Here is a 115,343-nt window from a genome sequence, read left to right on the forward strand (position 1 = left end):
AACTGCAAAACCAAATCTTCTACGTTCCAAATCACTTCCAGTGGATTCAAATAATCGGACATCAATGAATTTGCTGGTTTCTCTCCGGATACGGAAAAATAGATCACGTTTCCATCCGTGATCTACAAATAACTTTTCTAATTCATTAGGCAAGGTTTGTAAATTTACAATTTTATCGAACCACATTTATATTCATCCCCTATATTGTTTTTTCGAAAATACCTAACCCTGCTGGACGATATGCAGTAGCTGGCATCTTGGTAATTGGCGAAATTGCATCTACGGTAAAGAACCTGTAGATATCATGCGTATCTGGGCATGTATTTTGTCTAACTTTTAATTTATCTCCATTTAACAACCCTAGCGGAGAAAGAAGTACAACATACGGCATATAACCACGCACTCCTTCATCTGGATGTATAATATAAGCCCTAGAAGTATGAACCCTGCCGCTATATAAAGATGAATTGAATTGATACTTATATTCGTCATTATCGTGGCTTTGCCATGCTGTAGGATATTGGCCACCATTAGCACCTTTTCGATCGGGTGGCATAATATTACTCGGTACATTCCATGCAATATAATGCGCTTGGTACCTTGCACCAAAGCGGGAACGTTTAATAATTACGTTATCAATGCCGTTACCTGGCGATTTAGGGTATTGCTTTGTGCGTGGCATATAGCTAAATACATTCCTAAATGGCGTTTTACTTTCAAAATTAAAGCTGTGAGAAGAGCTTTCTCCACCTTCATCGTAAGCAGTTCCAGCCCAAAGAGCATCCGCTATGGTATCGTCATTTGCATAGCTTTCTAAGCGTCCCATGTATACTGGAGTTACAGGGACAGTATTATTTTCAAATGCTGGAGTTTTATCTGCTTGTATTAATAAGACAATCCTATCTTTATCAACTTGTCCTGTAATACGTACTAAAGAATCTGGCCACCAATTCGTATCAGCGTCTATATTTAGCAATTTAGGGTTTCTTAAAGTCGATTTAACCCAAGGTGACATCATTAAATCTGGTGTATCCGTATATTCATAAACGGTATATGTGTAAGGTTGGTGGTTACCGTCGTATCCCGTTTTTTCTGTGGCTTTCACTTCGGATAATTCAACATCCATAATAGATTGGAATTCTTTATTGTCTTCTGCCCCCATAATAATTACACTATCCTCTTGATAGCTTGGAAGTTTTTCAATCATATACAAATACATGCATGAACGATCTTTATATTGTGGGTTGTTTTCTAAATATGTCTTAAATTCCGTTTTTCCCTCTGGCTTAGAAAAATCAATGTTTAATTTAGACTTTGTAGTCCATTTCCAAGCTTGGACAATTCCGTATAAACCACCATCGTTATTTTTTAAAACCACATGCTTCGCAGCCCAATATTTATGTTCAGGTTCCTCTGATTTAGTAGCTTTATAAATTGTTTTATAAAAGCTACTTACTTTCTTCCATCCATTTGCAACCATGGTGTTTACTAACTCCATATGAAATTCTGCTTCTGATACTATTTTTTCAATATATGCCATAGGTTTCACGCTCCTAATCTCTTAATAGTTGATAATTCAGCTTTACTACTTTGGATGTGCCGGTTATATTGTGGTATTCGAACTTTAATACGGCGTTAGCCGGAATAGGCCTAATAATAGAAAAATTGAATCCTTCTGGTACATCTTTTACATAAACATTTTTAAATATTTGTTTCCCATCGATAAATAGATTCCAATAATCACGATCGCTATAACTTGATGCAGCTATAGAAAATGCAATTAACTCTGTATCGAATGGTAGTGAGAATTCATCTTTTTTTATTGAATCATCTATTCCAATTCTTCTACCTTCTATATACGGTTCCGTTTTTGTAGGAAAATAAGGTGCGTCAAATCTACCGCCCGCCATATACGTAACAGCAAAACTCATGATACCCCTCCTTTATGATAAAAAATGCAATTCAAACCATACTGTTTTATCAAGAATACCTTGATTTTTAAATGAAAATTGAACAGTACTTCCTGCTGCTAAAGGTTTATAAACCATGAAGTGCATACCTTCGGGAATATCCTTGGTATATATGTTTTTACAAATCGTTTTACCATTCACGATTAAGCTCCATTTATCATCTAATTCATATATAGATGCACTTACACTTATTGCATACAGCTCCATATCTGCAGGTAAAGTATATGTAGTTTCATTTGTTTGGAACGAAAAAGAATCCATAATAAAACCAGGTATAAATGGTTCTGTTTTTGTTGGATGAAAAGGTGGATCTAATCGACCACCAGCTAAATAGGTTGTTTCAAACAAGAGTAATCACCCTTTTTCTTGTATTAAAAAATTCCCGTGCATCATTACGACACATCGGGAATTGCTAAATCAGATAGTATACCGTTACCTTTATTAAGAAATCTCGGCTGCACACGCTCTAATTGCTTTTGTGCATTGTATATTAATTGTATCTCCATTTCTTTTCCTGTTACTTTATGAGAGACAAGAACCTTTTCTAGCATGCTGTGTGCATTAAAAGCTAAATTATAGTGTAAATATTTATCTCCATCGACTTCAGATAAACGAGCACCATCACGAATAAGTGTATATCCTTCGGTCATGCCTTCTTTAAATACGTCATTTGGATCATTACCAGGAATCGGTTTTCCACCGCTGTAAAATTCCCTATCAATTAACCCTTTCATTAAATACATAATAGGATCATATAAGTTCTTTTGCATTATCATTGAATCACCCCTAATTTACCCTCGTAACAGACCAAGTTTTTGCTGGTCGTTGGATATAATAGTGATCTTTGTTTTGATTTACCCTAGGAAATGATAAATCTGGTAACGAACCATAATCAAACAAGATATTATTTTGCGTATCCAATACTTGCAAACGTCCTGTAAGAATCCCTTTTGGGTTTCGTACTGCTTCAAATACGATAGTATTCACACCATATTCAAGTGGAATATCAACATATGTCGGATTGTTCCGGATAAAATAATTTTCTTCGATTAATTTATCATCGCAGTAAATATTTAACAAATCGCCATCCTCTACATCCCAATCCCAAAGTTTTAAACGTAATGTATCTACATTTACTGTAATACCAGTTATATCTGTATACGGAGCAGGTTCATATCCATAGTTAACAGATAAATCTAAAGTTTGATAGAATCCATCATCTGCAGATATCATGGTATTAATTCCTTTAACAAAGTAATTCCATTGTTGACCAGAATCTCTATTGTAAACAGAAACCACATCGAATAATTGAATCCTTGGATCTCCAATGACTGCTACTGTTAATGTTCTGAACTTCTGGATTGCTTTTAAATGATAAGCTGCAGCAACCGCTCGCCTTGCAAAGAACGTTGTCGCCCAAGGAACTTCTATCATTTCCTCTCGTAAATCACCCTGCGATACATTTTTTAATAGAAACGAATTAAGAAATCCGTTTGCATAATCTCCACATTTAACAACAATGCTGTTACTTATATCCTGGTCAGTTAGCTGCATATCTAAAGAGACAAGGTTTTCGCCTTCTCTAAAACTAAACTTTGCAGGTTCATTAACTGCATAGTCTGGCATTTTCATAAATGTACAACTTCCATCTGGTTCATGTTTAATGTAGTGGAATGTTGTATCTATAATATCCCGTACAATTTCATCCCACTTTTGAAACCTCTTTCCAGTTGCCCCTTCAACAATCCAACTTTCATTGGTCCCAGGAATGTTTACCCTACTTCCGTGTAATGTAACTCCTGCTTTTTCAAGGAAGAATTTCACTACATCATACACATTTCCAGTCGGTGCAACAATTTCATCTGATCCCGGCGTTGGAATTACTGATTTTTGTAGAACCTTTTTATAAGATGTTGTGCAGGTAACTGATATTGTGCCGCTTTCGGCATTCACCTTTACGTCAGATACAAAACCATGTATATACGGTAAAGCTTCTTCACCATAACCGATAGAAACCTTAAATTCAGTCTGCGGATATAGTTGGTTTGTGTTTGTTACTTCACTGTTGTAAAACCATTCTTGAATGGAAGAAAACTTACCATACCAGTTATCAGGTGCCATTTGTCCATATTCATTAGCAAAGGTAATAGAAAATGTACTTGCGAACTGATCTGCGTTCTCTTGCACTTCCAGGCTCATTACACGATGTTGTATTTGTACATAAGAAGAAGATTCTCTTTTTTTCATATAAACAATTAAATTAGGAGCATTATTCCCCACTTGGAAATAGCTCCCCAACATTCTGATTAAAGAAATAGATCCTTCTCTCACATTCCATCAACTCCAATACCTGCTTGTGACATAGATATTAATTTACACTTTGCTATTACTAGTGTTCCTTTACGTATTGCATCAACTTCATTAGGCGGTATTATACCACCATAGGTACCGTAATCACCTGTAATAATATGAGGGCGATATATTTCCCCCATGAACTCACGCCAATGGCTGATATCATTGAATAAAGCAGTAAATTCTACTTCACATCCTTTATTACCAGTACTTTGGTAACGAGGATATCCATGCATAACATTGTAATTTTTTAATCCGTTTAAGGATTTAGGCATTTTCGTTTGTTCAATCATTGCAATTGTAGATATAGGTCCATATGCATGATAATAAACATCACGCAAATAGGCTACGTCAGAAGAACCGTAACCGATTGTTGTAAATTCAATTGTTTGTGGCCCTGCCCCAACAAAAATTTCTCTTGCTTCCCAGGCATAAGCACCTCTTGCTCTAAATTTTTCAATACCATTTACTCGAACAATAAAGTATTTATCTGGTAACATACCATCAGAGCCAATAGGAACTTGGGACATAAAAGAAAAATTATATGTACCAGGCCATGAAAAATTAATAGTATATTTAATTGTACTTTTTAATTCTGTAGCATCCCAAAAGAGATGATATGAACCAGCTCTTCTATGCAATGTTTTTAATATACTCATACATTACGCACCGCCATTCCCATTAGATCGTCAGCAACTACGTTTTGTAGTAATTTTCTCATTTTCACAAAATCCTCTGCGGTTTGCAATTTTTCAACAGCAACTTTGAATGTAGCATTTTGAATTGTAACACCTTTATCTGTTTTCTTTTCAACAGAAGAATGCCCAGCAAATGGATGTGCAGCTTTTCCAATCATATCAGCAGAATGTGCCCCCATTTGTCCAATTCGGGTAGATACATCCGTTACTAGTTGCATCGGTTTCGGTGGAACAACCGCTTTATTTAACAATCCAGAAGCCTTGTCTACAGCCGGAATCATTTTTTCCATCCCTACACCAAGACCTTCTGTAATATATCCGCCGTATTCCATCATTAGACGCGAAGGAGATTTTATACCAAAGAAACTTTTAACTGCTTTTGGTATTCCGTCTACAACGCCTTTAGCTTTATCAACAACCCAGCCAGCCATAGATGCCATACCTTTACCAATACCAGCAATAATATCTTTCCCCCAGCTTACAGCGTCGTTTGCTATCCCTTTAATTATAGAACCTACTTTACCGAATACATCCTTTACTGTATCAACAATACCGTCAAACGCTCCGACGATAGCTTTTTTAATTGTGGCAAAGTTACTTACTATGAAATCTTTAATAGCACCAACAACACTAAATATTGTGTTTTTTATCTTATTAAAGTTATCCACCACAAAGTTAACAAATGTCCGAACAGCAACTATTATTGTTTCTTTAATAAAATTCCATGCGGTTACAATAATAGACTTTACGATATCCATTACAGTCGTAATTGTGTTTTTTATAAAATGAAATGCTGTAACCACAAAATTCTTTATGGACTCTAATACAGTTATAAAAATTGTTTTAATTACATTCCAAATCGTAGAAACAACCGTTTTTATTCCATTCATTACAGTCGTAATTATGCTATGAATTTTTTGAAACACACTACTTACAACTGATTTTAAGAAGTTTAATACAGTCGTAAAAATTACCTTTATTCCATTCCACACTGTAGAAATGACGGTTTTTATCCCATTCATCACAGTCGTAATTATGCTGCGAATTGCTTGAAATGCACCACTTATAAATGATTTCAAAAAGTTTAGCACCGTCGTAAAAACTGTTTTTATAATATCCCAGCCAGTTTTAAAAATACTTTGCCATATTTTAATAGCAGTAGAAATATAGCTTTTAATAAATTCTAAAGCAAACTTAACAACACTTTTTATTACATTTAGCACTGTATTAAATATCGTTTTAATTAAATTCCAACCAATTTCAAATGTCTTTTTCCATATGTTGATATACATTGTAATTACAGTAGTAATTATTTTCCATGCCCCGCTAAGTATTTTATCTATAAACGATACCGCAGATTGGAATACCTTTTTTGTTCCTTCCCAAAAACTTGAGAAAAACTTTGACAAGCTATCCCATACTGACTTCGCAACTTTAACGATAGCATCCCAGGCTTTAGAACAAATATCACCGATCCATTGCACTGCCTGCTTTGTATATTTCACAATTGAATCCCAATTTTTATACAGCACATATACTAAAGCAACCATTGCAATTATCGCAAAACCCCATGGGCTTAATACTAATGAAAACATTGATTTTCCAAGACCAGTCAATATCTGTGCAAACTCACTAAAAACTTTAATAAGTTTTAAGGCATCTTTAATAATCGCCGTAATTGCACCCGGTATTTGCATTAATGTTTTAACTATATTTACAAGGCCACCAATGATTTCACTCGCCTTAGATATAAGACTAGAAACAGATTTGATTAACTCAACCGTTTGTTTCAACGATGGTATTACTATATTAGAAATTTTCACGACTTGTTGAGCGATAGGTTGAATAGTTCCAGCCAAACTCTTTGCATCTTTTTCAGTTAACCCAAGCATATCCTGTAGTTTTTTTTGAGAACCTTCCAAATCAGTAGCAAATTGTAAAGCTTTGCTATTGACTTGTTCTATCGGTTTTGTGACTTTATTTGAAATAGTGTCACCAAACGTTTGCATTTGCTTGCTAATATTCCCAAGAGAATCTGCTGATTTTTGGATTTTTTCTTGCATTGTATTAGAGGCTTTTTGCACTCTCTCTTCAAACTTTTCTACACCTTTATATGCCTGATCCGCTTTGTTACCAATCTTCCCAAAAACATTGGTCGCTCCGTTACCAAATTTTTGAATTTGTCCATTTATTTGATTAAGTACTTCTGCTGGTTTTTGAAATTTTTCTTGTATGTTCTTAGAAGCCTTTTGTAAACTTTCCTCGAACTTTGCTAAATCCTTATAAGCTTCATCTGCTTTAATTCCAATTGTACCGAACAACTGGAATACTTCTGTAAACATTCACTCCCCCCTTTCTAACTAGGAAGTTTTTTATTCCTGATCGTCTTCAAACTGAAACTCTGCAATCAGCTTATTTGCATGGTCGATACATTCCTCTTTGGACCAAACTTCCATAGTCTCATTTTCTTCCCCATCCGACGTAGATTCCGTAAGTCCAAAAGCTTGCAAATAGTCATGAAAAGTTGTTCCTTCTTCTAATTGCCTTGTTTGAAATCCGATAAAGGCCATCTTTTTCCATTCATTTAATTCTTCTTGCTGCTCTTCCTGACTAATAAAAGAAAATAAGTCCATTAAACGAGAATACGGTATGGATAAGACATAATCATCTGTCCATCCATACCGTTTTTGGACTTTATCAAAAGCCCTTAGCATATTTTGCTCTGTTTCTTCTATGTATTTATTAGAATCCTTTTCTACATTTCTTTTTTGTTCCATTTGAGACTTTGAGATTTGATTAGACCCTTGACCTGATTGAAAAAAGACATTAAATCTTCACTTTCTAATAATCCTTCAATAACTGCCACCATGGCTTCTGGTGGTAACTGATCGAATTCTTCACGCTTAATCTGTAATAGACTAGAGAAAAATTCCGAAAACTCATCTTCACATTCCGGAATCATAGACAATAATTGAAAGACAAACTCTAAACCCTTTTCTTTTTTTTGTTTTTCAATTTCATTTAACTGTTCTTGTTGCTCTTCATTCATTTGGGCCAATTGGATTTTTTCATCGATTTCATTCTTTTCTTTCCCAAACTCCATAAAATCAGTCATTGCATGACGACCAACTTTAGAAATAATCTTAGTAAAACGCCAAACATCTTTTACATTTAAACGTCTCATCTTCATCTTCTGACCTGAAATTGTAATTTCTGTACTATTATGCATCATTTTTTCTAGCATTGTTGTCATATTCAATATCTCCTTTTATAACCTAAAAATAAAACCTACAACTTATTTACTTGTTGTAGGTAATTTAGGTGCTTTTTTCTTTGGTAAATAAATTTCATAAGGGGGTGTATTAGGCGAACTTTCACTATAATGACCAATAAATTTGCATTTAAGTCCTACAGTTCCTTTACCATCTTTTAAATCAATCTCTACAGAAGAAACTACCATTGCATTTCGGATAACAAAAATAACCGGAATATCACTTCCTGAAACTACACCTACTATTGCAATATCACTATAACTTGCGTCTTTAATTTCATTGGTTGGTTTTACAATGTTATAATCGTTATCAGTCGTACTATCTACATCTACGCCTGGTAGAGCTAACTCTAAATTTTCTTTCGTAAACTCTACAAGTGTAACCTCCATATGTGGTTCATCTTTTAATAGCCATTTTCCGCGAACTAGTTTTCCTAAAACACCATCAATATCAGCATCATAGTATTCTCTAGTAAACCCCACTTTACAGCCACCTGTAGTAGCTCCTAACATCTCACCTAGGTCTTTTACACTTTTAAAACCTTTATACATTACACCCGGTCCAATAACAAAATTATCAGTTGTACCCTCACGTACACCATTAATAAGCTTCCAACTCATTTTTTTCCCTCCTTAATATAATTCCATTCTTCCTACCCGTACAAGAAACTTAATACTAATATGAATAATTGATGGATCTTCATCTGGAACTGTAATACTGCCTGCTCGATGAATCGTAATAATACCAGAATCTCTTAACAATCCCGCTTCTCTGTCTAACAAATGTTCTATTCGCCTTGAAATTACATCCGCTTTTTCATAATCACCATGGCCACAATATATATCAAAAGTGAGGATCATACGATCAATTACCTCTATATCATCCGGATTATTAGATTCAATTCTCATTACCACATAAGGCATTTTCATATCATTTTGTGCAGTTTGAAATGTTAGAGCGGGCTCTCCTTCATATCTCGATAGATTACTTTGCACAATTGTATCTTTCTCAATAATATTTCTAATTGTTGCAATCGCTTTTGTCGTCATTGTTCTCCTCCCAATGTCCTTTTTAATTCCCCACGCTCTTTTTCAAACGTTTTTAAGAAAAAAGGTCGGGCTTCTACAGTACTTGTACCATTTTCGACATACACCGCTCTTTTTAATTGACTTCCAATCGTTCCTACTACTTCGTTATCTGTAATATGTAAGCCATATTTAATAGAATCTTGTAATTCTCCCGTTCTAGAAGCAAATGTCTCTCCTGGTTTTGAAGCAATATATGTGCGACTTGATCGTGGAATTTTATACTTCACACCATTGTGACTACCTGATACTGTTTGTTTCATTTCTCGTTGAAGTTGATTGCAAGCACTTATAATTCTTTCTACCATTATTTTATTAAGTTGCTCTTTAACCTGTTCTACATTACGTGTAACCATGAATTCCGATGTATTCGTCATTTCATTCCAACAACTCACAATACAATTCAATATGGTGATTTAAAAATGATGGATTTCTTGGTTCTCCTCTTACCTCAAATACATAATCATGAAAATAGATTACATCATTTGTATGGATGTTATGTTCTGCAGAAGTATAAATTTTAAAATTCGGCTCAAAATTTTGTTTATTTCTTTTTAACCTTTCATTATCTACCGCTGTGTGTGTTGTTACACGACACTTCATTCTTTCATAAATAATGACAGGCTCTTCTTTAAAATTTCCTGCCGGCTGTTTTACCTTTTGATTCCTTTTCACAGTTACTTCATGTATATATAATTCTTCCATATCTAATGTTCACAGCCTATTCTTTCATTCATAATGCTATTAAAGGGTTTCTACTACGGTATTTTTTTAATACTTTTAAAACCTTTTTATTTACTGTTTCCTCATCTAGCGATTCAATATTTATTTCATATGAATAATCTCCGATATTTGCTGATTTTTTCATATTTTCATATTGTAGATTTGTTCGAATTACCGCATAACACGTCATATCGATGATGCATTTTTTCATTAAAGTCAAAAGCCCATCATAATCTTGTATTGTATACTCAAATTCATATAATTGATTCTCACTTAAACCATATACAGTGCAGCCATCAAAAAAAGCTGAATTGGTAACTTCTTCTCCAGAACCAATATGGATTACCTTGATCAAATTTTCTGCTCGAAAAGAAAGCCAAGCCAATTTACTTGTTCTAACTTTCTCTTTCATTGGGTTACTTGGCTTACTTCTCAAGTAGTTTTTAGTAATCAATTCATATTGACTAATGAGCTCCTGGATTACCGTATCGGGCATTCGTTGAACATTCACCCTGTTCTTTATGTCCTGTACAGTAATTTCCATCCTTCCACCTCTTTTACTTCTCTTTCTTTTTAACCTCTATACTATCTATTAACTTAAAATGTCCTGTACTCAGTAAATAGTTTGCTTTCTCATTTGCAACCTTTTCCTTCACTCCGTTAAAAAAAGTATAGCCATATGCAGTATATGTACCGCCTAATTTCAATTCTATAATCTTCATATGCAAATTACCTTACTTAATTTCCAAATTTATCAGGAATATTAGTAAGAATTGCTACTGCGTCCATTTCTTGAATAACTGCATCATCATCCAAATGAATAACATAGAATCGCTTATCTTCCATAACAGCAGATTTTCCTTCTACAGTCTTACGAACTCGCGTGTCATACGTATTTACCGCAATAAAGTTTTTAGGATCTGCAAAAATAATTACATCATCTTGAATAGAAGGGACTGTGACAATCTCATACCCCAACGGCTTATTAACTTGATCCCCTGTACCTAATAACGCAGCATCGCCTAAGCCAGTTGAACGAGTTGTTAAATATTCAATCCACTTCTCTCTACGAGCAGGTGACATAATCCACTTTAAACCTTCATTTTTATATTTATTAGGCATCGCCTTAGATAAATTAAAGATCGAGTCTTTACTAAACCCAGCGCTAGCTTCAGCATCTCCCGTTCCCGTCACTAATTTAAAATGATCGACAATATGAGATTTACTTGATTGTTTAATTTGTTTTAACCAGCCATCATTAATTTGTAGAAATGGATCCTCTGAAGTTACATCCCCATTCCAATGCAGGTCTTCAAGGTCAATACCTAACTGAGTTGACATTAATGTCATAACAGTATCTTCATATCCTTCACCTTCGATATTTTCTCGAAGTAGCTCCTCCGTTATCTCCCATGGTAAACGAATAGAAACTGTATCATATTCAACTTTCGACGTTTCTACACCTGCTCGATAGCCATCATCACTATTTTCCACTTTCCTACGCAAAATTCGACCACCGATTGCAATTTTATCTAATTCACCTTTTTTCGCTTTACGAATCTCTTTGCGATGCAATTGAGAAAATGGAGTTGCATCAAATACCATTCGGAAAAATTCTTTACTTTGTTCCGGATATAATAGCCCCGCTTTCATTCCTCCTGTTGTCATTGTACTCTTTTCAATTCGTTCAATACGCGCTAATAATTCTTTATTATTCATAGATTCATTTCTCCTTATCTTTATAGATCTAATCCTACCCATTTATTTACTGGTTTTCTCATCTCGTTTGTTGGTTTGGCATCAGCCCCAAGACTTTTACGAACTTGTGCTGATCGCTCAATTACTTCAAGTCTCTTTGAAATGGGGTCTATTACCTTCTGAATAAATTCACTTGTCTTTTTAGATTCTCTGTCATTTTCTAATTCATTAGTATCATGAGTTGATTCAAGTTCTTTATTTAACTGTTCTTCCAACTCCTGTAACCTCTCGAGAAAAGGACCCATTTCTCTCTTTACAATGTCTGCAATTTCATCTACATTTTGATCTGCGTTTTTTTGCAACTTATTTTCTTTAATTTGGTTCATCAAAGAAATCATTTCATCAAATTTTTTATCATTTTTCTTATATAAGATTTTGCCTACTTCATTTATGGAATTAATGGTAATATCTTCTGGCGAGAAATCTGTATCACCACCCTTCATTGTATTTAAAATGTCCTTCATTTCATCTAAGGTGGAAACCATCCGCTTAATATCTACATTTCCCTCCCAAATCCCAACATAAAATACATCTTCAAACAAATTAAATACTTTTTGCATCTTAGAGTTTTGTTTATTATTTAATGACTGATTATCCATCTCCTGAGTTTGTTCCTCGTCATAATGTGACTTAAAAAAACTAAACATCTTACGAATTACACCTTTCTCATCTTGTGTAAACTCATCCATTTTTGGCATCTCCATTCTTTCTCCAACCCCTCCCATCGAAAAGCCTGTGATTTTCCCTTTTTTGATTTCTTTCCATGTTTCACTATCGTCTACTCGAACAGTCATAAGCCATGTTCCTTTTTTAATATTTTGTTTTCCAACAACCGTATTATTTTTAGAAATCCAGCTTTCTACTACTGTTCCTTTTCCTGCCAACTCGTCATGGTTTTTATCTATGTATCTATATTTCTCTAAAAAATTATAAGCCGCTCTTTCAATTTCCTCAGCCGTCATGATATCACCATGTGCATCTTCTATATTGGGCTCATAAACAACCCCTGTTACAAGTTGTTTTTCATCTTCCCTCTTTAAAATAGGAACATTTTTCAAAACATTAGAGCCATTCATGTTCATACCCTTCATAATTGCAAAAGGCCTACCATTAGCCCCCTTTGTTACTAATGAAACATAACTAATTTCTACGTTTTTCAATTCATTTGGCATAATATATTCCTACTTTCTAGCAAGACTACTAAATCGAATTTGAATCTTCATTTAAAAATTTATCTCCTTCTAGAACTGGTTCGTATCCAATGACCTTTCGGCATTCATTTCTTGTTAATATACTCTTTTCGTATCCGTCTATTGCATATTGCATATCACTCGCTCGATCATCTGTATCAATTTCATTTAATTGAAACTGCCAGTCCAATTCCCCTAATGTTCCTGAAAACTCTTTAAATAATTGTGTATTTAATCGATGTTCTAAAATTTGTTGACCCGGTTCAATAATTGATCTTTTATACATTTCATTCATTTCTTTTGCTGTCGTCTGCCCAAGTGATCCTGTCATAGCCCAACCAATTCTATATGGTGGCACCCGATGAGCTACACAAATTTCCATAGCATTATCTTGACGATATAAACGAAAGCTCGCTTCTTTGACATCAGGCCCTAATTTCTCTAAGCGAGCTTTTGCTCCTTCAGGGACAGGAACAACTGCTAACTTATGATGTTCTCCTTTTGTTTCAACAGAGAAAAATGTTTTTAATTCTCTTTCAACTGAATCATCTATTTCATCAACACCCTCAACAAACAAAACAGCATCTGGAATTGTTTTACCAGTGAAATAATTAATATTGTAATCTCTTACAGCTTGTGATCCTACAATGGAACCAATAGAACTCACATAATCGGGAATACCATAGTATGATGATCTAGAACCAAATTTACGAATTACAATAACTTCACCAGCTTTTTCTTCAGTGTCTAATAACGAGTTTTCATCTAAGCTATCACTAATCGTTTCTCCATCTACTAACCTAAAATCATAAGGATAACTAAATCGTTTAAACCATCTCTCCTCATTATTTACAATTTGCGCAAATCGAATCTTATCTTTATGCGCACGTACCGTATGTGCTGGAATATGGTGAAGCTGCGCTGGTTCTCCTTTCAAATTACGAACAACCTCTATAATTCCCCAACCTACAGTTTCATAATCCTCCCAAACTGCCCTAAGTATTTCGCTACTTGTCATTTCATTATTGCAATATCTCATAAAACGCTTTAATTCTTTATATTGTCCTTGATTTGCCTCTGTCACTTCATCTAGCGGTGCAAAATCAAATCCCATACCAGCAATATCATTTACTTTTGCACTAATACATGCCGAGTGAATAGGGTTACTTTCTCTCAAATTTAATAATACTTGCATATCATATGGAGGCTTTACTAGTTCTTTATCACCGTACACTTGTGCAAATGGATCAATTGTCATTTGTTTACTTTGCAGTTCCTCATTCCGTAAATTCATCTCACGATTTTGTAATTTAAGTACTTTCACATTCTTAATTGCTTTCTTCTCAGCCATAAAACCTACGCCCCCTTTCATATACAAATCATTTATTCAATGTTTTTCATAAAAACTTTACCAATATAAAAAAGCTGAACATGTAATGTTCAGCTAAACTCTTTTTATTTTTCCACCCATTATTTTTTTTTGCTTAGTAAAAAAGTATTCTAAGGCTTGTGACGTTGTATCTACTTGATCATTATGCTTACCAGATGGGAAAGAAGCTAATTCATCTACATAATCATATACCCAAGATTGTATTTTAGGATTAGGTATATATACATTTCCAGATTGAAATTCAGGGGATATCGCCTCAGCACGTGTTTCTTTTGAACCCTGTGGATTTATAGGAATGATTCCACTTATTTCATTCTTTAATGAACTAATAATGGCAGGGCCATTTGCTTTTTTTTCAACCAATTTCGGAATGGACTTTTTAAACCCAGAATTCCGAAGAATCGACTCATATTTATGATGAAAAACAACAAATGCTTTCTTTGTTTCTAAGAAATTCATTTGCGCCCTCACTTGATCAATTAAATATTTGTCTCCATCTATTTTCCCCCAAATCTGTCCAACCACAAATGAACTTTTATTTGTAGTGTTATCAAAAGCCATATCCCAGGAAGTAATAATTTGATCAAATTGTTCCCAATTTGGTAATACATCATAATATTGAAACCAGTGCCTTTTAAAAATATTCCCTATATTACTTGATGGTTTTTGTTGCCATAAAGATAACCATGAGCGTGCAGAGGAAAACTTCTTTTTATCTTCATAATAATTTTGACCATAGTGTTCAACCCATAAGCCTCTTCCTATTACTCTGTTCAATGGATCATCCTTTGACTCTGCTATAGCAGGAATTGATAACACAGTCCATTTCTCCTGTTCTTTCTCTAACAATCTACCAGCTAAATCGTCCTCATGCCATCGCGTCAAAATTAGAATTACCTTTGCACCTTTTTGTAAACGTGTAGATAAAGTATCTTCCCATTCATCCCATAGTCTATTTCGGTATGTAATTGATTCGGCCTCTTGGCGATTTTTAATAGGGTCATCAATAATTAATAAATCTGCTCCTTCCCCTGTAATCGAACCACCAACTCCTACAGACAACATTCCACCAGAGTGGTTATGTAGTGCCCAATCTGTTACGGAACCTTGCCGCTCATCAATTCTAATGTTAAATATTTCTTTACCAAACTCTTCAATCTTAGCACGATTTCTTCTACCAAACTTTTCAGCTAAACTTGATGCATAAGATACCTCTATAACTCTCTTATTTGGGTAATTTCCTAAATACCAACTTGGCAATGTTTCTGTTATAGACTGCGATTTTGAATGCCTAGGTGGCATAAACACCATTAATCTATTAGTCGATAATTTCTCTTCAATTAAATCTTGGCAAATCTTTGTTATTAATTTTGTGTGCTTTGCATGTTTATAGAATCCCTTATGTGTATACTGAACATAGAAAGGGGTAGTTCACTTTTGCCAATTCCTTAAATGTATTTTCATCTATTAACTTGTGCACATTCATCCGTGTCATGATTGTAATTCTCCTCCTTGAACTTTCTCAAATAATTTCATAGCTAAATCAAGCATTTCCTCATCACACCCAATTTTCATAGCCATTTTATTATGCTCTACTTTCATTTCTCCTGAATGATTTACGTTTGCTTGCAATTGATCTTTTCTTCCCCATTTAGTTGGGAATTTTCTTTCTAATCTCCATGCTGCAGCTTTCCAATTAGATTTTGCATGCTCCCCAATTGTCTCAACGTCTCTCGCTTCACTAAATGCTAATGCCTGATCAATTTCCAAGACCAACTTCACATAAATCTTATCTTTTCTCGGTACTACTTCACCTGTCTTTTCACTTGTTTCTATTGCTCTACGCCCTTGTTTTAACCAAACATAAACTATACTTCTACTAATTCCAACTAACGCACATGCGGTTTCAATGTAATTCCCTACTTTAATATATTGGGTCAACCTATTTATCAGCTCATCATTCAATTTCATTGGTCGCGCCACTAGCAGTCCCTCCCGTTTTAACTCATCATTTGTACTTCTTTTTCTAAACACTCAATACATATTGTTGTTATATTGTCGTCAACTACCTCACGAATAAACATTTGTTCACAATACTGAATTGTGATTGGAAATTTCAAAACCCACAAACATTTTTCAAGGCAAATTGAACATATTGGCATTGTATCTATATCTTGTTCTAACATCTAATCGCATCCTTCTGTAGTTTTCATGTACTACTGCCTATTTTGTAGTAAATAAAAAGATGCCGTCATTTTTAAAATCTCTCCTTTAATTTATAGATATCCTTTGGGTCACTCATTCTTTTTGCTAGTATCCATTCTTCATTTTTTATATTTCATTTAAACTTATTTTATTACTCTCTATTTATAGGTGGCACTATGGTGACAAGAATGTGTTTGTAAATAAAAAAAAGCCTTAACTACTTTCGCAGAAAAGACTTTCTCTAACTTGTTTAGCAATTTTTATTTCAGATCTATATAGAATCGTTTTAATTGTACTTCTTGAAACATTCAAATATTTAGCAATTTTCTCTTGTGTAATGCCTCTTCCTCTTGACATGATATATATTTCTCTTTCATATTTTGTCAAAGTAGAGAGCGCATCTTCTAATTTTATTCTTTCCCCTTCTGAAATGGTACTTTCCTTGTTTTCATCATCCCATTCATATGTTGTATCAGTACTACGAAAATATCTTTGCATTAACAAGGAATCATATGATTTTTCTCGTTGGTAAGCAGCTCTACGTTCTATTCCCCGGCGATTACCCGGCATCTTTGCATTCTTCATCCACTCCAAAGCATATGTGACATCACTAATCATACTCGTTAATATTTTAATCTCTTCTTCTTTTGCACTTATTTTGGCACGCTCTAACTTACATAAAGTTTCCTTATATTGGATAATTAAATCTCGCATATACTATTCCCACCCTTATAACAAAGCAAAATTGTTAAAAATAGAGACCATCTAAATCTACATTTAATTTCCATTTATTTTTTCTCACCAAAAACTAAAATTATTTTAAAAAATCTTCCTTAATACTATTTATCATTGCTACTTTGTACTTATATGATATATGTATATAACGATTCGTTTTTATCTCTTTTTCATCATTTTTTTACATAAAAATAACCACCTGCTTGTTTACACAGGTGGTTATAATCCATATTAAAAACTTATTCATTATTAGTAATCTTTACACTCCTCAACCTCAATCCCTAATGCATATGCATAGTTGTAAAAAGCAGTATTTCTTTTTCTATAATAATCTCCCTCGGATAAATTCAACTCTTTCATAACCTCATATCTATTAACTCGATTCTTTAACAAATATTTTTGAATAATTATTCTATCACTTTCAATATCTAGCTTTTCTAACCCTTTGTTCATCGCAATAATATAATTGATCCGCTCTTCTTTCGCATTTTCTTTGAATATATTTTCTTTCGAGAGTATCGTTTCGTTAAGATAATTACACTTCATAAATAATCTGTATTTCTTTATAGCTTTCAGTACATTTTCTTTTGTAGCTTCTTTATTTAATACTGGTAATTCTATATTTAGCATGTTAAGCCCCTTTCTTATCATTTATCCTTAATCATAATTTGAATTTCAGATATCAGAATCATTACAATGATTTGCTATTAAGGCTTACATCCTTTATGTATTATTCCATACATTGTATTGCTAACGTTTATTTTCTTATCCTTATGATTTTTGATTAATTTTATTAACTCATCACTATTTAATTCGTACAATTGTTTATCCTTATATTTGTAAATTCCATTTTCAATAAGTTGATTAATTAAAAATAACTTCATCTTGCTACACCACCATATCTTCAACGAAAAATTGAATCTCTATATCTTTTGAATTATAATAACAAATTGCGCCCCCATTAATTGGAACACACCCTACTACAATTTGAGATTCACTTCCACTTTTTACAATAGCCACTTTATACAATTTATTATCTCTTTCAACTACATCACCAAGTCTAAACTCATTTATTTTACGCCCTTTGATAGCGAATAGTTTTGCCCGTTCAAATAATAATTTTTCACTTTTTTCAGCTTTCCTAATTTTTAATTTCGTACTCTTTTCAAAATGACCATAATTATTAGAGAACTCCTCTCCATTAATCCAGAACCAACTACCATGCTTTATTTCTTTTTCATTTTCTTTACAATATTCAGCGATGAATTTTTCACTTTTTTCATTTTCAATATACAATAGTTCTCCTTTTCGAATAGTTTCTCTACAATCTATAAATTCATTCTCAAAAAAGAAATTAATTTGTTGATAGCTTTCTTTTTTACCTAAATAATCAGCAATCACTCTTTCACCTTCTATTTTCCAACACATCGGTGTCTCTTGTACTGTTGTAATCCAATTTGTTTTCATTCGTTTAATTGCTTCAAATCCTTTATATGTTCTCATTTTCAAGATGCCTCCATTTAATTATTTAAAACATATTAAATAAACTTAAAAACTGCTTTCAATGTACATACGTGGAATTTCTGATCAAATGCTCTTTCCATTCCTCATATTCTTTCTTAACTTCCGAATCACTTCACTTACTCGCTAATTAAAAGAACCAATTCATACAGTACAAATTTCTTGAACAATATGTTTTCATCTGCATCTATATTTCCTACACAATATATATTCTTTTCCTAAAAAGGTAATTTTCTCTTACGCTTATCTCTTGTTTTTTTAAATTCTATGTGTCGATATGTATTAAACATACGAGATGTAACTCTTTCATCGTACGCTTTTATAATTGCCTCACCTGTTAAATTCGTTGTGATAATTGTTTTTTTCCCTTGTCGTCCATCAAATAGTTTAAATAACACACGATTTACAAATGCTGTTGCTTTTAAATCATTAATATCCATATCCCCTAGCTCTGCTCCTAGATCATCAATGACTAATAAATCCATAGAAATTAGCATATTTGTTATGCTATGCTCTGTTTCACATGATTGTGTATTAAATGTCGAACGTATGTAATCAAAGAGTTCTGAACTTGTAACATACATAACTTTATCCGAACTTTGTTCATTCATTTCATGCGCTATAGAGTATGCAATATGACTTTTTCCAGCTCCAACTTTACCCACGAGAATCAAATTAAATCGAATATCATTTAAATAGTCTGTAAGAGCCTTTTTAGCTAAAATTAAATTGTTTTCATCCTCTTCACACTCTGATATAAATGTCAAAAATCTAGCTAATTTAATAGTTTCATCTTTAATAAGACTATGATCGTAAAATATACTTTTACGTTTTCTTTCCTCTTTTTCATAACGAAAAACATTCATTTCTTTTTCTAACCTTCTATTTTCTTCTTCTAAACGACATACTGGACAAATCGTTTCACCCTGAATCTCCATCAATCTTACCATTCGCTTCCTCTCCTGCTTACATATCAGACATGTATCAGAAAGGAAGTTCATTCTCTTCGAAAGACTTTGTACTATATCTGTTACCTTTGTTAAAGCCATTTGATTTCACCATCTTTCTCTGTTGCAAATATCCCTCAAATTTAGTTCCAAATAAGGTTTCTGGTCTTAAATATTTTGCCTGTTCTGTATAAAGCCATTCTTTCGCCTTCGTCTCAATAACTTCTTTAAATTCATTTATATTAAATCCCTCTTGTAGTCTAGATTTAATTAACATTTGCGTCTTTTTAGTTGAAATACGATAACTTGTATTACATACACTGTTGAGATAATTAATTATCTCTACTATATCTTTTTGAGTGGTATTCTCTGAGTTAATCTTTTGTGTAGTCTCTGGTATTGGTTGAGACATATTATCATTTTCCATCATGACAATATGTTCTTTTCGTTGAGACAATTTGTCACAATCGTTATCTATTTCTAATTCAACTAGTCTGTTATAATTTATTGAATACCATTTTGTTTTATCAAACTTTAATTTGTTATAGTTACCACTTATCAATAAATTAAACTCTTCTAGATTTTTAACAATACGTTTCAACGTTCTTTCATTCCAAAACGGGAATTGTTTATGCCAATTTGTAATGCTATTATAGACCCAATAACGATCATCATAATAATGTTTCGAGCGCTTGAGCCAATAATGTATTTGTTGAAGAAAAATTGCCTCGTTCAACCCAATCTTACTTGCTAATCGAGGTAATACTAATAGTGGCTCATCCTGTATTAGCAAACTACTCATTTTATCTTCCTCCAGACTTTTTTCTTAAAATCAATATATTAAATTTATGATACATTTAAGGTTTTATTCTCCTAAACCTTTAAATTTCCCAACCTATTAATACTTTTATAGCTTGATTTGCTTGCTTCCTTGTAAGATCACTCAGTGATTGAATTTTAAGTTTTTCTTTTAATTTATTTTTGATTTCTTCTTTTGATATTACTCCATCATATTTCAATGCTATTATATGCATTTTGGCATAAATCATTTTTAACTGTTTATTCGAAAGTTTTTCCGATTCAAAAAAACTAGTATTACTAAATTCTTCATTTTCATTAGTACTCTTGCTGACATATCCTGGTTTTTTTGTCACTTTAAAAACCATGTTTAATCCTCCTCCCTACAATAGACTTTCCTATAAGATTTATTTTTAAGACGATAGTCTTTCTTTTCTTACACCTCATTCTCTGTTAGCCAATTTAATAAAAATGCCTTCATTTCTTTAGCCAGAAAATACCATTCCCCGCCCGCTTTAAATTTTTGAAAACGCTGATCAAAAAAAGAGTTCTTTTTGAATAGTATTCCATAACATGCACGTTCTTTTTTTTATTCACTTGTATCCCAAAATACAAATTCTCCATCCACTTCTTTAAGCTTTTCTTCTAATTTTTCTAAATATAATCTTCTGATCGCTCTTTCATCTACTTGAATATTTAGCATTCTATATTTCACCTCAATTTTTATATACCAAATACACTTTAGCGTTTCATTTTTTGAATCTCTTTCCTTCTTTTCTAATTTAAAACCTATATATAAAGTACCTTTAATAGTAGAATTATTAGATATTTTGTTTAAAATAGCCCCAAAAACATCCTATAATCCAGATATAAATACGTGCATTTTTGTCACAAATTATTTAAAAAAAGATCAGGGAACAACTCTTCTATAGATTTCTCTAAATAGCACGATAACATATGTGCCTCTTTCAGAGTGAATTCACTTTTATTATGTTCTTTTGCCCAATATGTACGTGGAGAAACATTAAGAAAATCAGCAACTTCTTCAATAGTTTTTCTCTTTAATTTTCTTTCTAAAAATATCATCTTGTGCATTTTTGTCACCTCTTTTCAAATTCAAATATAGTACTACGTGACAAAACAGTCAAGAATTTTTTTACCAAATAACGAAGAAAGTTGCATTTTTGTCACACCAATTATATAATCAATCAAGACGGAGGTGACAAAAAGTCATGAAATCATTCGGTTTAAAATTATCTCAATTGATGAAGAAAAATAATATGACAGACGAACAATTAGCTGAATTATTATCTGTTAGTAGAACTACTGTTTTACGGTGGAGAAATGGTGAAAGAAGCCCTAAAATGTCAAAAATATCTCAAATCGCTAAGATATTAAATGTCTCTGCAACCTACTTTATTGATGAAAATGAATCCTATGGTCCTGAAGATCACGCAATTACCAAACGGAATATTCCCATTTATGGTACAATCGCGGCTGGTAAACCAATTGAAGCTTTAGAAAATGTTATTGGTGATATACAGGTACCTGATATCATTTTAGATAAATATGGATTTGAAAAACTATTAGCACTTCGTATAAACGGAGACAGCATGAATAGAATTGTACATGATGGACATATAGCTGTACTTGAGAGGACAACAAATATAAATAATGGCGACATAGCCGCTGTACTCATCAACGGATATGACGCCACTTTAAAAAGAATATACAAAACCAATAATAGAATTATCCTAGAACCAGATTCTTTTGATCCTAGTATACATCCATTAATGTTTGATTGTACAGATATAGAAAATTGTCCAGAAATAAAAGTAGTTGGAAAATACATTTGGAGTTGTGCACCAATTCAATAATATCTCATCAATGAATAAAGTTATTTTTTAATAAGTTTTAAAGTAAGGGGGCTTTCTCCCCTTCTTTTTTATAGGAGAAATTTATCTTGGCTAGTTTCAGGGAATTTTGATTTTTTGTGGGTGTTTTGTAGGTGAATTACTCTTCTTTCAAATAAAAGTGTTTTTACCCACAACATAAAAAAACCTCAAAACGTTTTGTGTCAAGGGTTTGAACCTCTTATTATAGAGACATATACTGATCGCGTTCCCATTGGTGAACTTGTGTGCGGAATATACAGTCCGCTTTCGCCTCTTAAACGTTCAATCACACTTGATACTTCTTCAAGATTTATACTTGGATACTTTTTCTTGCCCAATTTAAAATACCTTTCTTATAAATTAATACGGTAATCTAATATTAACATGGTGCAGTTTCAAGGGTAAGTTATCAGAAGACATATGAAGTCAGCATTCTACAAATAATATTAAATTAAATCTTGTTAAAACAAAAAGAGGTGTCTTAGTAGTATACCTAGGACATCCCCTTCATTTTATAATATCTAGATTCTATACATCTCTAACAATTAAATATTTATTCTACCTAAAACATCGTATTATTATTAGCTGCCTCATTTGGAATCTCTTGAATTACATCCCAGTGTTCGACAATCTTTCCATCCTTTATACGAAATATATCGACTATAGCAACTCCCTTATCTTGGGGATTCGTACGAGAATGTACATGAAGAGCAACTGTATCCCCTTCAGCTACTACACGTTTAATCTCTGCAGAGGAATTAGGATTTTTAACAAAACCCTCCTTAAAGAAATCCATGAAGGCTTTTCGTCCATCAGCAACAAAAGGATTATGTTGCTTATAATCTTCACTTACATATTTAGGAATAATATCGATATTATGTTTATTAAAAACCTCATTATAGAAATCTACTACCATTTTTTTATTCTTTTCTTTTTCTGTCACATCATCTTTTGATACTGAGGCAACATTCTCGCTCTTTATTGCGTTACCTTTGTTTTTACCTGTGAAGCTTGAAATATCAAAGTCGACACAATTCCTAAAATAAACACAGAAATAATTATTACTACTAAATTTTTCTCTAATTTCATTTATACCTACCTCTTCTAATTATATAGATTATCTTCCATAACACGCTTGAGAAGTAGAAACCTTCCCAAAAATGTAATGTAAGGGGTAATGTTAGGAAATTTCGTTTATCCTAACAATTCCCCCTATACAAGGCATGTTAGAAATGATTAACTCTAACTTAATACCTCATTAACAGTTGCACTGTCCACAATTTGAATAAACTTCTTAACTTTATCGTTTTCATCAAACTCATACAGATGACAGAAATCTGCTACAAATGATTTCCCTGTAGTTTTATATGTTCCACTATATTTTCCATACACGATAACAGTATTGTTATTAAATGCATAAATTTCATCTTTAGCGCTATAGTTATCCCATTCCGTGCCAAGAAGTTCATGTACATTTTTCACTACTTCATCTGGACCTATATAAGTACCTGCATATGGAAACCCAGCAGCTTCTGTCCAAGATACATTTTCACTTAAATACGTTTTGAAAGCATCCAATTTCCCTTCGCCAGTTAACACATACGTTTCATGTAATAGTTTTTGATATTTATTCATGGCATTAACCCCAAGGCATTTCTTTTGTTACAACTTTTGCACTTAATTCTAATACACCTTTATTTGCATAGCCTGGATATGCTGCATCAAGTTTCGCTACAAAATCTTTTGAAGTTTTACTTTCCTCAGAAGCTTGAACCGCAGTTTTTAGGTAATCCATAGTTGCAGTAAGTGCCTGATTATTTAAAGATTTTTCAATTGATCCATGGCTAGGTACAATTATGTCAGCATTTAATGCTTGTAATACTTTCAAGTTCTCAATCCATGCCTCCATAGCCGCTTTTGAGCTAGTATCCGCTAAGAATGCATGTATTTCATTAAATACATCAATACCACCAATTAATAATTTTAGCTCTTTATTAAATAAGCTATTTCTGTAATGATCTAAGCCTACTAGTTCAAATGTTAACCCCTGAAAATCAATCGTTTTTTCTTTAAACACTTGAGGTAATACTACGTTGCTTGGTGCGTTTTCTCCTAGGGCGCCTTTCCAAACTTTTAATTTACCTAAGACAGAATGAACAATATGTTCAACAGTAGACTCTGTAGCATACGCTATAGCTTCTGGGTAAGCAGCCTTAATACTTTCTAATCCAAAGTAGTAATCAGGATCCCCATGAATAATAAAGATTTTATCTAAAGATAAGTCGTTTTTTTTCAGATACTCAACAATTTCTTTCGAATCAGATTGAGTAAATTTTGAGTTTATTAAAAATGCATGTCCCGCTTTCTCAACTAAGGTTGCAGTGACCATGAAACTTTTTTCGTCTGAACTAAACACCGTCAATTTTACATCTTTTTGATTTGTATCAATTGTTTTAAACATAGAATATTATTCTCCTTTTGTTAAAGTTATTAACTCGTTAACATATTTTTATCTTGTTCCGACAGAAACTCTCTTTTCAATTCACCTGAAAGTGTAATAACACCAGCAAATAGACGAGAGATGAATGTCGGTTGGCTTAAGGTAACATGTTTGCTACTATAGCTGCTAGTAAAATTAAAATTGGACTCTTTTTAAAAACAAATTGAAACCGACTGTTATAAAAAGGTTTAAGTCCATTCAATTCTTTTCTTTTTTAAAACGTTAAATGTTATATACTGTAACTTAAAATTCATTAATATAAATTTTTAAAACGTGCTTCGAGTTTATCTGGCGTCATTACCCCACCACCAATAGGGATAATTTGATTATCCTTTTGTAAAAGTAATGAAGGATAACTATTAACACCAAGCTGTCGAACTTTATTGAAATCATTTTGGACATCTATTATTGTTTCTTGAGCGTTTAAGCGTTCTAATACTTGTTCAGGGTCCAAACCATGCTCGATTGCAATCTTACGATATGTTTCAGGATTACTCAGACTTTGGCCCTCATAATAAAACGCTTTTTGCATAGCCGAAGTGAATTCTAACAAACGGGCTGGTGCTAATGAGCGTAAAGCTGAAAAGCCAATTGCAGCATCTTTCGAATTCATTGTAAAAGTACCTTCTTCCACCAATTTTTGATATGAAGAACCAAATTCTGCACCTGTAAGTTGATTAATTCTTTTATTCCCCTCTTCTATATATGAGAAATTTTTTATTGGTAAATCATCTAAAAATAATCCTCCACATAAAACTGTTAACGGCACTTCAGTGTGGTTTTTGTAAAATCCTTTAATACTTTCTGAAAAGCCATAGCACCATCCGCAATATGCGTCCCATACGTAAATTAGGTTATCTTGTTTTGTCTCCATTTAAATCTCCTACCTTTATTTTTATTATCTAGCTCAGCTAACTTTTTGGTTTATATAAGTACATCTTTTTATACCTTGTTCTTTTTGGGATACCTTACTATATTCCCCAAAAACTAATATTTCCAAAGAAAGATTAACCAAGGTTTTTAACAAAAGATTACGTTGCACATTATTGCCCCGTATCAGAAAATACTAAAGTTGGGATTATGCATTAATTTGAATGCATTAGTAACTTTCTACACCGGGTGGCAACGTGTGGACCATCCTCCTTAATTAAATATATAAATCATATTTTTATCTTAAGTAGATATTAGTTGTAACTAATTTGATTACAACCTTATGTAACCATATTAGTTACAACTATAGTGGAAGTCAATTCTTTTTTAACAAAGACAATAAATTTCTACCCTAACGCTTTTAGAATTCTATTATTAAAAACTGGCTTCTTGTTCTTAAATCTTTCAAAAACCTTAGTAAATCCCTTAAAAAATATATGCTACTGAGTTGATAAGAAGCTATGTTATCCATTAACTCTGTATTTTCTACTGGGTTTATTTATTAGCTTTATTTTTAAATTATTTATAGCCAACAATAAATTCTTCAAAGAAAGATTTTAAAGTATTCCACACCAAACAAGATAGTTAACCACATAAAAATAGTGTTAACTATCTTAATTGAATATTAGTAATAGTAAGTCAAAATATTATCAATTTACTATATATTACATATGTGTAAAAATAATAACATAAGCTTTTTCAAATCTTTCACCTAATAAAGATTTGAAATTAGCACTTCATTACTCTCCTTACTGTTAATATGCCTAGAAAAAGAACCCTATAGGGTTCTTTTTCTGTTCATAAAATAAAATCTTATTTTAATAAAGAAAAAAGAAGAGGGATCCCTCCCCTCTTCACCAATAAAATTGAACATATTAAAATTAAGGAAGGGTATACATTCATCAAGAGATGAAAGGGACAATAATAGTTCACCTAGTGAATTATAACATAAAAAACCTCCATTAATAGGTAATATTACCATTAATGGAATTATTGTTACAACTTTGTTAAATATCTTAATATTAAAAGGCTTTATATGTATGCAAATGGAATGTGGATAGTGTAGGGATAAAATATAAGGAGGATATATATTATGTTTAACAAAAAACAAAAATTAGTAACAACCGTAACAGCTTTAACATTAGGATGTGGATTTATTTTCGGATTAACACCAGCCTTAGCAGATTCTAATAAGACTTCTGCCAACAATACTCCTGTTCATTCTATTCAGAACCAAGAACAAGAACCTTTTACTGGATATGTCATTTCAGTAGATAAAAATTACTTAGTGGTTGCTGCTACATCTACAAAAGATGAAGCGCTCGCTTACCAAAATGATTGGTGGGATCTAGTTTCTCAGAATAAGATTTTACGAGTTCCTATTTCAGATGGGGGAAATTACACATTAGGTGAAAAATTAAACGTATATGCAGTTGGTTGGACGGCTTCATTACCACCAATTGCTGTTATGCCTACAATTGAAAAATTAGCCCAATAGGTAATATCATCTAATATAAAATAAATAACCGATTCCTAAATAGTACAGGGAATCGGTTATTTTGTATCAAGAATATGTCTAAATATAAAATTCTCCTGAAATGATATGGTGCCCCCGTTTAGTAAGCGTAAAAATAGGAGTGCTTGACCAGAGCACTCCATACACTAATAACAACACCTATAAGAGTATATGAGTACTTGGAGTAAATATGTTTTTAACTAAAATCTATATTTAACAGAAAGAGAACGCCCGGGAAAGCATTCTTGACCAAGCCTCATATTAAAAAGTGAAAATGTGACAGCAATATAGCCTATGTATGCTAGCTAATAAAGTGCATAAAAAGAATTACTTGCTTTTAAGCTCTCCTAAAACGAAGTTAATCTTACTGGTAAAGGGTACCTTATTGCATGTTTGTTTTTGAATATATGAAATATTTTATAAAATTCTATTTTAGTAAGTAGAATCCTTCTTTAAAAAGGGCCTGTTGTAAGGGTAGGCCCTTTCAGGAATAAAATTAATAGTAAAGTTTGCGTTGAAGTTACTTATATAATACAAAATACAATTTATAAATTCTATATGTCAGATGTTGAAAAATTTTTTAGGTGCTAAAAAAGAGCACCGTGCACAAGTACTCTTTTTAGGGAGGGTCATATGAGGGAAAAAGCCTCACATACATAATATATGCATATTCCTTTAAGTGGTGACAAGCTAATTAAAATGAAAAAAGAATACCTTTAGACCGTACTCTTTCTAGGAATAAATAGTCAAATAAACCGATTAACGCTATCCATTTTAATCTTTGATGATATTTGCTACAGTTCATATTTTCCTTTTATTTGTTACTACAATAACATCATTATCGTTTATAAAAAATTAAATCCACGTTTAAAAAACGGTAATGTTTTTTCTGTATTTTCGATAAATTCATTGCGAAATATGTAGCTAGAGCGGTATTTTTTTAAATATGATACGATAGTTATATAGCAGGAAGAATTAAAAGGGAAATATATATAAATTAGGGGGCGATTTTCATGTATAACTTACAAGAAGATACGTATGAACAATTAAAAGAGAAAAAAGGGGATATCACTATATTTTTAAAGAGTGGCGTTCCCATACGTGGGCAAATCCTTTCAATAGATAAATTTACCATTCTTATGATAGTTCATGGTAAGCAACAACTAGTCTACAAACAAGCTATTTCCACAATTCTTAAGTAATTCTTGTTCCTTTTTTCAAGAGAAGAGGAACAAACACAAAAAAAGAAGATTGAGATCAATCTTCTTTAGAAAAAGGAACAGATGACAGATTACTACTCCAACTCTTAATCAATTATAAATTAATGTATAGAAATATTCAATTCGTTCTGAATTTTCTCAATGTATTCGTCCTATTTTTAAATTATAATATGAGTAATTCTTTTTATAATTATATATTTGTTCTTTCCTGTTGCAGCATCCTCGTTATAGGGATGCTCTTTTTTGTATTACGAATTCAAAAATAAAAAATCTAAACTTTCATGCAAGCGATCCTATTCTAATTAATTCATGCTCTTTAATTCTTCTATACATTTTTGAACAAGTGTGACTGCTTGACTCATAGTAGGACCACAGCCAAATGCTGCCGTTACACCAGTGCAATCTAGAATTTCTTGTTCAGAAGCTCCTTGATCGATACATCCCTTTGTATGATATATAATACAATACTCATCCTGAGAATAAAGACTAATACCTAATGCAATCAATTGTTTTTGCTTTTTTGATAGTGCACCCTCTTTAAAGCACTCTTCCGTAAATGAATTAAATTGTTCAGTAAGCTTCGGCATCTTCTCAGCAAATACTCCCAAACCATATTTGTACTGAAGTAGTGCATCTTCTGTTGAATTTCTACCTTTATGTTCCACTTTACATTCAACTCCATATCTATCATGTATTAAACACAGATTAGTATGGGCCTAAACAGTTGTGATTACTCATAATCGGTAAAAGAAGACAGGTTGCAAAGAAAATTGAATGATATTTTTCTTCAATCTCTATTGCTGTAATGAATCCGAAATACTTATTCATGAAAACTCCACATAATTTTACTAAAAAGAAAAATACTAATACTTGTTTCAATGCCTTACTTCAAAGCATTGAAGCAAATTTACTAACTACGATACAAGGAGGCATCACTGTGGACATTCGTGAAGGATTAATTCCAACAGCTCTAGGTACAGCAGTGACAGCAGCAGGTTATGCTCTTAAACAAACTCGTGGAACTAATAAAATGATTGCAAATACAGTATTTGGTTTTGGTTTAGCTCACGTCGTTTTAGGTGTAATTGATCTTGTTGAACATCGTCGTTAGAACGAAAGGCAAGCATTGATATATGCTTGCCTTTTTGGTAATGCAATTATTATTCATATTTCAAAGTATATTTGTATGACGTAATCTTATCAATGAAATTAAATAGTTACACTACAGGAAAACTATAAAGTAAAGCTTTGCGCATTGAATTATATGAAATGAGATGGTGATGGAATGGAATTTTCTTCTGAAAGTAACACGTATAATGCTGGTGACATTGTCTATATTTTTTATCGAAATCCTCACACGCAGGATGTAGCTAATATACAAGCTGCAGCAGTTGTAAATAATCCTGAAAGACCTAATGAATTAGCACTATTTCTTTACGAAACATATTATCCACTAACAAATGAGATGGCTGTATATGCTACAGAAGATGAGGCAAATCAAGCGTACATTTACTATTATGGTGATATTTCAGAGGGGATATTGGAATGAATAAACCATTTATGCCTAAGCTTGTATATTTTGAACCTAAAGCATTAGATTATCCTTTGGGGAAAGAGCTTTTTGAGAAGTTTTCAAATATGGATGTTGAAATTCGACATACTACTTCCCATAATCAAGTAAGAGATTTGCCAGGCGATAACGATTTTCAAAAGTATCGAGTAGCCAAATCTACGCTTGTTGTTGGTGTTAGAAAAACTCTGAAATTTGATACTTCCAAGCCTTCAGCGGAGTATGCAATTCCTTTTGCAACGGGCTGTATGGGACATTGTCATTATTGTTATTTACAAACAACGATGGGTAGTAAGCCTTATATACGAACGTATGTAAATGTTGAAGAAATTTTAGATGCTGCTGACAAATATATGAAGGAGCGTGAACCTGAAGTAACAAGATTTGAAGCGTCGTGTACTTCGGATATTGTAGGAATCGATTATTTAACGCATACCCTTAAACGGGCCATCGAGCACTTTGGAGAATCTGAATATGGGAAATTGAGGTTTGTTACGAAATTCCACCATGTAGATCATTTACTTGATGCTAAACATAATGGAAAAACAAGATTTCGTTTTAGTGTGAACGCTGATTATGTGATTAAAAACTTTGAACCAGGAACTTCTCCCTTAGCGAAACGAATTGAGGCAGCAGGAAAAGTAGCTAGAGCAGGATATCCACTTGGTTTCATTGTAGCGCCTATATATCTTCATGAAGGCTGGCAGGATGGCTACTATCATATGTTTGAACGCCTGAATGCTGAATTACCTCTTGACGCACGGGATGATATTACATTCGAATTTATTCAACATCGTTTTACAAAGCCAGCTAAAAGAGTGATTGAAAAAAACTACCCGATGACAAAATTAGAATTAGATGAAGAGAAAAGAAGATATAAATGGGGGAAATATGGAATCGGAAAATACATTTATCAAAAAGAAGAAGAAGAGGATATAAAAAATCATCTGTATTCCTATATGAAACAGTTCTTTCCTAATGCAAAATTAGAATATTTCACATAAAAAACGAAAAAATATGCTGGAATCGTTACGGGGATTTCACAAATTATCTTGATGGACATATGGTGCTACCCCATTCTGTACAATAATGAATAAAAATGAAACATTAATATAAAATAAATTCAAAATATTTTCTGTATTGTTAGAGCAGGGTTTGATAGGTATGTTTAATTGGACAACACCAGGAGAAGCAATAGCTGGCATATTGCTTTTAAGGGCAATCGTAATTGCAACCAGGTACACAATAGTCAGATACAATAAAGTACCTATAATAGTAGGTGCTTTATGCTTTATTATATATAAATTATACATTAATTCATAATTGACCCAATAAAAAAATGATGGAGAATAATATTTATAATATTTAAGAAGAGGGTTATTCTTACGATTAATAGTTACGTATAACTATATGTACATTCCAAATAACTATATTATTTTTAAATATAGTTATTTATCTTTCTATAAGAACGCTACATTCTTCTCTATTTACTTATACTTGTATTTTCACTAATTAATTACGATGTAGATATTAATTTAAAGTTATTTATACAAAATAACTAAACGGATTTTTTAGAAAAAGAAAATGATACACCATTCTATTTTCTTAATTCACATAATTTTCAAAATAAAAATCTATAGATGTTAATTTTTGATATATAATGAAATCAAGCCATATGTAAGATGGTTTCCCCGTTACGAGTAATGAGGTAGTTTGATTCACCTTTTGTACATTATCTGAAAAAGAACTTGTAGGGCTTCCTACAAGTTCTTTTTGCTTTTCATTTTAAATAATTAAAAGGCATAAGCTCAGTTTTACTTTTCACCAGTATTATGCTCTTAAATTTATCTTTCTTGTCCATCTGTTTGATTGGCTTGGAACTCCATTTTTAGCGCAATACTATCCCCTTGGAACACGTTTTGATCTGTTCCGTTGTCTTCAAATATAAACTTTATCCAAAACCAATCCATTTTCCCAGGTTTTAATCCCCCTGTTTCAGTCCACTTAGAATAAAATACTTTTTTGGAGGCAATCTCTGGGCTTTGTGATTTTAGTTCTGCAAGAGTTGTCTCGTATACAGGGCTTTTCGCAGGATCCCAATCCAAAAGAAATTGTACTTTAATATGTTTACCGAAATCTTCTGTAGTGTTATTTTGTTTTAAATCGTTTACAGTATAGTCTATTTTCATCATAATATCTTTAATATCTAATGTACCACTATTTGTTAAATTGAATTTCTTTAATATTTTGTCCCCAGGTTTTAAATTTTCTAAGTTAAGTGAAGTAGTTGGTTGCATAGCTAAATCCAATGTACCTGCAGCAAATGAATTATTTGTCACCACTTGATCGCTAAAATATGCATATGTTCCCCCACCAATTAAAGATAAACCCAGAGCGGCTGAAACCACTCCAACACCTAATTTCTTTTTCAATGACATTTTTTGTTCCTCCCATATCATTTTTATAATCTTTCTCCCTAATCAACCGAAAAGGTCCCCTTAATACAGATATACCATGAATTGTCAAAAAATTATATTAAAAGCAGTAAATTCCTTATTGAGAAAATTATGTTATTATCTATCTTCTGTAAATGAAACGTCCCAAAACTAGAAAAATTGGATTTATAATGATCAAAACCTATGCCAAAAACGAATTAATAGTAGCTGCCCTTTATAATTGGTATTATTTATTTCTTCAGGAGTATTCTAACACTTCAAAAGGTACGCTTTTTGGGAGTATAACAAAGCTACTAAAATCCCCGTTTCAATAGGTATAAATAATATTTTTGATACACTTCAAAATGTACGTATACCTTTTGATCTTTTCTAATAATGTTTTCTTTACATCTACTATTGAATAATACCCCGAAGTTCCGTCAAAACTATAAATAACCAAGTCTTCAATTCTCCTAGAGCTGAGCAGTTAGTTTATTCTAACTGCTCTTTTTCTTTTTATCGTCACCTTTCCATTGCACCTCCATATGTTGTATAGAGATATCTCCTTTTAAATTGTCAATGGTGCCTCTTTCAAGTCCTAATGCACATCTTAAAAAGAGCACTTTACAAAAGTGCTCTTTTTACTTTGCCAGCCACTGACCCTATAATGAAGTAAGATTTTAACTTATGAATAATTTTTGGAATCCTTTCCGATAATACGAATAGATTGGTAACAGCCAATCTGTATCCATAATGAATCTCTGATTTTCTTGAATTTTCCCTGAGGCAAGGTAGCTATATTTTAGCTACCTTCTTGCATGAACTGCAAATATATGCACATACTATTAACGGAATGCTTGAATCATTGTCATTGAAAATGTTCAGCACTTCCGCTCCTTAAGAGAGCAGTCTACGCAGCTGTTCTCTTTTTTATTTTCTTTTTTTAAATATAAATGGAGAAATATGTTTCAATAATTCTTCATTGAATAAATTTAGAGCTATCACTCATGCCTTCAGTTGAACACCCCGATGACTGAATTAAGATAAGTTATGGATGAAGCGCCCGTGCCATCGCATCAAAATAATTCTGACTGGCACGCTGACTCACTTCGGCTTCAGGCACAAGTACTTCAAAGCAATGGAAGCAGCCAGGGTAGAGATGAAATTCAACATCTACTCCTGCTTGTGCAAGTCGTGTTACATATTCAATAATTTCATCTCGGAATAAATCGAGTTGACCTACACATGTATAAGTTGGCGGTAGTCCTGCTAAGTTGTCTGCTCTCGAAGGTACGGCATAGGGAGATGGTTCGTTAGTATCGTTCTTCTTTCCCAAGTACATATTCCAAGCCGTTAAATTGTTTGATCTATTCCATGTTGCGTTGTCTTCTATAATCTCATAGCTTGATGGTGTTATGTTGTGGCTATCAAGCATCGGATACAGCGGCATCTGAAAAATAATAGATGGACCTCCTTTATCACGAGCCATTAACGCAAGCGCTGCTGTTAGTCCACCGCCTCCACTTGCACCGGCGATCGCAACTCGATTCACATCAATTCCAAGCGAGTCTGCCTCATTTGTCATCCAAACCAAGCCTGCATAACAATCTTCAATAGCCGCTGGATAAGGATGTTCAGGCGCAAGTCGATAATCGACAGACACAACAACGCATTCAGCAGTCTGAACAAAGCGTTCACACAAAACATCGTCCATATCAGGGTGGCCCATTACGTATCCACCACCGTGAATCCACAGCATAGCTGGAAGTTTATCAAGATTTTTCTCAACGGGTTCGTAAATTTTAACTAACATCTCGCCGGCTGCGCCAGGAATCATTCGCCTGGTCATGTTTACAAGCTCTGATTTTTCCAAATGTGGATTCGACAAGAGACTTCGACTCGTCTCTAAATCCCCCTCTAATTGAAAGCCTGGAAATTGTGAGAAAGCCTGTTTTAATTCTGGTAATACTCGACTGTCAATTTTCATATAAATTCCTCCAGTTAAATAATGAAACTTGATGTAATCCTTATGGAATAATTAACGGAATAGATGTGTCTCTTGTTCTCCTTCAGCTTCCCATTTGGCAATTTCCTCTCTTACACGAGGAGCAACTTCTGTTCCAAGCAATTCTATGGCACGCATGACTTGATCATGTGGCATGGTACTTAATGGTACATACATCATAAAGCGTGTAATCCCTACATGCTTACGAAGATGAATGATTTTTTCGGCGACTGTATCTGGATCACCAACATACAACGCCCCTTCAAAACTTCGTGCAACATCAAAGCTGGAACGATCATAATAAGGCCACCCCCGCTCTTTACCAAGTTTATTCATGCCTGCCTGAGTGGAAGGGAAAAATGTATCTGCTGCCAATTCCGTATTCTCTCCAACAAATCCAATTGAATGAGATCCCACCTGAAGCTTTGATACATCATGACCAGCGTGAGCCGCTGCTTTCTTATATAGCTGTACAATTCGTGCAAAGTGCATTGGGCTACCACCAATAATCGCCAGCATAAGTGGTAATCCCAGAAAACCGGCACGGATAGCAGATTCCTGATTCCCACCGCTACCAACCCATATCGGTAAAGGATTTTGAACAGGTCTTGGATACACACCTAAATTATTGATTGCTGGTCTATGTCCGCCTTCCCAAGTCACTTTTTCGGACTGACGTATTTTGAGCAGTAGGTCCAAATGTTCTTCAAACAGTTCTTCATAGTCTTTCAAGTTATAGCCAAACAATGGAAAAGATTCGATAAAGGAACCACGACCCGCCATAATCTCTGCGCGTCCATTTGAAATGCCATCCAGTGTAGAAAAATCCTGAAAAACGCGCACAGGATCAGCTGAAGAAAGTACGGTTACAGCACTCGCGAGCCGTATCTTTTTCGTTTGTGGCGCCGCCGCTGATAGAACCATCGCTGGAGAGGATGCTGCATAATCCTTCCTATGGTGCTCACCAACACCAAACACATCAAGTCCTACCTGATCAGCAAGAACGATTTCTTCAACAACTTCACGTAATCGCTGTGCGTGACTTATCACTTCACCACTATGAACATCCGGTTTCGTTTCTACAAAAGACGTAATACCTATTTCCATTTGTTATCTCTCCTAGTCCAATTAGATTTTAAGTCAAAAAAATTAATCATTTCCTTTATGGTAGTAACGTGTTTCTCATATTGGCTAACACACGTTTACTTCATAAAATCTTAACCCGTCTGGTCATAGCCCAAAAAAGAAGAGCTAAAGCACTGACAGAGGCTCCGAGTAAGGAAACCCCTCCCCAGCCAAAGTGTGCGTATATTTGAGTCGACGCAATTGAACCACCAGCACTGCCGATAGAATAAAACACCATATATCCAGCAGTAAGTCGACTCCGTGCTTCTGTATGCAATGGAAGAATCATGGTTTGATTCGTGACATGTATTGCTTGTACGGCCAAATCAAGTAGAACTATCCCTATCACTAATGCGATTAATGACTGCTCTATATAGCTGATGAACAACCATGAAATCAATAATAGAGCTAAAGCAATGCCTGTCGTTCGTTGTCCGTAACCTTGATCGGCCAATTTTCCTGCCCGTGCCGCAGCCAAGGCTCCAGCCACACCTACAAGACCGAATGCGCCAATTGCACTATGAGATAGAGCAATTGGCGGTGTACTAAGTGGCAGTACTAGTGAAGTCCACAAAATGCTGAAATCAGCAAAAATCAGCATGGCTAGAACGGAGCGAACGCGTAACGTTCGTTCTTGAATAAACAAAGCAAGCACCGATCTAATCAACTGAGGATAGGATAGCGATTTTACCTCGCGCTCAACATTGGGCAACATCTTTATAAACATAAAAACCATCAAAAGCATGAGCGCTGCAGAAAATAGATATACAGAACGCCATCCCGCAACATCTGTTAATATACCAGCAAAAGTACGTGCGAGAAGTATGCCAATAACTATCCCACTTGTTACAATGCCAACAACACGTCCTCTTTCTGTAGGGGAAGCGATGGTCGCTGCAAACGCCACGAGAGTCTGTGTCACAACTGCAAGCAGACCCACCAAAGCCATACCTGCGAAAAGTACCATGCTGGAGGAAGCAGTACCAACTATAACCAGAGCTGTTGTAGATAATAGCATCTGACCGACAATTAGACGTCGCTGGTTTAGCAAATCTCCAAGCGGTACGAGTAGCAGTAAGCCCACTCCATAAAAAATTTGTGTAACGGTAATAACAACACCAATAATGGAATGATTAATACTAAACTCATTAGATAGTTGATCAAGCAACGGCTGTGCAAAGTAAATATTGGCAACAGACATTCCACAGGCAGTCGCAAACAATAATGCCAAAGCGTGAGACATGGATAGGTGTTGATTCAAATTAGGTTTTGTTATGGAAGATTTATGACTTATCTTAGTGTAGAGTGGATCATCTTCTATATTTGTCTCTGTTTTGCACATACCTTAACCTCCAATCACATTAGATTTTTAACCATAACATACCGTTCAGTACAATATGGTTACTGGTAAATATAACTTAGCCTTATTTATGATGTCAACGATTTTTTTACACTAAAGTTAATGTTGCATTAACTAAATGGAGCTTGATTTGACATGAATAATGGCTAATTATATAATAATTACATACTGTTTGGTAATAAAAAAACAATTGTAATTACCTACACACCTATCCTAAAACAATTAATAAAATCAAAGTTTGAGGAGGAGAATTCTTAATGGCAAGAACCCGTGAATTTGATGAGGATCAAGTTTTAGATGCAGCAATGCAGTTATTTTGGGAGAAGGGATATGAGGCTACCTCATTAAGTGATCTTACTTCTAGAATGGGCATTCAACGCCCTAGTATTTATTCGGCTTTTGGAGATAAGAAAGAATTGTTTGAAGCCGCACTTCGCAGGTATACAATGTCTCGGGCCTCTGATATACGAAATAGGCTTCAAAGTCACTCCTCTGTAAAAGAGGCATTTTCTATTTTCTTTGCCGATGTCGTCAATGAAGAATACGCAGGGGATCTTAGTAAAGGTTGTTTTTGTATCAATACAATGGTTGAACTAGCACCTCATGATGAGAGATTTGAAATTTTGACCAGAGAACATCAAATGTACCTCGCCGTCATTTTTCAGGAGACGATCGAACGAGGAATCCAATCAGGTGAACTGGAAGTCAACACAGATGCAAAGTCTTTGGCACAGGCACTGATTGTATCGTTAATCGGTCTAACGGTTATGATGAAATCTCGCCCCCAACGTTCATTTGTCGACAATGTAATAGCAGCGACGCTCACATTACTTAAGTGACATAATTGTATTTAAAAGTACGAAAACCATACCTTTATAGGGGTAACGTCAAATCTCCATCAAGCTACAATTTTATAGTACCCCCAGAACGAAAGTTTGTGCTAACTTGTAACAAAAAAGCTCATTTTTTCATTTCGGGGTACTTCTTAAGTTGATGTGTATGTTGCCGTGCCCCTATTAGACTAGATCATGAATTATAAAATAAATTTTTAGTATATTAGAGTAAGTAGTAACGATCAATCTATTGAGAGACGACTCACGACCGCATCAGAGATAAGTATTTCTGAAGATTACCCCATGCATCATATTCGTAATTCGCACTAACTTACCCAATCGAGTCTGTCATCGCTACTACATCACCGCGTGGACTATAGTGATAGAATAAAGTTTGTCCTTGTGATTTCATCGCTAAACGAACGCCGTCTATTGAGTAAACATATATACACCATCCTAACTTTCTATCTGTAAAAAACTTTGCAACAGAACCGTCTACTTCATTCCATGTGTATATGAAAAGAAGAAGCAATTTTCTTGCTTCTTCCCTTAATTTTATAATCTATTAATGTTTCAGTTTGCTCTGTTTCCATCACTACCATATCTTTATCAGTGATTATCTTCACCGTTTGATTTAAAATTATACTTTTTTCATAATATATGCAGAAGAAATATAACCTACTAGTTTTTGATCTGCCGTTTTAACTGGATACCATACAAACTGATTGCTACTATCTACAGATTCATCATATGCAGCGTTTCCTTGAATAATCAAGTTCGTATTTTTACTTAACGTTTTCCCACTTGAAGCGGAAGTAGGTTTAGATCTTAAATTTACTCCTTCTCTTGTTACAAGTACTTGATCACCTGTTTTTAGGTAATAGGTAGAAGAATGTAGATTTGTTAGTATATACTCCTTCTTTTTAAATACAATATTTGTGCTCATGTTAGGATCATATTCGAAATCTGCTGTACTGAAAGGAAACTGCCCCAATTTTGTATCATTTAAAAAACTGTATTGTTCTAGAATAGAAAACACTTTTTCTTGGTAAGCATTTAAATTTTTTTGACCGGTAGCTTTGTACAAAGGACTGTTTGCAGGTTTTGTTCCATTATAAGCCATAACAGAGAAGTACCAGTTTTCGATTACTTCTTGTCCAGCAGCTTTTACCTTTGGTAGATCTGTTCGCTGATACATACTACGAAGAACTTTAACACCTGCTTCAATATTATAATTAATATCATATTTTAACTTTTGTTGATCGAACTGAGGTTGATTGGTAATTTGCATAATCCCAATTCCACCATCTTGCGCTATGATTGGCTGGCCGTTTCCATCAAATTGTTTCCATCCACTTTCTTGTGTAGCTACTGCTTTTACAACTTCAGGAGGAACATTTTCTTTTAATGCTGCGTTCGTTAGTAGGCAATTTATGTGCTGACGAGAGGGATTTTGGTTCGGCTTAATTTCACCATATGGCTCACACGTAGATGCAGCAGAGACATCTTCATAGGACCAACAAAATATCATGAAGCAAGCCAATATCCCTATTCTTAGTAATTGTACTTTCATTCTAGTATTCTCCAATCTATTTAATAATTTATAGTTATACACATTTCACCATAATATATTTCTAATATTCTATTTTTTAAGAACCCATAGGGGCAATCACGAGAGTGGTAATGGGACACCACGGTCTTACACGTAAGCGATAGTAGAAATGGACTTCGCCTTTGGTAGCAAGAATCCTACTAACGTTAGTCAACTTGCCTCTTTAGGGATAGGAGTTTCAATTTAAATAATGCGTTCTGAGACACTACTCTTCTTCTAAAATAGCGTAATAATATTCATCCCACCATTCATTCCCATGTGGTATACACTTCCTGAAATAGCCTTCTCTTCTCATTCCAATCTTCTCCATCACTCGATATGAGGGGATATTTTGTGGCTGACATGTAGCTATTATCCTATGTAATTTCATTTCCTTAAAGCCATATTTTAATGTAGCTTGTGCTGCTTCAGAAGCATATCCTTTATTGAAGTATTTTGAATTGAACACCCAACCAATCTCATAAGTATGCTCACCAAAATATTTATGAAAAACTATATGACCAATTAGGATATCTTCATCTATTAATACCACAGGAAAGTTCTTAGCGTTCTTACCAATGTTTTCATTCACAAAGTTCCTTGTATCTTCTTCAGTAAAAACCCCTTCAGGTATGTATTCCATAACATTGATATCTGATGTATACTCATGGACAGCTTGCCAATCTTTAAACTCAAATTTCCGTATTAATAATCTTTCTGCTTTTACAAGCATGTACTTTTTCCCCCTCAAAAAATTGTAATTATATTTTAAATCCACATATAACCCTTAAAACAAAAAGAACCTGTAGGAATCTCTACAAGTTCTTTTTAGTTTAAGATGAATATATGGGGCAAACAAACTATCTTACAGATTCATCATAGAAACTACAGGGGTAATGCTTTGACAAATACATTATATAACAAATATTAACATCCATAGATTTTAATTTCGAAAATTATGTGAATTAAGAAAAAACTAGTTTTTTTCTTAGATATTATTATTAAAAGCTGACGGTATCATTATATTTAATTCCACAGCTTATTTAGAAGAGTCATGTACATTTCGAAGACGTTCTTCAATAAGTTTTGTTTTTTCATTCACCTTTGATGCATATGTGAAATCACCATAACAATATGGATACCTAAAATTATTTTGATTTCCACCACAAGTGTACATCGCTGGATTTTGATCAACTTTCATCTTAGAAAACTTTTTAGCCGAATCTTCCGAGTGTTGTTTAACTTCTTGACTAGCAATAAAATCAATATACCCTGGTCCCATATTATAGCTTTGAATAATTGTATCCATGCTAACATCCTTGTCCGTTCCATACTTGTACATTTTAGCAAAGTGCTTTACCCCTTGTTCAATGCTCAAGCTTGTCTCTTGAATTTCATTTGGCTTTAATCCAAGTGATTCAGAAGACTGCATAGGATCGTTTCCCTCACCTCTACTCTCTTGATACATAATTCCTAATAAAAGTGCTGTTTTTTCTCCTAAATTATATTTTTCTAATTCTTTTTTCAAGGTAGACTCATATTGCAATACACGTTTTTCTGTGGCTAGCGCTTTATTTTGTTGAATATTGGTTTTATGATTAAAATATAGCATTCCAAGTATTGTTCCTAAACCTAAAATACTAATAAGGAACACTTTTATAATTTGGTTTTTACTTATATCCTTCATATATTACTCCTCGTATAAGAAATTCAATTTTCCAAAGATAATTGGTTATTTACAAACTATGTAATGAACATCTATCTCCCGCACTTTTTTAGACTCAAACATCAATACTTTAAGGTTTTAAGTTTAATATAAAAATTTAAAGATAAGGTAAAGATAAGATAAAGATAAGATAAAGATACGATAAGATAAAGGGCATTTTTTAGCGTACTTTAAAAGATATTGATACAAAGTGATATGTGGGACAACTTGTTGATATGAATGGATTTAGTGATGATTGAGAGGTTATCGTACAAGTTATTAATTTTGGAGATATCATTCCAGAAGATTTACCCTATCTTTTCAATATGCTTTATATAAAAAACTAAAACATAACATATATTGAACTACCCCCACTTTCACTTTGTTTAGAAGAGGGGGATTCCTAAGTAAAGAGTTCTATCGAACTCTAATTTATTAGGCTAACCCCGCAGTCCTTGCGGTTAGAAGCCTTATCGCTTCATTCTTTAGATTGATACTTGCGTTAATATCCCTATCATGGTGTGTACGACAAGAAGGGCAGTTCCATTTACGTAGGTTTAGATTTTTAACGTCCTTGTTTTGATATCCACAACAAGAACATAATTGGCTTGAAGCAAATGTTTTCGATACGACAATGACTTGTTTGCCATACCATTTTGCTTTGTATTCCAACATTGTTCGAAATTGTGACCATGATACCTCACTAATCGCTTTTGCTAACTTATGATTCTTTAACATATTCGACACTTGCAAATCCTCTATACCAATAACATCGTGGTTTTTGATGATTTTAGTCGAGATTTTGTCCAAATAATCTTTTCTAGCGTTCGTCATGTATTCATGAATTCTAGCTACTTTTACTCGTTGTTTATTCCAGCGAGAAGATCCTCTCGTTCTTCTAGAAAGAATACGCTGTGCTTTTGCCAACTTCTCTTCTAATGATCGAAAAAACTTCGGATTTTTATAGGTTGTTCCATCGGACAAAATGGCGAAATCTTTTAGTCCCACATCAATTCCAATGTAAGAATTTGTTTTCGGAAGTTCTTGCACTTCTGTTTCCACTAACAATGACACAAAGTATCTACCAGAAGGGTTCTGTCTCACTGTAGCATTTAAAATACGTCCCTTTACTTCACGACTTTTGGCAAATCGAACAAGACCTAGTTTTTGCAATTTTATTTTGTTTCCTACAACGGCAATGTTTTCATTTGTTTGTTTTGTGGTGTAAGATTGTACGTTGTTCTTCTTAGATTTGAAACGCGGGGCACTGTTTTGTTTTTTGAAAAAGCGTATATAAGCATCCGCAAGGTTGCGAACAGACGACTGAACCGCAATACTATCCACTTCTTTTAGCCAAACAAACTCTTTCTTCAAGGCAGGAAGTTTGGCAGAGCATGTACCATATGTCAAACCTTTTCCTGCTTCTTTATATGCTTGATCCCATAGGGATAGGAAGTGATTGAATACAAAACGAGAACAACCAATCGTTTTATTGATTAGTGTCGCTTGTGATTTATTTGGATAGATACGAAATTTATATGCTTTATTGATCATCATTCATTTCACCCCCATTTCGATATAGTTCTATCATACAACAAACATACATTCGGTGGGTAGTGAAGTAACAGTTTATGTATGTCGAACAATTAAGATGGCTTTCTGCCATCCCTTGTCCGAAGCCAATTCATCTCCCACCTACTCACTTCGCGTTCCTTGAGGAAGGAGTCTTCTTGGCTAAAACGATAAAAAACGGCGAACCCTCTACGTAGGAGAATCCACCATCACAAATAACTGATTATTTCACACCTAGTTTTTCTTTTGCTTTCTTAGGGAGCTCGTCTTCCTGCACTTCCTCCCAAGCTGTTACACCTTTTTTCTCTGAGTGATATACACGTAGGAATGCTTCTTTACGAAGATTCTTTTGTGCCATAAATTCTAACTCTTTTTCTTTACCTTCCTTATCAAAACCCGATAATGTATATGCATACTCCTTTCCCATCACTTTACCATCCATAGATTTTGAAACTCCCTCTTTTCCATCCATTGTAATTTGAACGTAATATTCATCTTTACCCATACGATTGATATCACATCCAACTAGTAAACTTGCAAATACAACTAAAAGGCTTAAAAGTGCCATATATTTTTTCATATTGTTCACCTCATTGATTTCTATGATACTGTAATCTTAATCTGTGTTCATTTGAAGAGAAATTCAAAAACATTACGTCAACATTACATTTTCGAAAGATAACAAAATTACCTATATCAATGTTTATAAATGAGATATTCGCTTAACCATTAAAAATTATTTAAACAATTACTTTCTTCATTTTTTTACTATTTCATAACTTGCTTCAAATTCACTCTTCACATTTATTGCCTTTTAACGATTATCACACATGACTTAATACATTATTGAAAGAAAAAAAGCTCTGCACTATGCAGGCTTTCTTTATGATTTCACAGCTAAATTATTCATAAAACTTTCTATAGAATTCGCCTGAAATATACGTAAATGATGAGATTGAACGTCGTAATGTTTGTCGGTAATGATAAGGATTGAAGGAAAGAATTTAGAACCTTTCGGTTGCCAGGATTCATTGTGCCATTCTTGGCTATGGAAGTATAACTCGTATCTGTTTATCTTATCTTGCATTATTTTTTTACTGTACACTGACTTTTGAACTTCAATAAAGAATGGTGATCTACGCCATATAGTAAAAGCATCCGGCTCCATATATTCTTTCCCATACTTTGGTTCAACTTTGAATAGTTTAGGATTTTCATAATGAACGAGTTGTTTGTATACGTGCACAATACCAAGGAAATGAGGAATTTTTTGACTTGTCTTTCTGATAGAACTTGGCTGCGGAAAATAAATGTATGGGTGCTGCAATACGTTAGCATCAACATGACCGTCTCTTCTTAATCGTTTCATAACCGTATTACAGCAGGTTATCGCATTCTTTAAGCCTTGAAAATGCAAGTCAATAATATCGTCTCGGGACATGCATCTAAATTGCTTCAAATCATTCAGAATTCCTTTATCTCTACTCTTCATCATCTAACACCCCAAATAACGGAATTTCTTCTTGCGATGAATTCTTGAGCATCTTCTCCTCTTTAGACATGCGATATGGTTCAACAATTTTTTTCGCCTTACTTAATTCTAAATAAGGAGCTTGCGCTTTCTTTAATCCATTTCGTTTAAAAATCATTTGGCCAGATTGCTCTAAATACTCTGAACCAGGAGTACCCATAATATTACTATTAATTACACTATCACATTTAAAGCCCATCCTTACAGTCATATTAAGTTTTAACTTACCATCTAACACCTTGGCATCTGGCCTCTGCATACTAAGCAAAAGAAAAACTCCAAGTGATCGCCCGACTGCTGAAATCTTTTCAATCGTAGACATACACTCTTTTTCATCTTTAAGCATAGCCACTTCATCAATAGCAAGTAGAATATATGGTTTTTGATAATTAGGATTTATTTTGTTGTACGCATCAATATGATCAACTTCATATTCTTCCATAAGTTTTCTTCGTTCTCTGATTTCCTTCCATAACTTTTGAAGCATTATTTTCATTTCGATTTCTTCCATACAAACTTCTTTTACATGATTCACTCTACGCAAAAAATGAAATTCAGAGTTTTTTAAGTCACCAAGGTACAAATGTAACTTTTCAGGAGACATATATTGAATAAGTGTGGATAATACAACACGTACCATACTACTTTTCCCGCTTCCCGTTTCTCCTGCAATTAATAAGTGCGGTGAATTGGAATCAATCATATCGTACGCTATCATTTTTCCGAATTGGTCCCTGCCGACCACAACAGGTAAACGGTAATCTTTTAATAGTGGCTTCCATTCTTTATAACAATAATTGTACGATTTTAGTCCAGCATTTGAACGAAATACATGTAGGACAAATTTTTTTACATCACCTTCAATCGTAATATTTCGTCCTAATATTTGCTGGAAACAAAACCACTTCTTTTCAATCTTCTGTGGATCTAAACCGTTTGGTATGGTAAACACATATCTCACACTTTCTGCTGAGGAAGAAACAGTATGTACCTTTGGATAAATAGATACTTTCCCCCCGCGTGTTTGATGTTCCGTATATAAACCTGCTTTTCCGAACACCTCCATAAGCTGATTCCTTAACCTTTGCGTACGAAGCCACTCCTTTATAATCCCCATTACTCCCTTCCTTCCTTAAAACATGATTACGATACGAACAAATACATATCCAATCAAGCAAACTCCACCAATTCGCGTTCCGTGATAAATACCTTCACTTACAAATTTAGCTGCTGATATATAGTCATGTCGCACCAAGTATTTTTCTAACATGACTGCTCCGATTAAAATCGTTCCCATTACTCCTAATGCAATGTAAGTATTGAGTACCTGATCCGACATATGAAGGAATGCGAAAGGACTTAATGAATTGTATTTACGTATTTTTTTTCTTTCCTACCACGCATTTAAATGCCCCCTCTATAAACAAAATGAACAAACTAGGTAAAATATAGGGTTTATACACTTATTACCTTGATAGCATTATCTTGACTGTTAACGTGTTAGATACTTTGCTAGTTCAAAGGCTAATTGATTTGGTATCTACTTTGGTAATAAATTTGCTAGATACCATAGTGGCTACCTTGATACATCATATTGCGTGGGGCTTGTACATTATTAACACTTTTGTTTAAAAAAATCATGCTTTGGTAAAGATGTGATTAATAGAGGATTTAAGAATAGGAGTGTTCACAATGTTTGGCTTGGGGAAACCATTATCAAAGTTTGGTAAATTTTTAAGAAAAAATAATATTACTCAAACCGAATTAAAGGAATGGAGTGGAGTAAATCAAAATACAATTAGTCGTATTTCTCGTTCAAATACATTCAAGCCTTCATTAGGGAATGGTCAAAAACTAATTAGGGCCTTAAAAAGAAAAGGTTACAGCATAGACTTTGAAGATTTCTGGATGTAATAATCAGCTCGATAAATCGAGCTGATTATTTTTTGAAGAATTCATCATTCTTTTTGATTTTTGGACCGTGTTAGCTTATATAAAAGTACTAAAATTCCAAAAAGCGTGTATAAAAAGTGACAAACAAAAGATATATCGTTAATAGCAATAATATTAATACACAAGTAAAATACACGATAGAAATACGCTTTCTATTCTCTTTCCAATTACGTATACTGGAAATCATAAAACTTACTATCACCATGCAACAAATTCCTACCAAAAACACCAATACATACTCGTGAATAATAACACCACAAATTAAAAATATAACTGCTAATATTGCTAATAGTGAATGAACTACACGCAAAAATAACCTCTCCTTATCTCATTGGAAACCTATTAATGTAATATTATTTTATTTAGCAAACAGATGGTTTCCAATTTGTGCAACGGTTTGACGTGTTGTAATCCATTTATCAGTCGAGGTTTTGGGATTGTAGAAATAAAGCCAATCAGAATTTGTTCCTTTTGAAGTGAGAGCCTCTTCTACTGCCATTCTTGCTTCCTGTGTAGCGGGCTGATTAATTCTACCGTCTGTAACAGGAGTAAATGCATAACCATTTTTAATGGGTTCATAAATTACGTCTGTAATTGTATTTGGAAAACCATTTGCGTTAGCACGATTTAATACTACCTTTGCAACTGCAACCTTTCCTTCATACGGTTCTCCTCCTGCTTCTGCATTCACTAATCGAGCCATTAAATCAACTTCTTGTAATGGAATACCAGTATCAATCTTTAAGTGCTGACCGACAAAAATTTGATTTCCGTCTACGTTATTGTTTTGTTTAATAAATTGTATTGAAACCTTATATTGTTGTGATATAGAACTTAATGTATCCCCGCTTTTCACTTGGTAAATTGCTTGATATGTATTACTTGAAACTGCTGAATTATTTTTTTGAACATTTTCGTTTGCAGTTGAAGATCTTGGAATTATTAAGCGTTCTCCAATATTAATTTGATCATTTGCTTTACTATTAGCTTGTTTAAGTGATTGTACGGACACCTCATATTGTTTACTTATTGCTTCTAGGGTATCATTCTTTTGAACCGTATAAACCGTTGAAGCCGCAGTCCCTACTGGATTTGATACTACTGTAATTATTGCAGCAGATAATGGTAACCAGGTTTTCGCCTTACATAACTTCATTCAAAAAAGCCTCCTAAAAATTATTAAGTACTCTTAATATGTTTAAGTTAAAAACAAATCAAGCTATCTATAGCGTAACAAAACATTGAATTCAAGTCATTGAATTTGTATTTCTATATAATAATTGAGTTGCCTATGATATTGAAATTGAATTATTATAGTTATGTTTCAAAAGAATCGGACAATCTAATTTTTAAACTAAATATGGTGAAAGTAGAGGCTTACTTCAATTGCTTAATAGTTTCTTTCCTAAGAACTGTTTCTATATGCTATACTGACTCCTAATTACTTGTAGAAGGAATGATAAAAATAAAGGTTTTGTTATCCATTATTTTGTTTAGTTCTCCTTCAATTAAGTATCTTTCTTTACATTATATTGACTGTCAATCATTATATTTGAGATGATAAATATAATGATATAAATAATGCCATGGAGGTTTACAACATGAAAAACATAATGGAACTCCTCAACAATCCATATATTAAATATCCATTAATTGTGATTTCAGCTATAGCTATAATAAAAACAGGTTATGATTTAGGTTCCTTTATTACAAAGTTAAAATATTTTTAAATCGTAAAAAGGCAATTGACTTTTTTAACAAAAGATCAATTGCCTTAAATGATATAGAAAAAGCACTGCTGAAACCTTCAGCAATGCTTTCCCATTAACCGTACTATGATAATGAACGTCTAATTTTTTCTACTCATGAGTTCTGTATACTCACATATATTTATTTTAGATTTAAGATACGTTCTATTTCCTTCACACTCAACTTACTTGCTTTTGCAATAGTTTCAAGCGGTACACCAATTTCATACATCCCTCGAATCATCTGCATCTTACCTTGCTCAAATCCTTTTTCCATGCCCTCTTGTTCTGCATGCGCTAACTTAGCTTGTTCATCTAGAAGTAATTTCTCTCGAGCTTCATATGCTGTTCGGAAAGAAGAATCATGGCTCATATTTTCCCATTTATTTATTGCCTTTTGTAAAATTGGATCTTGATTCATCGCAATCTCCTCCAATGTTTGAGTTAAATGTTCATCTTCATGTGCTGGTAATAATAACATCCAACGAACAAATGTATTTTCCCATGGATTCACTTTTTCTTCACGCCATTGTTTTACCAATTTCGGTATCTCTACAAAATGGATTTCAATGTCGTCACTTAAAAGTTGCTGCATTTTAGTATTCCATAATTGTCCGATGGTATGGAATGCATCATCCTGAGAAAATAAAATAAAATCTAGTATGTTAATGGTAATAGTTTTCCGAAGTGAACGATATGGCATTCCTTCTTGCATTTGGGATGTATAAAGTTTACTCCAGTAATATAAAGATCGCTTTACCATATCATGTGTATTTCGAAGCTGAATTTCAATATTTACTTGCGTTCCATTATCTAGCGTTGCTAATAAGTCTAAAATCGATAACTTATCATCTTCATAAGATTTATGGAGATGTGGATCATCTAATTGTAGCGAAGTAATAGGTGCATCTAAAGATTCCTCTAAAATTGCATTTAGGAAACCCGTTAAAATTTCCTCATTTCCTTTTGTTCCAAATAACTGTTTAAAAGCAAAATCAATGCGTAAATTTACTAATTTAGTGGACATGGATTTCCTCTCCCTGTCTATATCATCTCTTATTACTATTGTACATAAAAAAAGGTAGCACATGCAAACAGGCTCTTATGTTATCAGCTTGCCTAAACCCATAAAAACTTGTAATTCCGACAAAAAGCGATTGCAAATAACATCGTTTTACGCCACAACCTTTATTATTCGTCTATTCCTTGATCACATTACTATCAAACTAAAACCTACTTTGCTAAGTGGCGGGTAGTTCACAGCTCCAATAATTCCTTTATTTTTCTGCTAACGTAATGAAACTAGATATACCGCAAACAAAAGTTGAGTTATGAATATCGATTCATTGCTAAAGCAACAAAGAGCCGCTTCAGCATATTTACCTGAAGCAGCTCTTGTTATCTCAAAAATGGTAATGGTGCTTGCTGAATCCCGTTTTGAGTTGAAATATAAAAAGATTTTGCGAATCCCTCACTGTGAATACATTCGTCTATTACGAGCATGATAGGAATTTTACGTAAGTCTAACATTAGCTCCTTTCTAACATGTTCTGCTAAAGCGAGATTAGATATAGATAAAATAAAAATACCTGGTAAACTCTTCGTATTTTCGAAGTTCAATAAATTATTTGGTCCATTTTGAATTTGATCTTCCCAAATTTTCAATCGCGATTTTAAATGTTGTGCATATCGTTGGCCTTGTTGTACTCTTTCAAATATAAAGTTTTGATTTCCGATTGGAGTTTTAATTTCTCCAACAGCAATTGGATTATACCCAGTACCAGTACCTTGTAGCTTCGGATACCAGCACCAGTTTTTTAATAATTGTTGGCCTACTGCAAACTCATATTTTATTTGATTCATAGTGACAAATCTTTGTACCCCTGCTACTCCAAGTTTTAACCACTTTTCTGGCTTTAAAGAATAGCTTGTATTACGGTTATGATAAGCCCACATCATCAAATGACCGGCAGTATTTAAAGTGATTGGAGCAGAGGTTTTGGGCTGATCCGGAAATAACCCCGATTTTATCTCCCCTCGACTAACAAATCCATACAGTGCCAGCTTTTTCAGCGATTCTGAAACCTGTGACCTACTAATTTTAGATTCCACAAAATATTTAATTTGAGCTTCAGTAATCGCTAATGAATCCCAAATAAGCTTTAGTATTAAATTGTCTTTTTCATTTATAAAACCTGAATTAATTCTGTCATATATACTACGTAAATCTGTGAGTGGTTTAAATTTATCTGGAAGAATTGGTCCCCCCTGTAAAGAGGGGTCATCCCAAAGTGATAACGATTCGTCCCTATTAAGCCAATATTGAACCGCCTTTCCATTCTCTTGTACGGAAACCTGCGGCGCACTCATTAGTTATATAAAAACGCCGTTGGATTGTTAACTTTTTTGCGTCCAAATGGAAACTTAAAGATAACCCCCGACCCTCTCTCTTTCTCCACATCCACACTTACAATTCTCATACTTACTACGTCATCCAATACTGGTTGTTCGATTGTTCTAGGGACAATTCCTTTAATTGTGCAGCCTTGATCCAATTCAACAAAAACTCCAAAACGCGGGTCAACATTTACAACCCTTCCTACAATTGTATCCCCTTCAGCTAATTCAGATAATAACTGATAAGGATTTTCCACGGCTGCTTTTCTAGAAACGTGGATTAGTCGCTGTTCTGGATTAAATTGTAGAACCTTAACTGGGATATGTTCACCAATTGGTGCATAGCGATCCACAGCGTTTTTATACACTCTTCCATAGTTTAGTTCATGTAATTTCATGAAGCATTCTGCACCATTGATGCGTAAGAATATGGTTGGAACCTGAGCATTCATGTTGTACCCAGTTACTTCTGCTTCGTAGGTTGGCTCTTGCAATCTTTCATCTTGCTCCAATTCTATTAACTCACGAATTAAAGCATCTGCAGATCTCCTACTTGCTTCTTTTACTGAAACCTGAACTTTATTTACATCCAGTTCATCAGACATTTGGGTAATTACTACATTAAAAATATTACCTGTGAATTGAGTAATACTTCTAAAAGAATAATCAGAGAAGTCCTCTTTTTTACAAATACCTATAATCTTTCCGTTTTCAAGGGCAAACTCAGCATATTCAGTATCTGAATCGTCTTTATCTTGTCTTTTAACCGTTCTCAATACTGCCTGAATTGGCTCCTTATATCTACGTAATGCTTGTAGCTTTTCATAAGTTTTCGACTCCATAAAAATATCTCCTCTCCCTCATTCAATATTTATAAATCCCAAAATAATACTTCTACTAGAATTATTGTTACTTTTAACTGAGAAACTAAGTTTTTTAGAAATATTCTCTAAAATTTTTAATTCTCTTTATTCTAGACCTGCCCCTTACCTTATTTATAAGAATTAATGCTAAAATAGCTATATATCTAATCATTTAAACACTGTCTACTTGAGAAGGATCACTTCACCTTTCACTCCATTATTTTTTCTTGCCCATCGACTTAAATGATCGTTTAATAACATCAAAAAAGCTTAGAGAACGAACCATGTGATTTGGTTCTACATATTCTCGTATGATTCGAAGAACTTTTTTGGGGTCCTTAGAAGAAAAGCTGAAGGTCCCGTTTCTCTTCGTTTTAATCGCATAACGCGGAATCCATTTTCCCTTAAACATCACAGAGGCTATAACGTGATCTACTTCTTCCCATGGAATTTGAATAAATTTACGCGAGTCACGAGAGTTATAAAATTCAAATCCTTTATCACCAATCATAATTTCCCCATAATCCGCAAGTCCCATAAAAGAAGTGGCATCTATTACTAAATCTACCTTTGTATTAATTGACTGAATCATCAAATCCACTCCATTTCTTTTATCTTATTTATTAATTGCTTCTTTCAGCAATTAATTCAACATAAAAAGTGGCTGAATCAATACCCTCCAGCCACTTTTGTATGCAAACAATCATATATTTGCAGGCTGCAAAGGTCTCCTACAAACTACATCTCAATAATTCCTCAATAGTAAACATTGAGAATTTAGAGCATCAACACTTCCATTATAGAAGTCCAATTACATGACCAACTACCCCAACTATAAATAAAGAAAGAATAATTACAATTGGGCTAACTTTTTTCTTAAGCAACCACATACATAAGAATGTTAGAAGTAATGCAGCTAAACCAGGAATTAATTGATCTAAGTTATTTTGTAAGGTAGTTACTTTCATAGGTGAAAGTGCCATTCCTGAGTTTACTTGTTCAAAAGCTTTACGTATTCCTTCCCCGTTTAAAGGAAGCTTATCCCATTCAATATATGCACCTTTATCTAATTGAACTTTAGATATAACCGGCTGAAATTTAATCGATACCCATCGTTGTACTAAGGCAGCAAGTACGAACATCCCAAGAATTGATGCACCTTTTGTAACGTCTTGTAATAATCCACCTGAAAGGTCATCAGTGATTTTAGAGCCTGATTTATAACCAAATTCTTGTGTATACCACATAAAGCCCCAACGAATCAAGTTCCAAAATAAGAAGAAAATGATTGGTCCAAGAATATTTCCAGTCATCGCTAATGATGCACCTAAAGCACCTAACATCGGACGTAAAGTAAACCAGAATACTGGATCGCCAACACCTGCTAAAGGACCCATCATCCCAACTTTAACACCTTGAATTGCCACGTCATTAATTTCTGCACCGTTGGCACGTTCTTCTTCGAGTGCTAATGTAACTCCTAGAATCGGTGAAGCAATGTAAGGATGTGTATTAAAGAATTCTAAATGACGTTTTAACGCTGCTGTACGATCTTCTTTTGATTTATATAATTTTTTAATTGCGGGAATCATAGAGAATGCCCAACCACCATTTTGCATACGCTCATAGTTCCAGGAGCCTTGTATAAACGTAGAACGCCATGCAACGGCTAAGCGATCTTTTTTTGTTAATTGAATTTTTTCTTCCATTTCTCTTCTCCTCCTCCTACTAGATTAATAATCGTTTAATATATCGCCAAGTGGGTCACCAGAGTTACCTCCGCCCCCATTGGAAGAACCACCCATTTTAGAAAGTTTTAAGTAAATAAGAGCTAAAGCTACACCCAAGGCACCAAGTGCAATAAGTGTTAATTGAGAAATTGCGGCAATTACAAAACCAATAATGAAGAATGGCCATACTTCTTTTGTTGCCATCATATTAATAACTAATGCGTAACCAACAGCAACAACCATTCCACCACCAATTGCCATACCATCAGTTAACCATGCAGGCATTGATTCCAAGAATGATTGAACGCTTTCTGCAGGGATAAACAAAAGTGCTCCTGCCGGAATCACAATTCGGATACCTTGTAAACAAACTGCCATGATGTGTAGTATTTCAATTTTTCTCATGTTTCCTTCTTCAGCTGCCGCATCCATCATGTGCACGATAGGAACTGCAATTGTACGAACAAGCATTGTTAAGAAAAGACCTGCTACTGCAAGCGGAATCGCCACTGCAATCGCTGATGCAACTCCCTTAACACCTTGACCACCTAATACTAAAATAATTGCCGATGCAACTGATGCTAACGCAGCATCTGGCGCTACAGCTGCCCCAATATTTGCCCACCCAAGTGCAAGCATTTGAAGTGTTCCACCTAGAACAATTCCAGCCTCTAGGTTCCCTGTTACTAATCCGATTAGTGTACATGCTACTAGTGGCTGATGAAATTGAAATTCATCTAGTATTCCCTCTATACCAGCTAGGAAAGCAACTAACAATACTAGAACTATTGATATAATAGACATAATAGCCTCCACTTTGTTTGACTTTTTATATCACTAAGCTAATTCAGTTTTCGCTTTTCTCAGAATGTCATCTATGTTTTCCCGAGAATCATTTGGTACTTTACGTACATCAAATTGAATGCCTTTTTCTTTCATTTTATCGAAAGCTTCAACATCTTCACGTCCCATAGAAAGTACTTTATTAACAACAACTTTACCAGTTGTATGGGCCATAGAACCAACATTAACCTCTTTAATATCCACCCCTCCTTCAATAACTTTTAGAACATCTTGTGGATTTTCAAATAGTAATAATGCTTTTGTATTACCAAAACGTGTATCTTTTGCAACTTCAATCATTTTGCTGATAGGAATAACGTTTGCCTTAACCCCTGGAGGTGCAGCTTGTTCAATCAATTTCTTACGAAGATCGTCTTTAGAAACTGCATCTGAAACTACAATAATACGATTTGGTTGTGTAGACTTTGTCCATGCAGTCGCTACCTGTCCATGTAATAAACGAGAATCTATACGAGCTAAAACGAATTTAATTTTCCCGTCACCAACTACTGTTCCTGGAGCAAGTACACCTTTTGATTGTTTAGCTCCAGCAATTGCTACAACTGTTTCGTCTTTAGGCTCTAGTGCTTCGGGTTTAATTCTTACCCCTTCTTTTGCCGTTTTAACGATATGTGCTGCGATTTCTTGAGCAGACGTCATTGAAAAACGAGATGCATACGCTTCAATCACCATTGGTAAATTCATACCAGCAACGATTGCCCAATTGTCTTTATGCTCTTCATACATGCCGTTCGCTTGATTGAATGGAGTACCGCCCCATAGATCAACTAAGAATAATACTTCATCTTGATTATCAAAAGATGCAACCGCAGCTTCCATTTTTGTTCTTAGGTCGGCCGGACCTTCGCCTGGCATTAAGGTAACAGCCTTAACGTTTTCTTGTTCTCCAAAAATCATTGCGCCAGATTGTAAGATACCTTCAGCAAATTCGCCATGACTTGCTAGGATAATCCCTACCATATTAATACCTCCTAAATATTCCCTCCTATTTTTTCTGAATAGACACAACTGTTTCGTCTTTTTTCGTCAGTCTTTGTCTATTGAAAAGGTAACTTTTTCTTCCCTGAGAAAACCACCTCCTTTATTTCTAGTAATACTCTCGGAATTCATCATTCTGTATCGGTCCTGTCCTAATAGCCAAGATTTATCATTTATTTACCCCCAGAACAAAACTGGTTCTTGAGACTTTTAAAGCGGTTTCAAAACCGGCGAGGAGGCATTGTTGTTGCCTATCTCTTCGAAAATTGAGTGATTGCTGTGAAACCTGTTTCTCATTCTCATCAGGACTACTTGACCTTCTCCTGACAGACCGCCTGTTTTATTCTGTTCCTCTATGAGATTACGATATACAGCGAGGCGGCGGATGGTGTACTATCGCCACTAGCCCCCCTAACAGTACTGCGCCAGATTAAATGATTGATGAAAGCTTAGTCATAAAACTCATTTTGTTGTTCCATATGTCACTTGTGATTTTATTCACAAATGGAAGTAGCAAATAAGGCGCTTTTATACAATGCCAGATTAACTAATCATTGACTTAAAACCTATAAAGTCAATAAAGAGTCTGCTAAGTAATAAAATTTACTGCCATAACTTATATTGCTAGAATGCCTTTCTATTACACATTCACTATCAGAATCTAATACTCAGTTGTCATTAAAAACGCTAATACATCTCTTCAAACCTTAATAAAAGCATCTACAATTACTGTATTTCAATATCAAGAAGTTAAAAGTTTTATTTTTTACCGTAACTTCCGGAAAAATAGTAATTTTACCTCATTTCATGACGTAAATAAGATAAAAACTTCATTACTTTCTTTTATTCCGTAAGCTTTTGAATATAAGACGGCTTTTCGATCGTCCTTATTAGCTAGCAGAAATACGGCTCTGTTGCAAAGTTTGAAAAAAGCATAAACAGGTTGGTAAATAAGGCACAATGTTTAGGAAGTAGCTAGTTAATTTTGATCCCCCAAAAAAGAGTACAAAATGTTACCCTCATCAGAAAAAATCAAACTAATGTTTTCTAAGCTATACTCCAAACACAGTCATTCCTAGATAAACTAAAATATAACTCATTAAAACACTTGTCAGAATCAAACTTTATTCAAAGGCTATAGCTCGTTAATTTGTGTTAAAATAAACAAAAATCATTTATACGTTATATACGGATAATCATAATCATTGTAAGCTTGAAATAATACAATTAGTGTTACCTACCAAACCGTATTCCCCAAAATTATTAGGTAATATAAAATGGTCTCCTTTTTTAAAGAAAAAGTGTTCGCCGTCTTTAATTAACTCACCTTCTCCCTCAATTACACTAACAAGAAGGAATGCTTTTTGTTGTTTCAAACTAGCTGATCCATCTAGCTCCCATTTTCCCACTGAAAAATACGGGCATTTGATAAAGTTTGTTACGCTCAAATCATCTACTTTTTCATGTTTTACAGTTAATTGATTCGATATAAACGGAATTTCGGTTACATCAATACTTTTTTCAAGATGAAGCTCACGTAAATTCCCCTCCGAATCTTTTCTATCATAATCATACAATCTATAGGTTGTATCAGAGTTCTGCTGTGTTTCTAATATCAAAATCCCTTTACCGATTGCATGAACAGTTCCACTTGGTACATAGAAGAAATCTCCCGGTTTCACCTTCACACGATGTAACAGTTGATTCCATTCTTTCTGTTCAATCATAGCCATGAACTCTTCTTTTGTTCTCGTATGATGTCCATAAATAATTTCTGCGTCTTCTTTAGAATCGATTACATACCAGCATTCTGTTTTTCCCAGTTCTCCATTTTCATATACACTGGCATACTCATCATTTGGATGAACTTGAACAGATAGGTCTTGATTAGCGTCCAAAATTTTTGTAAGAAGAGGGAAACGATCTCCCTCCACATTTCCAAATAAATCTCGATGTTCTTCCCACAACTCACCTAAAGATAAACCTTTATATTTTCCGTTCTTAACAATACTTTGTCCATGCTGATGTGCCGCAAAAGCCCAGCACTCTCCAGTTTGATTTGATGGAATCTCATATCCAAAAGAAGTTAATTGCGTTCCACCCCAGATTCTTTCTTTAAAAACAGGTGCAAAAAATAATGGTTCAGTCATAATTATAATCCTCCGTTCTATACAATTTCATCTAGTAGCTTATATGCTTCTTGTTTTGTTTGGACGGATAATAACCGCTCTCTATAATTGTCATCCATTAGTTTTCGAGAAAGCATTTGAAGGATTTTTAAATGTTCATTTCCTCCACTTTCTTTTGGCACCGCAATCATAAATATTAATTTCGCTTCCGTTCCATCAAGGCTTTTCCAATCTACGCCAGATTGTTTAATCCCAAATACCACACTTGGTTTCTTAACAGCTTCTGATTTTCCGTGTGGAATCGCAATATTCATACCAATACCTGTTGTACTTTCTTGCTCACGATTCATAATCGCTTGTCTAAATTCTGTTTTGGAATGCAATGTACCAACATGGTTTAATTTTTGAATCATTTCATCAATGACGTCATCTCGTGTTTCTCCTATTAGATCTGTTTCAATCAACTCTAAGCTCGTAATATCTGTTAGTTTTTTTATTTCTACCTTATCTACTTGTTTGCTTTCTTTTTGCGTTTCTTGCTCTACTTGCAGCACTTCTTTCGTTGCTGAAACTTCTTGTATTTGTTCAACTGGTTGTTTTTCTACCTTTGAAATGTCCTTTTTCAATACATTTACTACAACAGCAGTCACAGCGGAACCTACAATTACAGCTACAAAGAACATGAATACATTATCTACTGCTCCTAGCACCGCAACAATTGGACCACCATGTGCCACTCTATCTCCTACATGACCAATCATGGCAATCACAGCACCTGTCATTGAACCAGCCATAATACTTGGAATAACACGAAGTGGATCTTGTGCTGCAAATGGTATCGCACCTTCCGTAATCCCAAATAGTCCCATTGTAAATGATGCTTTACCCATCTCTTTCTCTGAATCTTGGAATTTCCCCTTACCTATGAAAGTGGCAAGGCCCATTCCAATTGGTGGAATACAGATTGCGGCAGCAATCGGACCCATAATTTCATAGTTTCCTTCCCCAATCATTGCTGAACCAAATAAGAATGCAACCTTATTGACTGGTCCACCCATGTCAAATGAAATCATTGCCCCTAAAATTAATGCTAGGAGAATTGAACTTGATCCCTGCATACCCGCCAACCAAGCAGTTAATGACTCAAATGCTTGTGCGACAGGAGCACCAATAATAAATATAAATGCTAAACCAACTACAAGCGAAGCGAACACCGGAATAATAATAATCGGCATAATTGGTTGAATCGCTTTTGGAACTTTTATTTTTTTAATTCCTAATGCTACATAACCTGCTAGAAAACCTGCGATAATTCCGCCGAGAAAACCAGCACCACTTTCACTTCCATAAAAACTTCCTGTCGCTGCAATATATCCACCAATCATACCAGGAACAAGACCAGGTTTATCGGCTATACTATACGCTATATATCCAGCTAAAATTGGAACCATAAACGTAAATGATGCACCACCAATTTGTTCAATTGTTTTCCAGAAAGATCCATCTGGAATCACTAGACCTCCAGGTGTTTTTTCTCCACCGAGCGTCAATGCAATTGCAATTAACAATCCACCAACTACAATAAATGGAACCATAAAAGATACACCATTCATTAAATGACGATATATTGGGTTTTGCTTTCTCTCCTGTTGATTACTTTCAACTGTTTTGGCCTGTGAATGATAGACAGGTACATCGCCACTTGCTACTTTCTGAATTAATTCTTCTGGTTTACGGATACCATCTTGAACTCCGACAACCAACAATTTTTTGCCTACGAATCTATCTTTATTTACCGCTCTATCAGCAGCTATAATGATACCGTCTGCTTCTCGAATATCTTTTTCATTCAGCTCATTTTCTACCCCTAAACCACCTTGGGTTTCAATTTTCATCTGAATACCTAATTTATCCGCTGCTTTTTGCAAATTTTCTGCCGCCATATAAGTATGGGCAATTCCATTCGGACACGATGTAATCGCTAACAGTTTCATTTCTAATCCTCCTCACACTATCGTTGTAAGCGCCTACACATAATATAAATCAATATCGTAATGACAAAAGTTTCATTTTTTACCGTAACTTCCGGAAAAATAAACCTTTTACCGAAATAAACAAAAAAGCGAAGTATTTCTGCCTTCACTTTTCGTTTAATTATGTAAATGCGATAAAAATTTCATTACGTTTGTTTCTTTGGTAAGCTTTTGAATAAAGTATGGTCGCTGACTTATGAAGGATAACTCATGAAATAACTGTTTCGTTACCTCTTTCCCATCACTTTTAACTGCTAGCATAAATACAAGTGACACCTTCTCTGATCCCCAATCAATTGGTTCCTTTAATGTAGCAATTGCAATTACCGACTCTTGGATAAATTTCGGATTGCCATGTGGAATTGCAATCCCTGCCCCAATCGTTGTTGCTGACATCTTTTCTCTTATAATTGCATTTTCTGCATACTCTTTATCTACATAGCCTTTGCTATGAAAAGCATGTGCTAGCTTTTCAATTAGCTCATATGGGTGCTGCACGTCCTGTTGTAAAAATACTAAAAATGCGGATGTATAATTAAGCATAACAAAGTCTTTTTGTTCTTTATAACTCGGTTCATCGCATTCTTTTATAAAATCTCCTAGCTTCTTTTCTTCCGCTCCCTCTAATAATGGGGATACTACGATATGAGGAATAAGTAATTTTGTAAGGGCAATGGTAGAAATAACGAGTTCCACATCATGATGTTTCATTATATAATCTTGTAAATCAGCTTTTGCAATGCAGTCCATCACATGGATATGGCGAAATTTCCGCTCAATTTTTGTCCGTAACAACTGTGACATCCCAATTCCCATATGACATACTATAATTACATTTTTTAGTTTTTCTTGATGATCTAACCGTTCAGCAGATGCTTCAAAGTGTAGCGTAAGATATGCTGCTTCTTCTTCCGGAATATATAGAATTAGAGATTCATTTATTTCTTCTAATACCTGAATCAACATATTAAACATATAAGGATACATTTTTTTTATATCATGTAGCATTGGATTGGATACAGAGAGGTCATAGTTCAAGCGATTCAACGTTGTATATAGATGAATTGTTAATCCCTCAATTAAAACTTGGTCTCTACTGAAATCAATTTCATACAACTGTGACATTCGTTTTATTAATTGATGTACAACCCTAGAAAGGATTGGATTACTTTCAGTAAGTTTACTACCTTCCCCTGGCTTGTCTTGATAACGGAATTTCCCGCCCAAAATATGAGCTGTTAAATACGTAGCTTCTTCTTCTGTAAAATGAACAGCGAAAACACACTCTAATCGTTTTAAAAACTCCAATGTCCATTTATATTCTTTTGTTTCTTGTATTATTTTAATTTCCCTTTTAGAAGTTAAAATCGATTGCTTAAGCTTCATTCTCCGTACCATCAGCAACGTATGAACTAATAAACTTTCAAATGCATCATCTGTAAAAAATAATGCATGTCGCTTTTGTAGCGCTTTTAATTCATTCGTAACAAATTCAACCTCATGATATAAAAATTGTTCCTTAATAAATTGATTCGTTAGCTCTGAATTACGAATTAAATCTGATAATCTAGCCAAGGCTTTTCTTTTATTCTTTTCAGTTCCCTTAACAAACAGTCCTATCCTCTGCTTTGAAACAACAGTTAAATCAAAATGATATAACCACTTTTCAATTCTATCTAAATCTTTCTTTATAGTAGTACGATTAACAAAATGTTGAGAAGCCATATCCTGTGCAGTGACTGCCTTTACATTCATTAACAAGTTATAAGCAATTTGCAGGATTCTTTCTTCATCTGATTCATACTTTGTACGATTATTTATGCAGTAAAGTTTATTAAACAAATCTACCTTTTCATATTCCGCAATCTCTAAGTAAACTCCTAAGCCCGGCTTCCTAACAAGAATTGCACTCGCGTAATTCGTGAGGTGATCCTCAATTGCTTTAAAATCATTACGAATTGTTTTTTCAGAGCAATTTACTTGATTAGCAAGGTCTTGTACTAGTAAATAATCATTAGATTCAGATAATAACAGAAACAAAATTTCTCTTTGTCTTGTATTCATGAATTTCACCTATCTCTTATATCCTTCTAAGTTATATACATTACTTCAAAGAATATTTTTACTTTTCCTTATAACTAACACTTTAGATTATATGTATTGATTTTAAAATTCCAACTATGTTACGGTATACACTAATATCCAAATGTAATAACATAACACTACATTGCCCTTACTAGTAAGCATCAAAATTCCCAAGAAGTTAACTCTATTGGGAATTTTGATACTCTTTCAATACTTATTAATATATGATATACCGTTATATGTTATTGACTCAGGAGTTTCTAGATAATACCTTTTCGCGTTGGAAATTCCTTTTATTATATAAACCATTCAAAACGTTACTTATTATCATGCGCCAATACTTTGTGTTTGCATTACTTTACTTACACCTTGGAGTACTTGTTCTTCATCTTCCCCTTTTGCAATCACTTTAATTTGTGCGCCTTTTGGAACACCAAGTGCCATAATACCCATAATAGATTTTAAATTCACTTGTTTTTCTTTATACTCAAGCTTCACTTCTGATTTAAATGAGCTAACTGCATTAACTAATGTTGTTGAAGGACGCGCATGAAGTCCCCCATCTTCTAATATTGTAAAGAATTTTTCAACCACTTATGATTCCCCCTTCAGTTTTCTAAATTCATTAAGGTCACATTCTAAGTATCTTCGCCAAGAATAGAAACCGCTTACATTCAATATATAGTAAAGCAAACTAAGTAAAAGTTTTATTTTTTACCGTAGCTTCTGGAAAAGCTGTTTTTATCTTTTTCCGACAGAAGATCCCCTCCTCTGATATTACGCGAGGTTAGGGGTATACAAGTTTCTCTAAAAAACATTAAAAAGATTATATTTAACTATAAACATTCGAATGATTTTTAATGTTTTCTGGATACAATTCAGCCAGCATTTTAACCGAATTCACTTTCCAGAATTCACTAAAAAATGTAATCATTTTTTCTCTATCATCCATCCCTTCACCCCTATTCTATATAATTCTGATATAGAATAGGGGTGAAGATGTTACAATTTCGTTTCGAATGATTATTATTGCTTCTCCTTTATGCATCCAAGTCTTATTTGGTTCTTCTCTTAAATCCCACGGGTTAATTTGACCTGAAAATGCTGCGTTTTAGCATTTCATAGGTAGAACGGCTTACAGGCTTATTATGGTGGTTACTTACTTAATATACGTGCTAGTACATCGTCCATCCTCATACCTTTCTGCTAATCTATCATTCTCAGGACATTATAAAGCTTTATTCCCGTATAATACTTTCTTTGGATTTAAAACTATAATTAAAATCGCAACTATCAAATAAATAAATTAAAGAAAAAATGGATACTCATTGGAATAATTAAATTTTGATTTAAATTATAAAATGCTGTCATGATAATTGTAGTAGTTATAATTGAAATCATAAAAAACAAAACATATTTGATTAAATTACTGCCTGTAAGACCTGTAGTAAACCATATAGGTAAATGCCACATTCCCCACCAAAAACCAATAATTATTGAAGATTTTAGTGGAGAATATTTTTTTTGAAGCTCCATTAGTGCAAACCCCCTCCACCCCAATTCTTCTCCTAGTGGTCCGGACACAATGGTTTTAACAAAGTAATAAATTAACACACCCCAAGTAGTTCTATTAAAAATCGAGTTTGCTTCACTGTTAATCGACACGAGAAACAACATCGTCAAAAATATATTTATTTAAATCATACTTACTATAGGGAAACTAAGTTTATTTTTAAATCTAGCTTTTACGAATCGAATAAAACTCTGTCCAGGATATAGTTTTTTAAATAGCAACACAAAAGCAAAAGTGGAAGACCAAGCTGATATACAAAGTGTTACATCAAAAATCCACGTTGGAAAATCTAATAACTCTGTGATTCCTACAAGAAGAAAAAGTGGCCAAAAAATAATGTTGGTTAATAATATAAAACTTACCACCGGTTTTTTCAGTCTTTTATCTCCATTCACATACAATCCCACCTTAAACTAAATTTTAATCTAAATAATAGTACTTTGATTTACGGCATCTGATCCCTTAAATCAGCTAGTGGGATAACCTTGCCAACAAGCCATAACTTCTTATTTCCATCATAGATAAGATTTATTTGCATTAATGACATATTATCAGATGAAACACCATTAACTGTAATTTTACTTTTCACTTTTGCTAATACATTTGCTTTTGTAGTATCCAAAAATGCATAATACAACTCGCCACCTGTGTATTCAGATTGAAATGAAACTTTCTTCTTTTCTTTCTCATCTCCAGTTCCAGGGGTAGATTGTGTTGGTCCACCTGGTGGTGTTAATTCTTTCTTTGCATTTGGTGTTATATATGCATCAATATTGGCAAGGTATGATTCGCCTTTACCAGTGTCATAAGTACGAAAAGCTTTAAGAAATCGTTCTGCAGCTTCCTTTACTTGTTGTTGATTGTTACTCTTTAGAGCTGATAACTCCTTTTTCGTATCATTGTATTGTGCCTCCACCTTTTCCACTTTTTTCGTTAATTTTATATTATCAGTTTTAAGTTTCTCATTATCAGATTGATATTTTATTAAAAACCCTACGCTAACTATTAATAAAATTGCTATTATAATGGTAATTTTCTTCATCATTTACCTCCTTTTCGCAGTTTCATAAGTTGCTAGGCGTTACATGCATTATTATCTAACTACACGACCATATCCCGCAAAATGCTGTTGAAAATATGATTTACTTAAATCAGCATAGCCAATCGGATCGCCAGCATGATACATTGTATTATTTCCTACATAAATGCCAACATGCGTAATGTAGTTACTTGTAGCATAAGTACTATGGAAAAACAATAAATCTCCTGGCTTAGGATCTGTTACACGTTGGGTTTTATCCCATTGGGTTTGTGCAGTACCAAATAAATTAATACCAACTCTTGAATACGTATACTCAATAATTCCACTACAGTCAAATGACGTATTTGGTGTTCGCCCTCCAAAAACATATGGCCATCCTTGATACTTTAGTGCTTCTGCCATAATGGCTTGGAATACATCATCACCTAAAACGCTACCGCCAGCAATTCCACCAGAACCACCAGGGGTTTGACCGGGTTGATAGTATCTCATAATATGTGGGACATAGTCTGGATCACCATAACACCAATTATTAGCTACTGCCTCCGCACTTCGCCATGATGCACATCTATAACCATTTTTAGCTGATTGCTCTGCAGAAAATGCCCTTGCATTCTCGTGTGTATATCCACCTTTCGAAACTGCATAGTTAGCGTATCCGGTTCCATAGTTATAACATTGTAATGTAGTATTTCGATCACCATTTGATTTTTTATGACAATCAGCAAAATGCATTAAACCATATTTTATACTTTCCTCTGGATCAGTAAAATACCCAGGAGGATACCCTTGTGATTCTGAACTTTGCATAACATCCAATTGTGTCCCAGAACTTTCTTGTTGAATAAGAGCTAATATTAATGGAGTCATTGCTTCTATGCCATGTTGCGCCGCATATTTCCTTACCAATGGCTCCCATCTCATTACCTCAGGACTAACACTTGCAGTACCTGGGGCAAAAGGACCACCAATTCCTCCAGGACTGACTTCATCTTCACCCATTGTAGCAGTTAATAAAAATATCACTAAACCTAGACCTGCAACAACAGCCAGAATAACACCGGCTATTATTAATAATGGCTTTGCAACAGCAACTGTAGCTGCCTTCTGTGCTACTTTAACTGCTACTTTCTTACCTACTTGTGCAACTGCCTTACCCGCTAATTTTGATCCTTTACCAACCGCCTTCCCTAAAGAATGGCCTGCCTTTTTCAAGGCAGGCTTAGCATTCCCTAGTTCAGCTTCAGGATGATGTTCATTTTCAAGGTCGCGATTTGGTTCCGCACTCAATGTATAAACCCTCCCTCATGAGCTGAATTATTTTGGTTTTATGTTCTTTTTTGCTTTTACATTTTTTAAGGCTTCTTGTTGTGTTTGTGCTTTCGTGTCAACATTTTTAATTGCTGCCCCTTCTTTTACCTGTTGCTGATTATTCACTTTAGGAACATTTTTAGTTTGTTGTGGATTAACCGGTTTTACCTCTACTTGTTTTTGTGGCGTACTTACATGTGAAGTAGTGACTGGTTTACTCTCAATCGGTTTCGGTTGTGATGGTATGGTTCCCGACTGTGGTGGTGTGATTGGCTTACTTTCCATCGGTTTCACTGGTGATGGTGTGGTTCCCGACTGTGGTGGTGTGATTGGCTTACTTTCCATCGGATTCGCTGGCGATGGTGTGGTTCCCGACTGTGGTGGTGTGATTGGCTTACTTTCCATCGGATTCGCTGGTGATGGTGTTGTCCCTGACTGTGGTGGTGTGATTGGTTTGCCATCCATCGGATTCGCTGGTGATGGTGTTGTGATCGGTTTGCCATCCATTGATTTTGTTTGACCCGTTGGTGGTTTAATTGTTCCTACTGGTTTTGCTTCCGCTTTTACATCTTCTTTATTATTTAGTTCCTCATTTGATTGCGCTACTGGTTTAACATCCGCTTTTACATCCTCTTCTTTATCTTTTAGTTCTGCTTGTTGTATTTCAGGATTATTATCTTCATGTTTCCCTCGTACTGCTAATTCTGGATTCTCTTTAGTTGCGGCTACTTCTTCCTTAGCCCTTTCTTGCTCCTGATTTCCTTTTCTATCGCGAACACCTAAATTTTCTTCTTTTTTCATTTGATTAATATTTTTTTCTTTTTCTGCTTGCATTTGTTCTTTTTCCTTGCGTTTGCCATCTGCTACCTTTTCTTTTCTATCTGCATAGTTTTCTTTCAACTGTTTAAACTTACTATAGCCTGATTTACCCACTTTTCCTGCCACCGCAGCACTTGCAACACCTGCGGCTCCAGCTACTGCTACACCCCTTCCAACTGTCTTAGATCCACGTCTAACATCACGATATTTCTGCCTAATATTACTCATAGCATCTGAAGCTCTTGCTGCCCCTGCATTTGCTGGTACTGTAGTAATTGCATCGAAAATTGTTTTACGGTATAACCAAACACCCAAGAATGAAAGTATTTGTAGTATAGCTACAACTAAGTATCCATACTTATCAGTAGCACTGAACAAAATTGACGATACCCAAAACATTAAAGTTACCAGGAAACCAATTGCAACTTTCATAAGCAATGTTCTAAACAGTTCAGCTAAGAACTTTTTAGCAGTTCCAGTCCACGCAGGTACTAATGCCATTAATAACATTACAGGTGACATTAGCGCTACGATGATAAACATTAATTGATAAAATAACATCGCCATACTGCATAATCCCAAAACAATCCATAAAGGAGCATTAATGACACCTAGTAGTAATACGAGTGCCCCTCTCTCAAAAGTAGCATCTAACGACAGTGTTTGGTTTTTCTGAACCTCAACTTCATCCTTTAAAAGAGCTTTTCTTTCATCAGGATCTGTCGTTGTTAACATTTTCTTTATTCTTTCATCACCGATTTTCTTCATATCTGTTGTGCCAAACTGTAATAATGTATAAGGTTGCTTTATTAATAGAGTGTGTGTTAAATCAGTAATGGAATCAACACCACTTGAATGTCCTTCACTTGCTCCACTGATACTTTGAGATGTATCAAGAACAGTTTTATTTACTTGCTCTGAAAAATTGTTTAATCCTTTGATGATATAACTAGAATTCGCAAAAAAACCTAGAGTGAAAACTAAAATACCTAATGCTTTTAACAATCCTCCTAGCATTTCCGACTGACGTCTTTGTATAAAGCCTACCCAGATAACCCAGCATGCTAGTAAAGCTAACATGGGCCCAATTAGTTCACTATATATTCCATTCCCCCAAGAACCATTGAACCCTGCTGTTTTCGATATTACCTCACCCAACTTATCTCCAACATCAGCAACTATATTTAAACTCATTGATTGGCCTACCAAACTTGTGACCAAACTACTAATTGCAAGGTTTACTGTCCATGCAATACTAATTAATATAAAAATAGTTGCTACAATTTGTTCTTTAATATTATCTTTCCATTTCCAAAATTTAAGAGATTCTCCAAATCCACCTTCTGGAGTATAAACATCGATGCCATAACTACTTGGTGGATATTCCTCAAATTTTAATTTCTCTTTACTTTTCGGAATAATGTCATCAATAAGAGAGTGTCTTGGCTCTTCTTCCGCATAGACTGGTGTAGCTTTAAAAAGTAAATTAAATACTAAAAGCAAAGTACAAATTAATAACAATAGGGTAATAAACTTTTTCATTACATGTTACTCCCCCTTTATGGGAAACCTATTAATCTTTTGAACTAAACTCATTAGTCGGTTTAGTATTTGCTACTTCATCAATTTCATTTCGTTCAGGGCCAGTATAACTTCGAACTTTGAATCCATCTTCTGTACGAACGACCCTTACCCATTTCACTGCTTTATCTATATTTTTAGGGGGCTTCTTTGAAATAAAGTTATACATAATTGTATCCTTATCTATCACATATTCTTTTACTGTGTAATCTTTGTAAGATAAATTATTTTGAGGTCCTTTATTAGGATCCAATATTTTATTTTTCTCCCCATCGACAACTAATTTACGTATTATTTTATAATCATGTCGTAAATCTGCGTTTACAAAGTCAAGCATCATTTCTCTAGGAGTGTGCCCCTGTTTATCTTTTTCTTCTCCTACATTTGTTTCACTATTTCCACATGCCGCGCTCAGGAAAAGAGTACCTACACATAGACTTGTTAGTATAACTTTTTTAAATTTAGTTTTTACCATATCAACTCACTCCTACATTTATTTTTTCTCCCCCTTCTTTTCATCATCATTTGACTTTCTATAATTCTTTCTTGCATTTGTTCTTGTATCGAATGCATCGTATAAATCCTTAAACACTACATCCATTATGACAACACCTGTTCTGCCTTAAATATCTTGGAACAGACATTGGCCTGTTTCTAAATTTGTAATAATTGCATGATTTTCTTCATTGTCAGGTAGTCCAAAGAAATCTAAGATTGAAGAAATTTCTTTACTGTCTGTATTACGGAATGAGAACTTCATACCTATATTATTCTTAAATGTCTCATCCCCAAGGTCACTTGCACTTTGAGTTGCAAAGTAAACTGCAGAGTTTAAGGCACGACCTTCACGAACTAGCTTACGAGCCAACTCTCGCCCTTGAGAAGTCCCCATAATTGTCCATGCTTCATCCAATAAAACAATTTTGAATTTAGTAGGGTCTTTTTGAAAGAATTTTCTTGCAAAGGAAGATAGAGACATCAGCATACTAACTGATAAATTTTCCTGTAAGGTATAATCTTTCGGATCTTTTTGAATATCTGGCATGCCAAGATGCTGAATTTGTATGATATTTACTGCTGTATCAAGTTCAATATCTCTATTTGTTCCATCACCAAAGATTAAGTGTGCAAATGATAAATTCTCAAATGCTTGAATATGAGCGGCTAATTGTTGATCCACTTTATCCTCACTATCTTCAAGGTATTGAGATACAGCTGTTAAGCACGGCTCTTCCATTCCTGCTACGAATTCTACGGCTGAAGCCAAGCGCGGGAATCTTTCCGAGTTATCAGGTTTAATACCTGTAATGAAAGTAAGAATTGTCATCGCTAACTCAATTGCATCTTTTCGGCTATGCTTATGAATGATAAATGGATCTAGTTTCCCTTCATCTCGTCTATCAGTCCCTAGTGTAATTACATTTACCTTACCCTCTAAGCCGTGTAAATCTTCTGTCCAGTTTCCCCTCTCACCTTTCGGATCGACTATCAGTGTTTGGGCTCCTCCTAGTACCGCTAGGTAAACAATTAAGTTCGTTCCAAATGATTTACCAGAACCAGTACTTCCTGTTACTGCAACTGAAAGTGCGCTTGTTTTTTGATTTGCAACTGTATTTGTTGCTGCGAGAGAAGGTGTCATATAGACTGCTTTGTTTAAAATACCAGTTGTTCCAATATAAAACCCTATATTATCTCCCAAATCTTGTGTTGCACCAAACATTCCGGCCGCCAACACTCCAGGTTCCATAAAGTGTATATAATCATTCACATACCTTCTAGAACCAGGGATAAATTCATTAAATAGCAAGAATTGATCTCCATATGGTCTTACTAGTTCAATCATCATCTCTCTATAAATAGAAATAAGTGAATTGGTATTTCGACGCATTGTATCTAAATCTTCAGCACATATACAGAAAGATACCGATGTTTTAACCAATGGCATACGTGTCTTTTGTATGAGGGCTTGTAATTCAGTAGCCTCTTGAACACCTTCATACACGTTTAACCCAACAGTTTGTGCATTTTCCCTAGCATGTGCTTCTTGATCTTCTAAATCTTTTTTCTTTTTATTTAGTTTAGATAGTGCTTTTCGATGGTTAATGTTTTCTGTGCGTACACTTAGTTCAATTGGGAAATCTATATTTTGGATCATATACATCCACTCTTGGTCTGGAAATTCCATCGTATATGGGATTTTAGAAGCCGATAAAAAGCTCATATATGCTGGATATTCTAACCCGTCGGTACCAATCTGAGACATTTCAATATGTCTTCCTTTAACATCAAATTCTGCCTCGGATAAACGTAATAAGCTTTCTTGATTTGGTATGATTGCAGAGTCGTCATTTTGTACGAGAGGTGTCCATCCAGCAGTTACTGGCGCCTCTAATGTGCGATAGAAGTTTCTTAATATAACCCATTGTGTTTCATTAGTTTCTAGAGCCCTTACAGCCAAATGTTTTCTTATTTTATTTTTAAAAGCGCTAGCTTCTCTTTTAAACATCTCCAAATCAGTTTTTAGTATTTTAGTATCACCAAGTAACCCAAACTGTTCTGCAGTATTTTTAAAGGTATGAAATGCTGTATACAATATTTCTTTAAGCCCTTCTTGTATGTGTCTTACCTTTAATTTCACGCCAATAAAATATCGGTACTCTACTGCATTTTTCCCAAATTTTCGTTCTAGCTCATGTACGACATCATCTGTATGATCAATTGCAAGTTCTTTTAGTTCACCGCTTACTGTACCTTTAAATTCATCGGCTTTTTCCTGAAAATTTCGATAAACAGGAATCATTAAGAGGTGCTTTTCTTCATCGAGATTCCAAAACAATCCAAGTTGGCGCATGAATAAGGTATTTTTATCATCATCTCCTCGGAATTCATATGGTATTCCGTATGCCTCATAATACGCCCAGCAAGAACCATCTTGGTTAAAAATCAAATTATCGTGAAAGTATTTGACCGGAAATTCAACCCGATTCATTTTACCCTCCTTAGAGAAGAATATGAGACTAAAATAATTCTTCCGTATAAATTAATTAATTAATTAATTACTTATTATTGATTGAATCATCCTTGAATCGTATTAAGGTTTTATATTGATAGTTTCCAATATTACCAGTTGTATCTTTATAGCGGCTAATCTTCTTACTTTCGAACATAAACACGAAAAATCGAAATAAAAATTTATGTGGGCTTTTTCCATCTAATTCTACATTGCCAAAGAAGTATGCTATTCCACCTGGTAATATTAGATATTTTATAAACACATTATTTCCTAAAGGTAAAAACTGATCTAGAATAAAAATTAAAAGTAAAGATCCAACAAAGAAGCCCAACTGTCTATAAGGAACTGGGAAAGGGAGTGTTAAGTCCCTTATCCCGTATAAACTCTTAGGGATATCCCATATCGAGTTGTATGTCCTAACTTCTTTACGAGTCGGCTTTTGAGTCATTTTAACCAACCCCTTTAATATTTTTAGGAATTTTCAATTTATCACTTGAATACTAAATTATATAATTTTGTGCCCAGATCTTTGAAAATATCTGGTGAGAATACAAAAACTGATAATAGTGCACAAACAATTACCCAACCAAGTAAACCAGCCATTTGTCCTTTAACTGCAAAGACGATTACTCCAATAAGTGCTACAACTAAAAATATAGGGCTCAATTGAGCTACTAACCAGTTTTTAATATTTACTCCAAAATTTATATTACCTATTACAGCTGCATCTGTAATAGCAGGTAACTGCTGAGCAAGCATATCTAATCCCAAAAGCTCCATAATTATTTACCCTCCACTTTCTCTAATGTGTTTTCAAATTTCTTCATAGAGCTAATTGAAAACTTGTTATCTTTATTTACAAGATTTAAATCATATGTGTATGTGTACTCTAAGCTGCTATCATTATCTTTTAATTTGGCATCAACTAAGACCCTGTACCCTTTATCTTTATCTTCATAAATTCGTAGGTTTTCTAATTTGCTAAATGTCATAATACCTTTTAGTCCATTTGTTATATTACTTTTTTCAAAGTAGTAAGCAATTTCTTCTGGTGTTCCTTCTGTATACACTTTAAATACAGATTGTAAAAATTGTTCTACTTTTTTAATTTCTGCTTCTGTATTAATTTCTCGTCCTTCTGATTTGAAAGTGGCTATTTTATAAGGTGCCTTTTCTCTCTCTCCATGAACGATTGTAGGATTGTTAGGGACTACCATCTTCCCCTACTCCATTAAAATTGGAATAGAGAAGTACCTTGTAACTTCTTTTGGCTCTTTAGGTGTGTCTGAAGCTTGTGTCGTTCCAGGTGCAGGATTATTTACAGGTTCTAGTTTCTGAATGATTTTCAATGTAACTTCTGCTTCATTTCCTTTTTGCCGGACTTCTACTGCTTCCGATTTAACTAAAGTACTAGAAGCATTTTTTAAAGTATCTCTATTTAATCCACCTTGCTCATCGGATCCTTCAACTAGAAATTTCTCTAATCGTTTTTTTCGTTCTTCAGCTACATTCATATCAACTTTCCAATTAAAATAATTAGTGGCAAAACTATTCGCATATGCAATTAATTCTGCTTCTGACATTTTAATTTTTACGGGCTCCTCCTTCTTTTCCTGAACAGCTACTGCTCTAGGAGGACCAGCAAGTTGGATAAATGAAAGGGAGCTTCCTGCAAACACAAATCCCATCACACACCAAAATGTAACCTTACCTACTTTTCTTCCTGTTATCGCTGGAACTTTCTCCCTTGTTTTACGTTTCTTCTTTTCTTTAAGTGCTTCTGAATTTTCTTGTTGCATATCTAATATTTCAGTTGTTTTATTCTTTGCTTTTTTAAAAAATGTAAATTTCTTTTTTTCGGCGTTTTTCTGGGATTTCTTTTTTACCATGTCTTCACCTCTCTTTTTAAATGGTTCGGAGATTACAAAGTTCATTGTAATTTCCACTAATCAACTATCTACTTTAAGTATGATTTACTTTTTTCGGAAATCTAAGGAAAATAAAAAAAATATATGTTTTATATCAAAGTTTTTTAGAAAGACTAAAACTAAATATAATGTTTATTAAAGTACAAAAAAAAACCAATTCCATTAAGAAATGAAATTGGTTTTACACAGGGTCAATTTTCTATAGTAAGTATTACACAATATAAAAACCTAATATAATATATATCTTTAATATATATAAAGAAAAAAGATAATACTTTTATACAGAGAAAAAATCGTGTTAAAACATTGTTGTGCTAAGGGTTCATAATTACTCTAGCCGTAAAAAATCATAAAAAGTAAATACTGGGAATGTACTTAATGAGCTGGATGATGATTAAAAACTACAAAATATCGTAAAGTAGGTATATAAAAACTACATATAATCATCGTTAATTTGATGCGAGTGAATGAATAAATAATAAATGCAAATTTTGCTGATTTATGAACAAACTTTCCACAGTTCTTAAAAACTACACACAATTTATTAACAAATTGGTCAAAGTTAGGAACAGAATCCACTTTTTAAACAGAATTAACAGAAGTTTTTCTGATTTTAAGTAGATTTAGAGATAGAACATGATAAGAACAGTACTTAAGGCTTTATGTTATACACATCAGGTCAAAATTATTAAGATATCAACAGAATTATAAAAAATATTTCTGCTTTTTTGTAGATGAAATGACACAAAAGGATTGAAAATTCAGATTTAATAACTCGGAAATTGTGAATATCTCATTTTGATTTACGTGCAATGTATGTAATTGCATAAAAAATAGAGAGGCGTGATCATTAAAATTGAAAACTTTCTCTCTGTTTTGTTTGAAGTAATGCATTTCACAGGGTATCGCCAACACGAATAGCCCTCCACTTTTGTTTTTTCAAAAATAGAGAGCTGTATCTTTACATTGCTGGAAGCAGCTGATCAACCGTATGTGGTATTTCACTTGTTGAACGGTAATATGCTTCTAAGGACTGTAGAAACTGAATTAAATCAAAGTCTTTAGGGACCTCAATTACACGAATCTTTTCCTTCGGCAATTTATCAATTTTTTCAATGAACAGTTCACGAATATCACTAGGGATTTGATTTCCTTTATGACCACTAGACTTTAAGAGTTCGCGAATTTCAATTTCTAATGCTGTATATGTGTTAATATTTACTTCTTGCTCATAAGCATATTTTCTAAATAGTGATTCCTCTTGATACTGCATGTAATTACGATGGTAAGCATCTATAGTTACAGGTACAGCATATTTCGCATGAAGCAGGTCATGCGCTTTACGGAATAGCTTTTGAACATTTCGTAAAGAGTATATAGCAAAATGAGTACCAAATTTAAAAATGGCCTCTTCTTGATCATGTTTAGGTATATTGTGTGTAATTAAAGGATAAATTCCAGTTTTAGCAGCTGTGTCTAATACACGATATTGAGAAGATTGCTTTAATAATTTACTTAGCGTATAAACAAGCTTTTTCGGATATCCTTCTTGTCGATCAATCATTTCTCGTAAGCCACGAACTACTTGGCGAATTTGACGGTGACAAGAGTGTTTTAAAACGTTAATAAATTGGTTCATATCCTTTGCACATTCAGCAATATTCATTTCAACTAACAAGTTCTCAATGAATTTAACTTTACGCTTATATGTATCTCGTGGTGTAAATGGATCACGGTATTCTGCTCCTTCTTCTTTCGCGCATAAGAAATCAGGATGTACAGATAAATGCAATGTTGTGTATTGCTTTTTATTCCTCTTCCCTTTTTCTAACTTGCAAATTTTAAATAAAGGAGATCCAGTAGCAGAAAGTTTTGTTTCTAATTCCTCAAGTACAGCACGAATCTGATGTGGGTATTTCTTATGTAAGTAACGATACATACCACCAAAGTGTGTTGAGTTTCCTTGTTCATCAACTTTGAATAAAGAACGTTTCAGGGTAGTTTCGCGTTTCTGCTGCATTGCTACATCCATGAATAGTTTCTTAGCTGCAATGGATAACTCAAAGAATTCTTTGGTAAATACTATCGGGCTAATAAATGTATATGCATTTGCTTTATTCGTTTCCTTATTCATGAAATCAGTTAAGGTGATTTTATATTTACCACTGTACTCATTTTCAATTGTAATGATGTTATGGAAACTTAACTTCTTCAAAGCCACATAAAATTGTGAGTGGTGAATATGTGCAAAGGCTTCTTTATAATTTTTATAATCTTCCCAAAGCATGTGGATTGATACATGTGAAAGCTCACCATATGTATTACATTTTTTATGAAGAAATAGAAATACTTCTAGATCAGCATTTGTAATACCATATAGCTTATGTTTTCTGCCTTCGTTTTTATCAAATCCACTTACTTTATCTACAATCTTTTTCATTTTCAGTGAAAAAGATGGCTTTGCTTGTTCAACAAATCCCTCTTCATCTGCAATTCGTTCTTCATAGGACATTGACTTCACAATGTCTTCTAGATAAGTATCTTTAAAACTGTAATACTTACCTTCTAAAGCATCTACTAATCTTTGCCATGATTTAATTGTTACAATTACTGGTGTTGTTGTTTCACCATTCAAACTACGTTTGTTCTTTATAACGAAAGGTTTTGCCATCTTTTTCACCTCCTTTTATTTTAAGTTGCAGTTTTCCCCACAATTAGATATAGAATTTCATTTTTGATTATATCAAATCGAATATTGGTGAAATTTGTCCCTTTAAGAGGAAAAATAAAAAAATGAAACGTGCCTCAATCCCTTGGGGGACAAGGGGTTTGGCGTTTCATGAAAAAAAGTTTATTGCCACCATAGGGCTATGAAGTTTTTTGAATATGAAACGTAGTATGCAGTGGGGTGAATCTTACTAAACCATTGATTTTATAGGGTTTTACGCTAATTTCGTTTTACAGTTGTAGCCATCATATAGCTATAACGTTTCATGTTTTGGATTGACTAAGAAATTTCTATAGATTTCGTATAAACACTGATATATAGGGAGTTATAACTGTTTTTAAATGAAAAGTTGTAGCCATCATACCGCTATAAACGTTTCATTTCGTTTCATGTTTCCTGCCGTCATATAGCTATAACGTTTCATGTTTTTAAAACAAGTTATATTTTATTGAAAACTGCTGTAACCCTTGGTATATATAGATTTTTTTGAAGTTTTAAAGTGAAAGTTGTAGCCATCATATAGCTATAATGATTTTATTGAGTTTTCTTTCATATTTAATGAAATGGCTTTATATCAACGTTTATTAGTAAATTACATAGAATAAAAAATTTTTTAGTCGAATGATTTTCAGGATATTCTCGTTTCATTTTTTTAAAGTTGTAGCCATCATATAGCTATAACGTTTCATAAATTACGAAATTATCACCACAATATAGCTATTCATTATTATAAGTAAGAAGTAATAGCCGCGATAAAGCTATATAGTTTCAAATAAGAGCTTATAGCCATGATAAGGCTATATAGTTTCAAGTAAGAAGTAATAGCCGCGATAAGGCTATATAGTTTCAAGTAAGAAGTAATAGCCGCGATAAGGCTATATAGTTTCAAGTAAGAAGTAATAGCCATGATAAGGCTATGCCGTTTCAAGTAAGAAGTAATAGCCGCGATAAGGCTATATAGTTTCAAATAAGAAGTAATAGCCAAGATAAAGCTATATAGTTTTAAATAAGAAGTATAATAGCCCCGATAAGGCTATATAGTTTCAAGTAAGAAGTAATAGCCGCGATAAGGCTATGCAGTTTCAAATAAGGGCTTATAGCCCCGATAAAGCTATACAGTTTCAAATAAGAGCTTATAGCCATGATAAGGCTATGCAGTTTCAAGTAAGAAGTAATAGCCGTGATAAGGCTATATAGTTTCAAGTAAGAAGTAATAGCCATGATAAGGCCACATAGTTTCAAGTAAGAAGTAATAGCCATGATAAGGCTACATAGTTTCAAGTAAGAAGTAATAGCCGCGATAAGGCTATATAGTTTCAAATAAGAGCTTATAGCCCCGATAAAGCTATGCAGTTTCAAATAAGAGTTTATAGCCATGATAAGGCTATATAGTTTCAAATAAGAAGCAATAGCCGTGATAAGGCTATGCAGTTTCAAATAAGAGCTTATGGCCGCGATAAAGCTATATAGTTTCAAATAAGAGTTTATAGCCGCGATAAAGCTATATAGTTTCAAATAAGAGTTTATAGCCATGATAAGGCTATGTAGTTTTAAATAAGAAGCAGCTGGGGGATTTAAGTTTTGACTTAGAGTAACAAGTTATCTAGGCGTTAAGCAAAAAATCAGTGTGTTTAACTAATTTACTTTTAAAAATTGAAATTGTATTGTAAAGTAGTGATTTTACAAATAGAAGCAGTTTTATATAATTAAAGACAAGTAAAGAGGATTTAAATGATCCAAAATAAAAGGAGTAAAAACCAACAATCGTGCGGATTATTCAGATAACATTTCACCTTAAAGGTTATGTGGTTTTTCATCTAAATGGGAAAAATAAACGCATTTTGATTCAGTCATTCGTTTAAAGTGAAACTTCCATCAGTGGGAGTCTTATAGCCTGCCAATTGCGGGATAAAAAATGGACCAAGAATTTAATCTTGGTCCATTTTTATTTTATATCCATTTTGTATGGAATGTACCTTCTTTATCTACTCGTTTATACGTATGCGCTCCAAAATAATCGCGCTGCGCTTGTAACAAGTTTGCAGGTAGTTTGGCAGTACGATAGCTGTCATAATAAGAAATTGCTGCTGAAAATGCAGGTATCGGAATGCCCTGTTGTACCGCCATTGAGATAATTTGGCGTAATCCGCCTTGATATGACTCTACAATCTCTTTAAAGTATGGATCAAGTAAAAGGTTCGGTAGATCAGTGTTTGTCTCATAAGCCTCTTTAATGTTCTGTAAAAAGGCAGCACGGATAATACATCCGCCTCTCCAAAGCATAGAAATGCTGCCAAAATCAAGGTTCCAATCATATTCCTCAGAAGCTGCCTTCAATTGCGTGAATCCTTGTGCATAAGAACAAATTTTACTCATATATAAAGCTTGGCGCACTGCTTCAATTAATTCAGCTTTTTCAACTCCAATTGCTGTTTTATCTTTAGGGCCAGATAAAACTTTGCTTGCGTTCACGCGCTCTTCTTTTAAAGCAGAAATGCAACGTGCAAATACAGATTCCGTGATAATAGGCAGAGAGATACCTAAATCAAGTGCGCTTTGGCTTGTCCATTTCCCTGTACCCTTTTGTCCTGCAGTATCAAGAATAACATCCACTAATGGCTTACCAGTTTCTTCATCTTTCTTCTTGAAGATATCGGCTGTAATCTCAATTAGATAGCTGTTCAGTTCACCTTTATTCCATTCAGCAAATATTTCATGGAACTCTTCTGCAGTCAAATCAAGTGTTTGTTTCAAGAAGAAATATGCTTCACAAATTAATTGCATATCTCCATACTCAATACCGTTGTGAACCATCTTTACATAGTGGCCTGCCCCATTAGGTCCGATATAAGAACAGCAAGGCTCGTTATTCACTTTTGCAGAGATGTTTTCAAGCATATCCTTTACTTTTTCGTATGCATCCTTCTGTCCGCCTGGCATAATAGATGGTCCCTTCAATGCACCCTCTTCGCCGCCTGATACACCTGCACCGATGAAATTGATTCCTTCTTCGGCAAGACGTTTGTTTCGGCGAATTGTATCGACAAAGTATGTATTACCACCGTCAATTAAAATATCACCTTTATCGAGGTAAGGGACTAGAGAATCAATCGCCTTATCTGTAATTTCCCCTGCATTAACCATTAATAAAATCTTTCTAGGTGATTCAAGTGAGTTAACAAACTCTTCAACTATATGAGTACCAACTAAGTTTTTACCACGGTTTTCCTCAATGATTTCATCAACTTTTTCCTTTGAAATATCATATAGGGCAACAGAATACCCTTTGCTCTCAAAGTTAAGTGCGAGGCTTTTTCCCATAACGCCCACACCAACAACTCCAATTTGTAACTTTGCCATATTCCATCGTTCCTTTCCATGTATGTTACTCTGTATTATAGTATATATACCTAAAATAACACTTTAATCAAATAATCAATCTTTTTCATTTCAATAGGCTCCGCCAGTATTCGTGCAAAAGGTTATAGGGACACGGCACATCACTATCAAGTTAAAAAATAAAGAGAAATTTTCATCCTTATTAATCAATCATGAAAAATAACCGGTTAATTATGAAAAATCACATTAAACAGCTTCCGTATCCCTTTTACTGTTTAGAAAGATCTATACAAATAAACTTAATAATAAAGTAAATCCTAATCCGGCTACAGAAACGATAGTCTCAAGTAAAGTCCATGTTGCAAATGTTTCTTTCATGCTTAAACCAAAGTACTCTTTGAACATCCAGAAACCAGCATCGTTCACGTGTGAAGCAATTAAACTACCAGCCCCTGTTGCAAGGACAACTAAAGCAAGGTTAACATCAGATTGACCTAACATCGGAATCACTAAACCGACAGTTGTTAATGCAGCAACCGTAGCAGACCCCAATGAAATACGTAAGATGGCAGCGATAATCCATGCGAGCAAGATCGGTGATAATGAAGTTCCTTTGAATAATTCGGCTACATAGTTACCAACGCCGCCATCAATTAATACTTGTTTGAAAGCTCCGCCTCCACCAATAATTAAGAGCATCATCCCAATATTCGAGATCGCTGTTGTACAAGATTCCATCACGTTTTTGATTGGAATATTTCTTGCCAATCCCATTGTATAGATCGCAACTAGTAAGGATATCAACATGGCTGTATCCGCATTCCCAATAAACTCGATTGCTGCTAGTAAACTATTATCTGTAAATCCCATTGTTTTTTGCAGCAAAGTAATAATTGTAGCGATTGCCATTAAAAGAACAGGCAGTAAAGCGGTAAAAACACTGATTCCAAAGCCAGGAGTTTCTTCAAGTTTAAATACTTTCTGCTCACCTAAAGATTTGATATTACCGGTTTTTGTGAATGCCTCAGGTACTAGTTTTTTTGCGAGTTTAGTAAATACAGGTCCAGCTAACACAACTGTTGGAACCGCTATCATAAAACCGTAAAGTAATACTTCACCGATGTTTGCATGCAATTCACCAGCGATAGCAGTTGGTCCTGGGTGTGGCGGTAAAAATCCGTGTGTTACAGATAAAGCTGCTGCCATCGAAATACCGAGATATAAGATAGAAACTTTTAATTCTCTTGAAATCGCAAATACAATCGGAATTAATAATACTAATCCTACTTCAAAAAATAATGCAATACCGATAATAAATGAGGCAGTCACAACAGCCCATTGAATGTTCTTTTCACCGAACTTTTTCACAAGGGTCATGGCAATGCGTTGTGCGCCCCCAGAATCTGAAAGCAACTTACCTAACATCGCACCAAGTCCAAAAACGAGTGCTAAATGACCAAGTGTTCCGCCTAATCCCGCTTCAATGGTTTTAAAAATTTTTTCTGGTGGCATTCCAAGTGCTAAAGCAACCCCGACCGATACAATGATTAATGAAATAAAGGTATTTAATTTAAAGCGCATAATCAGTAAAAGTAATGCTAAAATCCCAATTGCTACAATGACTAATGGCATCATAGTTCCCCCTTAATCTTAGCTGTATTTGTATTTATCCCGCTATTCGTGGGCAGTAAGGCCCCCTCACCTCGAGATTTAGATAGAAGCGAGGCGTGGGGGATTACTGATGAAAGTTTTACTTTATTAAATTTCTTTGATAATTTGCAATTCGTGTATAATCGTCTTCTAGCGCCCTTGATAGGTTAATAAATATCGGCAGTAATTGTCTGTATTCTTTTGTTGCTTCTTCTTTCGGTGTATGTTTGTAGGTACTGCCAACCATTTCGGAAACGATTTCAAAAGAATCAATTTTTCCTGTGGCATAGAGACCTAATATACATGCACCTAGACAAGAGCTTTCGTAGCTCTTTGGAACAACGACTTCAGATGCGAAAATATCGGACATCATCTGTCGCCAAACGTCAGACCTTGCGAAGCCGCCTGTTGCTTGAATACGGGTTACAGGACCATCCATGCATTCGGTTAACGCTAAGAATACAGTGTATAAATTATATATAACGCCTTCTAAAGCTGCACGAATCATATGTTCCTTCTTATGTGACATCGTTAAACCGAAGAAGGAGCCACGTACATCTGGATTCCATAATGGTGCACGTTCACCTGCGAGGTATGGATGGAATAATAATCCGTCTGCACCAGGTCTCACGCGTTCAGCTATTTTAGTTAATACATCGTATGGATCAATTCCTAGTCTTTTCGCAGTTTCTACTTCTGATGAAGCAAGTTCATCACGAATCCAGCGAAGGACCATTCCGCCATTATTTACCGGTCCACCAATTACCCAATGCTTTTCCGTTAAGGCATAACAAAATATTCTTCCTTTTTTATCTGTTTGTGGCTTGTCAATGATGGTCCGAATAGCACCACTTGTCCCAATTGTGACAGCAATCTCACCTTTTCGAATTGCATTCACACCTAGATTAGAAAGCACCCCATCACTGGCACCAATGACAAACGGTGTTTGTGAATCGATACCAATCTTTTGGGCTAAATCTGGATTGCAGTTGCTAAATATTTTGGTAGTTGGTACGAGTTCAGATAATTGATCAGGTGTTACACCAGCAATTTTTAAAGCTTCCTCATCCCAATCTAGTGTTTTTAAATTCATCATACCCATGCATGAAGCGATGGAATGATCGACAACATATTGATCAAAGAATTGTTTAAAGATATATTCTTTGATTCCAATATATTTTTTCGTTCTAATAGCAATTTCCGGATGGTCATTCACAATCCATGTAATTTTACTTAATGGTGACATCGGGTGAATAGGCGTTCCTGTTCGTCTATAAACTTCATGGCCATTCAGTTCATCTTTGATTTTATGTGCCCATGCCTCACTACGATTATCTGCCCAAGTGATACAAGGTGTCAGCGGCTGATCATTTTCATCCATAGCAATGACACTATGCATAGCACTGCTAAATGAAATAAACGATGGTTTTTTATCTGAATGCTGTTTCGATATATTTGATATCGCTTGTAAAACAGCTTGGAAAATCTCTTCTGGATCTTGTTCCGCTGTGGATATATCCGGTGTGCGAAGTGGATAACCAATATTCTCGGTTTGGATGACCTCGCCTTTTTCAGTAAATAAAACTGCTTTCGTACTTGTTGTACCGATATCTATACCTAACATATAGCTACTCATGTCCTTGCTCTACTCCTTTAGATAACATTTGTTGTGACATCCAGAGATCTTCAACTTTCCCTTGAACATCATCAAAATTTTGATGTAAGGCCTCAATCATGAGGGCTCGATCTTTTGATTCGATTGCTTTTATATAAAGCTCATGATTTTTAATAACCCGTTCAAAGTCTTCGTACTTTTCCTTGAAACGAGTACGCATTGATAAAAGGATTAAGCTTTCCATAACAGGCTTTAAATTATTCCAGATCATCAGGATGTAGGAATGCCCAATGGTTCGAATAATCGTTTCATGGAATAAGAGATCTTGATAAGAAAACTCATCAGAATCATGATATTTAATGGCGATTTTCATCATTTCCATTATTTTATTTAGTTCTCTTACTAAATCATTTGTGTCCATCTTTACAAGTCGCTCAAAGATAAACGTTTCTATAAGTAAACGAACATCATATATTTCTTCGATTTCTTTCTCGGTTAAACCAATGACAACTGCGCCCATTCTTTCTAAGCGAATAATATTTTCAGAAGCTAGTACTTTTAATGCTTCACGAACGGGTGACCGACTTACAGAAAAATCGGCAGCTAATTTATTTTCTGATAGGATGGTACCGCTTTCAATTTCGCCTACAATAATGCGCATTCGCAGTTCGCTCGCAACACGATCACCTGTAGAAGCTTTTGAAAGCCATTTTTCAGGATAAAGAAATTCCATTGATTTCGTCATAAATTCACCTCGTGTTAATCAAGTATACTTGTATACAAGTATTATAACTCGGATTTTTAATTATGCAAGCGCTTTTATTTTTTGTTTTGGTTCTTTTAGAGGAAAGCCCCATAATTATCAAGCTAACAAGTCGAGTCGTCCCAAAAGCTTTTATTGTTGATGAAGAAGATTTAGGGAATGGAAAACTGAAGAATACGATATCCAAGGACTTACATCAACCTATTTACTACTCGGGTTTACAATTTTTTGAATCAAAAATATAGATGTTAAGAATGTAACAGTAACTTAATTTGAGCATTAAAAACTTTTAAAAATTGAAATTGTATTGTAAAGTAATGATTTTACAAATAGAAGCAGTCTTATATAATTAAAGACAAGTAAAGAGAATTTAAATAATCCACAATAGAACGAGTAAAAATCAACAAGTGTGCGGATTATTCGGATAACATTTCAACTTAAAGGTTATGTAGCCATCATATAGCTATGACGTTTCATAGTGTTAGGATTTAAATTATATTGGTTATTAACATTGTTAGGAGGTACTTAAATATGGAAAAAGTATTAGTATTGTTCAGTGATGCCCTCCTACTTGCTGCTCCAATTTATGAAGAAAACAAGCAGTTATGGGCCAAATGGAATAAATACTATAAAGAAGTACAAGAGAATCACGATAAATTAGTAACATCAGCTAATATGTCCCCTTCCTTTTCAACACTTGTTTCTTGGTTAGGTCAGAAACAAGAGCAAGGAATATCATTGTTGAACATTTATGCCAATCTGGATAAATATAAAATTGAAATTCAAAATGTATTAGATAAGATCATTGAACAAGAATTTGGAGAAAAAGTTGAAGCAGTTGAACCAACTCAAATTTCAATTTTTGAAGATAGTCAGGTAACAGAACATATAGAAGATATATCGGATGATTACTATCCTGTAACCAATGACGCAATGTATTATCAACTACGTGATGGAATAGCAAAAAATCATTTTGAGGAAGATGAAGCAGTAGCAAAACCGGTATTGCCATTAGAAACGAAAAATTCAAGTGGAGTTGCACAACTATCCTCACATAAGGATGAGGACTTGAGACTAGTTAACACAAACGAAGCAGAAAGATGGTCTATATTGGTTGATGGAGTAATTAGTAATATGGATGACCTTACAGCAGATTGTTTGGATACTATTACAATTCAGTGGTTAAATCAAGCTAAATCTCCAGACGAATTCATAGATTTTAGTTATGAAAACGTATTGGAATTGTGCAATATGCCAAAAGCATCTGCAAACGGTGTAGAGTATTATCGCGCAGAAGATAAGATAAAAATAGCACAACGTATAGCAGCTTTAGCCAGTATCTTTATTTATTTGAATGATGATAATGAAGTTGTAGTACTGAACGATCAAGCAGAAACTGGGAAACAATTCGAAGTAAAACGTGAAGTAATCAAAAGGCTATTCGTACTCGATTCTGTAGTGTTATGGAGAGATAAGAATACTAATGAATATATGGGAATAGAATCCTGTAAGATTAAACCAGGTAGTTTCTTATCAGGCTATTTGTATGGCTCTAATAGTACAACTGCTTTATTATCGAAAAAAGCACTAGAGTATAATAGCTATAGACATAAGTTTCATAAACGTTTAATACGTTATTTATCATGGCAGTGGAGAATCCGTCAGCAATACAGTACTTTAAAAAGACCATACTCCATTGGTGGAGAAAAAGGTTTACTATCTGTAATGGGTATCAAAACTACGAATGGACGTCCACATCGAATTCGAGAACAACTAGAAAATGTTTTAATTGACTTAGAAAAAGAAAATGTCATTTCACATTGGGCATATGCAGAAGAATTGGATGAAACAAAGATAGGAGAACGCAATTGGTTTAAGAATTACTTTGAAAAGTTGGGAATCATTATTTTACCTCCAAAAGAATTGATGAATAATATAGATAGTATGGTGAAGAAAAAGACAATAGATACGCAAGAGAAGCAAGAGGAGCGTTATATTGCAGATACGGTAAAACAACCTACTGTAGGATCAGAGGATATGATTCGAGAGAAAATTATGAATCAGCATATGCATCAAAATAAAACAATGCGTGAGATAGCAGATGAAATAGGTCTATCCCCTGCTACGCTATCTAGATTCTGTAATAAAAAAATGAAGCGTATTTCAAAAAGCGTTAATGAAAAACTCAACAAGTGGTATGAGAGACAAATGATTATAGAGTCTATGTAAAAAGAAGCAGATACCTTTACAGAGGTACCTGCTTCTTTTTAGTTTGTTCATTTTCTACATGTATTGCTCCATAATCGCGCTCGATATTGGAATAATTTCAATTTGCTATTCCTAAAAACAGAAACCACGTATTTAATTTCCCCTCCTTTACTTTACGTGAAATTCGTTCAACTACTCGGGGTATACCGAGTGTACTTTTGTACAAAATAAGATTGTTAAATGTTAAATTGAGGAGGGTTTGTATGCAAAATCATAAAAAAGCTATAGAGAAGTCTGGTTCTATTATGAAACCAAATTTTGCAGAAACTGATGCGCAAAAAGTAAAACAAGAAATTCAAAATGATGTAAGAGCAGGACAAGGAGCAATGACTTCCCGAGAAGCTGGGGCAATGCGAGATTAGGAAACCACTCCTTACTGAGTTTTAATTTTCTTCTTTAAAATCTTATTCAGTAAGGAGTTATTCCGTAATCTGGCCCGATTGCTAAATAGGAAAAAATCCTGCACATTAACACAGAATTCTAATCAAGTTTTGCTTTAAGGCCACAATTCTGGTTTTGTTTCATAAAAAGTCTTTTTTTCGGAAATATGCATCTTAAAAAATAAGAAGGTAGGAGTTTACAACCCACACCTCCTTACCGATAGAAATATTCGTTATATGCATAGCTTATCAATCATAATCAATTTCACCTTCGATATATTGACTGAGTTTATCCTTAATTGCCGCACTTTCTGGAGTTACTTCTGCCACTTTCCGATTGTGAAGTCGAGAGGCCCCTTCCATTTCATCTATATGTAATGTGTTTTCATCATCTTGAGAAACAGTAGCAGCCATTTGTTGCTGTAACCATTGCATTGTTAAGTTAGATGTTGTATTTTTACAATTGATTTCTGCAGTTCTTTGAATTTCCTGTTCCTGCTGATTATGAGTTACAGTTGATGTGTAAGCAGGCTCTCTATATTGTGGTGTATGCTTCGTCCTTGGCACTTCTATTGGAGTTTCAGTAATAACTGGTGCTTTCTTGATAAGTTCAATAGGCTCTCTATGTTTACTTCTATCTGGCACATTCTCTTTTTGCACATTAATCACTTCATTAATTTTTGCGTGTTCTGTTGTATTAGAAGTAGGAATTGATGCTATAGTTTCCCCTTTTTCAAGTCTTGGAGCAGATTTTCTTGAGTTATCTTGCACAGGTTGATTATTTGTTAATTCATCTTCATTGTCAGTATCATCTTCGTTATTGTAATAATCATAAGTATCAGGATTTAACTTCTGTAACCAACCTTCTATTGCAGTCGGCACTGTTGTAGGTGTACTCAATTCCTCAATTACATTTTCTTCACTATCAACATCTGTATCTGTGACATAATCATCATATTTAATTTCCGCATTCAATGACTCTTCTCGAATTTTCAACCAATAAGCAGCTGCTTCTGCATCAACTTGAATTTTAGCTGTTTTAAACTCAATAGAAGGAACAAAGTTTGCATTTACTTGTATTCCACCTTGTGGGGCGTTATCTTTTACAATTTTAGCAGCACACTGGAATGCTTTTTGAATCAATATATCATTTTCAGATAGAATGGGTACCTCTGTTTTCGAATAAGAGTAGGATGTTCTACGGGTACTTTGTGTTTTCGTTTCAGCTGTTACCATATCAATTTCTTGATCACCTTCACGTGCCTCATAAATTGTTTTCGTACCCATAAGTTTACTAAACAATTTAGCGTCTTCATTAGTAACATCACCATAAACAAGTTTATTACGAAATGTACCTAACAGGATATCCATGAATCTTGGGCCATGTTCAATTGCTAATTGACTAATGGTTTGTGCAATAACAATTAAAGGGGCTTTATATTTACGTGATTGAGCAGGAAAACTTTTAAATGCTTTATAAATGTAATCAGCAAACTCATCGACTAAAACAGGATGGTAAGGAGATACGTTAGGCTTACGACGGAAAACGGCATTCTGCACGGCATACAAACATAATTTACCGAATACATCAGATAAATCAGAAAGTTCCCCTTTCGCAGTATTGATTAAAAGGATGCCTCCAAATTCCAAATGCTTTTCAAAGTCAAAATCTGATGGACCACATAGTACACGACGGAGCAGAGGTTGAGCTGAAATATCATTTAATGTGTTTCGTAAACCACGAACGAAGGTTTCTTGTTTATCGATAATCTTTGGCTGCCCATAGTATTTCCCTTCAGTATGATAAACAACTTCCCCTCCCCCACGACCGCCAGAAATTTCAGGCACATAATTTAAATCAAACCATTCATCAACTTGCTTCAATATGCGCCAATGATTTCTCTCATCTCTATCAGGTATAGATTCAATATCATTTGGAAGTCGCCCTTTTAACTTAAGATGCATCTCAAAAACGAGGTTAGCATCATTATACATATCAATTAAATGTTCAAATCTAGCTTCAAATTTTGAATCATGGAGTTTTAACAAGTAAATATGTTGTTTAAGATGGGAACGCTCAGATTGAACGAAGAAAGGATTTCCTGCTCCATTATCAGAGAGCCCCGTTAATACTGAACATAACATCTCAGCAACTTTATCAACTGGACCACGTACGAAATTTATTGAAGGGGTATCAGGATTTGTTGGATCTAAATAGAAAATAACACTATCGGGAATCTTGTGTGCCAATACCAAGTTATATACCTTTTCGCAGAAGTTATTAGATGGCTCGATAACTGTAAGACCATTTACCTGCGTTCCTTTTACATCCTCTGAATGATAATCTTTTCTTGCATATAAGGTTTTAAAGTTATTAATCATTGAAGCCATATAGTCAAGAATTTGATTAGCAATTGGTAAACCTAGTGCAGCTGATTTACCTGTACCAATGTTACCGATGATCATTATATTAAGTGTTAAAGACTTGCCTTGTATTACTGCCATTTCCCGTGTAGCACTGTTAGGACCAAGAAAGATATCGGGTTCTGGCAATTTTGATGGATTTTTTTCAGTGAAAAATCTGTGTAATGAAGTAGCAAGTTTCCGTTGACGATCATCATTCAAAAAGGAAAGCATCCAACCAGGTATTTTAAATACGTATTCCCATTTTCCGAATTCATCTAAAAGCTCTTTTTTATGTTCATAAAAAAACTTAAAGAGCCATAAGAGCACGAGAATAATAATAATTACAGGTATAGCAAATACAAGGTGCATGATATTACTAAAATTTGAAAGTATAGTAGCCTCTAATCCTTTGTCATTTAGTGAAACTTCTCCAGCTTTCGAATTTAAGAATGGAATAAATATCTTAGCTAATGGAACACTAAACGCCCATAAGTACTGGGCAACTATACCAATTAACATCATCTAGAAAATAAACCATCTACGCTTTATCTCCTGATAGGTCTTAACCTTGGTTGATAGTTGCCAAGTATAAATTAAAATCCAAAAGCTAAAAAAGGTTTCAATGTAATAATTAATTTCAAACGGATTACCGAAGATACTTAAAGTAGGTAATGGAGCCCCCATTTGTATTGACCAGAAAGAAGCGTATTTATATATTCCTCTAAAAGCAAAATACCAAGCTAGCAGAAGTAGTAATGTCACAATATAGTAAGATGAGCGGGCTGCTAAACGATATTTCCAGCTTTTTGTAATGTCGATTGTAACTGTATAGGAATTTTTTTTGCTCTTTCCGGCTTTTGGATCCTCCCCATTACCTGGTGCATTATTGAGTTCAGCATTTTTTTGAACTGCATTCTCCAAATTCTTGTTTCACCCTCTCTTTTAACGAATAAAAAGCAGCGGTGAAATTAAGTAATTCAGCAGAAGTAGCCAATAATATATTCTCTGGTGCTATGGAATTGTGATACAAATCAGTAAAAATGGCTTGCTGCCCATGCTCTAATTCATCCGCTTCATATATCCCCCAAATCTTAATTGGGTTTAGTGTTCGGTGTTGATTTTGCATGGCCAACAATCCTGATAATTGTTGTAATTTAAAGTGTGTGTTAACCTCCCCCACCTTAAGTATTGTTAATATACATAATATTTCTAAGTAATCTAAAGATTTTTTTTCTTCATCAGGTGATTTTTTTCGTAATACCAAAATGTCATCTGTTAGCTCAAGTAGTTTAGAATGCTGAATCCCTTTCGCTTGCATTCCATTTTTATTAGATATCCACTCTACAGAATAAGGGAAAGAAGAATTTATATTTAAACGTTCAGTGATTTTTTTGAGAAGATGACTTTTGCTTAAACTATTAACTTCGCGAATTTCTTGAAGAATATTATTTATTACAAGTGCCGATCCACCCATATTGCATACGTAGACATTTAGGTTATTCACTACACTTAAACGTGGTATATTGCTGAAAGCTTTTTTAAAATTTGTTACACGTGTAGTCCTTTTTTTGTAAGTAGAAATTGTGTGATAGGAGTCATCAATCACTGAAAATAACACGTAAAACTGTTTAGATGGGTTAGCAGCAGCGATATCGAGATATTTTTTTAGTTTATTTTCTAAAAATGGAATGTTTTCTGATCCAGTATCAACTTCAATATTGATAATAGAATCGTTACAAGTAAGAACCCAATCAGGAATGATTAAAGGGTTTCCCTTTGAATCGGGATAAAACTCTTTAGATGGACGAAATGAATAAACGAGTTGAGGTAGATCTGGCTGGAAGGAAACGGGTTGAAGTTCTGGCTGAAACATTTCGCGATACTCTTCATCTTCGTATAAAAAGTAAACATTATTTGAATTGGAATACATTAGGTTGGGCAACTGTAAGTTTTGCTTCACAATTGAGTTTAGTGGAAAAAGATAATCGCCATTACCACCTACAATTGCACCGGTATGTTCATTTTGGGATTCTGCTTCAAGTAGATTTAGCACAAATTGTGTAATAGCTATATTGTGTTCATATTGCCTTTTGGTAACAAAAGAGGTACTGCAATCAGTGATTAATTTTAAACGATATAATATTTCTGCTCCCTTTGAAGCGATAGAAACGAAATCTAATGTAAAGCCACGCTTTTTTCTCACACTTATATTTTCTTTTTTTATTAATTTCATTTTTGCCCACTTAGTTAACTTGGATGAAAACGTTGTTCGACTTATAGGCTCCCCATTTATCAATTCATAAAATTTACGTAATTGAATTTGAGATACTGTTCGTTGTTCATATAAAAACAAAACTGTAAAAATGTCAGAACGATTAAAATAAACCCCACGATCATTTTCTCCGACGATATATTTAACGGTATGATCAAATGACTTTTTCAATTTTAAACACTCCCTTGATATGGAAATAATATACGGAAACTTGCATAAAATCGAGTGCAATTATCATGAAATGAAAGTAATTAATGTTGGATAAATTAAGCAGTTCAGTACATAAAAATAATTAATGTATATTTTAACTGAAAATTACAAAAAAGTAATCCGTTATCCCCTATCAACTCTTGGTTTAAAAACACATATTATTTCGTCAGGTGTGAGTAATAAACTTCAATGTTATCAAGTAGAAATTTGCTATTAGAGTTCGTCATACGTACTTCGACATAGATAAGAGAACATATGACGAACTCTAATGATAAAAAAAGGGTTCGTCATATGTACTTCGCCATGTAGGTGTAGACTATCAAAAATAGTTAAAACGTACAGTGAATATACTTTTGCATAGATGAAATTAAATATTAAACAGAATTGCATTTAATTCTGTAGAGGTATCCGTTTGTCAGAAGGAAAAATCACATCATAAAAGAAATAAGTAAATAAACATAATAAAGTAAATGAAAATTATGTTTATTTCATATGTTACAATCTGATTTAAGGGGTGAAAAAATGCGGAATTTGAACACAGAATATGGGCTAATAAAAACAATTATACAAAGTGAATTTGAAACAGACGCTCTGTATAACAAGGTAACTAACACATTAAATAACGAATATGAGATAATTCCATTACAGTTTGCTGCTCTAGATCCTTATAAAATCTACAATACTTCACAAGTTAGTAGAATATTGAGACTAAAATCTAATAAATTAAGGTATTTAATTAACAGATACGGTGAATACATCCAATTAATAAAAAAAGGAACTAAATATATTATTTCATTTAAAGCTGTATACAAGATTTATTTAGTACATCTATGTTTAACAAAGAAATTAATTAGTTTATCTGGGTTTAATCGCTTTATGGCTTTACATGTGAGTTATAGTGATTATATTGATATGAAATTGACAAGTTATACTGACAAGTTTGTAGAACTTAATTTCAGAGAAAAACAAATGAATGAAAATGAATCACAATTTTATGTGTTATTTCTGCAAATCTCAGAAATAACTACGGAATTAATAAAAGAAATAACGAAATATAACATGACATTGACATCCCCTTTCCTTTCTGTAGACAACCAACAGAAAAATGAGTTATTAAAAAAGAAGAAGGATCATAAAGATCTGTTTAATAAACTAAGTGTTTTATATAAAACTATATAGTTAAAAGAGTAATACTTAAGAAGTATTACTCTTTTTTTATAGGGTTATATACACGTTTTGTTTATAAGTCTTTCATATAAGACCTTTAAATGAGTCGTGTAATAATTCGTGGTAATATTCTATTGACATGAAATTAATATAAAAGCATATAAAACCTTTAATAATAAGTATTTATACATACGTCTTATATGTAGTTCGTATATATAAGATGTATAAATAAAATGACCATGATAATAGTACGTTATTTTAGGAGTATTATATATTGGAATTATAATTCTAGATAAAAATATACATAAATACTGCACTCATATTTATTATTTAATAGTTATTGTTAGTTATATGAAACCTGATATTAACATGTTTTATTTAATGCTTATATGAACGGCTTTCATGTACGTCTTATATATTTGACGTTGATATATAGGGCATTGTTTCAATTTTACATTTTGTAAATATTATATAAGTCTTATATATAACAACTTAATATAAGTCTTATATATAATAACTTGATATACGTCTTACAATGATGTAATATATTTTTAGGAATAATTAACCAACGTTTTAAGGGGGGGACAACTTGAACGAGGTATTAAGTGAAAAATATAAACAAAACAAATTCACTGAAGAAGTTGTGGAAATGTTTGCAGACATTATTGAAGGAGACGAAATACTCTACAATGTATTTCATTACATAGGATCTCAAGTAAACAAACAATACCAAGAGACAAAGTATATGAGAGGAATCTCAATAAATGAAATAGTAGAAAGTGTTGTTATTGATAGGAGAGTAAAGAAACCTAAGGGTAAATCCTATTCATTAGAACTTGAAAGAACTAACATTTCAAGAAGATCGGCAGAAGGTAGTGTTGCTACTTTAGCTTCAATGTCATTAATAACAGAAAAAATTATGCATCCGTATAAGTTTTTAATTTCAACTATTAGGGGACAACAAGTATTAGTTGAATTAGGGAAACGTAAAAAAAGTAATGAGAATAAGGGAGAGATAAAATAATGGCAAAAAACTTTCTGAAAAACGAAGTAGCTGTGAAAATGACTATGGTTGGTTTTGGTCAAGCTGGAACTAGAATGGTAGATAAATTTGCTGAGTATAAGCATACAGACGGTACAGCAGTTTATAATTGCCTAGCATTGAATAGTAATGATGGGGATTTAGCTGAACTGAAAAATGTTCCGAAAAGTAACCAAGTTTCACTAAAATTAGGTGGTTTGGGTAAGAATCCTGAGCGTGCTGTAAAGGTTTTAGAATCTAATGAAGAAGCTAAAGATAAATTAAAAGAATTTATAACGGAACGTGTTAGACCAACTGATGAATTAGTACTATTTTTTGCAGGTTTAGGCGGTGGTACAGGTACATCTACAATTATTCAAGCAATTGAAGAATTCTCCGCTTTTCATAATAAACCTGTAATTGCTGAAGAACTTAAAAGTATGGCAATGAAAATTCCTAGAGAAGAATTAATAAAAAATCAACAAAAGTATGCAAGAATTGCTTTCAATAATGCTATTGAGCGTAAAGATTTCATTAAAATGGGTATTGTAGTTACACTTCCAGTTAGAGCTGATGGGCCTGATGTACTAAGACAGGTGAATAAATTTTCACAAGAAATTTGGAAGTTAGCTAATGATCCAGCGAAAGGCGTTGCATTTGTTGTATTTGCAGATAACCAACACTTCTATGATGAGTTTAAGGGATTAAACGAAAATGAGAAAAAAGGCATTGGAAACTCACGAGACTATGCAAACCAACGCATTGGAGATATTATTCATGAGTTAAATACAGCTGCAAATGGTTCAGGAACATCAGTAATTCTAGATTCTCAGGACTTTAAACGAATTTTACTAGAAAGAACAGGCTGTTTAGTAATTAATAAGGTTTCACGTAATATGAATCAAATTGAAAACAGTGAAGAAATTGTAGATATGTTCTCAGAATCATTGAAAGGAAGCTCATTCCATCACCCTATTGACCTGATGAAGACAAATGAAAATGGAGATTTAGAGGCATCGAAGGTACATCATTTTGGTATGTTAGCAATTTTAGATGAACAGAAGAACATTGATGATTCATTTATGGATGATGCAAAAGTAGAAGTGACAAATAAACTACCAATCAATGGAACTGTTTTTAATGGCTATTTAGTGAGTAAAAATGACTTTATGGGCAGCGTGTATACTTTCTATAAGACAGATGCACTACCATCACGTTTATCTAAAGGATTAGTTGAAGAATATAACGAATTTAAGGAAAAACAGAGTCAAATTCAATATACAAAGTCACAAATTAATACTATTGAAGCGCAAGACTCGGACGATGACTTCAATATTAACTTTGGTGATTACTTTGAATTAGAACCAGTTAAAGATGAAGAACCACAAACGCAAAATGATGAAGAATTAGCTGCATTTATGGATCCCGATAAGATGTTTGGAACAAAATAAAAAATAAGCCTGGAATTTTCCAGGCTTATTTTTCTGTTCTCATTACATTTTTCATGTATTCAATCATGTTCTCATCAATATAGTTTTCTATGAAAAGTTGTTTTCTCGCAAGATCTTCCTCTTTTTTAAACCAGCCAACTTTTTTAATACGAGTTTCTTCTGGTTGTGAACTCCACTCTCTTTCAGCTTGTTTTCTTAATTCTGTACGCGCTCTATGTTGAATTATCATATTATCTAGTCTTTCTTGTCTTTGGCGCTCTTTTAACATTTCAGGGTCTTCTGGTTCAGGGAGCACTGCACGTATAGCATCTTCAAACTTTCCTTGATACTCTAATTCAATGTTTTGTAAATGCATTTGAATCTTTTGCTCGACTATTTTTTCAATAGTCGCTGCAGCTTCCTGCATGTTTAATTGGGATGAGACTTCACTGGTTTGATTTTCTGGAGAAACTGGTCTTAGTTCAAATTGATGCGGTAAAAGCTCAATAATTGCATCTAGCGACCACTTTTCATCCCTTTTTAGTTTGATAAATAAAGCTATGTCTAAATCCAGTGTGTTATATAACTTTTCGTTTGTATTATTGGTTCTTAATGTTCCGTGTAACCCCTTTTCCTCGAGGATATTGAACCAATTGTATACAGTGTTATGATGTCGACCTACTAATTTAGAAAACTCTGTTATTCGCCAAGCTTTTTCAAAAGTATCTTCATGACTAGAGTTTGTATTATTGGACTCCATATGTTCAGTTGTATTTTTGTTATCTTGTTCAATCATCGTTATACCTCCTTGAAATATAATGTCCATAGCAAAATGTAATTAACATATAAAATGAGATTAACATGTTAAGTATCTTTCGGCGATATAAACCTCAATACCTTTGTTGATCGACATTCACATGAAATTTGTCATTGATATATAAAGCATCACTTGTTAACATGAAGATGATAAAACAAGCTCTTGAATTAACTATTGTTAATGTCCTGTTAATAATCCGTTAGTTATTAATGATTATTATTGCTATGAAATTAACAAATTAGTCTACAATATATTAATGATAAGAAAATATTAGTGATTTGTAAATAAATTATGAGGATATAGCATTAAACTTAAAGACTTAAAAGCTAAAAAGTATGTATAAATGTAGAACAAAAAGCCCATACTAATAATAAATAAAGGGCTATATTTATTATAATTTATGATACTCGGTAGTAGAAATCTAAGAAATGTATAGTTTATTGGCTTCAGCAGGTCTTTAGAATGCACATGAAGGTTATTGAATTACTATTAATATAAACTCATTTTTTATAGGAGGCACCGCCCTTTACAAGGAATCTCTATATAATCAAAATTGATTCATACAATTGCTACTTTTAGATCGGAAGTAATAAAAAGCGATTTATTATTTTTGGCTACTATCAAAATGCCTTCAAGAATGATATCCTCCCCGACTTATCCAGGGGATTTTGTTATAAAAAAGGCCTCTTAATAGATATAGAATCTAAAACTCTATTTGTATGTATATTCTCAACGTTAGAATCAACAATTGTTAATGTTATGTCAATACGCGTTAATGATAATTGATATGACACTATTATTAACGGACAACAAACTCGATTAACATGTCAATCTCAGGTTATATATCAATGATAAATAAAGAGAAAACTGTTATTTTTTTGACGCTAATAAGAAACTATCGATTGTATGAAGTTCTTGCTAGTTTCTAACCATAACTATAGTGCTTTTAGAGTGTTTTTTGATATTTCGATAGAAATCTGTTGTGGCAGATAAATCTTTAACTAATGCGGATTTTGAAATCCCCAGATCTGCTTTTATGCGCATTGCAACTTTTTAATTGTTAATGTCATATTAATATTAAACGAAAATTGTTGATATAACATTAACAATTTAGACAGCATTTCTCTCTACGCTTTACTTTTAGACTATATGTCAATGATAAACAAAGGGTGAAAAACATTGAACTCCTGTCGTCGCTTATTATTACGATTAAATTTTAACTATGTTTTGATAGTGTGAAAACATTTTCTAGGATAGATCATTACTAGATTCGCCTCGAGCAAACCACCACAGAAGAAAATTTTCACCAAAATAGATTTTGAAAGCTTGAAGACTATAAACATTTCTTCTTTTTTGACGCCTTATTATTAATGTTATATCAATATCAATTAGAAAACTATTAATAACAAAAGAAAACAAGTACTTAACATGTCAATCTCAGGTTATATGTTAATGATAAATAAAGGGTAAAAATCATTGAATTACTGTCATTATTTATTACTCGATTGGATTTTTAGCTATGCTTTGATAGTGTCGAAACATTTCCTGGGATAAATCGTCACTAGATCCACTTCGAGAAAACTACCACAGAAGAAAAAATTCAGCCGATATAGACTTTGAAATCTTGAAAGTTATAAACATTTCTTCTTTTTAACACCAGATTGTTAATGTTATGTCAATCTTAATCGGAGTGATATTGACAGCAAAAGAAAATAATCACTTAACATGTTAATCTTAGTTAACATGTTAATAACAAATGAGAGGTTAAAAATTGGTTATCTTTTCATGGTATCAACATGCGATTGATAGTTTCATGATGTTTCCTTTTATGTCTTACTAGCATTGAAACTTTTTTAAAGGTAGTTTATTAATTAACTCACTTCCGTACAATCTGTTGCAATGGACTATTGTTCAACTAGTATAGATCTTGAAATTTAGATAGGTGCAAACATTTTTGGGAAGCGTCCACTTGTTAATGTTATGTTAATGTTAACCTATGGATACTAGTAATAAAGTTGGTGTACTTCGGTTGACGTGTTAATCTCATTTGATATGTCAATGTCAAATGAGGATAAGATGTATTGATTTTCTGTTGATATTAACATGAGATTGATAATTATATGATTGTTTTATAGTCCTTGGTCTAAATTTTTATAGAGTAGGACTAATTAATTTTGGACAAAATATAAAGTTATGATACTTGTTTACAAGGAATTAATTATGGTTAACAAGAATTCGCATAATAGTGCAATTAATTGGTTAGTAGGGTATATATATACTGTATCAAAAAAGTTCAGCAGAGAAACATTAGTGAACCGTTAATAACGGGGACCCTTATAGCTTGATAAATATAGATTGCTAAAAATAGCATCTGATTCTGAAGAAGTTCTCGCTTCAAAAGGTCCAAAAGGAGTTAAGTAGTGAGATGCCCATGTATAATTATAGAGTGGGGTTTAATAATATTTAGAAGATTATTTGATTAAATAAAGAATATTATGATTAACCTCTAGATTAAACTGAGAATTTTAGGTTCTGGTGCAAAAAATTCAAGACTCTTGCAAGTAATCTCCTAAACTTGGGCATACTGATAGTATGACTCTAAAGAAGGGGCAACGCGTTTTACCGGACAATTCTGTCCAAAACCAGAAACAATGTATTCATACATTGCTTGGCCTAGCTTCATAAGATAGAAATGAAGAGAAAATTGCTATTCTATATTTCTAACTAATATTTTTGCAGCAGAACCAAAGTTTTAATGTTTTGTACCAAACCCCAAATATCCTTGTTATACTAATATACTAAGCTTGTCCTCATGTAATGCCTTTAGATATATTTTTCTCTGAAGACACCTGCAAACAATATATCTTAAATTTGTATTTGTTTTATCCTATTAAATAGTTGGAGGTTTTTTTTTGGATAATGTGCTACTTAAATTAAAAAGAATAACTCGGAAACACATTCTTCTTTATACTATACTACTACTCTGCTTTTCGGCCTCAATTATTTTTGTTCATCACAATTATTCATATTATGAACGCCCTATAGCCAAGGTTATCAAAACTCAATTAGAGTCTTCGTCCGAAATTTTAGATAGGAACAATAATCTCGATAAGATATACACTCAGAGTATAGTAGCACAATTGAAAAACGGGAAAGAGAAAGGACAACTTATCCATTTAGTTAATGAATATTCCTTATCCGGTGGATATGATCAAGAATATCATGTTGGAAATGAATTGTTTGTTTCAATTCATAAGGGCACAGAAAAAAGCGTAAAGATAACTGGAGATATAACAGATGTAAAACGTGATAAATATGTTTTGATTAGTGGATGGATTTTTGTCTTCGTTTTAATTTTCATTGGAAAAAGGCAAGGTTTTTTTTCTATTATAAGTTTGGCAATCAATGTTGTTTTATTATCATATGCATTAGATGTTTACTTGCATACGTTAAATAGCAATTTATTACTAATATGCGGTGTAAGTGTCATTTTAATTATATTTATTTCTTTATTACTTACTAATGGCTTTAACGAGAAAACATTTGCAGCTATTTTTTCCACCATACTAGGAACTTTTATTTCATTGTTAATTACCTACCTTATAATATGGTTAACTGATGAAAAAGGACTTAGATATGAAGAAATGCAATTTTTAACTAGACCTTATAAAGAGGTGTTTATGGCAGGTGTATTAATTGGCTCTTTAGGAGCCGTAATGGATGTAGCTATTACAATGTCTTCTTCTATCTTTGGTTTATATGAAGAAAATAATAACATCTCAATGAAGGCGCTAAAAACATCGGGTATGGATATTGGAAAAGATATTATGGGATCCATGACGAGCATTTTATTTTTTGCGTACATAAGCGGTTCTATTCCGATAATTATTTTATTTTTGAAGAATGCGTCCCCATTAGGTTATACGCTTTCTATAAACCTTTCATTGGAATTAACTCGAGCCTTAGCGGGTGGTATTGGAATTGCGTTAACGATTCCGATAGGTCTATATACAACTATTTATTTTATTAATCGAAAGAAGGCAAGATTATGAATGTATTAGTATTACTGACAGTCATTTTATTTATATTGATGACCTTCATTGGTGGAAAAAAAGGAATACGATCTTTTATTGCCTTATTTCTAAACTTTGGTGTAATCTTTCTGATTATAATTTTTATGTCAGACCCGAGTTCCAACCCCATTGTTATCTCCATGATTGCATGTACGATAATCAGTGTTATTACTCTGTTCTACATTAATGAAATAAACCTTAAAACAATAGCTGCATTTATCTCCACTATTATCACTATTATGATTTTACTATTTTTTATTGTTATAGTAACAAAAAAGACTATGATTCAGGGGTTTGGTGAAGAAGAAATAGAGGAGCTTAGCATATTTTCCCTTCATATTGGAGTAGATTTTATTAAAATTGGAGCTGCTGTAATTATCATGAGTACAATAGGTGCGATTATTGATGTTGCTATTTCTATTGCATCTCCAATGGCAGAAAGATTAAATCACAATCCATTAATCAGTAGGAAAGATTTATTTACATTTGGAATAAGCATTGGGAAGGATATATTAGGGTCAAATTCGAATACATTATTTTTCGCTTTCGCTGGAAGCTATCTAGCATTGTTTTTATGGTTTAAAGATTTATCTTATTCAATTGGGGAAATTGTAAATTCAAAAGTATTTAGTGCCGAGTTGATAACTATATTTTGCGCTGGAATCGGTATAGCTTTGGTTATTCCTATTACTTCGTGGATTACTGCATATTTTTTTATAAGAAAAAGAGATAAAACCGTTAAATAGGATTCTGTTGCAAAGTTTAGGTATGCTTAAATTACTCCTATGAAAATTTTTCATTTTATGCGATTTTGAATATAATTTGTAATTCATCTTATGTCGAAAAGCCGAAATCTGAGATCTGGTTTCGGCTTCGTTTAAATTAAGACTCTTCTTTTACTTTCAAAATATCTACATTACTGACTTAAAATCATTTTTGCCATTTTTAAAGTGGGATAGATTTATAAAGAACCCCGAAGCTCGTATTATTTTATAAAGCAACTGTTGAAATAGCTTGTTTATAAAGGAGTTGTTGCTTCCCATTATTGGAGATTAGCACTGAAAATTTATCAACAGCGATAATGATTCTGGGGACTATAACTCCGTTTATTAGAAAAATCATTACTACTCTTTTTTGGATTCTGTTTTCTAAGTATTGGTGTTGAGAAAGGTTTTAATAAATATTTCATTTTTAGAAATAAAAACCCTAGTTTTCTAGGGTATGGTATAACAGCTCAATATATTTTATTCTTTTATATTGTAACGTAATATTACGTTGAAAACATCAGGTAAATGTAACCAATTACAGAAAATAAGAGCAACTAGCAAAAGCTAACTGCTCAATTTAAGAAAAACGTTTAAGAATGGGTTGTTTATAGCATTTACGAATTATTGGAATTTATTCAAGGAGGAATAGAGAATGTATTTATTGGGAAAATGCAGTTAGAGAATTCTTTAAGAAACAGGAGCAGGAACGAAATAAAAGAGCAGCTAGCAAAAGCTAACTGCTCACCCAAGAAAAACAGAGGAAAGATAACCATGTGTCTATAGTATTTACGGAATATTGAGTTTTATTCAGTTGTTTATATAAGTCTGGATAAAATCTCTTTTACCAATGTCGAAGATCCAATAAGGAGTATTGAGAGGAAAATTATTGAGAATATACTTTTTTTAGGCTTCTTAAACTCTAGATATAAGTTAATGATTGCGCCAATTGCAATAACAATAAAAATAATAAGCCTTAGTGTATCTGGTATGTATAACACTCCTATTAATTACTTAATTGTATTATACAGGAATTAACTTGTAGATTAATGATAGGTAATACGATTTAAGGAAGATTTAAACAAAATAATCCTTTGAATAGAAAGCGAGGTTAAAAGAATGGAAGGTAACGTAAAGCTATTAGGCACAGATGGAATGTGTGGAATGGAGTTTACAGGGAATAAGGTCAAGGTTCTGGTGCAAAAACTTAAGGACAATTGCAATGAATCTATAAATCTTGGACATACTGTTACTATTACTTTAAAAAGGGTGCGTGATTGGTATGGAAAAGGAAAATGTATTCAAATGGAAGCATTATCAGCCTGATATTATTTTGTTAACGGTAAGATGGTACCTACGGTACAACCTCAGTTTTCGTGATTTGGTGGAAATGCTAGAAGAATGGGGTTTATCCATTTCTCATACAACGATTATGCGTTGGGTTCATCAGTATGGTCCTGAATTGGACAAACGAATCCGCCGTCACCTCAAACAAACAAATGACTCTTGGAGAGTCGATGAAACATATATCAAAGTAAAAGGTCAATGGATGTATCTGTATCGTGCTGTTGATTCGAAAGGAAACACAATTGATTTTTTCCTAAATAAAACAAGAGACCAGAAGGCTGTAAAGCGCTTTTTCAAGAAAGCTTTGCGGTCTTTTCATGTTTTAAAGCCACGTGTTATAACAGTCGATAAGAACCCAGCTTATCCTACAGCAATTGAACAGTTGAAAAAAGAAAAAAGCATACCTGATGGTATGCAACTTAGACAACAAAAGTACTTGAATAACATAGTAGAACAAGATCATCGCTTTATAAAGAAGCGAATCCGTTCTATGCTAGGGTTCAAATATTTTGACACAGCTACATCCATTCTTTCTGGAGTAGAAGCCATGCATATGATTAAAAAGAACAGCTTGATTTACGGGACCAGTCTGTCCAAAATCAGAAAGAATTCATCCATCAATTGTTTGGACTTGCAGCATAAGATACGATTCCGTTAGGAATATATGCGCGTTATTCTCTTTTATTTTATTTTTGCACCAGAACCGAAAAATTAGCTTAATGGAAAGTCGAACAAAATAGTTATTTGAAACTATTCACGAAAAAAGAGCACTAAAGAAAGTGCTCTTAGAAAATACATTTTATATTCTGTTTTGAGCTACGATCTTAATATTCTCTGGTGGAATGATAGCTTGAATTTTTTCTTTTAAATCTACTTGGACCATTTCTTCAAGATTTTCAAGTGAAACTTCAAAGTTTATGCATTCCGCAGTTGCGATGTTTAATAAAGAATAATTTTCATTCTTTTTAACAACAAGATATTGTGATTGATCTGTTAGTAATATGCATCCTTGTTGAATTCCTAATTTACGATTATCTTCAAAAGTCATAAATAAATCTCCTAACATTTTTCTGATAGGAATTGTACTACATAAAAACGTTAGTGTCTAGTCGGTTTTATGTAAGAATTAAAGTCAAACAAAATAGTTATTTGGTAAGTATATGTTAAAAAAAGAGCGCCTTGTAAAGGCACTCTTTGTAAAGTGCTTTGTCTACTGGTGTGATCTTTGAAAAGCGATGAAAGCTGTTATCCCACTTATGAAACTAGGCAGTAGGCTCAAAAAAAAGAAACTCCATCGGCCAGTTACTAGAGTGACAGTTAAGAAAAAGAGTGGTATTAAAATAATAATTATTAAAGATATTCTTTGATATGGATTCATATAAAAACGCCCCTTTATAGAAATATAGTAGTGTATTTATATTTACAATTCAGTAGCTTTGAAAGTTCATTATTTATAACAAAAATTTCATTTTGTAGAAAAGGAGAATGGAATTGAACAGTACAGATGAACAAGTGCATGAGTTGCCTAAATGGGACGAATGTTGTCAGTCGTGCGGAAAGAAACGAGCTACTAAGCTATGTGACTATGTAACGGGTACGATCTGGACTAGTATAGATTTCCAAAGGCGGATAACGACTTGCGATTGTAAGTTATGTGATGATTGTGCAAAAGAAATGGGAGATAAGTATGATTTTTGCCCAAAACACGTTGAAGAAGCGAAGAGGAAATTAGAACAGTGGAAAAGAGGTATGGATATGAAAACATATGAGGATCTAGTAGACAAATGTGAGGTAATCCTTAATAGAGGATGGATGCTTCAAGCGGTTTATAGTTTTATGGAGGTACATTCTGGTTGGGGGCCTGACAGTATTACTTTTGCGATAGATGAAGCAATTAAAAGAGCAGCTAGCAAAAGCTAACTGCTCGGTTCTCCAAGGGGGAACAAGGAGAAAATCTAATGTCATCTACAGTATTGACGGAATATTGAGTTTTAATCAAGGGAGATTATATTTTACAAATTAGATTATGATAGCCGATATTCTCCATATTGACCAGAAAAGAACCAAAAATTCTATTGAAATTCCAAGTGTTCTTTTCCTAGTTTTTTGAAATTCTTTTATTAAATAGCCAACAGTACTAATTGCTATAAGAATGAAAAGAATAAGTTCTAGTGTAACTGGCATTTGATTTACTCCTAATCCAATAATTAATTTAGTAAATAACGATTATAAGATGTTTTTGTGGTTAATGGTGAAAAATTAAACAAAACTATCTCTATATGAAAAAAGGCCCCGTTGTCTCCAACAGGACCTTTCCTAAAATGGCAAAGAGTAACTCTTACCTTACTCTTTGTTCATATACTACAAGATTGTTAACGAAAATCCAAGGCTCTTTATATTGAGAAATAAAGAAGAATCATTATAAATGATTTTATCTTTTTTCATAAATAAAAGAGCAGCTAGCAAAAACTAACTGCTCGGCTGGTTCTCCAAAAGGGGGAAAGGAGAAAGGTTAGGGACTTCATTAAATGAGTTATGGCCATCGCCTATCTATATTATTGACAAAATATTAAGTTTTATTCAGGGAGGAACTCATAATCTATAAATTAGATTATGATATTTGCTATTATCCATATCGCCCAAAAAAGAACCAAAAATTCTATTGTAATCCAAAGTGCTTTTTTCTCAGGTTTTTTAAACTCTTTTATTAAAGAGAAAACAGCACTAATTGCTATAAGGATGAAAAGAACGAGTCTTATTGTATCTGGCATTTTAACCACTCCTAATTTCAAATTAAATTCATTATATAACGATTTTTAAATTTTTAGATAATTATTGGTGAAAATTAAGCAAAATTTAAACAAAATCATCCTTTAAATAGAAAGCGAGGAATAACAATGGGACTAGGAAACCGCGGAATGGCATTTGAAATGCTTATCAATCTAGCGAATGAAATGTATCAAAGAGGGGGAGTGGCACTTATAAACAAGCGTCCGACTCCTGTGAAGGTGTTAAAGAGTAAAGGTGGCCGTGTACTAAATGGATTCTATGAAGCTAAGAGTACAGTAGACTATGACGGTGTGTATAAAGGACGAGCTATAGTGTTTGAAGCGAAGTCTACAGAGAATGCTACACGATTTGATCTAACGAACATTGCGCAGCATCAATTGGATTACTTGGAGAAAGCAGAGAAGATGGGAGCGATTTGTTTCTTCCTTATTGAATTCAGTAAGGATAAGTCAGTATTCGCAGTACCACTATCAATCATCCAATCTTATGTAAGGATGTCGCGACAACCAAAGGGCAAGAAGTCTATACTGAGAGTAGACTTTGATATTTATGGGTACTTAGTAAAACAGACAGAACGAGCGCCGATTGATTATTTACAATACATCGATGAGCAAGGATTTACACCGGCAATAGATGGCATGATTCAATTTGATCAGGACCATAAAAAGGTAGCGAATAGCATTGAAGCAGCAAAAGAGAAGATAGCCAACAAGAAACGAAAATTATTAAAGGCCTAATGGATAACGGAACCATGCAGAGTGGATGGTGGGGGCTACTCGCTATGCATGGTTCCCTTATTCAACAATGAGATATTAAAATTTCACGTACCTGATGTGAATGTAATAACTAAAATTCGAAATAGGGGGATTCCTTCGTGGAGAGACAATTAACTTTATTACCAGATATAGATGATAAAAAAGTACAGAAGGAAGTAGTGAGAGTATTAAAGGAATACAGAGCACTCAAGATGCGATTCAGTAATAAATTGGAACAAGAAGGGATCAGTTTGTTCCCTGAGTTGCGTGATTCAAGGAATACGAATAAATGGAAGGTGCAGCAGGTAGAGACGGCGCTTAATAACTTACTAGATGAAGATGAACGGAATATCGTTGAGCGTAAGTTCCTAACAAACGAGAGAGTGAAAGATTCAGATGTTTATAATGATCTGCTGCTCAAGAAGACATATTTCTATGAGAAGAAGCAAAGTGCGGTTAAATTGATTGCTACAGCACTTGGGATCATCTAAAAATAGCGAACAAAACGCGGTCAAAATGCGAACTTTTTGGGGGGCTAAATAAAAATGCCAAAAATTATAAATTATATGTACAAGCCCTTTGACAACCGCATATCGAAGAGGATTAGTACACCTATAAGTGAAACGTTCTTATGCGATAATGTCACGGTAATATAGGGCGGGCAAGACGGTACGAACCCGCGTTAAGACGGAAAGACCAATGAATGTATAACAATGACATATTCCAGTGTGGCGGGTGTGAGATAACTCGCATTCGTCATGCTGTTTCTAATTTGTATCTATTTTCATAACGGACCACTTTCTGTTATAAAAATAGATATAAAGCTATTATTCCTGTCTATGTCGATTTCTAAGAATGGGGATGGTTTTCATGATTGAATGAAAATTGTTCTGATACTTAAAAATTGCCAATGGAATTCTGTTGTATACGTAACTTGTTCTTAGCCATAGAGTAATTACTCACGATTTTTACTATTGGGTAAGTCAGGGTGTAAAGAGACTAGTCACCTCTTTACTACAGCCAATATACATCCAGTCGTGTTTAATCCCCTTTTCGCGATACGTCCCCTATATTGGTTGTAGTAAGGCGGTGGAAAAAGGTAATAACCGTCTTGCATATTAAGACTGATTCCCTTTACATAATCACGTTGATATTTCATCTGTCACGGGACGAAATATAACAAAAACGGTTTGCAAAGGCGATAAGCTGAAGTATTGATCGACTCTACGGAGAATAAACGAGAAGATTCTTAGTCTTCTCCAGGTCACCGAACACAGGGCGTGTAGCCATACTAGTTAATGCGGTGGCTTGGAGAAGGTTGAGAGTACCTCAACTCAATCTTGAATGAAGAGAAACTTTGCCATTTGTTTTCTCTCTTTTCTCCCATCCCCTTTAAAGGTGTCACTTCGGTGGTGGCTTTTTGTTTTATCTGCAAGAAAAAGGATAATTATGGTTTTTATAGAATAAATAAGTCGGTAGAGGTGGAATAATAATGATATATATAGAAATATTAGAAGAGTTATCAGTAGGGGAAATATATACTGAAAGACAAATTCATGATTTGTTATACAATACTGGCACTGAAATAACAATCTTGTGTGATACCGTATCAGAATTTAATGAATCTGAAATAGAAAGATTCCAAGTGATGGGTAAGTATGAGATATTTATTCATAAAAATGAGAACTATTCATATTGTGCACCATCGAAAAAAACAATGGTTTATGTTATAGAGAAAATTTAGGAGCATCCAAAACGGGTGCTTTTTTCTTTGTTATATAGAAATTACACATTAAACATTAAACATATATTTATACGCGCTGTTACTAAACACTAAGGAATAGTAATAAAAAGATGATGCTGATGAAGCCATATAAAAATAAAAAGAATCCTAAGATGGGTAGTTTTTTATGAAAGTCGAGCATGATAAACCTCCTTGGGTATATAGAAGATTTTAATATATCATTAGTCTATTGAGAAGGGAAAACATAAATTGGTACATGTTTAATGAGAATTTGAACAAAATGGACATTTGGTTTAAATGAGTATATAAATAGAAAGAATCTAATTATTTGGTTCACATTTTAATCCAAGGGGTACAAATTCGATGCGGCGTGAAAAGGATTTGTTGAAACAATGGAAGGCGGATTTGCAAGCTGTTCAAGAAGAGAAGAAGCTGAAGAAGAAGGCTAAGAAAAACAATAAAAAATATAGCATTCCTGGTAATACAGCTGACTTTATGAATGGTAAGAATACTTATCGTAAAGAGAATGGGGTATGGAAGCAAAGAAATAAATGACGTGAGGGTAAATAAATCGATTAAACCAATAGCAATTATCGTAGAAGTTGCCGTAATCGGGGTGGCGTCTTGTTTGTTGTTAAGGAAAGATAAGGGGTGAAATGGATTGAATCTTAAAGATTAGATAATAATATTATTACTTTAAAATGCAGAAAGTAGACTAGTAAGCAAACTGTTTTTTAGCATAAAATATGATGAATCTTAAAGTTAAGAGGAGGTAATCATATTTATGGGATGTAATTGTAATTTCAGACATTGCAGAGATTGTAATAGATTTTGGGATGATTTAATGTTCTGCAGACGCAGACATAGAGATTGTGATAAACGTAAGGATTGGTAAATACCTAATGGAGAGGGCTTTGAAGAAAAGCGCTCTTTTTTTGTACATGGATTTTCTGGTCTTATTTGTTGAGGAGGGATAAGGACTAACAAAACAAACGAACACAACGGACGGAAATAAATGTCTTGCTTATCTGTCTAAAAGTTGAGACAAATAAACAGATAGAAGAAACTATTTTATATTTTTTAAACTTAAATGAGTTAATTTAATCTGGAACATTGAAAACTTGTTCAGCAGAAATTTGGGATTTTGTCGTTTTCGTAGTAACTGTTTCAGCACTAACTTTCAGATTGCTTGTCATAATAGGCGTAATCAATGCCGTTGTTAAAATAACAGATGTTGCTAATACTTTTATTGATTTTTGTATCATTTTAAATATCCTGTTTTCTATATATCGGATTTATAGGATGCTGTATTCTATCGATAGATTATTAAAAACATGTAAAATAAGCCTTTAGGTTTATTTTATATGTTTTACCAATTATTGCGTTTGTAAAAATTTATTAACTTCTCTAATACAAAAAGATATGGTTATGTTACAAGAAATACTCAATCATAGCACACCAAAAATTTCATTGTTCCTCAAAATAAAAAATGTCTGGATTCTTATGGAAGAATAAATTTTCATTTTGGGGATACTCCAAAATGTTAAGTTGATGGGCATGGGGTACAGCCGAGATACGTGTAAAAATAGGTCATAGACTTACTTTTATTTCCAATAAGTTTTGAAGTCGGATTTTTCTTTTTTGGCTTTGTTAAATTATATTGTTAGTAATTGAGATATAAAAATGACTTATCAATAGATAAGTCATTTTTTAATTGCCAGTTCGGCTATTTATTATTCCAAAGGACCTTTTGTCTTGAGTACCATCTACACAATATTTTCCTTTCGGGCTCTTTTTATTGCTTCTTCGCGGTTGTTGACGCTGAGCTTCGAGTAGAGAGTCGAGCAATAATTGCGGATCGTTCCCTCCGATAAAAATAATTTGGCGGCGATCGACTTATAACGCAGTCCACCTGACAGATGCTCCAGAATCTCCATTTCACGCTTCGTAAGCCCGTACGGGAATTTTTCTTGACTTGAGCCGATCTTCTCCAATTGCTCGCGTTGACTTTTCATCTCTTCGAAAATTCGCGTAGCGACCGATTGATCGATCCAGATTCCTCCGTTATAAATTAGTTTCAAGGCTTCCTTCATCTCTCGCGGATGAATCGACTTCAGCATGTAGCCCTCCGCCCCGTGCTCCAATGCAGTTGCTGCCTGCAAGGAATCCTCAAACGTTGTCATGAACACAACCTTCATATCAGGCCATCGTTGTTTCATCTCAAGTAAAGTTTCAATCCCGCTCATTCCCTGCATACTAATATCCATTAGCACGATATCTGGTTGGGACCGCTCACAATGTTCTAATGCTTCGCCACCGTCCCTGGCTGTACCAACTACGTTAAAATCAGTATGCTGATCCAAAATTTGCTTCAAACTGTCGGTAATGATCACCTGGTCGTTAACGAGCAGCAGGCGGATTGTATTATGTGCAGGCTCTGTCTGGAACGGAATATTACATATGACGAAAGTTCCTTGTTCTGGCTCGGAATGCACGGACACCGTGCCGTGAAATAGCTTAAGTCGTTCCTTCATCCCATTAAGTTCAAATCCAAATTGAATTTCTTCCATTCCGATGCCGTTATCTTCGATCTGTAACCTGAGCTGCTGACTCTCGAAATACAACTGAACGGATATCAAGCTCGCCGAACCGTGCCGAACCGCGTTGTTCAGAGACTCTTGAAGGCAACGATATAGACAAAAGTTTATTTTTTGCATTACGAGAGTCTCGCTGCCGATCACACGGAATTTGACCATTATACCTGTTGACTTCATAAAATCTTCGGTAAATTGCCGTAGAGATTCACTTAACGAATGGTTCAATGGAGTATGAGAGAGCTGATGCAGATGTTTTCGGATATCAACCAGACCGTGTTGGGCGATTCCGACAAGCGAATCGATCCTCTCTATCTGTGAATTCGGTACGGACGATCGCAGCGATTCGACGCCGACGATGAGCGAGGTAAGCGTATGGCCAATCGTGTCATGCAGCTCATGTGACAGCCGGCTGCGCTCCTCCATCAGCGTAAGTTCCTCAATCCGCTCAATATGCTGCTCCAGCAATAGCTTTTGCTCATGAATAATTAGGGCTTGCTTATGGGACTGAATTAATATATTAAACGTGAAGCCGATGGCGAATCCAAAACCGTTGCTAACGATAAATTCATACGGGAGACGACCAGCGATCCAACCGTTCAATGCCGGCAATATGATTCCACAGAGGATACCTGTCCATACATAGGTTCTTTGATTGCTCGCCAAGCCGATATTCATCACAAGTAAAACGAAAGACCAAAGTAACTCCGGTGCTGTATAGGCTAAATAAAGATGAAAAACCCCAGCTGCCATGACGTCGACTGCAAGATACCAATCTGCATTTCTACACCAGGCGATTAATGGAACGAGATAAACGACGAAAGCAAAAGAAAATAAGACCCAAAAAGACGCATCGATTAATGATGGTTTGATAAAACTAGCGCTTATGATAATGACCATCCAAAGCGTTCGTATGACCACAAATATCCAATCATACCAGAACCATTTTTTTATTATAGAGAACACGGATTATGTACACCTACTTGTATTTTTGAAAATTAATTCTGAATAAATCAAATCTATCATGCACCATAAACTTCTGATCCGTCAAGCGGAAGAGAGGGTAAACAGTTAGAATTTACTGTAACAAGCACGTCACATGAGATATTTGACAGTTTGTCATATGGTATATGTGACAAGTCCAATTCCGAGTGTCAACAAAAGTTTGGCGGTTTCATCACTATCCGATTTAACAATTTTGGGGATAAGGTGAGGATGTAAAGCAACACAACATTCCAAAATAATAGGAGCGATACGTTATGAAATTACTCAAGATTCAAAAAGGAGCTGTACTTGCATTAACAGCTATATCGGCGAGTACACTGGTATTTTCTGCTTATGGGTCTGTAAACCCGGTACAGACTGAAGGCGCGGTACAAGTGAAGACAGAGAAGGAAAAGAAAAGCAAGCATCGGGATGAAGTCAAACGCGTCATTGATGAGGTGGTAACCATCAAAGGAGTCCCAAGTGTCATAGCTGGCGGGTTACAGAACGGGAAACGCTGGTCTTACGCTACAGGTACAGCCAGTTATGAAGTACCACACCCGGTGGAGCCCAATTTTTCATTCCGTATTGGAAGTATTTCAAAGACTTTCACAGCGTCCGTTGTATTACAGTTGGCTGACGAGAAAAAATTGAATCTGGATGATTCGGTTGAAAAATGGCTGCCAGGTGTCATAAAAGGTGAAGGGTATGATGGCAACAAAATTACGATCCGTCAGTTATTGAATCATACAAGTGGGCTTGCTAGCTATACAGATTTGGATTTCCGAGATATTACTTTGCCTCAAAATCCATACCGTTACTATTCCGTCGATGAGCTTATCGACCTTGGACTTTCAAAGCCACCTGTATTTGCACCAGGGAAGGGCTGGAATTATTCCAATATGAATACTGTACTAGCCGGTCAAATTATTCAAAAGGTAACAGGAGAAACGTATGCGGAGCAGATCAGGAAACGGTTTATCATACCGCTTGGAATGAAAGGGACATTTGTGATGGGAAATAGTCACGAAATTCCGGGTAAGCATGCCACAGGATATAATATGGATAGATCGGGTCATTTGTATGATTTAACAGAAATGAATCAATCATGGGCAAATGCGGCGGGAGATATAGTCTCAACAGTTAATGATTTGACTACCTTCTTCAGTGCGTTGTTGGGCGGGAAGCTTCTGACTCAAGAGATGATGGACCAGATGCGCACAACAGTAGATGGACCTTTTGGTAAAGTCGGATTAGGGATTTATGAATTTAAAACAGCGGATGGGCAATCTTACTGGGGGCATGCCGGAGGTACTTTCGGATATGAATCGAGAGCCGTCGGATCTCTAGACGGGAAGCATATTCTGGTAACGTGTATCAACTCGGTAGGTCCACAAGTAGCGCCAGCTCACGATAAAATAATCAATAAGGAATTTAGCCATTACGCAAGTCTAAACAGACAGTGAATTATATATGTTTGACCTGCTTGGAAAACGAAAACATACCGATCTATACATGGTTACGGGTGCCGGATCATATCTATCACTCCTCATGGGATTTATACACAAAAGGACCGTCAGGATGTTTTCCTAGCGGTTTTTCTTATGAGAAGGATAACGCCTTTTTTTCTTTATGGGGTCTCGCCCCATCGCTATCAATCTAAGCCCGTGTAACGTCAATGATAAGCAAGATTGTTTCTTTTTTTCGAAAGTCTATACGTAGATGCTTTAAAGATTTGCATACGAAATAAACCCTAACGGATTTCCTTTTTTGAATTAAGCTGCTTGGTTATCAGACATAGTACAATTATAAACGACAAAGAGCTATATAAACAGTATAATAATTTTAGAAATAACTATTGGAAAATGAGAGCACAAGAACGTTTAGAAGGGAAATAATAAGATGAATGATAAGGTTGTTTCAATCATTTCTACATATGAAAATGATGGAGATTTTATGGGTGGTGTAAATGAAGATGTAATTCGTGAAGCAGCGCAAATGCTAACTATTACATTCCCAAGCACTTATCATTGGTTTTTAAAACAGTATGGTAGCGGCGGACTTGATGGAATGGATATACATGGTTGTGAGACAACAGCCGCGGATTCTTACGTTGTTTACCACACAAAGTTATATAGAGAAACATATAACCTACCTGAACAATACATTGTTTTAAATGATATCGATGGTACTGTGACATGTTTAGATACCAATCAAATGAAAGATGGCGAGTGTCCTGTTGTCTTTTGGAGTCGTTTTTCAAAGGAACTGTATGCCATTACTTATGAAAACTTCAGCGACTATCTATTAGATTCTTTACAAGAATCTGTAGATAATTTATATGATGAGGATTAATTGATTATAGAATACTAAGAATCATGTTTTAAGTAATTTAACCAAAGAAAGCTTTTAATCAATAACGCTGAGAAAATAAATAATCTTTTCACCGAACTAATTCATATAAGAAATAATCAGTCTACAAATCTTGGTTTTGAACAGTATTTAGATTTTCTTAATTACTATCAAGATAGAGATTTTCCTCTGGAAGAAATTGATAAAATTTCTCAGTACTTTATAGAATATCTCTTACCTAACATAGATACTTTCAACAAATTGAAATTAGAACGGTATAATTTAAATTCTTTAAATCCTTGGGATACACACATTATAGCGGTTGAAAATACAGAAAAAAACTTATCCATTAATGAGGATCTATTACTCAATGATTCATTTAAAGTAATCAGTGAATTATTAAGTCAAAACAACTTGGAACTTGATTTAAATGATAAACTAGTACTTCTGAATAGTAATAAACAATTGTTTAATAGTTTTTGTTCGCCTTTACCTTATTCAGAAAAGGCTGTTTTAGTTTATCCCTCTATTAAAACAATAAATAACCTAATTAATTATGCCCATGAGTTAGGGCATGCATTACATTATTTATTAGTCATGGAAAATTCAAAAGCAAAATGTCATACTATATAATTTGTTGGTTCTGGTGCAAAAATAAAACAAAAGAGAATAAAGCATATATATTCCTAACGGAATCGCATCTTATGTTGCAAGTCCAAACAATTGATGGATGAATTCTTTTTGATTTTGTACAGACTGGTTCCGTAAAGCAATCTGTTCTTTTTTAATCATATGCATGCCTTCTACTCTAGAAAGAATGGATGTAGCTGTGTCAAAAGATTTAAGGCCTAGCATAGAACGGATTCGCTTCTTTATAAAGCGATGATCTTGTTCTACTATGTTATTCAAGTACTTTTGTTGTCTAAGTCGCATACCGTTAGGTATGCTTTTTTCTTTTTTTAACTGTTCAATTGCTATAGGATAAGCTGGATTATCACACGTGGCTTTGAAACATGAAAAGACCGCAAAGCTTTCTTGAAAAAGCGCTTTGCAGCCTTATGATCTCTTGTTTTGCTTAGGCAAAAATCGATTGTGTTTCCGTTCGAATCAACAGCACGATACAGGTACATCCATTGACCTTTTACTTTGATATATGTTTCATCGACTCTCCAAGAGTCATTTATTTGTTTGAGGTAACGTCGGATTCGTTTGTCCAATTCAGGACCATACTGATGAACCCAACGCATAATCGTTGTATGAGAAATGGATAAACCACGTTCCTCCATCATTTCCACCAAATCACGAAAACTTAGGTTGTACCGTAGGTACCATCTTACCATTAATAAGATAATATCAGGCTGATAGTGCTTCCATTTGAACCAATTTTTCTTTTCCATACCGATCACACACCCTTTTAGAGTAATAGTATCAGTATGTCCAAGTTTTAGAGATTACTTGTAATTACCTTGAAGTTTTTGCACCAGAACCCAAATTTGTAGGTATTAGGCGAAAGGGTTAATTGTTTTATATGTAGGAGTGAACCAAAAGATATATATTTTTTAAAATTTAATAATTTAGCTTTTTAGAAAAAGAAGAACGCTTTTTTTAAAACTAAATTCCCCTAATTTCGGTTTGATTGATAATAATAGAAATTTCTCATTAATATGGGGAAGAAATATTTGTTTTCTTGTATGAAAAGAACTTTGGATTGATATATATAACTGACTTACTCCCATTTTTTGATTTAGGGCTATCTAAGTTTTATTAGCTTGATGGCGAACGGGTGTCGCCATATTTTTATCCAACTAGCTAGAACAGGTTACCTTGCAAAGAAAAAGGGAAGAATATACATAACTAATTAAAGTATAATGATTTACTTAAAACATATGGAGATGTTGTATTAGGGGGGTATTAAATGAGATTGACAAATCGAGACTACAAATGTAATCTAAATATAAGATTACATTTGTAGTCTTATATTTATTTAATGATATCCCTATTTTAAGTTATTTATTCCAATATTAAAATAGGGGTTGCAAATTTAAGATTACAAATGTAGTATCGACTTTAGGATTACATTTGTAATCATAGGGAGGAGGAAATTGGAAACGTGAAAAAAATACCTAAGATATCTGAAGCTGAGTTAGAAGTAATGAAAGTCCTTTGGTCAAAATCTCCACAAACGGCAAATGAAGTAATTCAAGCTCTTGAAGGACAAATGGATTGGAATCCAAAAACAGTTAGAACATTAATCAATAGGTTAGTTCAAAAACAAGTTGTTTTTTCTCAGCAGAAAATAGGAAGAACGTACATGTATGGTCCTTTAATCTCACAAGATGAATATTTACAAGTAGAAACTAAATCTTTTATTAAGCGTTTTTACGGTGCTGCTTTGAAACCGTTGCTTGTTAATTTTTTACAAGATGAAAAGCTATCTTCAAAAGAGATCGATGAGCTCAAACGTATTCTAGATGATAAAAGTAATCAAAAAGAGGGATCATAATTATGATAAATGTGTTAATACAGACGTATCTCTCTACTTTTTTTGAGTGGCTGTTAGAAACTACTATTATGGCCAGTATATTGGTAGGTTTTATCTTATGTATCAAAGTTCTACTAAGGAATCAATTAACGGCAAGATGGCATTACGCACTGTGGTTAATTCTGATTGTAAGATTACTTTTACCTTGGTCACCGGATAGTTCTTATAGCCTATACTCCATACTTTCACATGGATATGTAACTTCTACTTCTCTAATTCAGAAGGAAGCGAATGTTTCTGGTTTAAAAGTGATGAATGGACCTGCGAAGTATACTGTTAATTCAAGTGATTACAATAAATCACCAGTTGAATCGGGTTCCAAAGAAAAAGAACAGGGTGCCAAACACATATCAATGTATGAAATCTGTTTATATGTATGGATGCTAGGTGTTTTTTGTTTAGGGGCTTTAACACTAATTGCAAATAGACGTTTATATTTATACATACAAAAGCAACCAATTATAACAGATGACAGAATTTTAAATATTTTCGAAGATTGTAAAGAAACGATGTCTATAAAAGAGGATATTCCTTTGCAATTAGCCGGCAAGATTGCTAGTCCGACACTCCTTGGATTTATAAAACCTAGAATATTATTATGTGAACAGCATATACAACGATTAAATGATAATCAGCTACGGTTTATTTTCTATCATGAATTAGCTCATTTTAAACGTAAAGATGTTGGGGTTAATTGGCTTATGCATCATTTGCTTATACTAAATTGGTTTAATCCAATCCTTTGGTATGCCTATTATTCAATGCGCGAAGATCAAGAAATTGCATGTGATGCATTGGCTCTTACCTTTATTGATTCGGAAGAAAAAATCGAATATGGGCATACAATTATTAC

General features: G+C 33.9%; 102 protein-coding genes and 11 pseudogenes (1 of these 113 running past the window's edge). 29 read left to right on the forward strand and 84 right to left on the reverse strand.

The genetic code is table 11. The annotated features are described in order from the left end of the window. The 30 genes and pseudogenes from SJY24_RS30160 to SJY24_RS30305 all read right to left on the reverse strand — a co-directional run. Positions 1-186 (reverse strand): annotated as a pseudogene (locus SJY24_RS30160) (hypothetical protein); the annotation flags it as partial. 13 nt (positions 187-199) lie between these two features. Beyond that, complete coding sequence (locus tag SJY24_RS30165; protein ID WP_377867339.1) at positions 200-1,540, reverse strand: hypothetical protein; 1,341 nt, start codon at positions 1,538-1,540, stop codon at positions 200-202. A gap of 13 nt (positions 1,541-1,553) precedes the next feature. After that, the gene (locus SJY24_RS30170; protein ID WP_061530336.1) at positions 1,554-1,931 is read right to left on the reverse strand and encodes a hypothetical protein; all 378 of its coding nucleotides are present in this window, start codon (positions 1,929-1,931) and stop codon (positions 1,554-1,556) included. Positions 1,932-1,943: 12 nt separating this feature from the next. After that, positions 1,944-2,318, reverse strand: coding sequence for a Low copy number virion structural protein (locus tag SJY24_RS30175; RefSeq protein WP_088346020.1), 375 nt, complete (start codon positions 2,316-2,318; stop codon positions 1,944-1,946). Between the two features lie 44 nt (positions 2,319-2,362). Continuing rightward, the gene (locus tag SJY24_RS30180) at positions 2,363-2,746 is read right to left on the reverse strand and encodes a hypothetical protein (RefSeq protein WP_377867340.1); all 384 of its coding nucleotides are present in this window, start codon (positions 2,744-2,746) and stop codon (positions 2,363-2,365) included. A gap of 10 nt (positions 2,747-2,756) precedes the next feature. Continuing rightward, complete coding sequence (locus tag SJY24_RS30185) at positions 2,757-4,301, reverse strand: hypothetical protein (protein WP_377867341.1); 1,545 nt, start codon at positions 4,299-4,301, stop codon at positions 2,757-2,759. Further along, entirely contained in the window at positions 4,298-4,981 is a 684-nt protein-coding gene (locus SJY24_RS30190; RefSeq protein WP_377867342.1) for a hypothetical protein, read from the reverse strand. Before SJY24_RS30190 ends, SJY24_RS30185 begins: the two co-directional genes overlap by 4 nt. Further along, positions 4,978-7,362: a phage tail protein gene (locus SJY24_RS30195; RefSeq protein ID WP_377867343.1), complete on the reverse strand. Its 2,385-nt coding sequence runs from the start codon at positions 7,360-7,362 to the stop codon at positions 4,978-4,980. The genes SJY24_RS30190 and SJY24_RS30195 overlap by 4 nt, the downstream gene beginning before the upstream one ends. Before the next feature lie 30 nt (positions 7,363-7,392). Then, positions 7,393-7,797 carry a hypothetical protein gene (locus tag SJY24_RS30200; RefSeq protein ID WP_377867344.1) on the reverse strand — a complete coding sequence of 135 codons (405 nt, stop codon included), beginning with the start codon at positions 7,795-7,797 and terminating at the stop codon, positions 7,393-7,395. After that, complete coding sequence (locus SJY24_RS30205; RefSeq protein ID WP_377867345.1) at positions 7,776-8,273, reverse strand: hypothetical protein; 498 nt, start codon at positions 8,271-8,273, stop codon at positions 7,776-7,778. Before SJY24_RS30205 ends, SJY24_RS30200 begins: the two co-directional genes overlap by 22 nt. 42 nt (positions 8,274-8,315) lie before the next feature. Then, complete coding sequence (locus tag SJY24_RS30210; protein WP_000118565.1) at positions 8,316-8,912, reverse strand: hypothetical protein; 597 nt, start codon at positions 8,910-8,912, stop codon at positions 8,316-8,318. 12 nt (positions 8,913-8,924) lie between these two features. Continuing rightward, a complete protein-coding gene (locus SJY24_RS30215; protein WP_377867346.1) occupies positions 8,925-9,341 on the reverse strand; it encodes a hypothetical protein in 417 nt (138 codons plus the stop codon). After that, a complete protein-coding gene (locus tag SJY24_RS30220; protein WP_002175907.1) occupies positions 9,338-9,754 on the reverse strand; it encodes an HK97-gp10 family putative phage morphogenesis protein in 417 nt (138 codons plus the stop codon). The genes SJY24_RS30215 and SJY24_RS30220 overlap by 4 nt, the downstream gene beginning before the upstream one ends. A 1-nt stretch (position 9,755) precedes the next feature. Beyond that, complete coding sequence (locus tag SJY24_RS30225) at positions 9,756-10,082, reverse strand: hypothetical protein (RefSeq protein ID WP_000392019.1); 327 nt, start codon at positions 10,080-10,082, stop codon at positions 9,756-9,758. A gap of 28 nt (positions 10,083-10,110) precedes the next feature. Continuing rightward, positions 10,111-10,644: a hypothetical protein gene (locus SJY24_RS30230; protein ID WP_377867347.1), complete on the reverse strand. Its 534-nt coding sequence runs from the start codon at positions 10,642-10,644 to the stop codon at positions 10,111-10,113. A 13-nt stretch (positions 10,645-10,657) separates the two neighbouring features. Beyond that, on the reverse strand, positions 10,658-10,822 hold the full coding sequence (locus SJY24_RS30235) for a YqbF domain-containing protein (RefSeq protein WP_000691127.1): 165 nt from the start codon (positions 10,820-10,822) through the stop codon (positions 10,658-10,660). A gap of 16 nt (positions 10,823-10,838) precedes the next feature. After that, positions 10,839-11,819: a phage major capsid family protein gene (locus SJY24_RS30240; protein WP_098230543.1), complete on the reverse strand. Its 981-nt coding sequence runs from the start codon at positions 11,817-11,819 to the stop codon at positions 10,839-10,841. A 20-nt stretch (positions 11,820-11,839) separates the two neighbouring features. Next, positions 11,840-13,030 carry an XkdF-like putative serine protease domain-containing protein gene (locus tag SJY24_RS30245; RefSeq protein ID WP_377867348.1) on the reverse strand — a complete coding sequence of 397 codons (1,191 nt, stop codon included), beginning with the start codon at positions 13,028-13,030 and terminating at the stop codon, positions 11,840-11,842. A 28-nt stretch (positions 13,031-13,058) separates the two neighbouring features. Next, complete coding sequence (locus SJY24_RS30250; RefSeq protein ID WP_377867349.1) at positions 13,059-14,399, reverse strand: phage portal protein; 1,341 nt, start codon at positions 14,397-14,399, stop codon at positions 13,059-13,061. A gap of 93 nt (positions 14,400-14,492) precedes the next feature. Next, entirely contained in the window at positions 14,493-15,740 is a 1,248-nt protein-coding gene (gene terL / locus SJY24_RS30255) for a phage terminase large subunit (RefSeq protein ID WP_377867350.1), read from the reverse strand. A 189-nt stretch (positions 15,741-15,929) separates the two neighbouring features. After that, on the reverse strand, positions 15,930-16,421 hold the full coding sequence (locus tag SJY24_RS30260; protein WP_377867351.1) for a hypothetical protein: 492 nt from the start codon (positions 16,419-16,421) through the stop codon (positions 15,930-15,932). A 17-nt stretch (positions 16,422-16,438) separates the two neighbouring features. After that, a complete protein-coding gene (locus tag SJY24_RS30265; protein WP_000892958.1) occupies positions 16,439-16,624 on the reverse strand; it encodes a hypothetical protein in 186 nt (61 codons plus the stop codon). A gap of 232 nt (positions 16,625-16,856) precedes the next feature. Further along, positions 16,857-17,357, reverse strand: a complete 501-nt coding sequence (locus SJY24_RS30270; protein ID WP_377867352.1) for a sigma-70 family RNA polymerase sigma factor — start codon at positions 17,355-17,357, stop codon at positions 16,857-16,859. Between the two features lie 270 nt (positions 17,358-17,627). Further along, the gene (locus tag SJY24_RS30275) at positions 17,628-18,008 is read right to left on the reverse strand and encodes an ArpU family phage packaging/lysis transcriptional regulator (protein ID WP_377867353.1); all 381 of its coding nucleotides are present in this window, start codon (positions 18,006-18,008) and stop codon (positions 17,628-17,630) included. A 77-nt stretch (positions 18,009-18,085) separates the two neighbouring features. Beyond that, on the reverse strand, positions 18,086-18,262 hold the full coding sequence (locus SJY24_RS30280; RefSeq protein WP_377867354.1) for a Fur-regulated basic protein FbpA: 177 nt from the start codon (positions 18,260-18,262) through the stop codon (positions 18,086-18,088). Between the two features lie 4 nt (positions 18,263-18,266). After that, on the reverse strand, positions 18,267-18,881 hold the full coding sequence (locus tag SJY24_RS30285; protein WP_377867355.1) for a hypothetical protein: 615 nt from the start codon (positions 18,879-18,881) through the stop codon (positions 18,267-18,269). Positions 18,882-19,117: 236 nt separating this feature from the next. Then, positions 19,118-19,948 carry an ATP-binding protein gene (locus tag SJY24_RS30290; protein WP_483861735.1) on the reverse strand — a complete coding sequence of 277 codons (831 nt, stop codon included), beginning with the start codon at positions 19,946-19,948 and terminating at the stop codon, positions 19,118-19,120. Continuing rightward, positions 19,884-20,648, reverse strand: coding sequence for a conserved phage C-terminal domain-containing protein (locus SJY24_RS30295; RefSeq protein ID WP_000096620.1), 765 nt, complete (start codon positions 20,646-20,648; stop codon positions 19,884-19,886). Before SJY24_RS30295 ends, SJY24_RS30290 begins: the two co-directional genes overlap by 65 nt. A 79-nt stretch (positions 20,649-20,727) precedes the next feature. Continuing rightward, positions 20,728-21,012 (reverse strand): hypothetical protein, encoded by a 285-nt coding sequence (locus SJY24_RS30300; protein WP_377867356.1) that lies wholly within the window; start codon positions 21,010-21,012, stop codon positions 20,728-20,730. A 520-nt stretch (positions 21,013-21,532) separates the two neighbouring features. Then, the gene (locus tag SJY24_RS30305; protein WP_000549412.1) at positions 21,533-21,739 is read right to left on the reverse strand and encodes a helix-turn-helix transcriptional regulator; all 207 of its coding nucleotides are present in this window, start codon (positions 21,737-21,739) and stop codon (positions 21,533-21,535) included. 137 nt (positions 21,740-21,876) lie between these two features. Between SJY24_RS30305 and SJY24_RS30310 the strand changes: the two genes are divergently transcribed. Next, positions 21,877-22,521: a LexA family protein gene (locus SJY24_RS30310; protein ID WP_377867357.1), complete on the forward strand. Its 645-nt coding sequence runs from the start codon at positions 21,877-21,879 to the stop codon at positions 22,519-22,521. A gap of 580 nt (positions 22,522-23,101) precedes the next feature. On the opposite strand, the pseudogene SJY24_RS30315 reads toward SJY24_RS30310, so the two are convergent. The 4 genes and pseudogenes from SJY24_RS30315 to SJY24_RS30330 all read right to left on the reverse strand — a co-directional run bounded on the left by SJY24_RS30315 (position 23,102) and on the right by SJY24_RS30330 (position 25,913). After that, positions 23,102-23,628 (reverse strand): annotated as a pseudogene (locus SJY24_RS30315) (nuclear transport factor 2 family protein). A gap of 153 nt (positions 23,629-23,781) precedes the next feature. After that, entirely contained in the window at positions 23,782-24,174 is a 393-nt protein-coding gene (locus SJY24_RS30320) for a nuclear transport factor 2 family protein (RefSeq protein WP_377867358.1), read from the reverse strand. Between the two features lie 4 nt (positions 24,175-24,178). After that, positions 24,179-25,000 carry an MBL fold metallo-hydrolase gene (locus SJY24_RS30325; RefSeq protein ID WP_377867359.1) on the reverse strand — a complete coding sequence of 274 codons (822 nt, stop codon included), beginning with the start codon at positions 24,998-25,000 and terminating at the stop codon, positions 24,179-24,181. Positions 25,001-25,292: 292 nt separating this feature from the next. Continuing rightward, a complete protein-coding gene (locus SJY24_RS30330) occupies positions 25,293-25,913 on the reverse strand; it encodes a DsbA family protein (protein WP_377867360.1) in 621 nt (206 codons plus the stop codon). A 1,149-nt stretch (positions 25,914-27,062) separates the two neighbouring features. Here SJY24_RS30330 and SJY24_RS30335 point away from each other — a divergent pair. Together SJY24_RS30335 and hfq are read left to right on the forward strand one after the other, a co-directional pair. After that, positions 27,063-27,467 (forward strand): DUF3221 domain-containing protein, encoded by a 405-nt coding sequence (locus SJY24_RS30335; protein ID WP_377867361.1) that lies wholly within the window; start codon positions 27,063-27,065, stop codon positions 27,465-27,467. Positions 27,468-28,498: 1,031 nt separating this feature from the next. Beyond that, positions 28,499-28,687: an RNA chaperone Hfq gene (gene hfq, locus SJY24_RS30340; RefSeq protein WP_377867362.1), complete on the forward strand. Its 189-nt coding sequence runs from the start codon at positions 28,499-28,501 to the stop codon at positions 28,685-28,687. 320 nt (positions 28,688-29,007) lie between these two features. On the opposite strand, the gene SJY24_RS30345 is transcribed toward hfq, so the two are convergent. Continuing rightward, positions 29,008-29,370: a carboxymuconolactone decarboxylase family protein gene (locus SJY24_RS30345; RefSeq protein WP_377867363.1), complete on the reverse strand. Its 363-nt coding sequence runs from the start codon at positions 29,368-29,370 to the stop codon at positions 29,008-29,010. A gap of 40 nt (positions 29,371-29,410) precedes the next feature. Next, a complete protein-coding gene (locus SJY24_RS30350; protein WP_377867364.1) occupies positions 29,411-29,533 on the reverse strand; it encodes a hypothetical protein in 123 nt (40 codons plus the stop codon). Between the two features lie 109 nt (positions 29,534-29,642). Between SJY24_RS30350 and SJY24_RS30355 the strand changes: the two genes are divergently transcribed. The 3 genes from SJY24_RS30355 to splB all read left to right on the forward strand — a co-directional run bounded on the left by SJY24_RS30355 (position 29,643) and on the right by splB (position 31,279). Continuing rightward, a complete protein-coding gene (locus SJY24_RS30355; RefSeq protein ID WP_000354585.1) occupies positions 29,643-29,816 on the forward strand; it encodes a hypothetical protein in 174 nt (57 codons plus the stop codon). A gap of 174 nt (positions 29,817-29,990) precedes the next feature. Further along, positions 29,991-30,254: a transcriptional regulator SplA domain-containing protein gene (locus SJY24_RS30360; RefSeq protein ID WP_377867365.1), complete on the forward strand. Its 264-nt coding sequence runs from the start codon at positions 29,991-29,993 to the stop codon at positions 30,252-30,254. Then, positions 30,251-31,279 (forward strand): spore photoproduct lyase, encoded by a 1,029-nt coding sequence (splB, locus tag SJY24_RS30365; protein ID WP_377867366.1) that lies wholly within the window; start codon positions 30,251-30,253, stop codon positions 31,277-31,279. Before SJY24_RS30360 ends, splB begins: the two co-directional genes overlap by 4 nt. Before the next feature lie 840 nt (positions 31,280-32,119). Here splB and SJY24_RS30370 read toward each other — a convergent pair. The 4 genes from SJY24_RS30370 to SJY24_RS30385 all read right to left on the reverse strand — a co-directional run bounded on the left by SJY24_RS30370 (position 32,120) and on the right by SJY24_RS30385 (position 37,182). Further along, positions 32,120-32,713 (reverse strand): TasA family protein, encoded by a 594-nt coding sequence (locus SJY24_RS30370; RefSeq protein WP_377867367.1) that lies wholly within the window; start codon positions 32,711-32,713, stop codon positions 32,120-32,122. A gap of 1,045 nt (positions 32,714-33,758) precedes the next feature. Further along, positions 33,759-34,697, reverse strand: a complete 939-nt coding sequence (locus SJY24_RS30375; protein WP_098501551.1) for an alpha/beta hydrolase — start codon at positions 34,695-34,697, stop codon at positions 33,759-33,761. A gap of 51 nt (positions 34,698-34,748) precedes the next feature. Continuing rightward, entirely contained in the window at positions 34,749-35,822 is a 1,074-nt protein-coding gene (locus tag SJY24_RS30380; protein WP_377867368.1) for an LLM class flavin-dependent oxidoreductase, read from the reverse strand. A gap of 100 nt (positions 35,823-35,922) precedes the next feature. Next, entirely contained in the window at positions 35,923-37,182 is a 1,260-nt protein-coding gene (locus tag SJY24_RS30385; RefSeq protein ID WP_377867369.1) for an MFS transporter, read from the reverse strand. A 275-nt stretch (positions 37,183-37,457) separates the two neighbouring features. On the opposite strand from SJY24_RS30385, the gene SJY24_RS30390 reads away from it, so the two are divergent. Further along, positions 37,458-38,039, forward strand: a complete 582-nt coding sequence (locus SJY24_RS30390; RefSeq protein WP_048543769.1) for a TetR/AcrR family transcriptional regulator — start codon at positions 37,458-37,460, stop codon at positions 38,037-38,039. 325 nt (positions 38,040-38,364) lie between these two features. Here SJY24_RS30390 and SJY24_RS30395 read toward each other — a convergent pair whose 3' ends face one another. The 4 genes from SJY24_RS30395 to SJY24_RS30410 form a co-directional block, all read right to left on the reverse strand. Then, the gene (locus SJY24_RS30395; protein ID WP_377867650.1) at positions 38,365-38,565 is read right to left on the reverse strand and encodes a hypothetical protein; all 201 of its coding nucleotides are present in this window, start codon (positions 38,563-38,565) and stop codon (positions 38,365-38,367) included. Positions 38,566-38,673: 108 nt separating this feature from the next. Next, positions 38,674-39,606, reverse strand: a complete 933-nt coding sequence (locus tag SJY24_RS30400; RefSeq protein WP_377867370.1) for a transglycosylase SLT domain-containing protein — start codon at positions 39,604-39,606, stop codon at positions 38,674-38,676. 244 nt (positions 39,607-39,850) lie between these two features. Beyond that, positions 39,851-40,357: a GNAT family N-acetyltransferase gene (locus tag SJY24_RS30405; protein WP_377867371.1), complete on the reverse strand. Its 507-nt coding sequence runs from the start codon at positions 40,355-40,357 to the stop codon at positions 39,851-39,853. A 306-nt stretch (positions 40,358-40,663) separates the two neighbouring features. Beyond that, complete coding sequence (locus SJY24_RS30410; RefSeq protein WP_377867372.1) at positions 40,664-41,311, reverse strand: lysozyme family protein; 648 nt, start codon at positions 41,309-41,311, stop codon at positions 40,664-40,666. Between the two features lie 233 nt (positions 41,312-41,544). On the opposite strand from SJY24_RS30410, the pseudogene SJY24_RS30415 reads away from it, so the two are divergent. Continuing rightward, positions 41,545-41,664, forward strand: a pseudogene (locus SJY24_RS30415) (vancomycin resistance histidine kinase VanS); the annotation flags it as partial. A 100-nt stretch (positions 41,665-41,764) separates the two neighbouring features. Here SJY24_RS30415 and tnpB read toward each other — a convergent pair. The 5 genes from tnpB to SJY24_RS30440 form a co-directional block, all read right to left on the reverse strand. Continuing rightward, positions 41,765-42,886 carry an IS200/IS605 family element RNA-guided endonuclease TnpB gene (tnpB, locus tag SJY24_RS30420; protein WP_377867373.1) on the reverse strand — a complete coding sequence of 374 codons (1,122 nt, stop codon included), beginning with the start codon at positions 42,884-42,886 and terminating at the stop codon, positions 41,765-41,767. 238 nt (positions 42,887-43,124) lie between these two features. Further along, a complete protein-coding gene (locus SJY24_RS30425; protein ID WP_377867374.1) occupies positions 43,125-43,481 on the reverse strand; it encodes a YxeA family protein in 357 nt (118 codons plus the stop codon). Between the two features lie 303 nt (positions 43,482-43,784). After that, positions 43,785-44,360 (reverse strand): replication-relaxation family protein, encoded by a 576-nt coding sequence (locus SJY24_RS30430; protein ID WP_377867632.1) that lies wholly within the window; start codon positions 44,358-44,360, stop codon positions 43,785-43,787. Positions 44,361-44,382: 22 nt separating this feature from the next. Then, on the reverse strand, positions 44,383-45,549 hold the full coding sequence (locus SJY24_RS30435) for an FtsK/SpoIIIE domain-containing protein (RefSeq protein WP_377867375.1): 1,167 nt from the start codon (positions 45,547-45,549) through the stop codon (positions 44,383-44,385). Positions 45,550-45,564: 15 nt separating this feature from the next. Then, on the reverse strand, positions 45,565-45,813 hold the full coding sequence (locus tag SJY24_RS30440; protein WP_377867634.1) for a hypothetical protein: 249 nt from the start codon (positions 45,811-45,813) through the stop codon (positions 45,565-45,567). A 311-nt stretch (positions 45,814-46,124) separates the two neighbouring features. Between SJY24_RS30440 and SJY24_RS30445 the strand changes: the two genes are divergently transcribed. After that, a complete protein-coding gene (locus tag SJY24_RS30445) occupies positions 46,125-46,346 on the forward strand; it encodes a helix-turn-helix domain-containing protein (RefSeq protein WP_002187438.1) in 222 nt (73 codons plus the stop codon). A 397-nt stretch (positions 46,347-46,743) separates the two neighbouring features. Here SJY24_RS30445 and SJY24_RS30450 read toward each other — a convergent pair whose 3' ends face one another. Continuing rightward, positions 46,744-47,541 carry a cell wall hydrolase gene (locus tag SJY24_RS30450; RefSeq protein WP_377867376.1) on the reverse strand — a complete coding sequence of 266 codons (798 nt, stop codon included), beginning with the start codon at positions 47,539-47,541 and terminating at the stop codon, positions 46,744-46,746. 445 nt (positions 47,542-47,986) lie between these two features. Here SJY24_RS30450 and SJY24_RS30455 point away from each other — a divergent pair, with 445 nt between their 5' ends. Further along, positions 47,987-48,115: a hypothetical protein gene (locus SJY24_RS30455; RefSeq protein ID WP_255262163.1), complete on the forward strand. Its 129-nt coding sequence runs from the start codon at positions 47,987-47,989 to the stop codon at positions 48,113-48,115. A 160-nt stretch (positions 48,116-48,275) separates the two neighbouring features. On the opposite strand, the gene SJY24_RS30460 is transcribed toward SJY24_RS30455, so the two are convergent. The 25 genes and pseudogenes from SJY24_RS30460 to gntR form a co-directional block, all read right to left on the reverse strand. Then, positions 48,276-49,160, reverse strand: coding sequence for an Rpn family recombination-promoting nuclease/putative transposase (locus SJY24_RS30460; protein WP_377867377.1), 885 nt, complete (start codon positions 49,158-49,160; stop codon positions 48,276-48,278). A gap of 371 nt (positions 49,161-49,531) precedes the next feature. After that, a complete protein-coding gene (locus SJY24_RS30465; RefSeq protein WP_377867378.1) occupies positions 49,532-50,503 on the reverse strand; it encodes a hypothetical protein in 972 nt (323 codons plus the stop codon). Then, positions 50,503-51,372: an RNA-binding protein gene (locus SJY24_RS30470; protein WP_377867379.1), complete on the reverse strand. Its 870-nt coding sequence runs from the start codon at positions 51,370-51,372 to the stop codon at positions 50,503-50,505. The genes SJY24_RS30465 and SJY24_RS30470 overlap by 1 nt, the downstream gene beginning before the upstream one ends. Positions 51,373-51,610: 238 nt before the next feature. Continuing rightward, on the reverse strand, positions 51,611-51,985 hold the full coding sequence (locus SJY24_RS30475) for a DUF956 family protein (protein ID WP_377867380.1): 375 nt from the start codon (positions 51,983-51,985) through the stop codon (positions 51,611-51,613). Positions 51,986-52,190: 205 nt separating this feature from the next. Next, positions 52,191-53,102, reverse strand: a complete 912-nt coding sequence (locus SJY24_RS30480; protein ID WP_377867381.1) for a PTS system mannose/fructose/sorbose family transporter subunit IID — start codon at positions 53,100-53,102, stop codon at positions 52,191-52,193. A 24-nt stretch (positions 53,103-53,126) separates the two neighbouring features. Further along, complete coding sequence (locus SJY24_RS30485) at positions 53,127-53,927, reverse strand: PTS mannose/fructose/sorbose transporter subunit IIC (RefSeq protein WP_377867382.1); 801 nt, start codon at positions 53,925-53,927, stop codon at positions 53,127-53,129. A gap of 33 nt (positions 53,928-53,960) precedes the next feature. Next, entirely contained in the window at positions 53,961-54,947 is a 987-nt protein-coding gene (locus tag SJY24_RS30490) for a mannose/fructose/sorbose PTS transporter subunit IIA (RefSeq protein WP_377867383.1), read from the reverse strand. 1,220 nt (positions 54,948-56,167) lie between these two features. Continuing rightward, positions 56,168-57,115 carry a mannose-6-phosphate isomerase, class I gene (gene manA, locus SJY24_RS30495; protein WP_377867384.1) on the reverse strand — a complete coding sequence of 316 codons (948 nt, stop codon included), beginning with the start codon at positions 57,113-57,115 and terminating at the stop codon, positions 56,168-56,170. A gap of 17 nt (positions 57,116-57,132) precedes the next feature. Beyond that, on the reverse strand, positions 57,133-59,088 hold the full coding sequence (locus SJY24_RS30500) for a fructose-specific PTS transporter subunit EIIC (RefSeq protein WP_377867385.1): 1,956 nt from the start codon (positions 59,086-59,088) through the stop codon (positions 57,133-57,135). A 156-nt stretch (positions 59,089-59,244) separates the two neighbouring features. After that, entirely contained in the window at positions 59,245-61,191 is a 1,947-nt protein-coding gene (locus tag SJY24_RS30505; protein WP_377867386.1) for a BglG family transcription antiterminator, read from the reverse strand. A gap of 348 nt (positions 61,192-61,539) precedes the next feature. Beyond that, positions 61,540-61,806, reverse strand: coding sequence for a phosphocarrier protein HPr (locus SJY24_RS30510; RefSeq protein ID WP_377867387.1), 267 nt, complete (start codon positions 61,804-61,806; stop codon positions 61,540-61,542). A 634-nt stretch (positions 61,807-62,440) separates the two neighbouring features. Continuing rightward, positions 62,441-63,180 (reverse strand): annotated as a pseudogene (locus SJY24_RS30515) (lysostaphin resistance A-like protein). Between the two features lie 50 nt (positions 63,181-63,230). Next, entirely contained in the window at positions 63,231-63,827 is a 597-nt protein-coding gene (locus tag SJY24_RS30520) for a hypothetical protein (RefSeq protein WP_377867388.1), read from the reverse strand. A 51-nt stretch (positions 63,828-63,878) separates the two neighbouring features. Beyond that, positions 63,879-65,117, reverse strand: a complete 1,239-nt coding sequence (locus tag SJY24_RS30525; protein WP_377867389.1) for a bifunctional lytic transglycosylase/C40 family peptidase — start codon at positions 65,115-65,117, stop codon at positions 63,879-63,881. A gap of 27 nt (positions 65,118-65,144) precedes the next feature. Continuing rightward, positions 65,145-67,499, reverse strand: a complete 2,355-nt coding sequence (locus SJY24_RS30530; RefSeq protein ID WP_377867390.1) for a CD3337/EF1877 family mobilome membrane protein — start codon at positions 67,497-67,499, stop codon at positions 65,145-65,147. A gap of 31 nt (positions 67,500-67,530) precedes the next feature. Further along, positions 67,531-68,013, reverse strand: a complete 483-nt coding sequence (locus tag SJY24_RS30535) for a hypothetical protein (protein WP_377867391.1) — start codon at positions 68,011-68,013, stop codon at positions 67,531-67,533. Position 68,014: 1 nt separating this feature from the next. Beyond that, a pseudogene (locus SJY24_RS30540) lies at positions 68,015-70,527 on the reverse strand (ATP-binding protein). A gap of 67 nt (positions 70,528-70,594) precedes the next feature. Beyond that, the gene (locus SJY24_RS30545) at positions 70,595-70,999 is read right to left on the reverse strand and encodes a TcpE family conjugal transfer membrane protein (protein WP_377867392.1); all 405 of its coding nucleotides are present in this window, start codon (positions 70,997-70,999) and stop codon (positions 70,595-70,597) included. A gap of 41 nt (positions 71,000-71,040) precedes the next feature. Continuing rightward, a complete protein-coding gene (locus tag SJY24_RS30550) occupies positions 71,041-71,331 on the reverse strand; it encodes a hypothetical protein (protein WP_377867393.1) in 291 nt (96 codons plus the stop codon). 2 nt (positions 71,332-71,333) lie between these two features. After that, positions 71,334-72,440: pseudogene (locus SJY24_RS30555) on the reverse strand (conjugal transfer protein). A gap of 1,000 nt (positions 72,441-73,440) precedes the next feature. Then, positions 73,441-75,150, reverse strand: a complete 1,710-nt coding sequence (locus SJY24_RS30560) for a hypothetical protein (protein WP_377867394.1) — start codon at positions 75,148-75,150, stop codon at positions 73,441-73,443. A 2,007-nt stretch (positions 75,151-77,157) separates the two neighbouring features. Next, positions 77,158-78,567 (reverse strand): NADP-dependent phosphogluconate dehydrogenase, encoded by a 1,410-nt coding sequence (gene gndA / locus SJY24_RS30565; RefSeq protein ID WP_016514213.1) that lies wholly within the window; start codon positions 78,565-78,567, stop codon positions 77,158-77,160. 264 nt (positions 78,568-78,831) lie between these two features. After that, a complete protein-coding gene (gene gntP, locus SJY24_RS30570) occupies positions 78,832-80,178 on the reverse strand; it encodes a gluconate permease GntP (protein WP_377867395.1) in 1,347 nt (448 codons plus the stop codon). A 118-nt stretch (positions 80,179-80,296) separates the two neighbouring features. After that, on the reverse strand, positions 80,297-81,832 hold the full coding sequence (gene gntK / locus SJY24_RS30575; RefSeq protein ID WP_377867396.1) for a gluconokinase: 1,536 nt from the start codon (positions 81,830-81,832) through the stop codon (positions 80,297-80,299). Beyond that, on the reverse strand, positions 81,825-82,556 hold the full coding sequence (gene gntR, locus SJY24_RS30580; RefSeq protein WP_377867397.1) for a gluconate operon transcriptional repressor GntR: 732 nt from the start codon (positions 82,554-82,556) through the stop codon (positions 81,825-81,827). The genes gntK and gntR overlap by 8 nt, the downstream gene beginning before the upstream one ends. Before the next feature lie 549 nt (positions 82,557-83,105). Between gntR and SJY24_RS30585 the strand changes: the two genes are divergently transcribed. Together SJY24_RS30585 and SJY24_RS30590 are read left to right on the forward strand one after the other, a co-directional pair. Further along, positions 83,106-84,803: a helix-turn-helix domain-containing protein gene (locus SJY24_RS30585; RefSeq protein ID WP_377867398.1), complete on the forward strand. Its 1,698-nt coding sequence runs from the start codon at positions 83,106-83,108 to the stop codon at positions 84,801-84,803. A gap of 242 nt (positions 84,804-85,045) precedes the next feature. Further along, positions 85,046-85,204: a hypothetical protein gene (locus SJY24_RS30590; RefSeq protein ID WP_001179369.1), complete on the forward strand. Its 159-nt coding sequence runs from the start codon at positions 85,046-85,048 to the stop codon at positions 85,202-85,204. 267 nt (positions 85,205-85,471) lie between these two features. On the opposite strand, the pseudogene SJY24_RS30595 reads toward SJY24_RS30590, so the two are convergent. Next, a pseudogene (locus SJY24_RS30595) lies at positions 85,472-88,549 on the reverse strand (type IV secretory system conjugative DNA transfer family protein). Then, positions 88,521-90,071 carry a replication-relaxation family protein gene (locus SJY24_RS30600; protein WP_377867399.1) on the reverse strand — a complete coding sequence of 517 codons (1,551 nt, stop codon included), beginning with the start codon at positions 90,069-90,071 and terminating at the stop codon, positions 88,521-88,523. Before SJY24_RS30600 ends, SJY24_RS30595 begins: the two are co-directional and overlap by 29 nt. A 531-nt stretch (positions 90,072-90,602) precedes the next feature. Here SJY24_RS30600 and SJY24_RS30605 point away from each other — a divergent pair. From SJY24_RS30605 to SJY24_RS30615, 3 genes are all read left to right on the forward strand, one after another. Continuing rightward, on the forward strand, positions 90,603-91,289 hold the full coding sequence (locus tag SJY24_RS30605; RefSeq protein ID WP_377867400.1) for a hypothetical protein: 687 nt from the start codon (positions 90,603-90,605) through the stop codon (positions 91,287-91,289). A 577-nt stretch (positions 91,290-91,866) separates the two neighbouring features. Then, positions 91,867-92,301: a hypothetical protein gene (locus SJY24_RS30610; protein WP_001006721.1), complete on the forward strand. Its 435-nt coding sequence runs from the start codon at positions 91,867-91,869 to the stop codon at positions 92,299-92,301. Continuing rightward, positions 92,301-93,749, forward strand: a complete 1,449-nt coding sequence (locus SJY24_RS30615) for an FtsZ/tubulin family protein (RefSeq protein WP_046960420.1) — start codon at positions 92,301-92,303, stop codon at positions 93,747-93,749. Before SJY24_RS30610 ends, SJY24_RS30615 begins: the two co-directional genes overlap by 1 nt. 25 nt (positions 93,750-93,774) lie before the next feature. On the opposite strand, the gene SJY24_RS30620 is transcribed toward SJY24_RS30615, so the two are convergent. Beyond that, complete coding sequence (locus SJY24_RS30620) at positions 93,775-94,524, reverse strand: MerR family transcriptional regulator (protein WP_377867401.1); 750 nt, start codon at positions 94,522-94,524, stop codon at positions 93,775-93,777. Between the two features lie 2,933 nt (positions 94,525-97,457). Between SJY24_RS30620 and SJY24_RS30625 the strand changes: the two genes are divergently transcribed. Both SJY24_RS30625 and SJY24_RS30630 read left to right on the forward strand, forming a co-directional pair. Beyond that, positions 97,458-98,597, forward strand: a complete 1,140-nt coding sequence (locus tag SJY24_RS30625; RefSeq protein ID WP_377867402.1) for a YibE/F family protein — start codon at positions 97,458-97,460, stop codon at positions 98,595-98,597. Then, on the forward strand, positions 98,594-99,364 hold the full coding sequence (locus SJY24_RS30630) for a YibE/F family protein (protein WP_377867403.1): 771 nt from the start codon (positions 98,594-98,596) through the stop codon (positions 99,362-99,364). The genes SJY24_RS30625 and SJY24_RS30630 overlap by 4 nt, the downstream gene beginning before the upstream one ends. Before the next feature lie 244 nt (positions 99,365-99,608). Here SJY24_RS30630 and SJY24_RS30635 read toward each other — a convergent pair. After that, positions 99,609-99,770: pseudogene (locus tag SJY24_RS30635) on the reverse strand (RNA chaperone Hfq); the annotation flags it as partial. A gap of 731 nt (positions 99,771-100,501) precedes the next feature. On the opposite strand from SJY24_RS30635, the gene SJY24_RS30640 reads away from it, so the two are divergent. Together SJY24_RS30640 and SJY24_RS30645 are read left to right on the forward strand one after the other, a co-directional pair. Further along, on the forward strand, positions 100,502-100,708 hold the full coding sequence (locus SJY24_RS30640) for a hypothetical protein (RefSeq protein ID WP_377867404.1): 207 nt from the start codon (positions 100,502-100,504) through the stop codon (positions 100,706-100,708). Then, positions 100,665-101,371, forward strand: a pseudogene (locus SJY24_RS30645) (IS6 family transposase). The gene SJY24_RS30640 and the pseudogene SJY24_RS30645 overlap by 44 nt, the downstream one beginning before the upstream one ends. Positions 101,372-101,528: 157 nt before the next feature. Here SJY24_RS30645 and SJY24_RS30650 read toward each other — a convergent pair. After that, on the reverse strand, positions 101,529-101,777 hold the full coding sequence (locus SJY24_RS30650) for a hypothetical protein (protein WP_377867405.1): 249 nt from the start codon (positions 101,775-101,777) through the stop codon (positions 101,529-101,531). A 443-nt stretch (positions 101,778-102,220) separates the two neighbouring features. On the opposite strand from SJY24_RS30650, the gene SJY24_RS30655 reads away from it, so the two are divergent. Next, positions 102,221-102,649 carry a hypothetical protein gene (locus tag SJY24_RS30655; protein ID WP_377867406.1) on the forward strand — a complete coding sequence of 143 codons (429 nt, stop codon included), beginning with the start codon at positions 102,221-102,223 and terminating at the stop codon, positions 102,647-102,649. A 686-nt stretch (positions 102,650-103,335) separates the two neighbouring features. Here SJY24_RS30655 and SJY24_RS30660 read toward each other — a convergent pair. Continuing rightward, complete coding sequence (locus tag SJY24_RS30660; RefSeq protein ID WP_377867407.1) at positions 103,336-103,500, reverse strand: hypothetical protein; 165 nt, start codon at positions 103,498-103,500, stop codon at positions 103,336-103,338. 126 nt (positions 103,501-103,626) lie between these two features. Between SJY24_RS30660 and SJY24_RS30665 the strand changes: the two genes are divergently transcribed. From SJY24_RS30665 to SJY24_RS30680, 4 genes are all read left to right on the forward strand, one after another. Next, positions 103,627-104,256, forward strand: coding sequence for a Holliday junction resolvase RecU (locus SJY24_RS30665; RefSeq protein WP_377867408.1), 630 nt, complete (start codon positions 103,627-103,629; stop codon positions 104,254-104,256). Between the two features lie 137 nt (positions 104,257-104,393). Continuing rightward, on the forward strand, positions 104,394-104,765 hold the full coding sequence (locus SJY24_RS30670; protein ID WP_377867409.1) for an ArpU family phage packaging/lysis transcriptional regulator: 372 nt from the start codon (positions 104,394-104,396) through the stop codon (positions 104,763-104,765). Positions 104,766-105,766: 1,001 nt separating this feature from the next. Then, positions 105,767-106,018 (forward strand): hypothetical protein, encoded by a 252-nt coding sequence (locus SJY24_RS30675; RefSeq protein ID WP_377867410.1) that lies wholly within the window; start codon positions 105,767-105,769, stop codon positions 106,016-106,018. 363 nt (positions 106,019-106,381) lie between these two features. Then, on the forward strand, positions 106,382-106,573 hold the full coding sequence (locus tag SJY24_RS30680) for a hypothetical protein (protein WP_377867411.1): 192 nt from the start codon (positions 106,382-106,384) through the stop codon (positions 106,571-106,573). 545 nt (positions 106,574-107,118) lie between these two features. Here the strand turns inward: SJY24_RS30680 and SJY24_RS30685 are convergent. Next, positions 107,119-107,283: a hypothetical protein gene (locus SJY24_RS30685; RefSeq protein ID WP_377867412.1), complete on the reverse strand. Its 165-nt coding sequence runs from the start codon at positions 107,281-107,283 to the stop codon at positions 107,119-107,121. Between the two features lie 501 nt (positions 107,284-107,784). Next, complete coding sequence (locus SJY24_RS30690; protein WP_377867413.1) at positions 107,785-109,578, reverse strand: response regulator; 1,794 nt, start codon at positions 109,576-109,578, stop codon at positions 107,785-107,787. A gap of 422 nt (positions 109,579-110,000) precedes the next feature. Between SJY24_RS30690 and SJY24_RS30695 the strand changes: the two are divergent. From SJY24_RS30695 to SJY24_RS30705, 3 genes and pseudogenes are all read left to right on the forward strand, one after another. Further along, positions 110,001-111,062 (forward strand): annotated as a pseudogene (locus tag SJY24_RS30695) (serine hydrolase domain-containing protein); the annotation flags it as partial. A 318-nt stretch (positions 111,063-111,380) separates the two neighbouring features. Beyond that, the gene (locus SJY24_RS30700) at positions 111,381-111,494 is read left to right on the forward strand and encodes an HNH/ENDO VII family nuclease (RefSeq protein ID WP_377867415.1); all 114 of its coding nucleotides are present in this window, start codon (positions 111,381-111,383) and stop codon (positions 111,492-111,494) included. A gap of 4 nt (positions 111,495-111,498) precedes the next feature. Then, positions 111,499-111,951 (forward strand): SMI1/KNR4 family protein, encoded by a 453-nt coding sequence (locus SJY24_RS30705; protein ID WP_377867416.1) that lies wholly within the window; start codon positions 111,499-111,501, stop codon positions 111,949-111,951. Positions 111,952-112,650: 699 nt separating this feature from the next. Here the strand turns inward: SJY24_RS30705 and SJY24_RS30710 are convergent. Next, positions 112,651-113,345, reverse strand: a pseudogene (locus SJY24_RS30710) (IS6 family transposase). 755 nt (positions 113,346-114,100) lie between these two features. Here SJY24_RS30710 and SJY24_RS30715 point away from each other — a divergent pair. Both SJY24_RS30715 and SJY24_RS30720 read left to right on the forward strand, forming a co-directional pair. Beyond that, positions 114,101-114,451 (forward strand): BlaI/MecI/CopY family transcriptional regulator, encoded by a 351-nt coding sequence (locus SJY24_RS30715; protein WP_371399362.1) that lies wholly within the window; start codon positions 114,101-114,103, stop codon positions 114,449-114,451. A gap of 2 nt (positions 114,452-114,453) precedes the next feature. Next, positions 114,454-115,343, forward strand: partial view of a M56 family metallopeptidase gene (locus tag SJY24_RS30720; RefSeq protein ID WP_377867417.1) — the 5' portion only. The gene runs 649 nt beyond the window's last position; the window shows 890 of its 1,539 coding nt (coding positions 1-890); its start codon is at positions 114,454-114,456; its stop codon lies off the right edge, out of view.

This window comes from Bacillus sp. R86525 (genome assembly GCF_042466195.1).
In the GTDB taxonomy this organism is placed as follows: domain Bacteria; phylum Bacillota; class Bacilli; order Bacillales; family Bacillaceae_G; genus Bacillus_A; species Bacillus_A nitratireducens.

Excerpts from the sequence above, each read along its gene's own strand:
- gntR (WP_377867397.1), bottom strand. The coding sequence starts at position 82,556 with ATGACGAAATCAATGGAATTTCTTTATCCTGAAAAATGGCTTTCAAAA.
- SJY24_RS30475 (WP_377867380.1), bottom strand. The coding sequence starts at position 51,985 with ATGATTCAGTCAATTAATACAAAGGTAGATTTAGTAATAGATGCCACT.
- SJY24_RS30485 (WP_377867382.1), bottom strand. The coding sequence starts at position 53,927 with ATGTCTATTATATCAATAGTTCTAGTATTGTTAGTTGCTTTCCTAGCT.
- SJY24_RS30605 (WP_377867400.1), top strand. The coding sequence starts at position 90,603 with ATGTTACAATCTGATTTAAGGGGTGAAAAAATGCGGAATTTGAACACA.
- gntP (WP_377867395.1), bottom strand. The coding sequence starts at position 80,178 with ATGCCATTAGTCATTGTAGCAATTGGGATTTTAGCATTACTTTTACTG.
- SJY24_RS30350 (WP_377867364.1), bottom strand. The coding sequence starts at position 29,533 with ATGAATAAGTATTTCGGATTCATTACAGCAATAGAGATTGAAGAAAAA.
- SJY24_RS30615 (WP_046960420.1), top strand. The coding sequence starts at position 92,301 with ATGGCAAAAAACTTTCTGAAAAACGAAGTAGCTGTGAAAATGACTATG.
- SJY24_RS30410 (WP_377867372.1), bottom strand. The coding sequence starts at position 41,311 with ATGAAGGATATAAGTAAAAACCAAATTATAAAAGTGTTCCTTATTAGT.
- SJY24_RS30445 (WP_002187438.1), top strand. The coding sequence starts at position 46,125 with ATGTTTGGCTTGGGGAAACCATTATCAAAGTTTGGTAAATTTTTAAGA.
- SJY24_RS30330 (WP_377867360.1), bottom strand. The coding sequence starts at position 25,913 with ATGGAGACAAAACAAGATAACCTAATTTACGTATGGGACGCATATTGC.
- SJY24_RS30195 (WP_377867343.1), bottom strand. The coding sequence starts at position 7,362 with ATGTTTACAGAAGTATTCCAGTTGTTCGGTACAATTGGAATTAAAGCA.
- SJY24_RS30400 (WP_377867370.1), bottom strand. The coding sequence starts at position 39,606 with ATGAAAGTACAATTACTAAGAATAGGGATATTGGCTTGCTTCATGATA.
- SJY24_RS30650 (WP_377867405.1), bottom strand. The coding sequence starts at position 101,777 with ATGACTTTTGAAGATAATCGTAAATTAGGAATTCAACAAGGATGCATA.
- SJY24_RS30675 (WP_377867410.1), top strand. The coding sequence starts at position 105,767 with ATGATATATATAGAAATATTAGAAGAGTTATCAGTAGGGGAAATATAT.
- SJY24_RS30205 (WP_377867345.1), bottom strand. The coding sequence starts at position 8,273 with ATGACAACAATGCTAGAAAAAATGATGCATAATAGTACAGAAATTACA.
- SJY24_RS30490 (WP_377867383.1), bottom strand. The coding sequence starts at position 54,947 with ATGGTAGGGATTATCCTAGCAAGTCATGGCGAATTTGCTGAAGGTATC.
- SJY24_RS30450 (WP_377867376.1), bottom strand. The coding sequence starts at position 47,541 with ATGAAGTTATGTAAGGCGAAAACCTGGTTACCATTATCTGCTGCAATA.
- hfq (WP_377867362.1), top strand. The coding sequence starts at position 28,499 with ATGTATAACTTACAAGAAGATACGTATGAACAATTAAAAGAGAAAAAA.
- SJY24_RS30560 (WP_377867394.1), bottom strand. The coding sequence starts at position 75,150 with ATGGCAAAACCTTTCGTTATAAAGAACAAACGTAGTTTGAATGGTGAA.
- SJY24_RS30685 (WP_377867412.1), bottom strand. The coding sequence starts at position 107,283 with ATGATACAAAAATCAATAAAAGTATTAGCAACATCTGTTATTTTAACA.
- SJY24_RS30245 (WP_377867348.1), bottom strand. The coding sequence starts at position 13,030 with ATGCCAAATGAATTGAAAAACGTAGAAATTAGTTATGTTTCATTAGTA.
- SJY24_RS30170 (WP_061530336.1), bottom strand. The coding sequence starts at position 1,931 with ATGAGTTTTGCTGTTACGTATATGGCGGGCGGTAGATTTGACGCACCT.
- SJY24_RS30295 (WP_000096620.1), bottom strand. The coding sequence starts at position 20,648 with ATGAGTAGTTTGCTAATACAGGATGAGCCACTATTAGTATTACCTCGA.
- SJY24_RS30630 (WP_377867403.1), top strand. The coding sequence starts at position 98,594 with ATGAATGTATTAGTATTACTGACAGTCATTTTATTTATATTGATGACC.
- SJY24_RS30270 (WP_377867352.1), bottom strand. The coding sequence starts at position 17,357 with ATGCGAGATTTAATTATCCAATATAAGGAAACTTTATGTAAGTTAGAG.
- SJY24_RS30550 (WP_377867393.1), bottom strand. The coding sequence starts at position 71,331 with ATGGAGCTTTTGGGATTAGATATGCTTGCTCAGCAGTTACCTGCTATT.
- SJY24_RS30435 (WP_377867375.1), bottom strand. The coding sequence starts at position 45,549 with ATGGGGATTATAAAGGAGTGGCTTCGTACGCAAAGGTTAAGGAATCAG.
- splB (WP_377867366.1), top strand. The coding sequence starts at position 30,251 with ATGAATAAACCATTTATGCCTAAGCTTGTATATTTTGAACCTAAAGCA.
- SJY24_RS30165 (WP_377867339.1), bottom strand. The coding sequence starts at position 1,540 with ATGGCATATATTGAAAAAATAGTATCAGAAGCAGAATTTCATATGGAG.
- SJY24_RS30535 (WP_377867391.1), bottom strand. The coding sequence starts at position 68,013 with ATGGTAAAAACTAAATTTAAAAAAGTTATACTAACAAGTCTATGTGTA.
- SJY24_RS30325 (WP_377867359.1), bottom strand. The coding sequence starts at position 25,000 with ATGTTTAAAACAATTGATACAAATCAAAAAGATGTAAAATTGACGGTG.
- SJY24_RS30180 (WP_377867340.1), bottom strand. The coding sequence starts at position 2,746 with ATGATAATGCAAAAGAACTTATATGATCCTATTATGTATTTAATGAAA.
- SJY24_RS30460 (WP_377867377.1), bottom strand. The coding sequence starts at position 49,160 with ATGTCCACTAAATTAGTAAATTTACGCATTGATTTTGCTTTTAAACAG.
- SJY24_RS30480 (WP_377867381.1), bottom strand. The coding sequence starts at position 53,102 with ATGGAAGAAAAAATTCAATTAACAAAAAAAGATCGCTTAGCCGTTGCA.
- terL (WP_377867350.1), bottom strand. The coding sequence starts at position 15,740 with ATGCCACCTAGGCATTCAAAATCGCAGTCTATAACAGAAACATTGCCA.
- SJY24_RS30425 (WP_377867374.1), bottom strand. The coding sequence starts at position 43,481 with ATGAAAAAATATATGGCACTTTTAAGCCTTTTAGTTGTATTTGCAAGT.
- SJY24_RS30190 (WP_377867342.1), bottom strand. The coding sequence starts at position 4,981 with ATGAGTATATTAAAAACATTGCATAGAAGAGCTGGTTCATATCATCTC.
- SJY24_RS30200 (WP_377867344.1), bottom strand. The coding sequence starts at position 7,797 with ATGGAACAAAAAAGAAATGTAGAAAAGGATTCTAATAAATACATAGAA.
- SJY24_RS30320 (WP_377867358.1), bottom strand. The coding sequence starts at position 24,174 with ATGAATAAATATCAAAAACTATTACATGAAACGTATGTGTTAACTGGC.
- SJY24_RS30240 (WP_098230543.1), bottom strand. The coding sequence starts at position 11,819 with ATGAATAATAAAGAATTATTAGCGCGTATTGAACGAATTGAAAAGAGT.
- SJY24_RS30265 (WP_000892958.1), bottom strand. The coding sequence starts at position 16,624 with ATGTTAGAACAAGATATAGATACAATGCCAATATGTTCAATTTGCCTT.
- SJY24_RS30380 (WP_377867368.1), bottom strand. The coding sequence starts at position 35,822 with ATGGAAATAGGTATTACGTCTTTTGTAGAAACGAAACCGGATGTTCAT.
- SJY24_RS30285 (WP_377867355.1), bottom strand. The coding sequence starts at position 18,881 with ATGAGAACATATAAAGGATTTGAAGCAATTAAACGAATGAAAACAAAT.
- SJY24_RS30225 (WP_000392019.1), bottom strand. The coding sequence starts at position 10,082 with ATGGAAGAATTATATATACATGAAGTAACTGTGAAAAGGAATCAAAAG.
- SJY24_RS30715 (WP_371399362.1), top strand. The coding sequence starts at position 114,101 with ATGAAAGTCCTTTGGTCAAAATCTCCACAAACGGCAAATGAAGTAATT.
- SJY24_RS30405 (WP_377867371.1), bottom strand. The coding sequence starts at position 40,357 with ATGCTTGTAAAAGCAGAAAGATTATTAATACGGAAATTTGAGTTTAAA.
- SJY24_RS30680 (WP_377867411.1), top strand. The coding sequence starts at position 106,382 with ATGCGGCGTGAAAAGGATTTGTTGAAACAATGGAAGGCGGATTTGCAA.
- SJY24_RS30470 (WP_377867379.1), bottom strand. The coding sequence starts at position 51,372 with ATGGAGTCGAAAACTTATGAAAAGCTACAAGCATTACGTAGATATAAG.
- SJY24_RS30275 (WP_377867353.1), bottom strand. The coding sequence starts at position 18,008 with ATGCTAAATATAGAATTACCAGTATTAAATAAAGAAGCTACAAAAGAA.
- SJY24_RS30280 (WP_377867354.1), bottom strand. The coding sequence starts at position 18,262 with ATGAAGTTATTTTTAATTAATCAACTTATTGAAAATGGAATTTACAAA.
- gntK (WP_377867396.1), bottom strand. The coding sequence starts at position 81,832 with ATGAGTAGCTATATGTTAGGTATAGATATCGGTACAACAAGTACGAAA.
- SJY24_RS30705 (WP_377867416.1), top strand. The coding sequence starts at position 111,499 with ATGAATGATAAGGTTGTTTCAATCATTTCTACATATGAAAATGATGGA.
- manA (WP_377867384.1), bottom strand. The coding sequence starts at position 57,115 with ATGACTGAACCATTATTTTTTGCACCTGTTTTTAAAGAAAGAATCTGG.
- SJY24_RS30385 (WP_377867369.1), bottom strand. The coding sequence starts at position 37,182 with ATGTGCAAAACAGAGACAAATATAGAAGATGATCCACTCTACACTAAG.
- tnpB (WP_377867373.1), bottom strand. The coding sequence starts at position 42,886 with ATGATGATCAATAAAGCATATAAATTTCGTATCTATCCAAATAAATCA.
- SJY24_RS30250 (WP_377867349.1), bottom strand. The coding sequence starts at position 14,399 with ATGGCTGAGAAGAAAGCAATTAAGAATGTGAAAGTACTTAAATTACAA.
- SJY24_RS30505 (WP_377867386.1), bottom strand. The coding sequence starts at position 61,191 with ATGAATACAAGACAAAGAGAAATTTTGTTTCTGTTATTATCTGAATCT.
- SJY24_RS30215 (WP_377867346.1), bottom strand. The coding sequence starts at position 9,341 with ATGACGACAAAAGCGATTGCAACAATTAGAAATATTATTGAGAAAGAT.
- SJY24_RS30300 (WP_377867356.1), bottom strand. The coding sequence starts at position 21,012 with ATGGTTTTTAAAGTGACAAAAAAACCAGGATATGTCAGCAAGAGTACT.
- SJY24_RS30545 (WP_377867392.1), bottom strand. The coding sequence starts at position 70,999 with ATGACTCAAAAGCCGACTCGTAAAGAAGTTAGGACATACAACTCGATA.
- SJY24_RS30360 (WP_377867365.1), top strand. The coding sequence starts at position 29,991 with ATGGAATTTTCTTCTGAAAGTAACACGTATAATGCTGGTGACATTGTC.
- SJY24_RS30220 (WP_002175907.1), bottom strand. The coding sequence starts at position 9,754 with ATGACGAATACATCGGAATTCATGGTTACACGTAATGTAGAACAGGTT.
- SJY24_RS30640 (WP_377867404.1), top strand. The coding sequence starts at position 100,502 with ATGGAAGGTAACGTAAAGCTATTAGGCACAGATGGAATGTGTGGAATG.
- SJY24_RS30665 (WP_377867408.1), top strand. The coding sequence starts at position 103,627 with ATGGGACTAGGAAACCGCGGAATGGCATTTGAAATGCTTATCAATCTA.
- SJY24_RS30310 (WP_377867357.1), top strand. The coding sequence starts at position 21,877 with ATGAAATCATTCGGTTTAAAATTATCTCAATTGATGAAGAAAAATAAT.
- SJY24_RS30335 (WP_377867361.1), top strand. The coding sequence starts at position 27,063 with ATGTTTAACAAAAAACAAAAATTAGTAACAACCGTAACAGCTTTAACA.
- SJY24_RS30375 (WP_098501551.1), bottom strand. The coding sequence starts at position 34,697 with ATGAAAATTGACAGTCGAGTATTACCAGAATTAAAACAGGCTTTCTCA.
- SJY24_RS30210 (WP_000118565.1), bottom strand. The coding sequence starts at position 8,912 with ATGAGTTGGAAGCTTATTAATGGTGTACGTGAGGGTACAACTGATAAT.
- SJY24_RS30620 (WP_377867401.1), bottom strand. The coding sequence starts at position 94,524 with ATGATTGAACAAGATAACAAAAATACAACTGAACATATGGAGTCCAAT.
- SJY24_RS30585 (WP_377867398.1), top strand. The coding sequence starts at position 83,106 with ATGGAAAAAGTATTAGTATTGTTCAGTGATGCCCTCCTACTTGCTGCT.
- SJY24_RS30305 (WP_000549412.1), bottom strand. The coding sequence starts at position 21,739 with ATGCACAAGATGATATTTTTAGAAAGAAAATTAAAGAGAAAAACTATT.
- SJY24_RS30660 (WP_377867407.1), bottom strand. The coding sequence starts at position 103,500 with ATGCCAGATACAATAAGACTCGTTCTTTTCATCCTTATAGCAATTAGT.
- SJY24_RS30455 (WP_255262163.1), top strand. The coding sequence starts at position 47,987 with ATGAAAAACATAATGGAACTCCTCAACAATCCATATATTAAATATCCA.
- SJY24_RS30235 (WP_000691127.1), bottom strand. The coding sequence starts at position 10,822 with ATGAAGATTATAGAATTGAAATTAGGCGGTACATATACTGCATATGGC.
- SJY24_RS30465 (WP_377867378.1), bottom strand. The coding sequence starts at position 50,503 with ATGAGTGCGCCGCAGGTTTCCGTACAAGAGAATGGAAAGGCGGTTCAA.
- SJY24_RS30500 (WP_377867385.1), bottom strand. The coding sequence starts at position 59,088 with ATGAAACTGTTAGCGATTACATCGTGTCCGAATGGAATTGCCCATACT.
- SJY24_RS30390 (WP_048543769.1), top strand. The coding sequence starts at position 37,458 with ATGGCAAGAACCCGTGAATTTGATGAGGATCAAGTTTTAGATGCAGCA.
- SJY24_RS30590 (WP_001179369.1), top strand. The coding sequence starts at position 85,046 with ATGCAAAATCATAAAAAAGCTATAGAGAAGTCTGGTTCTATTATGAAA.
- gndA (WP_016514213.1), bottom strand. The coding sequence starts at position 78,567 with ATGGCAAAGTTACAAATTGGAGTTGTTGGTGTGGGCGTTATGGGAAAA.
- SJY24_RS30230 (WP_377867347.1), bottom strand. The coding sequence starts at position 10,644 with ATGGAAATTACTGTACAGGACATAAAGAACAGGGTGAATGTTCAACGA.
- SJY24_RS30520 (WP_377867388.1), bottom strand. The coding sequence starts at position 63,827 with ATGAAGAAAATTACCATTATAATAGCAATTTTATTAATAGTTAGCGTA.
- SJY24_RS30530 (WP_377867390.1), bottom strand. The coding sequence starts at position 67,499 with ATGAAAAAGTTTATTACCCTATTGTTATTAATTTGTACTTTGCTTTTA.
- SJY24_RS30370 (WP_377867367.1), bottom strand. The coding sequence starts at position 32,713 with ATGTCATTGAAAAAGAAATTAGGTGTTGGAGTGGTTTCAGCCGCTCTG.
- SJY24_RS30290 (WP_483861735.1), bottom strand. The coding sequence starts at position 19,948 with ATGGCTTTAACAAAGGTAACAGATATAGTACAAAGTCTTTCGAAGAGA.